At 73.6% G+C, this 113,040-nt stretch carries 102 protein-coding genes (1 of these 102 only partly in view); 47 read left to right on the top strand and 55 right to left on the bottom strand.

The annotated features are described in order from the left end of the window. The 7 genes from amrb99_RS11425 to amrb99_RS11395 form a co-directional block, all read right to left on the bottom strand. A protein-coding gene (locus amrb99_RS11425) for an HNH endonuclease signature motif containing protein (protein WP_190855718.1) crosses the window boundary here: on the bottom strand, window positions 1–1,117 show its 5' portion. 167 nt of this gene lie to the left of the window's left edge; only the first 1,117 of its 1,284 coding nucleotides appear in the window; its start codon is at window positions 1,115–1,117; the stop codon falls past the left edge of the window. Between the two features lie 707 nt (window positions 1,118–1,824). Beyond that, window positions 1,825–2,589, bottom strand: coding sequence for an MgtC/SapB family protein (locus amrb99_RS11420; protein ID WP_190855716.1), 765 nt, complete (start codon window positions 2,587–2,589; stop codon window positions 1,825–1,827). 364 nt (window positions 2,590–2,953) lie between these two features. Continuing rightward, window positions 2,954–4,435 carry a CoA-acylating methylmalonate-semialdehyde dehydrogenase gene (locus amrb99_RS11415; RefSeq protein WP_190855713.1) on the bottom strand — a complete coding sequence of 494 codons (1,482 nt, stop codon included), beginning with the start codon at window positions 4,433–4,435 and terminating at the stop codon, window positions 2,954–2,956. A 9-nt stretch (window positions 4,436–4,444) separates the two neighbouring features. Beyond that, window positions 4,445–6,295 (bottom strand): 3D-(3,5/4)-trihydroxycyclohexane-1,2-dione acylhydrolase (decyclizing), encoded by a 1,851-nt coding sequence (gene iolD / locus amrb99_RS11410; protein WP_190855711.1) that lies wholly within the window; start codon window positions 6,293–6,295, stop codon window positions 4,445–4,447. 102 nt (window positions 6,296–6,397) lie between these two features. Then, window positions 6,398–7,354: an aldolase gene (locus amrb99_RS11405; protein WP_241755460.1), complete on the bottom strand. Its 957-nt coding sequence runs from the start codon at window positions 7,352–7,354 to the stop codon at window positions 6,398–6,400. Continuing rightward, the gene (iolC, locus tag amrb99_RS11400; RefSeq protein WP_190855709.1) at window positions 7,351–8,313 is read right to left on the bottom strand and encodes a 5-dehydro-2-deoxygluconokinase; all 963 of its coding nucleotides are present in this window, start codon (window positions 8,311–8,313) and stop codon (window positions 7,351–7,353) included. Before iolC ends, amrb99_RS11405 begins: the two co-directional genes overlap by 4 nt. After that, window positions 8,310–9,284: a TIM barrel protein gene (locus amrb99_RS11395; protein WP_190855707.1), complete on the bottom strand. Its 975-nt coding sequence runs from the start codon at window positions 9,282–9,284 to the stop codon at window positions 8,310–8,312. The genes iolC and amrb99_RS11395 overlap by 4 nt, the downstream gene beginning before the upstream one ends. Window positions 9,285–9,524: 240 nt before the next feature. Here amrb99_RS11395 and amrb99_RS11390 point away from each other — a divergent pair, with 240 nt between their 5' ends. The 3 genes from amrb99_RS11390 (at window position 9,525) to amrb99_RS11380 (ending at window position 12,777) form a co-directional block, all read left to right on the top strand. Further along, window positions 9,525–10,205, top strand: a complete 681-nt coding sequence (locus tag amrb99_RS11390) for a GntR family transcriptional regulator (protein WP_190855949.1) — start codon at window positions 9,525–9,527, stop codon at window positions 10,203–10,205. Window positions 10,206–10,323: 118 nt separating this feature from the next. Then, window positions 10,324–11,679, top strand: coding sequence for a phytase (locus amrb99_RS11385; protein ID WP_190855704.1), 1,356 nt, complete (start codon window positions 10,324–10,326; stop codon window positions 11,677–11,679). 138 nt (window positions 11,680–11,817) lie between these two features. After that, window positions 11,818–12,777, top strand: coding sequence for a LacI family DNA-binding transcriptional regulator (locus amrb99_RS11380; protein WP_190855702.1), 960 nt, complete (start codon window positions 11,818–11,820; stop codon window positions 12,775–12,777). On the opposite strand, the gene amrb99_RS11375 is transcribed toward amrb99_RS11380, so the two are convergent. The 10 genes from amrb99_RS11375 to amrb99_RS11330 all read right to left on the bottom strand — a co-directional run bounded on the left by amrb99_RS11375 (window position 12,767) and on the right by amrb99_RS11330 (window position 23,155). Further along, entirely contained in the window at window positions 12,767–13,543 is a 777-nt protein-coding gene (locus amrb99_RS11375; protein WP_190855700.1) for an MBL fold metallo-hydrolase, read from the bottom strand. The genes amrb99_RS11380 and amrb99_RS11375 overlap by 11 nt on opposite strands. Further along, window positions 13,540–14,382: a Cof-type HAD-IIB family hydrolase gene (locus amrb99_RS11370; RefSeq protein WP_190855698.1), complete on the bottom strand. Its 843-nt coding sequence runs from the start codon at window positions 14,380–14,382 to the stop codon at window positions 13,540–13,542. Before amrb99_RS11370 ends, amrb99_RS11375 begins: the two co-directional genes overlap by 4 nt. Then, window positions 14,379–15,233 carry an inositol monophosphatase family protein gene (locus tag amrb99_RS11365; RefSeq protein ID WP_194736728.1) on the bottom strand — a complete coding sequence of 285 codons (855 nt, stop codon included), beginning with the start codon at window positions 15,231–15,233 and terminating at the stop codon, window positions 14,379–14,381. Before amrb99_RS11365 ends, amrb99_RS11370 begins: the two co-directional genes overlap by 4 nt. Then, window positions 15,230–16,105 (bottom strand): HAD family hydrolase, encoded by an 876-nt coding sequence (locus amrb99_RS11360; protein ID WP_347256635.1) that lies wholly within the window; start codon window positions 16,103–16,105, stop codon window positions 15,230–15,232. The genes amrb99_RS11365 and amrb99_RS11360 overlap by 4 nt, the downstream gene beginning before the upstream one ends. Next, the gene (locus amrb99_RS11355) at window positions 16,102–17,256 is read right to left on the bottom strand and encodes an ABC transporter ATP-binding protein (RefSeq protein ID WP_190855696.1); all 1,155 of its coding nucleotides are present in this window, start codon (window positions 17,254–17,256) and stop codon (window positions 16,102–16,104) included. Before amrb99_RS11355 ends, amrb99_RS11360 begins: the two co-directional genes overlap by 4 nt. A gap of 3 nt (window positions 17,257–17,259) precedes the next feature. Then, a complete protein-coding gene (locus amrb99_RS11350; protein ID WP_190855694.1) occupies window positions 17,260–19,083 on the bottom strand; it encodes an iron ABC transporter permease in 1,824 nt (607 codons plus the stop codon). Between the two features lie 64 nt (window positions 19,084–19,147). Next, window positions 19,148–20,344, bottom strand: a complete 1,197-nt coding sequence (locus amrb99_RS11345) for an ABC transporter substrate-binding protein (RefSeq protein WP_190855692.1) — start codon at window positions 20,342–20,344, stop codon at window positions 19,148–19,150. Window positions 20,345–20,523: 179 nt separating this feature from the next. Beyond that, complete coding sequence (locus tag amrb99_RS11340; RefSeq protein ID WP_206699910.1) at window positions 20,524–21,183, bottom strand: DUF47 family protein; 660 nt, start codon at window positions 21,181–21,183, stop codon at window positions 20,524–20,526. After that, window positions 21,180–22,163: an inorganic phosphate transporter gene (locus amrb99_RS11335; RefSeq protein WP_190855690.1), complete on the bottom strand. Its 984-nt coding sequence runs from the start codon at window positions 22,161–22,163 to the stop codon at window positions 21,180–21,182. Before amrb99_RS11335 ends, amrb99_RS11340 begins: the two co-directional genes overlap by 4 nt. Further along, window positions 22,160–23,155, bottom strand: a complete 996-nt coding sequence (locus amrb99_RS11330) for a Gfo/Idh/MocA family oxidoreductase (RefSeq protein ID WP_190855688.1) — start codon at window positions 23,153–23,155, stop codon at window positions 22,160–22,162. The genes amrb99_RS11335 and amrb99_RS11330 overlap by 4 nt, the downstream gene beginning before the upstream one ends. A gap of 438 nt (window positions 23,156–23,593) precedes the next feature. Here amrb99_RS11330 and amrb99_RS11325 point away from each other — a divergent pair, with 438 nt between their 5' ends. The 3 genes from amrb99_RS11325 to amrb99_RS11315 all read left to right on the top strand — a co-directional run bounded on the left by amrb99_RS11325 (window position 23,594) and on the right by amrb99_RS11315 (window position 31,118). After that, entirely contained in the window at window positions 23,594–26,452 is a 2,859-nt protein-coding gene (locus tag amrb99_RS11325) for a LuxR family transcriptional regulator (protein ID WP_190855686.1), read from the top strand. 257 nt (window positions 26,453–26,709) lie between these two features. Further along, a complete protein-coding gene (locus tag amrb99_RS11320; protein ID WP_190855684.1) occupies window positions 26,710–29,169 on the top strand; it encodes a M4 family metallopeptidase in 2,460 nt (819 codons plus the stop codon). Window positions 29,170–29,246: 77 nt separating this feature from the next. Next, a complete protein-coding gene (locus amrb99_RS11315; protein ID WP_190855682.1) occupies window positions 29,247–31,118 on the top strand; it encodes a M1 family metallopeptidase in 1,872 nt (623 codons plus the stop codon). Between the two features lie 169 nt (window positions 31,119–31,287). Here amrb99_RS11315 and amrb99_RS11310 read toward each other — a convergent pair whose 3' ends face one another. Further along, the gene (locus amrb99_RS11310) at window positions 31,288–31,953 is read right to left on the bottom strand and encodes an ATP-binding protein (RefSeq protein ID WP_206699909.1); all 666 of its coding nucleotides are present in this window, start codon (window positions 31,951–31,953) and stop codon (window positions 31,288–31,290) included. Between the two features lie 119 nt (window positions 31,954–32,072). On the opposite strand from amrb99_RS11310, the gene amrb99_RS11305 reads away from it, so the two are divergent. Both amrb99_RS11305 and amrb99_RS11300 read left to right on the top strand, forming a co-directional pair. Continuing rightward, complete coding sequence (locus amrb99_RS11305) at window positions 32,073–32,705, top strand: TetR/AcrR family transcriptional regulator (protein WP_190855680.1); 633 nt, start codon at window positions 32,073–32,075, stop codon at window positions 32,703–32,705. Next, window positions 32,705–34,039, top strand: a complete 1,335-nt coding sequence (locus tag amrb99_RS11300; protein WP_190855678.1) for a carotenoid oxygenase family protein — start codon at window positions 32,705–32,707, stop codon at window positions 34,037–34,039. Before amrb99_RS11305 ends, amrb99_RS11300 begins: the two co-directional genes overlap by 1 nt. A 31-nt stretch (window positions 34,040–34,070) precedes the next feature. On the opposite strand, the gene amrb99_RS11295 is transcribed toward amrb99_RS11300, so the two are convergent. From amrb99_RS11295 to amrb99_RS11285, 3 genes are all read right to left on the bottom strand, one after another. After that, window positions 34,071–35,483, bottom strand: coding sequence for an FAD-dependent oxidoreductase (locus tag amrb99_RS11295; RefSeq protein ID WP_190855676.1), 1,413 nt, complete (start codon window positions 35,481–35,483; stop codon window positions 34,071–34,073). A gap of 77 nt (window positions 35,484–35,560) precedes the next feature. Then, complete coding sequence (locus tag amrb99_RS11290; protein WP_241755459.1) at window positions 35,561–36,031, bottom strand: Lrp/AsnC family transcriptional regulator; 471 nt, start codon at window positions 36,029–36,031, stop codon at window positions 35,561–35,563. Window positions 36,032–36,112: 81 nt separating this feature from the next. Further along, window positions 36,113–37,534: an amidase gene (locus tag amrb99_RS11285; RefSeq protein ID WP_190855673.1), complete on the bottom strand. Its 1,422-nt coding sequence runs from the start codon at window positions 37,532–37,534 to the stop codon at window positions 36,113–36,115. Window positions 37,535–37,663: 129 nt separating this feature from the next. Between amrb99_RS11285 and amrb99_RS11280 the strand changes: the two genes are divergently transcribed. Next, window positions 37,664–38,239 carry a TetR/AcrR family transcriptional regulator gene (locus tag amrb99_RS11280; RefSeq protein WP_190855671.1) on the top strand — a complete coding sequence of 192 codons (576 nt, stop codon included), beginning with the start codon at window positions 37,664–37,666 and terminating at the stop codon, window positions 38,237–38,239. A gap of 90 nt (window positions 38,240–38,329) precedes the next feature. On the opposite strand, the gene amrb99_RS11275 is transcribed toward amrb99_RS11280, so the two are convergent. Continuing rightward, window positions 38,330–38,986: a TetR/AcrR family transcriptional regulator gene (locus amrb99_RS11275; protein WP_190855669.1), complete on the bottom strand. Its 657-nt coding sequence runs from the start codon at window positions 38,984–38,986 to the stop codon at window positions 38,330–38,332. Window positions 38,987–39,200: 214 nt separating this feature from the next. Here amrb99_RS11275 and amrb99_RS11270 point away from each other — a divergent pair, with 214 nt between their 5' ends. From amrb99_RS11270 to amrb99_RS50060, 5 genes are read left to right on the top strand one after another with little or no spacing between them, the layout of a single operon-like run. Then, window positions 39,201–40,820, top strand: coding sequence for an ABC transporter substrate-binding protein (locus amrb99_RS11270; RefSeq protein WP_190855666.1), 1,620 nt, complete (start codon window positions 39,201–39,203; stop codon window positions 40,818–40,820). Further along, a complete protein-coding gene (locus amrb99_RS11265) occupies window positions 40,817–41,779 on the top strand; it encodes an ABC transporter permease (protein WP_190855664.1) in 963 nt (320 codons plus the stop codon). The genes amrb99_RS11270 and amrb99_RS11265 overlap by 4 nt, the downstream gene beginning before the upstream one ends. Beyond that, a complete protein-coding gene (locus amrb99_RS11260) occupies window positions 41,776–42,645 on the top strand; it encodes an ABC transporter permease (RefSeq protein WP_190855662.1) in 870 nt (289 codons plus the stop codon). The genes amrb99_RS11265 and amrb99_RS11260 overlap by 4 nt, the downstream gene beginning before the upstream one ends. Next, window positions 42,642–43,652 carry an ABC transporter ATP-binding protein gene (locus amrb99_RS11255; protein WP_347256634.1) on the top strand — a complete coding sequence of 337 codons (1,011 nt, stop codon included), beginning with the start codon at window positions 42,642–42,644 and terminating at the stop codon, window positions 43,650–43,652. Before amrb99_RS11260 ends, amrb99_RS11255 begins: the two co-directional genes overlap by 4 nt. After that, window positions 43,649–46,153, top strand: coding sequence for a CocE/NonD family hydrolase (locus tag amrb99_RS50060; protein ID WP_190855660.1), 2,505 nt, complete (start codon window positions 43,649–43,651; stop codon window positions 46,151–46,153). The genes amrb99_RS11255 and amrb99_RS50060 overlap by 4 nt, the downstream gene beginning before the upstream one ends. A gap of 27 nt (window positions 46,154–46,180) precedes the next feature. Here the strand turns inward: amrb99_RS50060 and amrb99_RS11245 are convergent, their stop codons facing one another. Then, a complete protein-coding gene (locus tag amrb99_RS11245) occupies window positions 46,181–46,495 on the bottom strand; it encodes a winged helix-turn-helix domain-containing protein (protein WP_190855658.1) in 315 nt (104 codons plus the stop codon). A gap of 202 nt (window positions 46,496–46,697) precedes the next feature. Between amrb99_RS11245 and amrb99_RS11240 the strand changes: the two genes are divergently transcribed. Further along, window positions 46,698–47,156, top strand: coding sequence for an STAS domain-containing protein (locus tag amrb99_RS11240; RefSeq protein ID WP_190855655.1), 459 nt, complete (start codon window positions 46,698–46,700; stop codon window positions 47,154–47,156). Between the two features lie 55 nt (window positions 47,157–47,211). On the opposite strand, the gene dapD is transcribed toward amrb99_RS11240, so the two are convergent. Together dapD and amrb99_RS11230 are read right to left on the bottom strand one after the other, a co-directional pair. Then, on the bottom strand, window positions 47,212–48,168 hold the full coding sequence (gene dapD / locus amrb99_RS11235) for a 2,3,4,5-tetrahydropyridine-2,6-dicarboxylate N-succinyltransferase (protein ID WP_347256633.1): 957 nt from the start codon (window positions 48,166–48,168) through the stop codon (window positions 47,212–47,214). 86 nt (window positions 48,169–48,254) lie between these two features. Beyond that, entirely contained in the window at window positions 48,255–49,025 is a 771-nt protein-coding gene (locus amrb99_RS11230) for a hypothetical protein (RefSeq protein WP_190855651.1), read from the bottom strand. A 264-nt stretch (window positions 49,026–49,289) separates the two neighbouring features. Between amrb99_RS11230 and amrb99_RS11225 the strand changes: the two genes are divergently transcribed. Then, window positions 49,290–50,366 (top strand): SMI1/KNR4 family protein, encoded by a 1,077-nt coding sequence (locus tag amrb99_RS11225; RefSeq protein WP_190855649.1) that lies wholly within the window; start codon window positions 49,290–49,292, stop codon window positions 50,364–50,366. Window positions 50,367–50,412: 46 nt separating this feature from the next. Here the strand turns inward: amrb99_RS11225 and amrb99_RS11220 are convergent, their stop codons facing one another. The 6 genes from amrb99_RS11220 to amrb99_RS11195 all read right to left on the bottom strand — a co-directional run bounded on the left by amrb99_RS11220 (window position 50,413) and on the right by amrb99_RS11195 (window position 54,186). Further along, entirely contained in the window at window positions 50,413–51,783 is a 1,371-nt protein-coding gene (locus amrb99_RS11220) for a hypothetical protein (protein WP_190855647.1), read from the bottom strand. A 28-nt stretch (window positions 51,784–51,811) separates the two neighbouring features. Next, window positions 51,812–52,720, bottom strand: coding sequence for a viomycin phosphotransferase (gene vph / locus amrb99_RS11215; RefSeq protein ID WP_347256632.1), 909 nt, complete (start codon window positions 52,718–52,720; stop codon window positions 51,812–51,814). A 79-nt stretch (window positions 52,721–52,799) separates the two neighbouring features. Next, window positions 52,800–52,988: a DUF397 domain-containing protein gene (locus amrb99_RS50940; protein ID WP_190855644.1), complete on the bottom strand. Its 189-nt coding sequence runs from the start codon at window positions 52,986–52,988 to the stop codon at window positions 52,800–52,802. Between the two features lie 4 nt (window positions 52,989–52,992). Beyond that, entirely contained in the window at window positions 52,993–53,175 is a 183-nt protein-coding gene (locus amrb99_RS50055; RefSeq protein ID WP_190855641.1) for a DUF397 domain-containing protein, read from the bottom strand. A 4-nt stretch (window positions 53,176–53,179) separates the two neighbouring features. After that, window positions 53,180–53,374 carry a DUF397 domain-containing protein gene (locus amrb99_RS11200; RefSeq protein ID WP_190855639.1) on the bottom strand — a complete coding sequence of 65 codons (195 nt, stop codon included), beginning with the start codon at window positions 53,372–53,374 and terminating at the stop codon, window positions 53,180–53,182. Further along, window positions 53,371–54,186, bottom strand: a complete 816-nt coding sequence (locus amrb99_RS11195; protein WP_190855636.1) for a helix-turn-helix transcriptional regulator — start codon at window positions 54,184–54,186, stop codon at window positions 53,371–53,373. The genes amrb99_RS11200 and amrb99_RS11195 overlap by 4 nt, the downstream gene beginning before the upstream one ends. A 101-nt stretch (window positions 54,187–54,287) precedes the next feature. Between amrb99_RS11195 and amrb99_RS11190 the strand changes: the two genes are divergently transcribed. Continuing rightward, window positions 54,288–54,716 carry an ATP-binding protein gene (locus amrb99_RS11190; protein WP_190855633.1) on the top strand — a complete coding sequence of 143 codons (429 nt, stop codon included), beginning with the start codon at window positions 54,288–54,290 and terminating at the stop codon, window positions 54,714–54,716. Between the two features lie 38 nt (window positions 54,717–54,754). Here the strand turns inward: amrb99_RS11190 and amrb99_RS11185 are convergent, their stop codons facing one another. The 3 genes from amrb99_RS11185 to amrb99_RS11175 form a co-directional block, all read right to left on the bottom strand. Next, window positions 54,755–55,882, bottom strand: a complete 1,128-nt coding sequence (locus tag amrb99_RS11185) for a CU044_5270 family protein (protein WP_190855631.1) — start codon at window positions 55,880–55,882, stop codon at window positions 54,755–54,757. Further along, complete coding sequence (locus amrb99_RS11180) at window positions 55,879–56,481, bottom strand: RNA polymerase sigma factor (protein WP_190855629.1); 603 nt, start codon at window positions 56,479–56,481, stop codon at window positions 55,879–55,881. Before amrb99_RS11180 ends, amrb99_RS11185 begins: the two co-directional genes overlap by 4 nt. Window positions 56,482–56,577: 96 nt before the next feature. Then, window positions 56,578–57,192: a TetR/AcrR family transcriptional regulator gene (locus amrb99_RS11175; protein WP_190855627.1), complete on the bottom strand. Its 615-nt coding sequence runs from the start codon at window positions 57,190–57,192 to the stop codon at window positions 56,578–56,580. A gap of 85 nt (window positions 57,193–57,277) precedes the next feature. Between amrb99_RS11175 and amrb99_RS11170 the strand changes: the two genes are divergently transcribed. Continuing rightward, the gene (locus tag amrb99_RS11170; RefSeq protein ID WP_241755458.1) at window positions 57,278–57,940 is read left to right on the top strand and encodes an NAD(P)H-dependent oxidoreductase; all 663 of its coding nucleotides are present in this window, start codon (window positions 57,278–57,280) and stop codon (window positions 57,938–57,940) included. Then, window positions 57,940–58,260, top strand: a complete 321-nt coding sequence (locus amrb99_RS11165; RefSeq protein WP_190855625.1) for a multidrug efflux SMR transporter — start codon at window positions 57,940–57,942, stop codon at window positions 58,258–58,260. The genes amrb99_RS11170 and amrb99_RS11165 overlap by 1 nt, the downstream gene beginning before the upstream one ends. A 38-nt stretch (window positions 58,261–58,298) precedes the next feature. On the opposite strand, the gene amrb99_RS11160 is transcribed toward amrb99_RS11165, so the two are convergent. Then, window positions 58,299–59,108, bottom strand: a complete 810-nt coding sequence (locus amrb99_RS11160; protein ID WP_190855623.1) for a helix-turn-helix transcriptional regulator — start codon at window positions 59,106–59,108, stop codon at window positions 58,299–58,301. A gap of 127 nt (window positions 59,109–59,235) precedes the next feature. Here amrb99_RS11160 and amrb99_RS11155 point away from each other — a divergent pair, with 127 nt between their 5' ends. Further along, entirely contained in the window at window positions 59,236–60,282 is a 1,047-nt protein-coding gene (locus amrb99_RS11155) for an NAD(P)-dependent alcohol dehydrogenase (protein ID WP_190855621.1), read from the top strand. 39 nt (window positions 60,283–60,321) lie between these two features. Here amrb99_RS11155 and amrb99_RS11150 read toward each other — a convergent pair whose 3' ends face one another. Continuing rightward, entirely contained in the window at window positions 60,322–61,149 is an 828-nt protein-coding gene (locus amrb99_RS11150; RefSeq protein ID WP_241755457.1) for an inositol monophosphatase family protein, read from the bottom strand. Between the two features lie 176 nt (window positions 61,150–61,325). Here amrb99_RS11150 and amrb99_RS11145 point away from each other — a divergent pair, with 176 nt between their 5' ends. Then, entirely contained in the window at window positions 61,326–61,748 is a 423-nt protein-coding gene (locus amrb99_RS11145) for a Fur family transcriptional regulator (protein ID WP_190855924.1), read from the top strand. Window positions 61,749–61,764: 16 nt separating this feature from the next. After that, a complete protein-coding gene (katG, locus tag amrb99_RS11140) occupies window positions 61,765–63,975 on the top strand; it encodes a catalase/peroxidase HPI (protein WP_190855619.1) in 2,211 nt (736 codons plus the stop codon). A 70-nt stretch (window positions 63,976–64,045) separates the two neighbouring features. Here katG and amrb99_RS11135 read toward each other — a convergent pair whose 3' ends face one another. The 8 genes from amrb99_RS11135 to amrb99_RS11100 form a co-directional block, all read right to left on the bottom strand. Continuing rightward, window positions 64,046–64,480, bottom strand: coding sequence for a Fur family transcriptional regulator (locus amrb99_RS11135; RefSeq protein ID WP_190855617.1), 435 nt, complete (start codon window positions 64,478–64,480; stop codon window positions 64,046–64,048). A 93-nt stretch (window positions 64,481–64,573) separates the two neighbouring features. Then, window positions 64,574–65,488: an ABC transporter substrate-binding protein gene (locus amrb99_RS11130; RefSeq protein ID WP_190855615.1), complete on the bottom strand. Its 915-nt coding sequence runs from the start codon at window positions 65,486–65,488 to the stop codon at window positions 64,574–64,576. Beyond that, window positions 65,485–66,597: an LLM class flavin-dependent oxidoreductase gene (locus amrb99_RS11125; protein WP_190855613.1), complete on the bottom strand. Its 1,113-nt coding sequence runs from the start codon at window positions 66,595–66,597 to the stop codon at window positions 65,485–65,487. Before amrb99_RS11125 ends, amrb99_RS11130 begins: the two co-directional genes overlap by 4 nt. Beyond that, complete coding sequence (locus amrb99_RS11120) at window positions 66,587–67,435, bottom strand: LLM class flavin-dependent oxidoreductase (RefSeq protein WP_190855610.1); 849 nt, start codon at window positions 67,433–67,435, stop codon at window positions 66,587–66,589. The genes amrb99_RS11125 and amrb99_RS11120 overlap by 11 nt, the downstream gene beginning before the upstream one ends. Continuing rightward, a complete protein-coding gene (locus tag amrb99_RS11115) occupies window positions 67,432–68,283 on the bottom strand; it encodes an ABC transporter ATP-binding protein (protein WP_190855609.1) in 852 nt (283 codons plus the stop codon). Before amrb99_RS11115 ends, amrb99_RS11120 begins: the two co-directional genes overlap by 4 nt. Beyond that, window positions 68,280–69,191 (bottom strand): ABC transporter permease, encoded by a 912-nt coding sequence (locus amrb99_RS53085; RefSeq protein ID WP_206699908.1) that lies wholly within the window; start codon window positions 69,189–69,191, stop codon window positions 68,280–68,282. The genes amrb99_RS11115 and amrb99_RS53085 overlap by 4 nt, the downstream gene beginning before the upstream one ends. Further along, entirely contained in the window at window positions 69,188–70,192 is a 1,005-nt protein-coding gene (locus amrb99_RS11105) for an NrtA/SsuA/CpmA family ABC transporter substrate-binding protein (protein WP_190855607.1), read from the bottom strand. Before amrb99_RS11105 ends, amrb99_RS53085 begins: the two co-directional genes overlap by 4 nt. Then, the gene (locus tag amrb99_RS11100) at window positions 70,189–71,205 is read right to left on the bottom strand and encodes an ABC transporter substrate-binding protein (RefSeq protein ID WP_190855604.1); all 1,017 of its coding nucleotides are present in this window, start codon (window positions 71,203–71,205) and stop codon (window positions 70,189–70,191) included. Before amrb99_RS11100 ends, amrb99_RS11105 begins: the two co-directional genes overlap by 4 nt. A gap of 59 nt (window positions 71,206–71,264) precedes the next feature. On the opposite strand from amrb99_RS11100, the gene amrb99_RS11095 reads away from it, so the two are divergent. The 13 genes from amrb99_RS11095 to amrb99_RS11035 all read left to right on the top strand — a co-directional run bounded on the left by amrb99_RS11095 (window position 71,265) and on the right by amrb99_RS11035 (window position 85,337). Then, entirely contained in the window at window positions 71,265–72,056 is a 792-nt protein-coding gene (locus amrb99_RS11095) for an IclR family transcriptional regulator (protein WP_190855602.1), read from the top strand. A 103-nt stretch (window positions 72,057–72,159) separates the two neighbouring features. Next, complete coding sequence (locus amrb99_RS11090; RefSeq protein WP_241755472.1) at window positions 72,160–73,365, top strand: acyl-CoA dehydrogenase family protein; 1,206 nt, start codon at window positions 72,160–72,162, stop codon at window positions 73,363–73,365. 13 nt (window positions 73,366–73,378) lie between these two features. Then, window positions 73,379–73,894 carry a flavin reductase family protein gene (locus amrb99_RS11085; RefSeq protein ID WP_241755456.1) on the top strand — a complete coding sequence of 172 codons (516 nt, stop codon included), beginning with the start codon at window positions 73,379–73,381 and terminating at the stop codon, window positions 73,892–73,894. Between the two features lie 127 nt (window positions 73,895–74,021). Beyond that, window positions 74,022–75,593 (top strand): ABC transporter substrate-binding protein, encoded by a 1,572-nt coding sequence (locus amrb99_RS11080; RefSeq protein WP_347256631.1) that lies wholly within the window; start codon window positions 74,022–74,024, stop codon window positions 75,591–75,593. Window positions 75,594–75,595: 2 nt separating this feature from the next. Further along, window positions 75,596–76,555, top strand: coding sequence for an ABC transporter permease (locus amrb99_RS11075; RefSeq protein ID WP_190855596.1), 960 nt, complete (start codon window positions 75,596–75,598; stop codon window positions 76,553–76,555). After that, window positions 76,552–77,460: an ABC transporter permease gene (locus amrb99_RS50930; RefSeq protein WP_190855594.1), complete on the top strand. Its 909-nt coding sequence runs from the start codon at window positions 76,552–76,554 to the stop codon at window positions 77,458–77,460. Before amrb99_RS11075 ends, amrb99_RS50930 begins: the two co-directional genes overlap by 4 nt. Then, on the top strand, window positions 77,457–79,136 hold the full coding sequence (locus amrb99_RS11065; protein WP_347256630.1) for an ABC transporter ATP-binding protein: 1,680 nt from the start codon (window positions 77,457–77,459) through the stop codon (window positions 79,134–79,136). Before amrb99_RS50930 ends, amrb99_RS11065 begins: the two co-directional genes overlap by 4 nt. Then, the gene (locus amrb99_RS11060) at window positions 79,133–79,978 is read left to right on the top strand and encodes a DUF1684 domain-containing protein (protein WP_190855591.1); all 846 of its coding nucleotides are present in this window, start codon (window positions 79,133–79,135) and stop codon (window positions 79,976–79,978) included. Before amrb99_RS11065 ends, amrb99_RS11060 begins: the two co-directional genes overlap by 4 nt. Further along, window positions 79,975–80,520 carry an NAD(P)H-dependent oxidoreductase gene (locus tag amrb99_RS11055; RefSeq protein WP_190855588.1) on the top strand — a complete coding sequence of 182 codons (546 nt, stop codon included), beginning with the start codon at window positions 79,975–79,977 and terminating at the stop codon, window positions 80,518–80,520. The genes amrb99_RS11060 and amrb99_RS11055 overlap by 4 nt, the downstream gene beginning before the upstream one ends. Further along, window positions 80,520–81,881, top strand: coding sequence for an NtaA/DmoA family FMN-dependent monooxygenase (locus amrb99_RS11050; protein WP_190855586.1), 1,362 nt, complete (start codon window positions 80,520–80,522; stop codon window positions 81,879–81,881). The genes amrb99_RS11055 and amrb99_RS11050 overlap by 1 nt, the downstream gene beginning before the upstream one ends. Continuing rightward, window positions 81,878–83,074 (top strand): LLM class flavin-dependent oxidoreductase, encoded by a 1,197-nt coding sequence (locus amrb99_RS11045; protein ID WP_190855583.1) that lies wholly within the window; start codon window positions 81,878–81,880, stop codon window positions 83,072–83,074. Before amrb99_RS11050 ends, amrb99_RS11045 begins: the two co-directional genes overlap by 4 nt. Next, the gene (locus amrb99_RS11040; protein ID WP_190855581.1) at window positions 83,071–84,171 is read left to right on the top strand and encodes an LLM class flavin-dependent oxidoreductase; all 1,101 of its coding nucleotides are present in this window, start codon (window positions 83,071–83,073) and stop codon (window positions 84,169–84,171) included. Before amrb99_RS11045 ends, amrb99_RS11040 begins: the two co-directional genes overlap by 4 nt. Continuing rightward, window positions 84,168–85,337 carry an LLM class flavin-dependent oxidoreductase gene (locus tag amrb99_RS11035; RefSeq protein ID WP_190855579.1) on the top strand — a complete coding sequence of 390 codons (1,170 nt, stop codon included), beginning with the start codon at window positions 84,168–84,170 and terminating at the stop codon, window positions 85,335–85,337. Before amrb99_RS11040 ends, amrb99_RS11035 begins: the two co-directional genes overlap by 4 nt. 15 nt (window positions 85,338–85,352) lie before the next feature. On the opposite strand, the gene amrb99_RS53080 is transcribed toward amrb99_RS11035, so the two are convergent. The 5 genes from amrb99_RS53080 to lanL form a co-directional block, all read right to left on the bottom strand. After that, window positions 85,353–87,086, bottom strand: a complete 1,734-nt coding sequence (locus amrb99_RS53080; RefSeq protein ID WP_190855578.1) for an ABC transporter ATP-binding protein — start codon at window positions 87,084–87,086, stop codon at window positions 85,353–85,355. Continuing rightward, window positions 87,083–88,909 carry an ABC transporter ATP-binding protein gene (locus amrb99_RS11025; protein WP_190855576.1) on the bottom strand — a complete coding sequence of 609 codons (1,827 nt, stop codon included), beginning with the start codon at window positions 88,907–88,909 and terminating at the stop codon, window positions 87,083–87,085. The genes amrb99_RS53080 and amrb99_RS11025 overlap by 4 nt, the downstream gene beginning before the upstream one ends. Window positions 88,910–89,055: 146 nt before the next feature. Then, window positions 89,056–89,214, bottom strand: a complete 159-nt coding sequence (locus amrb99_RS11020) for a VenA family class IV lanthipeptide (protein ID WP_190855574.1) — start codon at window positions 89,212–89,214, stop codon at window positions 89,056–89,058. Window positions 89,215–89,219: 5 nt separating this feature from the next. Next, the gene (locus amrb99_RS53075; RefSeq protein ID WP_190855571.1) at window positions 89,220–91,235 is read right to left on the bottom strand and encodes an alpha/beta fold hydrolase; all 2,016 of its coding nucleotides are present in this window, start codon (window positions 91,233–91,235) and stop codon (window positions 89,220–89,222) included. Then, window positions 91,232–94,081 (bottom strand): class IV lanthionine synthetase LanL, encoded by a 2,850-nt coding sequence (lanL, locus tag amrb99_RS11010; protein ID WP_190855569.1) that lies wholly within the window; start codon window positions 94,079–94,081, stop codon window positions 91,232–91,234. The genes amrb99_RS53075 and lanL overlap by 4 nt, the downstream gene beginning before the upstream one ends. Before the next feature lie 862 nt (window positions 94,082–94,943). On the opposite strand from lanL, the gene amrb99_RS11005 reads away from it, so the two are divergent. The 7 genes from amrb99_RS11005 to amrb99_RS10975 all read left to right on the top strand — a co-directional run bounded on the left by amrb99_RS11005 (window position 94,944) and on the right by amrb99_RS10975 (window position 104,362). Beyond that, a complete protein-coding gene (locus amrb99_RS11005; RefSeq protein WP_241755455.1) occupies window positions 94,944–96,509 on the top strand; it encodes an ABC transporter substrate-binding protein in 1,566 nt (521 codons plus the stop codon). After that, entirely contained in the window at window positions 96,510–97,493 is a 984-nt protein-coding gene (locus amrb99_RS11000; RefSeq protein WP_190855566.1) for an ABC transporter permease, read from the top strand. Then, on the top strand, window positions 97,483–98,373 hold the full coding sequence (locus tag amrb99_RS10995; RefSeq protein ID WP_190855564.1) for an ABC transporter permease: 891 nt from the start codon (window positions 97,483–97,485) through the stop codon (window positions 98,371–98,373). The genes amrb99_RS11000 and amrb99_RS10995 overlap by 11 nt, the downstream gene beginning before the upstream one ends. Then, window positions 98,370–99,869 (top strand): ATP-binding cassette domain-containing protein, encoded by a 1,500-nt coding sequence (locus amrb99_RS10990; protein WP_206699906.1) that lies wholly within the window; start codon window positions 98,370–98,372, stop codon window positions 99,867–99,869. The genes amrb99_RS10995 and amrb99_RS10990 overlap by 4 nt, the downstream gene beginning before the upstream one ends. Before the next feature lie 116 nt (window positions 99,870–99,985). Continuing rightward, window positions 99,986–102,817 (top strand): sugar-binding domain-containing protein, encoded by a 2,832-nt coding sequence (locus amrb99_RS10985; protein ID WP_190855562.1) that lies wholly within the window; start codon window positions 99,986–99,988, stop codon window positions 102,815–102,817. Window positions 102,818–102,903: 86 nt separating this feature from the next. Continuing rightward, entirely contained in the window at window positions 102,904–103,509 is a 606-nt protein-coding gene (locus amrb99_RS10980) for a TetR/AcrR family transcriptional regulator (RefSeq protein WP_190855560.1), read from the top strand. An 88-nt stretch (window positions 103,510–103,597) separates the two neighbouring features. Next, the gene (locus tag amrb99_RS10975; RefSeq protein WP_190855558.1) at window positions 103,598–104,362 is read left to right on the top strand and encodes an SDR family oxidoreductase; all 765 of its coding nucleotides are present in this window, start codon (window positions 103,598–103,600) and stop codon (window positions 104,360–104,362) included. Window positions 104,363–104,371: 9 nt separating this feature from the next. Here amrb99_RS10975 and amrb99_RS10970 read toward each other — a convergent pair whose 3' ends face one another. From amrb99_RS10970 to amrb99_RS10955, 4 genes are all read right to left on the bottom strand, one after another. Then, window positions 104,372–105,283 carry an aldo/keto reductase gene (locus tag amrb99_RS10970; protein ID WP_190855556.1) on the bottom strand — a complete coding sequence of 304 codons (912 nt, stop codon included), beginning with the start codon at window positions 105,281–105,283 and terminating at the stop codon, window positions 104,372–104,374. A gap of 67 nt (window positions 105,284–105,350) precedes the next feature. Further along, on the bottom strand, window positions 105,351–105,863 hold the full coding sequence (gene lepB, locus amrb99_RS10965; RefSeq protein WP_190855554.1) for a signal peptidase I: 513 nt from the start codon (window positions 105,861–105,863) through the stop codon (window positions 105,351–105,353). Window positions 105,864–105,937: 74 nt separating this feature from the next. After that, complete coding sequence (locus amrb99_RS10960) at window positions 105,938–106,138, bottom strand: YdeI/OmpD-associated family protein (RefSeq protein WP_190855552.1); 201 nt, start codon at window positions 106,136–106,138, stop codon at window positions 105,938–105,940. Window positions 106,139–106,259: 121 nt separating this feature from the next. Beyond that, a complete protein-coding gene (locus amrb99_RS10955; protein ID WP_190855550.1) occupies window positions 106,260–106,673 on the bottom strand; it encodes a VOC family protein in 414 nt (137 codons plus the stop codon). Window positions 106,674–106,801: 128 nt separating this feature from the next. On the opposite strand from amrb99_RS10955, the gene amrb99_RS10950 reads away from it, so the two are divergent. Both amrb99_RS10950 and amrb99_RS10945 read left to right on the top strand, forming a co-directional pair. Continuing rightward, window positions 106,802–107,674, top strand: a complete 873-nt coding sequence (locus amrb99_RS10950; protein WP_190855548.1) for a sigma-70 family RNA polymerase sigma factor — start codon at window positions 106,802–106,804, stop codon at window positions 107,672–107,674. Window positions 107,675–107,876: 202 nt separating this feature from the next. Next, entirely contained in the window at window positions 107,877–108,080 is a 204-nt protein-coding gene (locus tag amrb99_RS10945) for a hypothetical protein (RefSeq protein WP_190855546.1), read from the top strand. A 22-nt stretch (window positions 108,081–108,102) separates the two neighbouring features. Here amrb99_RS10945 and amrb99_RS10940 read toward each other — a convergent pair whose 3' ends face one another. Next, window positions 108,103–108,510: a DUF4440 domain-containing protein gene (locus amrb99_RS10940; protein ID WP_190855544.1), complete on the bottom strand. Its 408-nt coding sequence runs from the start codon at window positions 108,508–108,510 to the stop codon at window positions 108,103–108,105. 51 nt (window positions 108,511–108,561) lie between these two features. Between amrb99_RS10940 and amrb99_RS10935 the strand changes: the two genes are divergently transcribed. Beyond that, complete coding sequence (locus tag amrb99_RS10935; RefSeq protein ID WP_190855542.1) at window positions 108,562–109,212, top strand: TetR/AcrR family transcriptional regulator; 651 nt, start codon at window positions 108,562–108,564, stop codon at window positions 109,210–109,212. A gap of 88 nt (window positions 109,213–109,300) precedes the next feature. Then, window positions 109,301–110,857 carry a beta-N-acetylhexosaminidase gene (locus tag amrb99_RS10930; RefSeq protein WP_190855540.1) on the top strand — a complete coding sequence of 519 codons (1,557 nt, stop codon included), beginning with the start codon at window positions 109,301–109,303 and terminating at the stop codon, window positions 110,855–110,857. Between the two features lie 4 nt (window positions 110,858–110,861). Here the strand turns inward: amrb99_RS10930 and amrb99_RS10925 are convergent, their stop codons facing one another. After that, window positions 110,862–111,848 carry an MBL fold metallo-hydrolase gene (locus amrb99_RS10925; protein WP_190855538.1) on the bottom strand — a complete coding sequence of 329 codons (987 nt, stop codon included), beginning with the start codon at window positions 111,846–111,848 and terminating at the stop codon, window positions 110,862–110,864. 222 nt (window positions 111,849–112,070) lie between these two features. Between amrb99_RS10925 and amrb99_RS10920 the strand changes: the two genes are divergently transcribed. Then, window positions 112,071–112,967: an IS5 family transposase gene (locus amrb99_RS10920; protein ID WP_190855912.1), complete on the top strand. Its 897-nt coding sequence runs from the start codon at window positions 112,071–112,073 to the stop codon at window positions 112,965–112,967. Window positions 112,968–113,040 lie beyond the last annotated feature (73 nt).

Raw genomic sequence — 113,040 nt, 5'->3', positions numbered from 1 at the left:
TGAAGCGGTTGTGCCACCCGCAGGTGAGTGCGAGTTGATCGATGTCGGTGGGCGATCGCCCAAGGGCCCAGCCATGCACGTGGTCCACTTCGCACAGTGTCCCGGGCACTTCGCAGCCTTGCACCGCACAGGAGGAGTAGAGCGTCTCCAGTACTTGGCGTTGTGCTGGGGAGGCGAACCGTTCCCGGTATCCCAGGTACAGCGGAGTGTTCCCGCGTCCAAGGAGGAGGGGTGAGACTCCGGCCGAGAGGGCGATGCGGCGGGCCTGGGCGGCGGGGATCGGGGTGCCGTCGGTGAGGCGGGCCGGGGCGTTGCCTCCGGTGAGCGTCTCCAGGTCGCAGATGACGGTGACCTTGGACGCCTTGTGCCCGCCCGACAGCACGCTCGACAGCGCCGCCGCCGTCCGCTCGGGGAGGTCACGACGGTCGTCCGGCCCGGCCGGCTTGGCCAGCGGAGCGAGCGTGCCGTCCCAGATCGCGGCATCCTCGGGGTTCAGCCACCCTTTGACGTACCGGCCGCCGTCCAGGGATCGGGTGGTGGTGAGCCAGGACTTGTCGTAACCGCGCCGCGAATCCTCGTCGGGCGCGTCTTCGGTGTCGTCGCGTTCGGCGATGAGGTCGCGGATGCGGCGGCCGAACGCGGCTACCTTCCCGGCCGAGAAGCCCTGCTCGACGAAGCCGAGGAGGATTGTCTCGGCCTCGGCGCAGTCGGTGTCGTCGAGGCGCGCGACCGAGTCGGCGACGGTGACGGCGTATCCGTAGGACAGTTCCCCGGCCGCCAACTGTGCGCAGACCTCCGGCAGGCGGTGGCTCTGCCGGGCGAGAGTTAGGCGCTCCTTGGCGCGGCTGTCGCGCATGCCCAGCCGCGATCGCAGCCATGCTTGGGTGGAGGGATATCCCCACCGGGCCTGCTCCCCGCAGGCGTCGACTCGGCCGATGAATCCGGCGAGGACGCTTTCCTGCATATCGCACGCAGCCACAAGAGTTTCGGTGAGTTCCAGGCAGGCCGCAGAAGATTCCGGGGCTTCTCGCGATGCGAGTTCAGTGGCGATGGTTGAGAGCGCGTTCACCAGTTCCATGGTGGACGCGGCCCCAAGCTCGACCGTCACTGATTGCATACGTAAATAGTACCCTGCGTGACCGACATTCGAGGCCGTTCAAGCCCGTTCGGGCCACATTCTTCTCGGTATTTTTTTGGGCGGGAAAGGCTGCCGGGTCGCATGGCCTATTGTCGATCTTCGTACCTCGCGGAAGGGGGAGTTCGTCTCTTGGTTCCTGGCGGAGGGGGTGGTGGGGTGGCGCGACCCGGGGGCGGGGCAGGCGGAGCCTGCCCCCAACACCTGCCCAGGGGCCGCAGAGGCTCCAAAGTCAAGGGTGGACGAAGTCCATCGCGAAGCGACGCCGAAGGCGCCCTTGACTTTGGAGGGGCGGCCCCGTACGCAAGCGCCACCCCACCACCCGAACACCCCTCTTGCCCTACTGCGCTGCTGCCATAACTTGCTGCCGTGACTCGCCGCTGTGACTTGCTGCCGGTGACTTGCTGCCGGTGACTTGCTGCCGGTGACTTGCTGCCGGTGACTTGCTGCCGGTGACTTGCTGCCGGTGACTTGCTGCTATGACTGGCGCCATGACTTGCTGCGACGTGACCTGCCGCCTGGTCTTGTTGCCACCGTGAGCTGCCGCCTGATTTGGCTGCCTGGTCTTGCGGCCGGAAAAGCCGCCGCGACTTGCTGCCTATTTGATGCTCATCGAGAGATGGGATGGCTCTCGGTGTTGATTCAAATAAGAGCGCCCAAGCATCCGAGAGGAACCGTTAGAAGGCGGGCTACTCGTCGTCGCGGTCGGCGCCTGTGGTGACGGCGACGACGTCGGGGAGCTCGCTCAGGACGGCGGTCAGGTCGGGTATCGAGCCGGGCCCTTCGAGGACGACGGTGACGACGGCGTTCCAGCGGCCTCGGCGGTGCGCGGGCTCCTCCCGGTCGCGGCGCTCGTCGCGACCGCGCTCGGAGTCGGAGTCGTCCGGCAGGTGCTCGCGTTCCACGTCGGCCTCGATGACGGCGAACCCGCGCTGGGTGCATTCGACGAGGACGCGGCGGAGGGCGCCGCGTCCGTCGCGGTAGACCAGCCGCATGCGGGTCTGGTCGGCGGGCCGGAACCGGTCCAGCGGCAGCCGACGGGTGAGCGCGCTCAGCCCGTAGACGACGAGGAAGTGCCCGGCGGTCCCCGCGATCGCGAGCAGCCAGAGCCCGCCGCCCGCGGCCATGCCTACGGCGGCGGTCACCCAGACGACGGCGGCGGTGGTGAGGCCGCGGACGGCGTCGCGGCGGACGAAGATGAGTCCGCCGCCGATGAAGCCGATGCCGGAGACGATCTGGGCGGCGACGCGGGACGGGTCGAATGCGACGGGTCCGGGGGCGTGCTGGAAACCGTACTTGCTGACCAGCATGAACAGGGCGGCGCCGACGCCGACGAGGGTGTGCGTGCGAAGGCCGGCGCTCTTGTTGCGCACGCCCCTTTCAAGGCCGATGCATGCGGAGAGCACGAGGGCCAGTAAGAGTTCGCCGATCTGGACGAGTCCTTGACCTGTCACTACCTGGTCCTCCGATCCGGTCGACGATCCGCGGCCCGTGGCCTGCGACGATCCGCGACGGCTCGCGGTGGCGCGCGGCGTGCCGCGGCGGTCCGCGACGATCCGCAGTGGTCCGCGACGTCCCGCAGTGGTCCGCGATGTCCCGCGGCGGTCCGCGATGTCCCGCGGCGGTCCGCGACGTCCCGCGGTGGCGCGCAGCGTGCCGCGGCGGCATGCGGCGGTGATCCGCGGCGGCGCGCCGATCCGCGGCGGCCCGCGGTGGTCCGCGGCGGCCCGCGGTGGTCCGCGGCGGCCCGCTGTGGTCCGCGGCGGTCCGCGAGGATCCGCGGTGGCCGCCCCGGTGGGGCCGGGGCGGCTCGGCGGGTCAGGTCGCGGTCGGGAAGGACAGCTCGCCGGCGGTGGACGCGGCCTGCGGCTCGGGCCACCGGGACGTGATGGCCTTGGCGCGCGTGTAGAAGCGGACGCCTTCGGGCCCGTGGATGTGGGTGTCGCCGAACAGGGACGCCTTCCAGCCGCCGAAGGAGTAGAACGCCATCGGCACCGGGATCGGCACGTTGATCCCGACCATGCCGACGTGGACGGCGCGCTGGTAGCGGCGGGCCGCTTCGCCGGACGAGGTGAAGATCGCGGTGCCGTTGCCGTGCGGGTTGGCGTTGACGAGGGCGATGGCCTCGTCGAGGCTCCCGGCGCGCAGCACGATCAGGACGGGCCCGAAGATCTCCTCGGTGTAGGCGGGCAGGTCGGTGCCGACGCCGTCGAGCAGGCAGGGCCCGAGGAAGTAGCCGGGGCCGGGGCGTCCGCGGCCGTCGACGACGACGGTGGCGCCGGCGGCCTGCGCGGCGTCGACGTGGCCGGTGACGCGGCGCAGGGCGTCCTCGCTGATCAGGGGGCCCATGTCGGAGCCGGGGTCGCTGCCGGGCCCGACCTTGACGGCGCGGGCGCGGTCGGCGAGCCGCGCGACGAGGGGGTCGGCGGCCTCGCCGACGGCGACGACGACGGAGATCGCCATGCAGCGCTGCCCGGCGGAGCCGTAGGCGGCGGAGGTGATCTGGTCGGCGGCGTGGTCGAGGTCGGCGTCGGGGAGGACGACGGCGTGGTTCTTGGCGCCGCCGAGGGCCTGGACGCGCTTGCCGGCGGCGGTGGCGGTCTCGTGGACGTGCCGCGCGACGGGCGTGGACCCGACGAACGACACGGCGGCGACGTCGGGGTGCCGGATGAGGGCGTCGGCGGTCTCGCGGTCGCCGTTCAGCACGTTGAAGACGCCGTCGGGGAGCCCGGCCTCGGCGTACAGGTCGGCGATGAACGCGGACGCGGACGGGACGCGCTCGCTCGGCTTGAGCACGAACGTGTTCCCGGTGGCGATCGCGATGGGGTGCATCCACAGCGGCACCATCACCGGGAAGTTGAACGGGACGATCCCCGCGCACACACCGAGCGGCTGCCGGAAGGAGTAGGCGTCGATGCCGGAGGACACCTGGTCGGAGTACTCGCCCTTGAGGGCCTGCGGGATGCCGCAGGCGAACTCGACGACCTCGCGGCCGCGGACGATCTCGCCGCGGGCGTCGTCGAGGACCTTGCCGTGCTCGGCGGTGACGAGCCGGGCGAGCTCGTCCTCGTGCCGTTCGAGGAGGTCGCGGAAGGCGAACATGATGCGGGCGCGGCGGGCCTGCGAGACGTCCTGCCAGGTCTCGAAGGCGCGGGCGGCGGCGCCGACGGCGGCGTTCACCTCGGCGGCGCGGCCGAGGACGACCTCACCGGACTGCTCGCCGGTCGCGGGATCGTGCAGGGGGGCGGTGCTGCCTCCGCCGACCTCGACACCGCCGATCCGGTGCTGAATCAGGCTCATGATTTCCTTTCAGAGGTAGCGGCGCTGGGCCTTCTTGGCGTCGTCGTAGCGGGCGCGGGCGTCCCGCGTCGCGCCGCGCTCGGAGGTCTCGGCGACGGGGACGTCCCACCAGGCGTCGCTGCCGGGGGCGGGGGCGAGCGGGTCGGTCTCGACGTGGACGACGGTGGTGCGGGGCGAGGCGGCGGCCTTGCGGAGGGCGGTGCGGAACTCGTCGGCGCCGGTCGCGCGGAGGACGTCGGCGCCGAGGCTGGCGGCGTTGGCGGCGAGGTCGACGGGGATGGGCGCGCCGTCGAGCCCGGTGCCGGTGCGGACGCGGTGCCGGGTGCCGAACCGGTCGGCGCCGACGGTCTCGGAGAGGTTGCCGATGGAGGCGTAGCCGTGGTTCTGGACGAGGACGACGACGAGCTTGATCCCCTCGGCGACGGCGGTGGTGAGCTCCTGCGCCATCATCAGGTAGGAGCCGTCGCCGACCATGACGTACACCTCGCGGGAGGGGTCGGCCATCTTGACGCCGAGGCCGCCGGCGATCTCGTAGCCCATGCAGGAGTAGCCGTACTCGACGTGGTAGCCCTTGGGGTCGCGGGTGCGCCAGAGCCGGTGGAGGTCGCCGGGCATGGAGCCGGCCGCGCAGACGACCACGTCCCGGGGGCCGGACTCCTCGTTGACGATGCCGATGATCCGCGACTGGGCGGGCGGGTCGCCGTGGTCGAGGGCGTAGGCGCCGTCGACCACGGTGTTCCACCGGGCCGTCAGGTCCCGCGCGTTCTCGCGGTGGGCGTCCGGTGCCGTCCATCCGGCGAGGGCGGCGTCCAGCGCGGTGAGGGCCTCGCGCGCGTCGGCGACGACGGTGGTACCGCCGAGCTTGAACGCGTCGGCGCGGGCGACGTTGATGTTGACGAACCGGACGCCGGGGTTCTGGAAGAGGCTGTGCGACGCGGTGGTGAAGTCGCTGTAGCGGGTGCCGATGCCGACGACCACGTCCGCGTCGCGGGCGAGCGCGTTGGCCGCGGTGGAGCCGGTGGCTCCGATCGCGCCGACGGCGGACGGGTGGTCCCAGGCCAGCGAGCCCTTGCCCGCCTGCGTCTCCGCGACGGGGATGCCGGTGCGTTCGGCGAACGCGTGCAGCGCGTCGGTGGCGCCGGAGTAGATGACGCCGCCGCCCGCGACGATGAGCGGACGTTCCGCCGACCGCAGCGCCTCGCACGCGTCGTCGAGGTCGCGGGCCTCCGGCAGCGGGCGCGGGATCCGCCACACACGCCGGGCGAACAGTTCCTCGGGCCAGTCGTACGCCTCGGCCTGGACGTCCTGCGGCAGCGAGAGCGTGACCGCGCCGGTCTCTACCGGATCGGTGAGGACGCGCATGGCCGCCATCAGTGCGCTGGGGAGCTGCTCGGGGCGGTTGATGCGGTCCCAGTACTTCGACACCGGCTTGAAGCAGTCGTTGACCGACACGTCATGGGACCGCCCGTCCTCCAACTCCTGCAAGACGGGGTTGGCCGGACGGGTCGCGAAGATGTCCCCCGGCAGCAGCAGCACCGGCAGCCGGTTGATCGTCGCCAGCGCCGCGCCCGTGACCATGTTCGTCGCGCCCGGCCCGATCGAGGTCGTGCACGCCAGCGTCGACAAGCGGTCGTTCATCCGCGCGAAGCCCGACGCGGTGTGCACCATCGCCTGCTCGTTGCGGGCCATGTAGTACGGCATCTCCTCGCCGTACTCCAGCAGCGCCTGCCCGATCCCCGCCACGTTCCCGTGCCCGAAGATCCCGAAGCACCCCGGGAAGAACCGCTGCTCGCGCCCGTCGCGCTCCGACCACTGCGCCGCCAGGAAGCGCACCAGCGCCTGCCCGACCGTCAACCTCATCGTCTTCTTCTCCTTCACAGCGCCCCCCTCACCGTTCACTCCACTGCTCACAGGCACTCCACTGCTCACAGGTCACTCCGCCGCTCACAGGGCGTCCGCCGCTCACAGCGCGTCCACGGCCGCGTCCACCGCGCCCGCGACGTCGCCGTCCCTCGGGTACAGCAGCGACCGGCCGACGATCAGCCCGCGCACCGTCGGGAGCCGCAGCGCGCGCCGCCACCCGTCCAGCGCGGCGCGCGGGTCGTCGGCGACCTCGCCGCCGAGCAGCAGCGCGGGCAGCGTCGACGCGGCCATCACCCGTTCCATGTCCGGGACGACCGGGACCTTCAGCCAGGTCCGCGCCGACGTGGTGCCGAGCGCGGACGCGATCGAGACGGCCCGGATCATCGCCTCCGGCGTCAGCACGTTGCGGACGCGGCCGTCGACGCGGCGGGAGATGAACGGCTCGACCATCGCCAGCAGCCCGTGCCCGGCGAGCGCGGACACCGCCCGCGCGCAGCCCTCCAGGGTGTCGGCGGTGGCGGGGTCGTCGTCGTCCACCCGCAGCAGCACCTTGCCGCCGTCCAGCCGGGACGCGGCGATCGCGTCGGCGCTGTAGGCGGTGAACCGGTCGTCGATCTCGAAGGACGCGCCGGCCAGGCCGCCGCGGTTCATCGAGCCGATCACGACCTTGCCGTCCAGCACGCCGAGGAGCAGCAGGTCCTCGACGATGTCGGGGGCGGCGAGCACGCCGTCCACGCCGGGGCGGTCCAGCGCGGTGCAGAGCCGGTCGAGCAGCTCGCCGCGGTCGGCCATCGCGAAGGGGTCGCCGCCGGCGGCGAGCGCGCCGCGAGCCGGATGGTCGGCGGCGACGATCATCAGCCGTCCGGTGGCGCCGGCCGGGGCGGAGCGCCGCGGCCGGCGGGCGGCCGCCTCGGCGATGGCCTCGGGGCGCCGCACGCGGGTCTCCGTCAGCGCCGCGATCCGGGACCGCGCCGGGGACTCCGCCCGTGCCGGCACGCTCGTACCGGTCTCCGCGCTCACACCGTTCTCCGTGCTCACACCCGTCTCCACGCTCATGCCGGCACCCCGTCCAGCAGCGCCGCCACCTCGGCGTACTCCGGCATGGCGTCGGCGCACGCGAGCCGCGACGCGACGATCGCGCCGGCGGCGTTGGCGAACGCGACGGTCCGCGCCAGGTCCCAGCCGGACAGCAGGCCGTGGCAGAGCGCGCCGCCGAACGCGTCGCCCGCGCCGAGGCCGTTGACGACCTCGACCGGCACCGGCGGCGCCTCCACGGCCTCGCCGTCCGCGCCGACCGCGAGCACGCCGCCGGGGCCGCGCTTGACGACGGCGAGCCGGACGCCCCGGTCGAGCAGCGCGCGAGCGGCCCGCACCGGGTCGGATTCGCCGACGGCGACCTCGCACTCGGCGAGGTTCCCGACGGCGACCGTGGCGTGTTCGAGGGCCTGGCCCGTCCAGCGGGACGCCTCGGCCGCCGACTCCCAGAACATCGGCCGGTAGTCCAGGTCGAGGACGGTGAGCGCGGTGCGGGGCCGGGCGCCGAGCGCGGCGAGCGTCGCCGTCCGGGACGGCTCGGCGCACAGCCCGGTCACGGTCGCCCACAGCACCCCGGTCGACCCGATCGCGGCGAGGTCCAGCTCGTCGGCGCGGATCTCCAGGTCGGGGGCCTTGGGGAAGCGGTAGAAGTACAGCGGGAAGTCGTCCGGCGGGAACAGCTCGCAGAACGTGACGGGCGTCGGCAGGCCGGGGACGTCCGCGACGAACCGGGCGTCCACCCCGTATCCGGCGAGCGCGCGGCGGACGAACCGGCCGAACGGGTCGGCGCCGGTCCGGGTGATCACGGCGGCGCGGCGGCCGTACCGGGCGGCGGCGACCGCGACGTTGGTGGCGCTGCCGCCGAGGAACCGGCCGAAGCCTTCGACCTCGTCGAGCCCGACGCCCGACTCCAGCGGGTACAGGTCGACCCCGACGCGGCCCATCGTGATGACGTCGAGGGACGCGGGCGCAGCGGTCATGCCGCGATCCCGGCGAGGAAGTCCAGGCACGCGCGCACGTCCCCGATCGGCCCGGCGCCGTCGTCCGGCTCGCGGTCGAGGATGGTGTCCTGTTCGAGGACGTACCAGCCGCCGTACCCGGCGCCTTCGAGGGAGCGGACGATGCCGGCGATGTCGATGTCGCCGCCGCCGAGGGGCCGGTAGATGTCCTTGCGGACGGCGTCGGTGTAGGCGATCCGGCCGGCCTGGACGTCGCGGGCGAGCCCGGCGTCGACGTCCTTGAGGTGGACGTGCGCGATCCGCTCGGGGACGCGGGCGGCCAGCTCGCCGGGGTCGACGCCGCCGATCAGCAGGTGCCCGGTGTCCAGGCAGAGCGGGATCCCGGAGCCGTCCAGGACGCGCTGCACCTCGTCCGCGCGCTCCACCATCGTGCCGACGTGCGGGTGCAGGACGGCGCGGACGCCGGACTCTGCGGCGAGCGCGGCGATCCGGTCGAGGTTGGCCAGCAGCGCCGCCCAGCCCGCCGCGTCGAGCGCGGGCCGCTCGTCGTATCCGTCGAGGCCGTGCACGGCGGCGAGCACGAGCGTCAGACCGCCTTCCGGAGCACCGGCGGCGGGAGCGTCCGCCCGGGGAGCGTCGGCACCGGGAGCGTCCGTGCTGCGAGCGTCCGTGCCGGGCGCCGCGGTAGTCTTGGAACGTTCCACACCGAACGCGGTCAGGGTCCGCCGGATCTCGGGCAGCGGGTCGCGGTCCGGGTCGTGCAGCACGACGGGGGCGAACCCGCCGAGCGGGCGCAGCCCGTGCGCGGCCAGCAGGTCCGCGCGCTCGGCGGCGCCGGCGGGCAGGAAGCCGTCCGGGCCGAACTCGGTGGCGGCGAGACCGAGGGCGCCCATCTCCGCCAGCACCCGGCCGGGCGCCATCTGGTGCCCCCACCCGGGCACCTCGCACACCCCCCAGGAGATCGGCGCTCCCGCGACGCGGTCTTTGATCATCGGCACTCCATCCCGGTGAAAGGCGACGCCGGCGCCGCGGCCGGCCCCCGCCGAGTCTGCTGAAACCGGCCGAGCCATGTCAAGGCTTTGTCATGACATTATGAGGTAAGGAGGTTCGGCCAAGCGCGGAGTATCATCCGGTACGGGAGCCCGGCCGGGAGCCGGGCCCGGAGGGAGCCCGGGGTGTACCGACCGCGCGTGATCGTGGACCGCGGCAGCCCCGTGCCGCTCTACTACCAGATGGCCCGGCAGCTCGAGGCCGCGATCCAGTCCGGCGAGCTGTCGCCCGGCACCCGGCTGGAGAACGAGCTGGAGCTCGCCGAGCGCTGCGGGCTGTCCCGGCCGACCGTCCGGCAGGCGATCCAGCACCTGGTGGACCGCGGGCTGCTGGTCCGCAAGCGCGGCGTCGGCACGCAGGTCGTCCTGTCGGAGATCCGCCGCCCCGTCGAGCTGACCAGCCTGCACGACGACCTGGCGGCGGCCGGCCGGGAGCCGCAGACCGAGGTGCTGGAGTTCGGCACGGTGCCCGCCGACGACCGGGTCGCCAAGGAGCTGGGCCTCGCGGCGGGCGACCCCGTGCTCCGGATGCGCCGCGCCCGGAGCACCGGCGGCGAGCCGCTCGCGCTGCTCACCAACTACCTGCCCGAGGGCCTGCTCGCCGTCACCGCCGACGACCTCGCCCGGCACGGCCTGTACGAGCTGCTGCGCGCGAGCGGCGTCAACCTGCGGATCGCCAACCAGTCCATCGGCGCGCGCCGCGCCACGACGGAGGAGGCGCGGCTGCTGGACGAGCGGCGCGGCGTCCCGATGCTCACCATGACCCGGACCGCCTACGACGACAAGGGCACCGCGATCGAGTTCGGCCGCCACGTGTACCGGGCGAGCCGTTACTCCTACGCGCTCACGCTCGTCGAACGCTGACCGCCGCCGCCCGCGCGGGCGCGCCGGACCTCGTGATCGATTAGAGCGCTCTATTGAATTAGAGCGCTCTAACACTTACGGTGCAGGGCATCCCCCCGAGCGCATCAGGAGGAACCCGATGCCCTTCGCACCGTTCCGCCCCCGCGGCCACCGCCTCGCCGCCGCCGCGGTGACCGCCGCGCTGGCCGCCGCCGCGCTGTCGGCCGCCCCGGCGTCCGCCGACGACGACGAGCTCGCCCAGGTCCACGCCCGCCTGGAGACCCCGGCGGTGTTCGACGACGACGCGGGCGGCAACGCCAACGCCGACGACCCCGCGATCTGGAACCACCCGAGCGACCACGACGGCGACCTCGTCATCACCACCCTCAAGCAGGCCGGGCTCGCCGTCTACGACGCGTCCGGGCACGAGATCCAGCGGATCGCCGCGCCCGCGCCGCCGCGCGCCGGCGACGAGCCGGGCCGCTTCAACAACGTCGACCTGATCTACGGGTTCCGGCTCGGCGGACGCACCGTCGACCTCGCCGTGGTGTCCGACCGGGGCCGCGACATCGTCCGCACCTACGCCATCGACCCGCGCGCCGCGCTCCGGCACGGCACGCCGCTCACCGACGTCACCGACGCCGCCGCCCCGTTCGTGTTCTCCTCCTCGCTCGACCAGGTCAACGACCAGGCCACCGCGTACGGGATCGCGTCGTGGAAGGACGGGCACGGCGCCTCGTACGCCGCGCTGAGCCGCCGCCACACCCCGCGCGTCGGCATCGTCCGGCTGGAGGCGACCGCCGCCGGCAAGATCACCTACCGGCACGTCCGGGACGTCGACCTGCCGTCGTCGTTCGCGCTGCCGGGCGGCGGCACCTGGTCGCCGTGCGAGGACCCGGGCCGCGGCCCGCAGGTCGAGGGCATGGTCGCCGACGAGGAGCACGGCGTGCTGTACGCCGCGCAGGAGGACGTCGGCATCTGGCGCATCCCGCTCGACGGCGGCACGCCCCGGCTCATCGACAAGGTGAAGGACTTCGGCGTCCCCGCCACCTACAACGCCGAGACCGACGAGTGCGAGGTCACCGGCCCCGACCCGGGCGCCGGCGGCACGCACATCACGCCGGACGCCGAGGGCCTCACCATCTACCGCAAGGACGACGGCGAGGGCTACCTGCTCGCGTCCAGCCAGGGCGACGACACCTTCGTCGTCTACGACCGGGAGGGTTCGAACGAGTACCTCGGGCACTTCCGCGTCGCGCCCGGGACGAACGCGGACGGCTCCGAGGAGTGCGACGGCGCGATGGTGACCAGCGCCCGCGTCGGCGGCTTCAAGAACGGCCTGCTGGTCGTCCACGACGGCTTCAACGCCCCCGACGAGACGGGCCCGGACGGCGAGGTCCGCACGAACACCAACTTCAAGTTCGTCGACTGGAAGGACGTCGCCGAGCCGCTCGACCTGGACGTCACCCCCGGCGCCTGGGACCCCCGCGACTGACCCGCTTCGTCGGCGTGCGGCGGGCCGCCGTCATGAGCGCCTCCATGGGCGCCTTCGTGACGGCGGCCCGCCGCCGGTCGGCGTGAGGGGCCGGAGGCTGGTTGGATCGGGGGCAGCCTCGTGAGTGGAGGAGCGTTGATGTCCCATCCGACCTTGGAAGACGTCGCCGCGCGGGCGGGGGTGTCCCGGGCGCTGGTGTCGCTGGTGATGCGCGGCTCGCCCAAGGTCGGCAAGGAGCGCCGCGAGGCCGTGCTGAAGGCGGCGGACGAGCTGGGCTACCGGCCGAACGTGATGGCGCGCGGTCTGGCCGCCGGGCGCACCGGGATGGCCGGGGTGCTGGCCGCCGACCTGCACGATCCGTCGTTCGCGTCCGTCCACGACGGGCTCGCGGACGAGGCGGCGCGGCGGGGCGTCCGGCTGCTGCTGGCGAGCGGCGGCGGGCGTCCGGCGCGCGCGCGGGCAGCCCTCGGCGAGCTGCTCGACCTGCGGCTGGACGGGCTGGTCCTCGCGGGCCCGAGGATCGCGGCGGCCGAGATCGAGCGGGCCGCGGCCGGGTGTCCCGTGGCGGTGGTGGGGCGCCCGCTGCGGTCGGCCGGCGTCGACTGCGTGACGGGGGACGACGCGGCGGCCGTGCGGCTCGCCGTGACGCGCCTGGCGGAGCTCGGACACCGCCGCATCGCCTGCCTGAACGTCGGCCGCTCGCGCCTGGAGAAGGCGTTCGAGACCGCCGTGGGCGAGGCCGGGCTCACCGCCGTCGGGGATCCGCGGTGGCGCTCGCCCGGGGCGCCGACGGCCGTCCTCGCGCTCGGCGATGTCACGGGGACGGCCGCGCTGACCGGCCTCTACCGTGCCGGGCTGGACGTGCCGGGGGAGGTGTCGCTCATCGTGCACGGCGACGCCCCGGGCGCGGCCGCCGCCGGCGTGACCACGGTCGCGGCCCCGGCCGCCGAGCTGGGGCGGCTGGCCATGGCCGCGTTGCTCGACCGGATCGACGGCGGCGGCGGTGGCGGCGGTGGTGGCGCGGCGGGGGAGGGATGGCGCGTCACCGTCCCTCCCGTCCTGACCGAGCGCACCACGACCGGGGCGCTCACACCATGACGCGCAGCCCCGGCACGGCGAGCGAGATCGGCCCGGCGTAGACCTTCCGGGCGTCGCGCAGCGCGTCGAGCGGGTCGGCCCACGGCCGCAGGTGCGTGAGGATGAGATGCCCGGCGCCCGCCTCCCGCGCCAGCCCGGCCGCCTGGACGGGCGTCAGGTGCGTCTCGGCGGCGCCGGGCGTCCGCACCGACGCCGCCGCCTCGCAGAGCAGCACGTCCGTGCCCCGCGCGAGGTCGAGCAGTTCGTCGCACTCGCCGGAGTCGCCCGAGTAGGTGAGGCTCGCCCCGCCTCCCGAGCCCCCGCCTCCCGAGCCCCCGCCCGCCGACGCCCCGCCCGTCGACACCCGTACCGCCACGCCTGGCACCGAGTGGACGACGGGTGCCGTCACGACGGTGAGCGGCCCGAACGGGCGCGGTTCGGCGGGCGGGGTGCGCCAGTCGAGCGCTCCCGCGTACGCGGGCGGCGCCGCCGGGTTCACCACGTGCGCCGCCGTCCCGGCGGGCGCGGTGACGGGCAGCCGCTTCGCCCCGCCGCGCCGGTCCCGCAGGTAGGCGAGCGGGATCAGGTCCGAGTAGTGGTCGCGGTGCGGATGGCTGATCACGACGGCGTCGACGGCGCACGGGTCGGTGTAGCGCTGCAGCGGGCCGAGCGCCCCGGTGCCGAGGTCCAGCAGCAGCCGGTACCCCGCGTGCTCCAGCAGGTAGCAGGAGCACGCGGCGTCCGGCCCCGGGACGGTGCCCGCGCAGCCGACGACGGTCAGGATCACGGCATGACCCGGGCGACCAGGTCGGCGACGGCGCCCGCCGCGCAGTCGGCGACCACGACGTCCGCGGCGGCGCGGACGCCGGGATCGCCGTCGCCCACGGCCGCGCCGAGCCCGGCGGCCTGGATCATGTCCAGGTCGTTGGGGTTGTCGCCGATGGCCGCGATCCGGTCCATCGGCACGCCGCGCAGCGCCGCCAGCTCGCGCAGCGCGGTGCCCTTGGTCGCGCCCGCCGGCAGCACCTCCAGGTACGTCGCCTCCGACCGGACGAGGGTGACGCCGGTCCCGGGGTCGGCGGCGAACCCGGCGAGGGCCGTCTCCGCCGCGCCGACCAGGCCGGGCCGGTCGCAGATCAGCATCACCTTGATGATCTCGTCGAAGGGCAGCTCGCCCCACGAGCCGACCCGCGCGAGGGCGATGCGGTCGCGGCGCGCGTACTCGGCCAGCGCCGCGGACGGCGCGGCCCCGGCGGAGCGGATGTGGGCGCGGCCGCCGCTGAACGCGACCGGCCACACCCCGTCCGGCATCTCGTCGAACAGCAGGGTCAGCCGCGCCCACGCCGCCGCGCTCAGGCACCGCCGGTACAGCACCGCACCCGTGCTCAGGTCCACGATCCGGGCGCCGTTGTAGAGGATCGCCGGGGTGGCGAGGCCCAGCTCGCGGTAGTACGGCAGCGCGGACTCCTCGCTGCGCCCCGTCGCGACGACCACGCTGCCGCCCGCGCCGGTGAAGCGGCGCAGCGCGGCCAGGTTCGCATCGACGATCCGCAGGTCGCGGCCGACGAGCGTGCCGTCCAGGTCCGTGACGATCCACTCGGCGGTCCGCACGCCGGTGGCGCTCACGGGCGGCCCGCCGGGGCGAGGCCGGCGATCTCCGACAGCACGGACCCGGCGAGGTCGAACCCGCCGACGCACGCGACGTAGCCGGGCGCGTCCCAGTCGTCCCCGCCCGGCTCCCCGCCGAGCGGCAGGTACGTCCCGCCGGCCCGGCGGACCAGCAGCAGCCCGGCCGACACGTCCCACGCGTTGACGGACGTGCCGTACGCCGCGTCCGACCAGCCCGCCGCGACGTGCGCGAGGCACAGGGCCGCGCTGCCCGGCCGCCTGACGGTGGCGAACGACTCGATGAGCCTCGCGTAGTCGCGCAGCGCCGCGTCGCCCGCCCGCTTCAGCTCGCGGGCGTTCGGGTAGCCGGTGACGATCACGCCGGTCCGGTCCTCGGCCGCGCCGGCGGAGCGGATCGGCTCGCCGTTGCAGGTCGCGCCGTCGAGCGAGGCGGTGAACATGTCGTCGCGGACGGGGTCGTACACGACGCCCGCGACGACCTCGCCGCCCGCGACCGCCGCGATCGAGGTGCAGAAGAACGGCAGGCCGGCGGCGAAGTTCGCGGTCCCGTCGATCGGGTCGACGTACCAGCGGACCGCACCGGCGGGCGCGCCCTCGCCGTCGCCGCGCGTGCCGCCCTCCTCGCCGACGACGACGCTGCCGGGCGTGTGCTCGGCGAGCACCTCCCGGATCGTCTCCTCGGCGGCCCGGTCGTGCTCGGTGACCGGGTCGTGGAAGTCGCGCTTGACCGCGACCTCCGGACGCGAGCGGAACGCGCCGCGCAGCCGGTCGCCGGTCGCGCGCGCCGCGATCTCGGCGATCCGCGCCAGCTCCCTCGACTCGGGCACGCCGATGCCCTTGCTGTTCATGCGTCTCCTTCGGCAGCGGTGGTGAGCAGGTCCAGCAGCCCGTGGCCGTCGTCCACGACGGCGTCGGGCCGGTAGCGGACCTCGTACGGGACGTCGTAGGTGCCCTTGGCGACCATCAGCACGTTGCCGCCGACGCCGGCGCGGTGCCCGCACACCACGTCCCGGTCGAAGTTGTCGCCGACGTACCAGGCGTCCTCGGGCTCGACGCCGAGCGCGCGCGTGGCGATCCAGATCATCTCGGGGTTGGGCTTCCGGACGCCGGCCTCGTCGCTGTAGACCTCGATCGCCAGCTTCCCGGCGAGGCCCGTCGCCTCGGTGTAGTCGCGATGCACGGCCCCGGACAGCGCGTTGCTGACGATCCCGCAGGGGACGCCGAGCGCGGCGGCGCCGTCCAGCAGCTCGGGGATGCCGGGGCGGGTGCGGCGGTCCTGCCGCAGCTCTCCCATCCGCTTGCACAGCGGGGTCGCGTGCGCGACGACGAGCTGCCGCGCGGCGGCCGGCCAGTCCGCGGCGACGTAGTCGCCCCAGAACCCGGTGTGGGTCATCTCCGCCGGCGCGTAGGGCCGCGACATCGCGTCCTTCCAGCACTTGTCGGCGGCGGCGCCGGCCTTGATGTCGGTCTCGACGGCGGCGGCGTCGAGGTCGTGGCAGCCGGCGCGGGACAGCAGCGCGTGCACCTCCTTGGCGAGCGCCGCCGACCAGCCGGGCCTGCGGGACGTCTCGACGAGCACGCCGCCGAAGTCCAGCAGCAGCGCCCGCGGCCGGCGCATCGCCCGCCCGGAGAGCCGGTGCGGCCGCTCGCCCGCACCGTTCGTGCGGTTCGTGCCGTTCGTGCCGTTCACGGGGCCGGTGGTCGCGTTCTCGTCGCTCACTTGGCGCCCTCGCGGACCGGGGTGACGGCCTCGTCCCAGGCGGCCGACCGGACGCCGTCCTCGCCGAACAGGTGCAGGTGCTCGGGACGCGCCCAGCAGCGCAGCGCGTCGCCCGGCCCCGCGCCCGGGTCCTCGTGCGTGATCGCGAACATCCGGGTGTCGTGCACGCGCAGCTCGACCGTCCAGCTCGGGCCGGTCGGCAGGACGGTCTCGACGACGGCGTCCTCCGACCAGGCGGTGTCCGGCACGGTGGTGTCCGGCACGGTGCTGTTCGGCGCGGCGCCGCCCTGCGGGGCGAGCCGCAGCGCCTCGGGACGGACGCCGAAGCAGCCGACCGCGCCGAAGTCGCCGCGCTTCTCCGCGAACCGCTGGAGCGACGAGGCGAGCCCCGCCTGCTCGGCGGGCACCATGTTCATCGGCGGGCTGCCGACGAACTCGGCGACGAACCGGTTCGCGGGCCGCTCGTACATCTCCATCGGCGGCGCGACCTGCTGGAGCTCGCCGCCGCACATGACGGCGATGTGGGTGGCCATCGTCATGGCCTCCATCTGGTCGTGGGTGACGAACACGACGGTCGCGCCGGTCTCGTCGTGGATGCGCTTCAGCTCGGTGCGCATCTCCAGGCGGAGCCGCGCGTCCAGGTTCGACAGCGGCTCGTCCAGCAGCAGGACGTCGGGGTCGACCGCGAGCATCCGGGCGAGCGCGACGCGCTGCTGCTGCCCGCCGGACAGCTGCGACGGGTAGCGGTCCGCGCATTCGGCCACCTGGACCTTCTCCAGCGCCTCCATCGCGCGGGCCTTGCGCCGCTCCGCCGGGACCTTGCGCATCCGCAGCCCGAACTCGGTGTTCCCGCGCACCGTCAGGTGCGGCCAGAGCGCGTAGTTCTGGAAGACGAGCCCCATGTCGCGCTTCTCCGGCGGGACGTAGACGCCGCGCTCCACCGAGTCGAGCACCCGGTCGCCCACGGTGATCTCACCGCGGGTCGGCTGCTCCAGCCCGGCGATCATGCGCAGCGTGGTCGTCTTCCCGCAGCCGGACGGCCCGAGCAGGCAGGTGAACGAGCCGTCGGGGATGGTGAGGTCGAGGTCCTTCACCGCCGCGTGCCCGCTGACGTAGTTCTTGACCACTCCGCTGAGCGTGATGGTCGGCATTGATCAACCTCCGATGCCCGAGGCCAGGCTGCTCTTGGTGAGCCGCTGGGCCAGGTAGGTCATGGTGAACGAGACCAGCGCGATGACGAGCACGACGCCGTTGGCGAGCTGGGTGTAGCCGTAGTCGACGAGCCCGATCGACAGCGTGGTCAGCAGCTGGGTGCCCGAGGTGGTCAGCATGATCACGATGCTGAGCTCCTTCAGGCCGGAGATGAACGGCAGCACCACGCCGGTGACGAGGGCGCCGCGCTGGATCGGGATGATGATCCGCAGCATCCGGGTCGGCCACCGCGCGCCGCTGATCTGCGCGGCCTCCTCCGGTTCCCGGCCGAGTTGCATCATCGCCGCGATCCCCGACCGGGACGAGTACGGCAGGTGCGTGATGACCAGGACGACGACGAGCAGCGTGATCGTCCCGTACAGGGCGGGGACGGGGCCGCGCCGCACCGCGAACAGCGACAGGCAGGCGGCGGCGAACGCGATGCCGGGCACAAGGTAGGGCAGGAACGACACCTGCCGCAGGAACGTCGAGACCCGGCCGCCGTCGCCGCGCACGACCACGTACCCGATGAGCAGGCCGAGCAGGCCGCAGACCAGGGACGCCAGGCCGACGATGCGGAGGCTGTTCCAGGCGGCCTCCCACAGCTCGGTGCCGCGCAGCACCCCGTGCGGGAACCCGACCGCGCCGGGGATGTCGCTGCCGAACCAGTACTTGAGCGTGAAGTTGTCCGCGCTGAACACGCCGGGGGTCTTGGTGACCGTGGACAGCAGCAGCGTCAGCACCGGGATGACGACGCTCGCGGCGAAGACCGCCATGCCGAGGGAGAAGGCCGGCCAGCGCCAGGCGCGCAGGTCGCCGCGCCGGTCCATGGCGCCCTTGCCGCCGACGGTGACGAACCGGCGCTGCTCGCGGACGAGCCGCGTGTCGACGAGCACGACCAGCACGCCGACCAGGACGATGACGCCCGCGAGCGTCGACGCGACGCCGGTGCTGCGGTCGCGGATCGCGTGGTAGAGGCTCGTCGACAGCACGTTGTAGTCGCTGGGCAGCCCGAGGATGTACGGGGTGCCGAACGTGCCGAGGACGCGGCCGAGCACCAGCAGCACCGCCGACGACAGCGCCGGCATCATCAGCGGCAGCGTGACGCGGCGCAGGACCGTCCGGCCGCCGGCGCCGAGGATCCGCGCCGAGTCCTCCAGCTGCGAGTCGATGCGGCGCAGCGCGTTCCCGAACAGCAGCAGGACGAACGGGTAGTAGTGCAGCCCCAGCGTCACGATGATCGGCAGCGGCCCGTAGGCGAGCCAGCCGGGGGTGTGGACGCCGGCGCCCTGCAGGTAGCCGACCTGCCCGCCGGACCGCTCGTTCTTGAACAGCGTCAGCCACGCGAGCGCGAACGTCCAGGACGGCAGCATGTACGGCACGACGAGCGCGGCGGCCAGGAACTTGCGGCCCGGCACGTTCGTGCGCGTCACCAGCCACGCCATGGAGCCGCCGACGACGAGCGCGAACACGATGACGCCGACGGCGACGAACAGCGTGTGCCACAGCGGTTCCCAGAACAGCAGCTTGCTGACGGGCGAGCGGAACACCCGCCACAGGTAGTAGCTCGTCCAGGAGCCGGGGGCCTGGCCGGAGCGGGCCTCGTCCCCGTACTGGACGCGGCCCGCGTCGGAGATCACCGACACCAGCGGCGCGATGACCAGGTACAGCAGGACGAGGGTCATCACCATGCCGAGCAGGACGGTGGGATCGCGCAGCAGCACGCGGGCCCGGTACAGCACGCGCCGGCCACGTGACGCCGGCGGTGCGGAGGCGGCGACCGCCATGGAAGGTTCCTCCGGGGTGAGAGGGGACCGGCGGGCCGCCGTTCGCGGCCCGCCGGACGGGGGATCAGTGGTGGTTGAGACGCCAGAAGTCCTTGATGTCCTGGCGGGCGCGGAAGTCGGCGATGAGCTGGCTCGACGAGAACCGGTAGAGCTGGCCGTTCCAGTCGGTCAGCCCGGGCGGGTTGTTCTTGCTGACGCCGACCGCGTCGTTACCGGACACCCCGCCGGCGTGGGCCTCCAGGTCGAAGCCCTCCTTCTCCATGGCGAAGTGCACGAACAGCTTGGCGGCGTTCGGGTGCTTGGAGCCGGTGGCGATGGTGGCGAACTTCGGGTAGGCGAAGCCGGTCCACGGGTTCAGGCCCTCGCAGACCTTCATCTGGTAGCCCTTCTCCTCCACGTCGCGGAACTTCGCGATGGAGAACAGGCCGATGCGCTGCTGGGTCTGGTTGGGGGCGGCGACGCCGGCGGCGACGTCCTCGTCCTCGGTGGTGAGGACCGGTGAGTTCTGCGCGAACCGCTTCACCCACTCGTGCGCCGGGTCGTCCTCGCTCAGCTTGAGCTGGCCCTTGCCGAGCTGCGCGTAGGCGGCGGTGAGCTTGTCGCCGCCCTGCTTGGCCATCTGCGTGAACCACTGGGTGAAGACCTCCTTGCCCAGCGGGTCCTGCAGCATCACCTTGCCCTTCCACTTGGGGTCGGTGAGGTCCCAGATGTTCTTCACCGGGCAGCCCTGCGGGCTGAGCTTGGTGTTGTAGACGAACACGTACGCCTTGGAGATCATCATCAGCGGGTTGCGATTGGCCTCGCTGATGTGCGGCGCGAGGTCCGGCGGGATCCACGTCTGGACGATCTTCTGCGGGAGGAGCTGGCCGACGAGCATCGGGCCGTCCTCGAACAGGTTCACGTCGATCGTGACGTTCTTCGCCTGCGCCTCGCGGGTCATCTTCTCGGCGGTGTCGGCGGCCTTGGACTTCACGCCCTCGGCCTTGATGCCGTACTTCTTCGTGAACGCCTCCGCCATGTCCTTGACGTCGCCGCTGCCGTCGTAGGCGAGCACGCTGCCCTCCTTCTTGGCGGCGGCGACGAGGTCGTCCAGGTCGAACGACGCGGCGTCCTGCACGGTCACCGACGGCAGCGGCGTCCCCTCCTCGCCGGCCTGGCCGCTGGTCGAGGGCGCGCAGGCGCCGAGCAGCGCGGTGGCGACGGCGGCGGCCGCCGCGGCACCGGCCCGGGCGCGGCGCCCGGTGGGAATGGTGCGGATCATGTGGGTTCTCTCCTCGTGTGCATCCGCGGGCCCCCGACCTGCGGCTCTCATGCGGGTGACAGCGGGGTCAGCGCCGTTCGAGGGGGGACGACCTCCCACGCCCCCCGATCGACTGCGTCGGCATCAGTTCCTCTCGAGGGGGGACGACCCCCCACACCCCCCGATCGACTGCGTCGGCATCAGTGACTGCGTTTCAACATCGCGTCGGACAGGGCGTCCGCCGCCTCGCCGAGGCGGCGGCCGACCGCGTCGAGCCGGGCGAGCAGCTCCCGGCCGCGCAGGACGTCGGTGCCGAGCGGTCCGGCGAACAGGCGGGCCAGCTCGGCCTGCCGGGTCTCCCGGACGCGGTTGCGGGCCTTGCGCGCGCCCAGCGCCGCGAGGGTGACGGCGGCGGGCTCGGCGAGGACCTTCCGGACGGCGCCGTCGAGGGCGGTCAGCCCGTCGAGGACGGCGTCCAGCGGTGCGAGGGTGAAGTCGAGGTCCGGCGGGCCGAACAGGTCGGCCTCCCGGACGAAGTCGCGGAGGTTGTCCAGGACGTCGTCGACGGACCGGGACAGCCGGTAGAGGTCCTCCCGGTCGATGGGGGTGGCGAGGACGCCGTGCAGCATCGCGGCGAGCGCGGCGCGCTCGGCGTCGCCGGCGTGCTCGATCTCGGCCATCCGGGCGCGGGCGTCGGCGGGCGGGGTGCGCCCGGCGGCCATGGCGCGGGCCAGCTCGGCGCCGTCGCGGACGGCGCGGATCTGCCGACCGACCTGGTCGATCACCCGTGTCCCGGAGCGGCCGCGCAGGTCGTCCCAGACGAGCCGGAAGCGGCGCGCGGGCCGCACCGCGGCGCTCACAGCGCCCTCGCGGCGAGGCCGCCGGCGGCGCCGGCGGCGAACGCCAGCGGCAGCGTGAACAGCCAGGCCGCGCCGATGCCGAGGACGTTCTGCCAGCGCACCCGGGACGCGCCCTCGCTGGCGGCGACGCCGACGACCCCGGCGGTCACCGACTGGGTCATGCTGACCGGCGCGCCGGCGAGGGAGCTGGCCGTCACCGACGCCGCTGCCGCCGCCTCGGTGGACACGACGTGCAGCGGGCGGGCGAGGACGAGGCCGCGGCCGAGCCGCTCTCCGACGCGGTGCACGGCGCTGAGCGCGCCGGCGCAGAACACGACGGCGATCAGCAGCAGCATCAGCGGGGCGGGCTGGACGGGGCCGACGGCGCCGAGCCGCCGGGTCGTCACGACCTGGCGGGCGACGCTGACGACGGCGAGCATCTTCTGCCCGTCGTTGGCGGCGTAGGCGGCGCACTGCGCGCCGTAGGCGAGGACGTGGGCGGTGCGGACGGCTCGCGGCATGCCGGTGAACGACGGGACGCGCCGCGACGCGAGCCCGAGGCCGTAGCCGACGGCGGTCCCGACGAGCGGCGCCGCCGCCCCGATGAGCAGGACGGTGGCGAGGCCGTCCCACGACACGCGCAGGCCCATGCCGAGGCAGGCGCCGCCGATGCCGCCGAGGATCGCGAGGGTCAGGCTGGTCGGCAGCCCCTTGCGGGACAGGAGCCCGACGACGCCGAGCGCGACGGTCACGCCGAGCAGGAACGCGACCGCGCCGTGGGGGTCGCCGAGGTCGGCGAGCCGCTCGGTGAAGGTCCGCGCGACGGCGGTGCCGACGAGCTGGGGGACGAGCACCAGCGGCAGCAGGACGAGCAGCATCAGCAGCGGCGCGGGCGAGCGGGGGTAGCGGCCGCTCAGCCCGAGCAGCGCGCCGCCGTCGTTGACGCCGGTCACCCAGACGAAGGCGAGGGCGACGGCGCCGAACGCGATGGCCCAGATCATCGCAGCTCCGCGGGCCGGACGCGGCGTTCCTCGTGCAGCGACACCGTGGCGGCCTCGGCGATGAGCAGCGCCTCCAGGGCCTCGTCGACGGTGCACGGGCTGTCCGCGTGGCCCCGCGCCATGTCTAGGAACGTTCCAATCTCGCTCGCGTAGGCGGGCTCGAACCGGTCCCAGAAGTTGGTCCACGCGTCCCCGGACGGCCAGTCGACGCCCGGCTCGGCCGACCGCAGCGCGGCCCGCTCGTCCAGCCCGACCACCCACGTCCCGGCGGTGCCGGACAGCTCCATCCGGACGTCGTAGCCCGCGCCGTTGTAGCGGGACCCCTGCATCGTCGCGATCGTCCCGTCGTCCAGCACCAGGACGGCGGCGCTGGTGTCGACGTCCCGGGCGTCCGCGAAGTAGCCGTCGCCGCGGTTGGCGCCGACCGCCGTCACCGACTCGACCTCGCGGCCGGTGACCCAGCGCAGGATGTCGAAGTCGTGGATGTGGCAGTCCCGGAAGATGCCGCCGGACGTGCGGACGTACTCGGCGGGCGGCGGCGCCGGGTCGGCGGTCACGAGGTGCACGCGGTGCAGGTCGCCGAGCCGGCCGTCCAGCACCGCCTGGCGGGCGGCGGCGTACCCGGCGTCGAAGCGGCGCTGGAAGCCGATGTGCACCGGCACCCCGGTCTTGGCGACGCGGTCGCGCACCTCCAGCGTGGTGCGCAGGTCGGGGGCGACGGGCTTCTCGCAGAACGCCGGCACGCCGGCCTCGCAGGCCCGGACGAGCAGGTCGGCGTGGGTCGAGGTGGGCGTCGCGATCAGCACCGCGTCCGGGCGGGCGGCGAGCACCGCGCCGGGGTCGGCGGCGCGGGCGCCGAGCGGGCCGGCGAGGGCCTCGGCCCGGCGCGGGTCGGCGTCGCCGATCACCAGCTCCGCGACCGCCGGATGACCGCTCAGGAACCGGGCGTGCCACGCCCCGATCCGTCCCGCGCCCAAGAGTCCGACCCGCATGGTGTGCCTCCAATGGCCCGGTCGAGGGGATGACGCGTCATCTGGAGTTCAGAGAGTGTTCACCCTCTGTTCACCTTTTCGTCATCTGTGTGGCTTGGGGCACATTTGTATCCGCAGCGGGAGAGCCCGTCAATACTTTGTTCTTACATATGGACGTACTGACGTGACGTCATGGACGCGGTGCGGGCCGTTCGCCGAGGCCGCGGGCGGTGCCCCGGCCGGGCCGCCACCGGGATCTTGACTGCGGTTGCGGAGCGGGTTACCGTCCGCGACGGGTTCACACGCCGACCCAGGCGGTGCGGAGGCCACGCGATGAGGCATGCGATCCGGCCGGCCGGCGAAGACGCGACGGGCATCGTCCCACCTGCGCGTCCTCCGGCGACAGACGGGGAACGGCTTCAGCGCGTCCGCGGCGCTCCCGCGCCGAGCAGGGAGAGCGTGCTGGCCGACGTGCGCGCCCATCTGGCCGGGGGCGGCGGCGCGCTGCTCGTCGGCCCCACCGGGATCGGCAAGTCCACGCTCGTGTCCACCCTCGCCGACGAGTACGCCGCGGCCGGGCACCGGGTCTTCGCGTGCTGCCCCGCCGAGACCGAGCGCCACCTGCCGTTCCTCGGCCTCATCGACCTGGTCGCGCAGGGCGCCGACGAGGTCGTCGACCGGCTGCCCGAGCCGGAGCGGCGCGCTCTGCGGTCCGCGCTGCTGCTCCACGACGTCCCGATCGGCGAGCGCGACCTGCTGAGCCTGCGGCTCGGCGTGCTGCACACGCTGCGGATGCTCTGCGCCGACCGGCCCGGGCTCGTCCTCGTCGACGACGCGCAGTGGCTGGACCAGCCGACCGGCGAGCTGCTCGCGTTCGTCGCCCGGCGGGCCGGGCGGCTGGCGCCGCCGCTGCGGATGGTCGCCTCCGTCCGGGCGTCGTTCGGCGACCCGCGGCGGTCCGGCGGGCAGTGGCGGGACGCGGCCGGGCTGTGCCCGAAGCCGGTGCTGACGGTGAAGGTGCCGCCGATGTCGGCGGCGGAGCTGGCGGCGCTGCTGGCGGACCGGTTCGGCCGGTACTGGCCACGGTCGCAGGTGGCCCGCATCCACCGGGTGAGCGGCGGGAACCCGTTCTTCGCCGTGGAGCTGGCGCGCAGCGCGGTGGAGAGCGGCGCGCTGGAGGACGGCGGCCCGCCGGGCGGCGCCCTGCCGATCCCGCAGAGCCTGTCGGTGCTGATCCAGAAGCGGGTGGGCGCGCTGCCCCGGGCCACCCGCGAGACGCTGCTGATGGCGAGCGCGGCGAGCCGCCCGTCGGTCGAGCTGCTGCGCCGGGCCGGCGGCGCGGACCTCGCGGAGGCCGAGCGGCAGGGCATCGTCGACGTGGACGCCGGCGGCCAGATCCGGTTCACGCATCCGCTGCTGTCGGCCGTCATCTACGCCGAGGCGGAGGCCGGCGACCGGAAGGCGGTGCACGCGTCGCTGGCGCAGGCCGTCCGCGACCCGGTGGAGCGGGCGCTGCACATGGCGAAGCTGACGTCGGGGCGGGACCGGCGCATCGCCGGGACGCTGGAGGACGCCGCCGCCGTGGCGCGCCGCCGCGGCGGCCTGTCGACGGCGGCGCACCTCGGCGAGCTGGCCGCCGACCACACCCCCGAGTCCGAGCGGGACGCCGAGGTCGGCCGGCGGCTGCGGGCGGCGGAGGACGCCGTCGCCGCGGGCGACTACCCGCTGGCGCGGCGGCTGGCGCACCTGGTGCTGGAGGCGTCCGCGCTCCCGCGCGACCGGGTGCGCGCCTGGATGGTCGTGATGGACTCCTCCGGCCAGGCGCTGGCCGAGGTGGAGGAGGTCTTCCCGCGCGCGATGGAGGACGCCCGGGGCGAGCCCGAGCTGCTCGCGCCGCTGCACTACCGGCTGAGCTGGCGGGCGTGGATGGTGCTGGGCTCGGCGGAGGCGGCGCTCCAGCACGCGCGCCGCTCCGCCGAGCTGGCCGCCGTCGCCGGGGACCGGGCGACGGAGCTGCTCGCGCTGACCAAGCAGGCGAACATCGAGTTCTTCCTCGGCCGCCCGGAGGGCGAGCGGACGCTGCGCCGGGCGCTCGCCGACCCGCAGGAGCCGCAGGTCATGTGGCACCACAACGGGCCCATCTACCTCAAGCACCGGCACCACCTGCTGCACGACCGGCTGCAGGAGGCCCGCAACGAGCTGCGCACGCTGATCTACGGCGTCCGCCAGCGCGGCGTCGTCGAGAGCCTGTGCCTGAGCCAGTTCTGCATGAGCCAGGTGGAGATCCACCGGGGCCGCTGCCGGCAGGCGCTGAGCCTCGCCCGGCAGAGCCTGGACCTCGCGGAGGACTCCGGGCTGAGCCAGGGGCCGTCCTGGTACTCGCTGGCGCTCGCGGAGGCGGCGGGCGGCGACCTCGAACGGGCGCTGACCGCGGCGGAGCAGGCGCTCCAGCACAGCGAGACCGACGGCGACCTGCTGTTCCTGCCGCGCGCGCTGCACGCCGAGGCGCAGGTGCGGCTGCGGCTCGGCGACGCCGCCGCCGCGGTGCGGATCCTGCAGCGGGTCCGGCTGATGGAGACGTCGCAGGGGCTCGGGGACCCGGCGGTCCGCCGCTGGCACGCCGACCTCGCCGACGCCCTCGTCGCCGTCGGCCGCACGAAGGACGCGGCGGACGTGCTGTCCGAGGCGAGGGCGCAGGCGACGCGGCTCGGGCGGCGCAGCGTCCTGGCGGTGCTGGAGCGCTCGTCCGCGCTGGTCCGCGCGGCGGAGGGCGACCGCGAGGGCGCGCTGGACGGGCTCGTCCGCGCGGTCGAGCTGTCGCAGGCGCTCCCGTACCGGCTGGAGGAGGGACGTGCCTGGCTGGAGTTGGGCGCGTTCCGCGCGCACACGGGAGACGTGGAGGCGGGACGCGCCGACCTGCTGCGTGCCCGGACCATCTTCGCCCGTGCGCAGGCCCGGCCCTGGCTGGAGCGTGTCCAGGACGAGCTACGGGACATCGAGCACGGCAGGCACCGGCACGGCGACTCGGAGCACGCCGGTCCCGGCAACGGCGCCCGCGGCGCGCCGGAGCGCGGCGGGCACGGGCACGGGTCCGGCGAGGCCGGCGGCCGGGGCGCGGGCGCCCACCCGCTGGACGTCCTCACCGACATCGAGCGCGAGGTGGCCGTCCTGGTCGCCGAGGGCGCGACCAACCGGGAGATCGCGTCCCGGCTCTTCCTCAGCGTGAAGACCGTCGAGGCGGCCCTCACCCGGACGTTCCGCAAGCTGGGCGTCCGCTCCCGGGTGGACGTCGCACGGGTCGCGGTGTCCGGCCGCTGACCTGCGCTTTCGCTGAGCTCATGGGGTTCGCCGGAGGGGCGTGCCCGCAGGCATAGGGATATCCCTACGCCTTCGCCGTGAGGCTTCTGCAAACGCTCACGTGTCCACAGACTCGCGCTTGTCCGTGATGCCCGACTTGAACCGAATCACACAGTGTCGGAATCGCACAGAAGGGAGCGGATGCCGCGGCCTCCGGACGCGTCCCCCCCCGTCACCACGGGATTACCCGCTTCAGTGGTGAAAGGACAACCACCCCCATGTCCCAACGGACAATCGCGATCGCCTCATCGGCGGCCGCGCTGATCGCCCTCACCGGCGTCGCGGTCGCACCGCAGGCCGCGGCGACCCCGCGGCCGACCCCCAAGGCCAAGACCCAGCCCGCCGGCCCGGACGCCTTCTCCAAGGCCGACTTCACGCTGAACCCCGCACCGTCCACGCGCGACAAGGCCGTCAAGAACGCGCGGAAGGCCCTCGACGCCCACGGCGCGCGCGCTCACCGCGCGAGCGGCCAGGCGTTCAAGGTCCGCACCGTCGCCGTCAGCCGCGACGGCGCCGCCGACGTCCGCTTCGACCGGACCTACAAGGGGCTCCCCGTCTACGGCGGCGACCTCATCGTCCACCTCAAGCCCAACGGCTCCTACCGGACGCTGGAGACCGCGTCCGCCACCTCCGGTGCCATCGGCACCACGCCCGCCATCAGCTCCCAGAACGCCGCCGCGCTCGCCCGGCAGCAGCTCAAGGGCACCGTCTCGGCGGTCTCCGCGCCCAAGCTGGCGATCAGGATGGACGGCCGGTCGGCCACGCTGGTCTGGGAGACCGTCGTGTCCGGCGTCAAGGCCGACCAGACGCCGAGCCGGCTGCACGTCATGGTCGACGCCCGCAAGGGCCGCGTCGTCCAGAGCAGCGACCAGATCGACACCATCGCTCCCGCCGGCGCCCGCGCCGCCGCCCCCGCCGCTCCCGCGGCCCCGCGGACGGCGCTGACCACCGGCTCAGGCCACGGCATCTACGTCGGGACGGTCAACATCGACCTGACGCAGTCCGGCAGCACGTGGACGATGAAGGACCCGTCCCACGGCAACGGCTACACCACCAACCTCAACCACGCCACGTCCGGCACCGGCACCACCTTCAGCAACACCACCGGCACGTTCGGCAACGGCTCCAACAGCGACCCCGCCTCCGCCGGCGTCGACGCCCACTACGGCGCCGCGATGACCTACGACTACTACAAGAACGTCCAGGGCCGCAGCGGCATCTTCGGCGACGGCCGCGGCGTCCCGTCCCGCACCCACTACGGCAACGCCTACGTCAACGCGTTCTGGGACGGCACCCAGATGACCTACGGCGACGGCCAGAGCAACGCCCGGCCGCTCGTCGAGCTCGACGTCGCCGGCCACGAGATGAGCCACGGCGTCAGCGGCGCCCTCACCGGCTGGGAGGAGAACGGCGAGACCGGTGGGATGAACGAGGGCACCAGCGACATCTTCGGGACGATGGTGGAGTTCTACGCCAACAACCCGGTCGACACGCCCGACTACACCATGGGCGAGCTGATCAACATCAACGGCGACAACCAGCCCCTGCGCTGGATGTACAACCCGTCGCTCGACGGCAACTCGCCCAACTGCTACAGCAGCAACAACGGCAGCCTGGACCCGCACTACTCGCTCGGCCCGCTCACCCACTGGTTCTTCCTCGCCGCCGTCGGCAGCGGGGACCACGGCTACGGCAACAGCCCGACCTGCAACAGCTCCACGGTCACGGGCATCGGCAACGACAAGGCCGCCAAGATCTGGTACAAGGCCCTGGCGTCCTACGCCAACAGCAACGAGAACTACGCGCAGGCCCGCACCGACTCGCTGAAGGCCGCGGCCGACCTGTACGGCACCCACTGCACCGAGTACAACACCATCAACGCCGCGTGGGCGGCGGTCAGCGTCACCGGCAGCGACCCCGTCCCGGGCACCTGCCCCGGGCAGGGCGGCGGCCCCACGGTCACCAGCCCCGGCGACCAGACCAGCACCGTCGGCCAGGCCGTGAGCGTGCAGATCAAGGCCAGTGACCCCAACGGGCAGGCACTGACCTACAGCGCGACCGGGCTCCCGGCCGGGCTGACGATCAACGCGAGCACCGGCGTGATCTCCGGCACCCCGACCACCGCGGGCACCAGCACCGTCACGGTCACCGCCAAGAACACCTCCGGCCAGACCGGCACGGCCACCTTCACCTGGACGGTCAACCCGGTCGGCGGCGGCACCTGCTCCTCGCCCGGCAACAAGGTGTCCAACGGCGGGTTCGAGAGCGGCACCTCGCCGTGGACCACCACGTCGGGGGTCGTCTCGGCCAACGGCAGCGGTGAGAGCGCCCACTCCGGCACGCACTTCGCCTGGCTCAACGGCTACGGGCAGTCCCACACGGACTCGGCCACACAGTCGGTGACGATCCCGGCGAATTGCAAGGCCACCCTCACCTACTACCTGCACATCGACACCGACGAGTCGCCCGGCACGGCCTACGACAAGCTCACCGTCAAGGCCAACGGCACGACCGTCGCGTCCTACTCCAACCTCGACGCCAACTCGGGCTACGCGCAGAAGAGCATCGACCTGTCCGCCTACGCGGGCCAGACCGTCACGCTCTCCTTCTCCGGCACGGAGGACGCCTACCTCCAGACGAGCTTCGTCCTTGACGACGTGGCCCTGAACGCCGGCTGACGCCCCCTCCCTCACCCCGCTCTGTCGCCGGCCCCCACCGCTGGGGGGCCGGCGACAGTCATGAGCAAGGAGAATCCATGAACAGCAGACTGCTGGCCGCCGCCACCGCCGTGGCGGCCGCGGCGGCCGGCCTGGCCGCGGCGGTCGCCCCCGCGCACGCGGCCCCGCCCGCGCACGCCGCCCTGCCCGGAACCACCATCACCGACTGCTCCGCCGCCCAGGTCGTCTCCAACGGCGGGTTCGAGAGCGGCACCTCGCCGTGGACGACCACGTCCGGGGTCGTCTCGGCCAACGGCAGCGGTGAGACCGCCCACTCCGGCACCCACTTCGCCTGGCTCGACGGCTACGGCTCGACCCACACCGACACCGCATCCCAGTCGGTGACGCTGCCCGCCGGCTGCACGGCGACCCTGTCGTTCTACCTGCATGTCGACACCGACGAGTCGCCCGGCACCGCCTACGACAAGCTCACCGTGAAGATGGGCGGCGACACCGTCGCCACCTACTCCAACCTCGACGCGAACTCCGGCTACGTGAAGAAGAGCATCGACGCGTCCGCCTACGCGGGCAAGACGGTCACGCTCTCCTTCTCCGGGACGGAGGACTCCGGCGCGCAGACCAGCTTCGTCCTCGACGACGTCGCCCTCGACGTCTCCGGCGGCGGCACGACGCCCCCGCCCACGGGCGACGGCACCCGCACCCCCGACTCGCAGTCCTACACCGTCAACCTCACCAGCGACGCGTCCGGCGCCAACTGGCAGGGCCACGAGTCGGTCGCGTTCACCAACACCGACTCCGCCCCGCTGTCGGAGGTCTACCTGCGGCTGTGGGACAACGCCCACGGCACCTGCCCGTCCAACACCCCCATCACCGTCACCAACGTCACCGGCGGCACCGCCTCCGCCCTCACGGTCGGCTGCACCGCGATGAAGGTGACGCTGCCGAGCCCGCTGGCGAAGGGGCAGAGCGCCACCGTCGCGTTCGACCTCGCCATCGCGGTGCCGTCCGGCGCCGACCGGTTCGGGCACGACGGGGCGTACAACTTCCTCGGCAACGCGCTGCCCGTCCTCGCCGTCCACGACGGCGACGGCTGGCACCTCGACCCGTACACCAACAACGGCGAGTCGTTCTACGGCCTGGCGAGCGACTACAAGGTGACGCTCGACCACCCGACCTCGCTGTCCGTCCCCGCGACGGGCACGTCCGTCGACACCCCCGGCTCGTCCGGCCGGACGGTCACGACCGCGACCGCGTCGCACGTCCGCGAGTTCGCCTGGGGCGCCGGCCCGTTCTCCAAGCTCTCCGCCACCTCGCCGAACGGCGTCAAGGTGAACATGTACTGGGTGAGCGGCATCAGCCAGTCCAGCGCCCAGCAGATGCTGTCGCTCGCGACCAGCGCGATCGACGCCCACTCCGGCCGCTTCGGCGCCTACCCGTACGGTGAGGTCGACGCGATCCTCGACAACAACTTCTGGTTCGGCGGCATGGAGTACCCGGGCTTCGTCCTCGACCTGGTCAGCACCGTGGCGCTGCCGCACGAGCTGGCGCACCAGTGGTGGTACGGGATCGTCGGCGACGACGAGTACAACCATCCGTGGCTGGACGAGGCGTTCGCCGACTACGCGACCGACCTGTACCGCGGGATCAGCGGCGCGGGCTGCTGGAACAGCGTGTCGTGGGCGTCGTCCGACGAGAAGATCACCAACTCGATGGCGTACTGGGACGCGCACTCGTCCCGCTACTCCACCGTCGTCTACGACTACGGCAAGTGCGCCCTGCACGACCTGCAGCGCGTGATCGGTGACTCCGCCATGGCGAACCTGCTCAAGACCTACGCCGCAGGCCACTGGTACGGCATCTCCACGACCGCCGAGTTCAAGAAGGCCGCCCAGGCGGCCACCACCACCGACCTCACGTCCTTCTGGACCCAACACCGCATCGAAGGCTGACCTTCTCGCGAGGCGCACGGCGGGCGACACCCCCGCCGTGCGCCTCCGCGTCCTGGCCCCGGTCGCCCCGCGGTCGATGCCCGGCCGCTTCGCGGCGCCGCAGGCTGGTGGCGCTCTGCGTGGGTTCGTGGAGGGGTGACGGAAGGCAGGTGTGGACACGCCGGCTGTGTCAGGCGAAGGAGAAGTGCGCGGCGGCTTCGGCGGGAGTGACCGCTTGGCGGCGTCCGGGGACGTCGTGGACGCTGGTCGCGCCCTCGGCGCGGAGCTGGTCGGCACCGGCGTCCCGGGCCATGATGACGGCGTAGTCACGGATGTCCGCGGCGGAGAGGTCCGTGCGGCCTCGCTCGGTGTACTGCCGGAGGAGGTCGGTGACGTCCGGGTCGAATCGCAGCATGGTCACCGGGGCGTTGAAGCGCCTGGCGATGGCGATGAGCCGTGCGCGTGCCCGCGGCGTGACGTTCGTCGACTCGGCGACCGCGCTGTGCCCGGCGGCGAGCCTGGCGACGATCCTGCGGTCGCGTTCCTCGAAGATCCGTGCGTCCGCCGCGTCGGATTCCGCTTGTGCGGGTGAGGCGCCGAAAAGCTCCGCGCGGATCTCGTCGCTGGACACCACGGCGTCCGCGTCGATCTGCCCGCGCGCGATCAGTGCCTGAACGAAGCTGGTCTTGCCCGAGGCCGGTGGGCCGACGAGGACGACGAGTCCCACCGGCACCCGGATGACGGGCGCGAGACCGTTGAGGCGGAGGTCACCTGCGCAGTCGAGGGCTTCCTCGGGGGAGCCGGCGGGCAGTCCGCGCAGGTGGTGCTGCATCGGTTCCGGGGGGTTCTCGGGCACGCGCCCATTCTGCCGGGTGCGGCGGCGGCCGCCCGTCCCCGGAGATCGGGGGGTTGACGGGGCTTGCCCGTCGTGCGATAACAGCGTTACTGACCAAAAACGTTGTTATCGAGGACGGTATGGCGTCGAGCGCGTACGAACTGGCCCAGCGGCAGGGGGACGAGGCGATCCGCACATCGCTGCTGGACGCCGCCAGCCGCCTGCTGGCCGAAGAGGGACCGGGGGCGCTGGCGCTGCGCCGGATCGCCGCCGACGTCGGCTGCTCCACGACCGTCCTGTACCGGATGTTCGAGAGCAAGGCGGGGCTGATCGAAGCCCTGTACGTGGAGGCGTTCGAGCGGTTCCGGCGGCGGCTCGCGGCGGTGCCGGAGCGGTCCGACCCGCTGGAGCACCTCATCGACCTGGGACGCGCCTACCGGGACAACGCCCTCGCCGAGCGCAACTACTACCGGTTGATGTTCGGCGAGCCCATCCCCGGCTTCCGGCCGAGCGACGAGGCCCTGGTCCAGGCCGCGGAGACCTTCACGATCCTGCAGGACGCCGTGGCCGGCTGCGCCGCCGCCGGTCTGCTGACCGGCGGCGATCCGCGCCATGTCGCCGCGTCGCTCTGGGCCGCCATCCACGGCGTGGTCAGCCTCGAACTCGCCGGCCACCTCCCCGCCGACGCCGCCGAGGTCTTCGAGGCCACCCTCCTCGCCATGGGAGCCGGCCTGTTCCGCACCCCTTCCGCACCCGAGAGACGAGGCCCCTGATGCCCAGCCCGTTCCTGGAAGGCCCCTACGCCCCCGTCACCGAGGAGACCACCGCCCACGACGTGCCCGTCACCGGGCGCGTCCCCGCCGAGCTCAACGGCCGCTACCTGCGCATCGGCCCGAACCCGCTCGGGCTGGAGGACCCCGAGTCCTACCACTGGTTCCTCGGCGACGGCATGGTCCACGGCGTGCGGCTGCGCGACGGCCGCGCCGAGTGGTACCGCAACCGCTGGGTGCGGTCCCGGCGGGTGGCCGCCGGGCTCGGCGAGCAGTGGCCGGAGGGGCCGGTCTTCGACGACTTCGACTTCGCCCCGAACACCAACGTGATCGGGCACGCGGGCCGCACGTTCGCGCTGATCGAGGGCGGGTTCCGGCCGTACGAGCTGGGCCACGACCTCACCACCCTCGGCCCTTGCGACTTCGGCGGCACCCTCAAGGGCGGTTACACCGCGCACACCAAGAAGGACCCCGCCACCGGCGAGCTCCACGCGATCGCCTACTACTTCGGCTGGGAGCACCTCCAGTACACGGTGCTGAGCGCCACCGGGCTCGTCACCCGCTCGGTGGAGATCCCCGTCTCCGACGGTCCGATGGTGCACGACCTGGCGCTCACGGAGAAGTACGTGATCGTCTACGACCTGCCCGTCACGTTCTCCATGCCGCTGGCCGCCGAGGGCGCCACCCTCCCCTACGCCTGGAACGAGGCGCACCCGGCGAGGATCGGGCTGCTGCCCCGCACCGCCGACGCGTCCGACGTGCGGTGGATCGACGTCGAGCCGTGCTGGGTGTTCCACACCATGAACGCCTACGACGACGGCGACCGGATCGTGCTCGACCTGGCGAAGTTCCCCAGCTTCCTGCGGGACGGCCGCCTGGAGGGCAACCCGCCGCCGGTCCTGGACCGCTGGACCATCGACCCGGCCGCCGGGACCGTCGCGCAGCGGACCCTCGACGACCGCGCCCAGGAGTTCCCCCGCGTCGACGAGCGGCTGACGTCCCGGCCGCACCGCTACGGCTACACCGTCGCCTCGGAGTCGTCGCCCGGCGAGCTCGTCGGCGACGGCCTCCTCAAGCACGACTTCCGGACCGGACGTACCGACATCCGCCGTTTCCCCGCGGACGCGGTGGTCGGCGAGGCCGTCTTCGTCCCGTCCGCGGCCGACGCCGCCGAGGACGACGGCTACCTGATGGTCCTCGCCTACGACACCGACCGCGCCGCCACCGACCTCGTCATCCTCTCCGCGCAGGACTTCACCGGCTCGCCGGTCGCAGTCGTGCACCTCCCCGTCCGCGTCCCGCCCGGCTTCCACGGCAACTGGCTCCCCGACCGCTGACCCGCCGCGCCGACGGGATCGGCGGGCGAGGTCAGCTGTCGAAGCCGAGGCCGAGGGTGTCCATGGCGCGGAGCCACAGGTTGCGCCGGCCGCCGTTGACGTCGGCGCGCGCCATGGAGCGGCGGGTCAGCTCGATGCCGAGCCAGCGCAGGGGTTCGGGCGGGAACGGGACGGGCTTGGTGCGCACCATCGCGAGCCGGGTGCGCGGCGTGTCCAGGCCGTCGAGCCGGTCGAGGATCACCTGGGCGGCGAAGCGGGTCGCGCCGACGCCGAGGCCGGTGAAGCCGAGCGCGTAGGCCGCGCGGCCCTGCGCGGCGGTGCCGAAGAACGCGGAGAACCGGGTGCAGGTGTCGATGGCGCCGCCCCAGGTGTGGGTGAACCGGACGTCTTCGAGCTGCGGGAACGTGCGGAAGAAGTTGCCGGCGAGGACGCGGAAGGTGTCGGGGCGCTGGTCGAGGTCCGCCGACATCCGGGAGCCGTAGTGGTAGACGGCGTCGTAGCCGCCCCACAGGATCCGGTTGTCGGCGGTCAGCCGGTAGTAGTGGAACCGGCTGCCCGAGTCGGCCATGCCGTGCCGGTTCCGCCAGCCGATGGCGCCGAGCTGCGCGTCGGTCAGCGGTTCGGTGACCATCGCGTAGTCGTAGACGGGGACGACGTACGGGCGGACCCGGTGGACGAGCGAGGGGAACGCGTTGGTGGCGAGGGCGACGCGGCGGGCGGCGACGCGGCCGTAGGCGGTGGTGACGACCATGCCCGGGCCGCGCGCGGCGAGGGAGGTGGCGGGGGTGCGCTCGTAGATGCGGACGCCGAGCCGGAGGCACGCGTCGCGCAGGCCCCAGGCGAGCCGGGCCGGGTTGACGAGGGCGGTGCCGTCGCGGTCGAGGAGGCCGGCGAGGTAGGTGGGGGAGGCGACCTCGGCCCTGACCCGCTCGGTGTCGAGGAACTCGGGGGACAGGCCGTGGCGGCGCATGGCCTCGGCCTCCTCGCGCAGCTCCAGGACCTGGTGGGGGCGGGTGGCGACGTTGAGCTCGCCGGTGCGCTCCCAGTCGCAGCCGATGCCGTGCCGGCGCAGCGCGTCCTCGATCTCGTCGAGGTTGCGCATGCCGAGCCGTTCGAGTTCGGCGATCTCGCCGGGCCAGCGGGCGAGGCCGTTGCCGAAGCCGTGGGTGAGGCTGGACGAGCAGAACCCGCCGTTGCGCCCGGACGCGGCCCAGCCGGCCTCGCGGGCCTCGACGAGGACGACGTCGCGGCCGGGGTCGCGCTCCTTGGCGAGCAGGGCCGTCCAGAGGCCGCAGTAGCCGCCGCCGACCACGGCGAGGTCGGCGTGCTCCTCGCCGGCGAGGGCGGGGAGGGCCGCGGGGCGCGCGGGGTCGTCCAGCCAGAAGGGGACGGGTTCGGCGTGCACGAGCGCGCGTGCGGGATCAGCGGCGATGGCCTGGGGCATGCCACTAATTTAGCGGCTTACAGGCAAGATTTCACTAATCGAGTTGTGATGATCGAGTGCGGCTACTGATTTAGTGGTCAGTGCGCGCCCCAGCGGTAGCTCTCCTTGCGCAGCTGGAGGTACACGAACGTCTCGGTGCCCGCGACCCCGGGGATGGAGCGGATGCGGGACGCCAGCACCTCCGCGAGGTGCGCGTCGTCGTCGCAGACGATCTCGCAGAGGATGTCGAAGCCGCCCGCGCACAGCACGACGTAGATCGTCTCCGGCATGTCCGACAGCGCGGACGCGACGGGTTCGAGGGGGCCGGAGACCCGGACCCCGACCATCGCCTGCCGGTGCCCGCCGACCAGCAGCGGGTCGGTGACGGCGACGATCTGCATCACGCCGGACTCGGTGAGCCGCTGCACCCGCTGCCGGACGGCCGCCTCCGACAGGCCGACCACCTTGGCGATCGCCCCGTAGGAGCGCCGGCCGTCCTCCTGCAGCTGCTCGATGATCTGCCAGGAGATGTCGTCGAGGTCCGGCCCGGCCGTGCTCTTCCTGCTCATGGCCCGCATCATCGCAGGCCGCCGCGCGGGCGGCGGGCGGATCCCCGCATCAGGGGACGCCACCGGCCGGAGCGGGACGGATCAGGAGAAGGCGGGCGGGGCGATGCGGGGCGCGCGGTCCTCGACCGCCTGCGCCGCGTCGAGGACGAGGTCCTCGGCGAACCGGCCGCCGATCAGCTGGACGCCGATCGGCAGGCCGTCCGCGACCGCCGCCGGCACCGAGACGCCCGGGAAACCGAGGACGGGCAGGGACGTCATGGGCCACTGCGCGTCGACGATGCTCCGGCCGCGGTCCGGGTCGAGGATGTCGGCGTCCTGCTCGAAGGGCGGCTCGGCGGAGACCGGGGTCAGTAGCAGCATGCCGGTGCCGAGCATCTCCTGGAGCCGGGTGATCAGCGTCGCGCGGCGGGCCCAGCCGCCGAGGTAGGCGGGGAGGCCGGGCTCCTCGCCCCACAGCCCGGCGGCGTGCTCGAACGCGTACCGCATGTGGACGCGGAGCGGCTCGTCGGCCATCTCCAGCATGCCGGGCAGGCCGGGGCGCAGGTCCTCGAACAGCAGCAGCGACCAGAGCCGCGCGGCCTCGGCGAGCAGCGGCAGCTCGATCTCCTCGACCTCGTACCCGGCGTCCGCGAGCCAACGCGCCGCCTCGGTCACCGCCGCGTCGACGGCGGGGTGCGGCTTGGCGATGCCGACGTCCCGGACGACCCCGACGCGGACCGGGCCGGCCGGGGGAGCGGCGGGGGCGGGCAGGGCCGGGACGCCGAACGGGTCGCGCAGGTCGGCGCCCGCCATGGCGTGCAGGGCGAGCCGCGCGTCGGCGACGGTGCGGGCCATCGGACCCTGCACGGCCCACGCCTGGACGGTGAGGGGCGGCTCGGGTCCGGTGTCCTCGGGGGCGATCCAGTTGGAGACGAGCCCGACGGTCGGGCGGACGCCGACCACGCCGCAGCAGCCGGCGGGGAAGCGGATCGAGCCGCCGATGTCGTTGCCCTGCGCGAGCGGCGTCATCCCGGCGGCGAGCGAGCCGGCGGCGCCGCCGCTGGACCCGCCGGGGGTGTGCGCGGCGCTCCACGGGTTGAGGGTGCGGCCGTGCGGCTCGTTCTCGGTGAACCAGCGCACGGAGAACGCGGGCGCGTTGCTGCGGCCGAGGAAGACGGCGCCGGCGGCGCGGAGCGCGGCGATGGACGCGTCGTCGTGCGCGGCCCTCATCCCGGCCATGGCGGCGACGCCGTGGCTCATCAGCGCGCCGCGCTGCGGCGTGTTGATCTTCGTGGAGACGGGGACGCCGTGCAGCGGGCCGAGCTCCTCGCCCGCGGCGACGGCGGCGTCCGCGCGGCGCGCGTCGGCGAGGGTCTCCTCGGGGCGGACGTCGGCGAGCGCGTTCAGCTCGGGGTTCACCGCCTCGACCCGGGCCAGGCAGGACTCCGCCACCTCGACGGCCGAGACCCGCTGCTCGCGGATCAGCGCGGCGACCTCGGTCACCGGCAACTGCCACAGTTCCATGCCTGCTCCTCGGGCTGCTGGGGGCGTCACGTGGGCCGGAGCGCACCGGCGATGGCGAGGAGCGTATGTGATGCAACGCTGATGTACAACGGTGTTGTATGACGCGATCTCCGGCGTTACCCTGCGGGCATGCCGGTGGAGATCGATATCGACCAGCGCCTCGCGACCATCGCCGACGCCACCCTGGACATCGTGGCGGCGGACGGTCTCGACGGCGTGTCCATCCGGGCCGTCGCCAAGCGGATCGGCGGCTCGACGACGCTCGTCACCAACTACCTGCCCACCAGGGAGGCGCTGCTGCGCAACGCGATAGAGCACGCCATGCGGGACTGGGACGCCGAGCTGGACCAGGCCCTCGAAGGCACCCCCGCACCCGGGCGGCTGGCGGTCCTGGCCCGCTGGGCGTGCTCGACCACCGGCAACGACGAGGTGCTCCGCCGGCTGTTCCTGGAGATCCTCGGCCGCAGCGGCCGGGGGTCGGAGGCGCTCCAGCTCATCCGGGACGACGCGCGCCAGAACCTGGACGGGCTCGTCGACGCCGCGCGGGACGCGGGCGCCGCCGACGCCGCGTTCGCCGCCGACGTCCTGCACCTGGTGTTCCGCGGCTTCTACGTCTCCAGCCTGGAGGCGCCCGAGCGCTGGAACAGCGAGCGGATGGCCCCGCTCGTCGACCGGCTCGTCCGGATGCTGACCACCGGACCGTGACGAGCCACCGGACCGTGACGAGCCACCGGACCGTAATGAGGGAGCGCGCTGATGGACCTCGACGCGAGGGCGGGCCGCGGGGGCGCCCGCTCAGCCACGCGCCCCCGTGTCGCCGGCCGGTTCCGGCTCGGGCGTTCCGGTGCCGGCCGTGCCCGCGGGCCGGTGCCGGGCCTCCAGGGCCGCGAGGAGCTGCGCGGCCAGGGCCTTCATCCCCGCCTGGCGGGTCGCGGGGAAGGGCAGCGGCGCGAGGGTCGAGTGCCCGAACGCCATGCAGATCAGCGCGTAGGCGAGCTGCAGGCTCTCCGCGGGGCCGCAGCCCGGGACGGCGTCGCGGATCGTCCCGGCGATCTCGCGTTCGAGCCGGCCGTAGCTGTCGTAGATCCGGCCGCGGAGCCGGACGTCGTGCATCGCGCCGCTGATCAGCGCCTCGATGACGAGGTCGTCCTCGTTGCGCGCCATCTGCGGGCCGAACAGGTAGTCCACCAGCGCGGGCAGCCGCGCGGCCGGTTCCCGGTCGTTCAGCGCGGCCCGCATCGAGGCGAAGTACGGGGTGATGACGTGGTCCCACAGGGCGTCGATGAGCTCGTCGCGGTTGCCCGCGTAGTGCCGGACGTGCGAGCGGCTCATCCCGGCCGCCGCGGCGATCCGCTCCTGCGTGCTGCCCGCCAGCCCGTACCGGGCGACCGACCGGGCGGCGGCCCGCAGGATCTGCTCGCGCCGCTCGGCGGCGAGGCTTGGCCGTCCCAACGGTCCCCCTTTTTTTTGCCTTCGATAGTTCTGCAGAACCGATGCTCAACCCGCGCCTCAGCGTAGCGCGCTGATCCCTCATACGAGGCCGGGGGATGCGCCCGGCCCGACCTCCTCCCGTTTTGTTTTGCAGTATTGACAATCAACTCCGGAACGCATCACGCTGCGAATCCTCCCCGGTCACGGCCCGTCCACCACTCGAAGGGTCCACGCCATGACACGTTCACGCCTGGCCGCGATCACCGCGATCCTCGCCGGCTCCTGCACCCTCGCCGCGTGCGCGGACGGCGGCGGGTCCGCGGCGGCGGCCGCCCCGGACCTCACCACCTCCGTCCCGGCCCCGGCCCGGGACGTCGACACCGTCACCTGGAACCTGCCGCCCGGCGAGCCGCCCACGCTCGACCCGGCGCAGTCCGCGATCGAGTCCGTCAGCACCCCGCTCGCGAACATGTGCGAGGGGCTGTTCACCTTCGGCCCGGACTACGAGCGGCGGCCCGCGCTCGCCACGTCCGTCGACCACCCCGACGACCTCACGTACGTGATCCACCTGCGCGAGGGCGTGCGGTTCTGGGACGGCAGGCCCGTCACGCCCGACGACGTCGTCTACAGCGTCAAGCGGATCCTCGACCCGAAGCTCGGCTCGTCCTGGATCGGCTGGGCGGAGCGGCTCCGGAGCATCGAGCCCACCGGCGACCACGAGGTCACCATCAAGCTGAAGCAGCCGGACGTCCTCGTCCCGAACTTCTTCGCCACGCCCGCGTTCGACGTCGTCGAGAAGGCGTTCGCGGAGTCCGCGGGCAAGGACTTCGGGACGGCCGGGCACGGCGTGATGTGCACCGGCCCCTACAAGCTCGCGGGCTGGACGCAGGGCCAGAACATCACCCTCACCCGCAACGACGGCTGGTGGAACGCCCAGGTGAAGCCCAAGGTGAAGAACCTCAGGTTCACCTTCATCACCGACCCGTCCGCGCAGACGGCCGCGCTGGACAGCGGCGACGTGGACGGCCAGTTCAGCGTCCCGCGCGCCGCGCACGTCCGGCTGAAGGGCAAGGGGAATCTGCTGTTCGGGCAGAGCCTGTCGCCGACGTTCCTGTCCGTCCTGAACCAGAAGGGCGCGCTGTCGGACCCGGCGACGCGGCAGGCCGTGCAGGCGCTGATTGACTACAAGGGCATCATCAAGTCGGTCTACCAGGGCGCGGCGCAGCCGCTGCGGGCGCTGGTCCCGCCGGCGGCGTGGGGCTACGGCAAGGGCGTCTACCAGCAGGCGTACAACGCGCTGCCGGAGCCCGCACAGGACCTGGAGAAGGCCAAGAAGCTCGTCGCCGGGTCGGCGAAGGCCAAGCAGAAGATCGTCCTCGCCTACACGACGGCGATCGACGAGGAGACGCGGACCGCCACCGTGATCGCCGACGCCGCCTCGCAGGCCGGCATGCACATCCAGCTGAAGCCGCTCACCGCCGAGCAGTACGGCGCGATGTTCGCCTCGCCGCAGGCCCGCGCGGGCGTCGACCTGTTCCTGTCGAGCGGCTACCTCGACTTCCCCGAGCCGCTGACGTACTACCAGTTCTTCACGACCGGCGACTTCTACAACTTCGCCGGCTACAGCGACAAGGAGTACGACACCGCGATCCGAACGGCCATCGCGACCGCCGACCCGGCGGCCCGCGCCCGCGAGGTGGCCAAGGCGCAAGCGATCATGGCGCACGACCTGGTGAACATCCCGATCGCGACGCAGTACGTCAACGTCTACTACAAGTCGAATCTGACCGGGCTCGTCCCGCGGCAGAACTACCTGTACGTGCCGTGGGCGACGACGCTCGGCGGCAAGGGATGACCGCCCGCGCCCTCGCGCCCTGGATCGGGAGGCGCGCGCTCGGCGCGGTCCTGACGGTCCTGGTCGCGTCGGTCCTCATCTACGGGGCGCTGCGGCTCGTCCCCGGCGACCCGGTGCTGGCGGTGACGTCCGGGCGGCGCCTCACCCCCGGTCAGATCGACGCCCTCCGGCACGCCTACGGGCTCGACAAGGGGTTCGCGCAGGGGTACCTCGCGTGGATCGGCGACGCGCTCCACCTGGACCTCGGAAGGTCGTTGACCTACCAGACCAGCGTGACGTCGCTGATCGGGAGCCGGCTCGGGGTGTCCGGCCTGCTCATCGCGTACTCGGCGGTGCTCGCCGTCGCCGTCGGCGCGGGCGTGGCGCTGGTGTCGGCGGTCAAGGGCGGGCCGACCGACCGGATCGCGGCGGTCGCCGCGTCCGTCACCACCGCGACGCCCCCGTTCGTCGCGGCGATCGTGCTGCTGTCGGTGTTCGCCGTCGGGCTCGGCTGGTTCCCGTCCACCGGCGCGGGCGCCGGCCTCACCGACCGGCTCTGGCACCTGACGCTGCCCGCGACCGCGATGGCGATCGCCGCGTTCGGCGTCCTCGCCCGCGTCGGGAACGCCGCGTTCGCCGACGAGCTGGGCCGCGAGCACGTGCAGGCCGCGCGCAGCCGCGGCGTGGACGGCGCCGCGCTGATCCGCCGGCACGTCGTCCGCAACGCGCTCGGGCCGCTGCTCACCGTCATCGGGGTGCTGGTCGCCAGCCTGTTCGTCGGCACCGCCGTCATCGAGACCGCGTTCGGGCTGGACGGCGTCGGCTCGCTGCTCGTCACGTCCGTGTCGCGGCGGGACTTCCCGGTCGTGCAGGGCGTCTCGATGCTCGGGGTGCTGCTGTTCGTCGCCGTGAACACGCTGGTCGACCTGGCGCTGCCGTTCATCGACCCGCGGGTGGCGACGGGAGGGCCGCGCCGATGACCCTGACGATCCCCGCGCTGCGGGCGCGCGGCGCGGGACGGCGCCGCCGCCGCCCGCTCGGCGTCTCGTTCGCGGTCGCGTTCCTGCTGGTCGCCGCCGTCACCGGCGCGCTCGCCCCGCTGCTCGCGCCGCACTCCCCGAACGCCACGAGCCTGCTGGACTCGCTCGCGCCGCCCGGCACGGCCGGGCACCTGCTCGGCACCGACTCCACCGGCCGCGACGTGCTGTCCCGGCTGATGTACGGGGCGCGGCTGTCGCTGCTCGCGCCGCTCGGCGTGGTGGTGCTGTCCGGTGTCCTCGGGACGGCGGCGGGGCTGCTGGCCGCCCGCGCCGGCGGCTGGGTGGACGCCGTGCTGTCCCGCGCGATGGACATCGTGTTCTCGTTCCCGAGCCTGCTGCTCGCGATGCTGGTCGTCGCGGTGTTCGGGCCCGGGCTGACCGCTCCGATCTGCGCGCTGGCCGTCAGCTACACCCCGTTCCTCGGCCGCGTCGTGCGGAGCGTCGCGCTCCAGGAGGGCGCCCGCCCGTACATGGAGAGCTACCGCGCCATGGGCTTCGGGGAGCTGCGGACGACCGTCCGGCACCTGCTGCCGAACATGCTGCCGGTGCTGCTCGCGCAGAGCGCGCTGTCGTTCGGCTACGCGATGGTCGACTTGGCGTCGCTGTCCTACCTGGGGCTCGGCGCCCGCCCGCCCGCCGCCGACTGGGGCTCGATGATCAGCCAGGCGCAGAGCGCGATCCTCCAGGGCTCGCCGTGGAGCGGGCTGATCCCCGGCCTCGCCGTGCTGCTCACCGTCGTCAGCGTGAACGTGCTGGGCGAGCACATCGGCGGGTCCATCGCGAGGAGAGGGAGCGAGGGGACGTGACCGTGCAGGACAAGGACACCGCGCCGGAGCAGGCGGCCGCCCGCCGGGACGCGCTCCGCATCGCCGGGCTGAGCCTCGGCATCGGCGCCGGAGAGGACGCGGTCCCGCTGCTGGACGGCGTGACCGTCCGGGTGGGGCGGGGCGAGACGGTCGGGCTGGTCGGCGAGTCGGGGTCGGGCAAGTCGCTGACGGCCCGCGCCGCGCTCGGCATGTTCCCGCGCGGCGCCCGCGCCACCGGGTCGGTCGCCGCCGCGGGCGTCGACGTGCTCGCCGCCGGCCGGGCCGCGCTGCGCGACCTGCGCCGCGCCCGCGCGTCGATGATCTTCCAGGACCCGCGCGCCGCGATCAATCCGGTGCGCCGCGTCGGCGACTACCTCACCGAGGGGCTGCGGGCCCGCGGCGTGCCCGCCCGCGAGGCCGCCGCGACCGCCCTGGAGCTGCTGGAGCAGGTCGGCATCCGGGACCCGCGCGGCGCGCTGCGGCGCCACCCGCACGAGTTCTCCGGCGGCATGCTGCAGCGCGTCGTCATCGCCGGGGCGCTGTCCACCGGGCCCGAGCTGCTGCTCGCCGACGAGCCCACGACCGCGCTCGACGTCACCACGCAGGCCGAGGTCATCGCGCTGCTCAGGGAGATGCAGCGCACCCGCGGCACCGGGATGCTGTTCGTCACCCACGACCTCGACCTCGCCGCCGCCATCTGCGACCGCGTCTACGTCATGTACGCGGGGCGGATCGTCGAGGAGGCCGCGGGCGCCGCGCTGTTCTCGTCGCCCGCGCACCCGTACACGCGGGCGCTGCTGGAGGCGAGCCCGTCCGTGCACGGCGACCGGACGGAGATCAGGGCGATCCGGGGACGGCCCCGCTCGCTCGCCGAGGCGCCGTCCGGGTGCGCGTTCCGGGACCGCTGCCCGCTGGCGGCCGACGACTGCGCCGCGTCGGTGCCCGCCGTCCGCGCGCACGGGACGTCCGCCGTCGCGTGCGTCCGCCCCGAGGAGGTGACGCCGTGACGTCCGCGGACGAGGCCGCCGAGCCGGCGCGGCCCGGCGAGCCGGTGCTGAGCGTGTCGTCGCTGGTCAAGAGGTTCGGGACGGTCACCGCCGTCGACGGTGTCGGCTTCGAGCTGATGCCCGGCGCGTCCCTCGGGATCGTCGGCGAGTCCGGGTCCGGCAAGACGACCACCGCCCGGATCCTCGCCGGGCTCGACGCGCCGACGTCCGGGACCGTGCTGCTCGCCGGCGAGCCCGTCACCGGACGGTCCCGGCGCGACCGGCTCCGCCGCGCCCGCCTCCTCCAGATGATCTTCCAGGACCCGTACGGGTCGTTCGACCCGCGCCAGACCATCGCCGAGTCCGTCGCCGAGCCGATGCGGCTGCACCTGCCCGGCACCGCGAAGGACCGCCGGGACCGCGTCGCCGAACTGCTCGACCAGGTCGGGCTCAGCGCGCGCGCCGGCGGGTCGCTGCCCCGCGACCTGTCCGGCGGGCAGCGGCAGCGCGCCGCGATCGCCCGCGCGCTCGGCATCCGGCCGCGCGTGCTGGTCCTGGACGAGGCGGTCGCCGCGCTCGACGTGTCCATCCAGGCGCAGATTCTCACCCTGCTGGACGAACTGCGCCGCGACACCGGCATCGCCTACGTGTTCGTCTCGCACGACCTCGCCGTCGTCCGCCACATCACCGACACCGCCGTCGTGATGCGGCACGGCCGCATCGTCGAGCGCGGCGCCACCGAGACGATCCTGCGCGACCCGCGGCACCCCTACACCCGCCTCCTGCTCGACTCGATCCCCGCGCCCGGCTGGGACCTCGACCGCGTGGCCGCGACCGCCGCGCCCTCGACCAGGCCCGCTGAGGCGACCCGGGTCCCCCGGGACAACCCGAACCACGGAGAACACGTGCTGAACATCGAACGGGTCGGCCCCGCCGCCGTGCCCGCCGACGCCGACCAGGCCATGATCCCCATGCGGGACGGCGTCCGGCTGGCCGCCGACGTCTACCGCGCCGCCTCGCCGTCGCCCGGACCGGCCGTCCTCGTCCGGCTCCCGTACGACAAGGACGGCGCCTACTGCTTCATGCCGCTGATCGGCCGCTACTTCGCGGCGCGCGGCTACACCGCCGTCGTCCAGGACGTCCGGGGCAAGTACCGGTCCGAGGGCGCGACGGAGTTCGCCGTCCATGAGGTCGACGACGGGCACGACACCCTGCAATGGGTCGCCGAACGGCCGTGGTGCAACGGTGACGTGGTGATGTGGGGCGACTCCTACTACGGGTACACCGCCATCGCCGCCGCGATGAGCGGTCATCCGGCCCTGCGGGCGATCGCGCCGCGCGTCACCGGATCCCAGCTGTCCACCGTCCTGGACTACGGCGACGGCACCCGCGACGTGGAGCAGACCAGCCGGAAGATGTACTTCGCCACCCACTACGTGGACGCCGGCCGCTACGAATGGGAGCCGGACTGGACGCGCCGCCCGCTCCGCGCGCCCTTCGACGACTTCTTCGACCGGATCGGGAAGCGCTCGGCGAACTTCGACGCGGAGTTCTCCGGCGCGTCCCGGTTCGTCCCGCCTCCCGTGAAGGCGCTGCTCGAAAGCCGGCCGGTTCCCGCGCTCTACACGATCGGCTGGTTCGACAACTGCGCCATCTGGTCCTGGCATGACGTCGAGGCCCTGTCGCGGCATCCTGACTGGACCTCCCACCTGCGCCTTCGGCTGGAGGCCATCGACCACGAGAACTACCGCCTCCGGGACGCGCCTGTCGCCCCGTCCGACGACCACGCCGCCGATCCGGCCGCGCTGGAACGGATGCTGCCCGGCTACCTGGACCCCGCGATCGAGTTCTTCGACGCCGTCCTCGGCGGCTCCCTCGAAGCGCTGCCCCGCGTCCGCTACGAGATCTGCCACGGCGACTGGCGCGACGGCGAGGCGTGGCCGCCCCGCGACGCCCCCGGATTCGAGTACTTCCTGACCCCGGAGGGCCTCGCGGCCGAGCCGCCGCCCGAGCCGAGCACCGTCGCGTGGACGCATGACCCGTCCGACCCCGTCCCCTCGCAGGGCGCGAACCCCTTCGCCGCGCTCTTCGACCGGTCGGACCTGAGCGCCGTCGGCGACCGCGACGACGTGCTCCGCTTCACCGGCCCCGCCTGCGCCGAGGACACCGACCTCCTGGGCGCCGTGACCGTGGCGCTGGCCGTCGCGGCACCGGCCGGGGCGCACCTGCACGCCCGCCTCCTCGACATGGAGCCCGGCGGCGCCGCGTTCCTCATCGCCAAGGGCCAGCTCCGCCTGGACGCGCCGCGCGGCACGGCCGTCCTCGACCTCCAGCACGTCGCCTACCGGCTCCGCGCCGGCCACCGCCTCGCCCTCGACGTCATGAGCGGCGACTTCCCCGAGTACGTCCCGGAGGCCCCCGCCGGCGCCGACCCGTGGACGTCCGCGCCCGGCGCCCCCGCGACGCGGCGCCTCACGCTCGGCGGCCCGGACCCGTCCCGCGTGCGCATCGGCCGCCGCTGACGGCGCGGCGCCCACGCATCGGGGCGCTCAGGCGTAGGAGCCTTCGCCGAGGAACACCTCGATGAGGTCCCGGACGTCGTGGTCGGACTCGGCCGGGTGCCGGAACGGCCGGTCGCCGTTGATGGTGTAGGTGTTGCGGCGGCCGACGCGGGTCCGGACGAGGTACCCCGCCTCCTCCAGGTCCGTGATGATCAGCTGCGCCGCCCGCTCGGTGATCCCGATCTGGTCCGCGACGTCGCGGACGCGCAGGTCGGGATCCCGGGCGATGCAGATCAGGACCCGGGCGTGGTTGGTCAGGAACGTCCACGGCTTCCGGTCCTGCCGTGTCCTGGCGTCCTCCATCGGCGACCTCCGCTGTCCGGTGCTTCCTCCCGGCGGCGAGCGCGGGCGGAGCTCGAGCGGTGCCCCGCCCCGCCGGTGCGGGAGGTGTCGGCCACTCCGCCATGATACGACAGGGTTTTGCCGAATAATTTTTCCTGTAACATCTTTGCGGCAAGCAGGATCAGTAGTCGACGCCGTCGTCACGTGAGGAGGGTGCTACACCATGCTCGTGCAGTCCGCCACGTCGCAGGTCACACCGGATCACTGCGCCGGTGAGCCCCTAAGCGCGGAGTCCGCGCCGCGCGCCCGCCCCGCCCTCGCCTTCGAGACCGGCACCCGCGACGGCGCGACCGTCCTGATGATGAAGGGGCAGCTGGTCGCCGAGACCGTCGTGACCGCCGAGGCGAAGATCCTCACCACGACCGTGCTGGCCGGACGCCCCCTGAACCTGGTCCTCGACCTCAGCGAGGTCGACGCGATCGACCAGCACGGCACCGCGCTGCTGACCAAGACGCGCTTCACCGTCTCCGCCGCCAGGGGCGCCCTGCACCTCGTCGCCCCGCTCGGCGGAGCCGTCCACCCCGCGCTCAACCGGTACCTGCGCCGGATCTGCGTGCCGCGACTGGACGACGTCCCCGCCGCCACGGGCGCGCACCCCCCGGACGCCGCCCGCTCAGCCTGATTCGGGAACCGCAGGTCGCGTGCGGGCTCCAGAGGGGGGAGCCCGCACGCGATCTTCAGTTGTTGGTGTGGAGGTCGGTGTTCAGCGCGATCTTCGCGCCGTTGCGGGGCAGCGCCTCCACGGCGCCCGTGCCGGAGTTGCGGCGCAGCAGCAGCCCCGACCGCCCGGACAGCTCCGCGGCCTTGACCGCGGTGCCGTCCGGCAGGGCCACCTTGGTGCCCGCCGTCACGTACAGGCCCGCCTCCACGACGCAGTCGTCGCCCAGCGAGATCCCGATGCCGGAGTTGGCGCCCAGCAGGCAGCGCTCGCCGACCGAGATGACCTGCGTGCCGCCGCCCGACAGCGTCCCCATGATCGACGCCCCGCCGCCCACGTCGGAGTCCGCGCCGACCACCACGCCCGCGGACACCCGGCCCTCGATCATGGACGTGCCGAGCGTCCCGGCGTTGAAGTTCACGAACCCCTCGTGCATCACCGTGGTGCCGGCCGCCAGGTGCGCGCCGAGCCGGACCCGCGACGCGTCGGCGATCCGCACCCCGGACGGCACGACGTAGTCGGTCATCCGCGGGAACTTGTCGACCCCGTCCACCGTGACCGGGCCCCGCGCCCGCAGCGCCGTCCGGACCCGCTCGAAGCCGTCCACCGCGCACGGCCCGGCGCTCGTCCACACCACCGTCGCGAGCAGGCCGAAGATCCCCTCCAGGTTGACCCGGTGGGGGCGGACCAGCCGCGCCGACAGCAGGTGCAGCCGCAGGTACACGTCGTGCGCGTCCACGGGCGGGTCGGCGAGGCTGCCGATCTCCGTCCGCACCGCGACGGTCTCGACCCGCCGCGCCTCGTCCCGCCCGACCGCGACGTCCTCGCCGAACACCGCGCGCGCCTCGCCGGCGTCCAGCCGGCGGGTCCCCTTGCCGGCCTCCCCGGCGAGCCGCGGCTCGGGGAACCAGGTGTCGAGCACCGTGCCGTCGTCCGCCACCGTGGCGATGCCGTCGCCGACCGCTCCGTCTGTCACAAATCCCGTTCCGACCATGCCGAACACGGTAACGGCCCGCCCGCCCCCTCATGGCAACCGGCGTGGACCGACCGGCGAGGAACGCCTCAGCGGTGCATCCGGCGCCAGGGGTTCTGCGCCTCGTCCACGGATTCGAGGAGGAGGCCGCGCACCCGGTCGGGGAGGGCCTGGATGTACGGCGTCACCACGGGCAGCGTCGAGGCGAGGCCGTCGAGGACCTGCTGGGCGGACGCGTCCTCGTGGGCGTCGGCGAAGCGCTCGGCGGCGGCCCGCTGCCGCATGCCGATGAATTGCGACGCCTTGATGAGGAACAGGGTCCTCACATGCTCATGGAGGACGGCGAGGTTCCCCTCGGAAGGCGGGAAACCGGCCGTGCGGACGATGTCCTCCAGGTAGGTGGGGGAGAGGCGCGGGGCCGTCAGGCCGACGATGCCGGGCGGAAGGGTTCCGATGGACGCCAGGGACGGGTCCCGCCGCTTCCACATCCCGGGGAGCTTCATCCGGTTGAGCCGGTCGGGGCCGGCGCCGAGCGGGAACAGCCCCGACTCGGTGCCCGCCGGCGTCTTCCAGAAAGCGCCGAACACGAAATCGTCCTCGGTGTCGTGGAAGCCCACGACGCGGGCCGGGGGCTCGTCCGGCCCCAGCCACACGAATCCGGGCTGGTGGACCAGCGGCATGTGCTCGTAGGGCCGCTCGCCGTAGGACTCCACCGTCGCGGTGAGGGAGCGCAGGGCGTCGTCGAGCGCGAGCCCGCTGCGGAAGCGGCGCCCGGAGTCCAGGCGGAGGCACTGCGGGCCCGCGTCCGGCGGTGCGGCGGTGCCGGTCCGCGCGGCCTTGCGTCTGCCGAACAATGGCATCCAGACTCCTTGATCTTTTCGCACGCCATTTCGCGCGCCGCGAGCGCCACGCACCCGCCCCCGTTCAATCGGCCAATGAACATCTATCACGGGGTATGAATTGCGACGATGACCGCCTGGAAAGGATCTCGTCCGTATCCGGCCAGCCCTTTATCGCCGGTGTAATTGCGGGGGCCGGGACCGGTGTTTCCCCGGAATTCGAGGAACGCCGCGATAAAATGCCCGCCGCGCCGATGGCCATGTGATAGCGGTAGGGTCCGGCGGGTGAACGATCATGTTTCCGCCGCGGACGGTCTCCGGCAGGCGGGCGAGAGGCTGGCCGCGACCTTCCGGAGCGTCCCGGACGGCGGCGGCCCCGGCCGGGAGCCGCAGATCCCGAGCGGTTCCTGCCCAGACGACTACGCCGCGCTGGTCTCCCGGACCGGCCCGGGAACCCTGGCGGGCGTGCTGCGGATCCTCGTGCCGGGCGGCGACGGCGGTTTCGGCATGGAGGCCGAGCAGCGCGAGCACGAGCCGCCGCATCCGGAGGCGAGGCTCTGGGGCGTGTTCACCGGCGGGGAGACGTGCTGGTGGCTGCCGTTCGGCGACGATCCCGCCCGATGGCTGGTGGCGCTGGACGGGCACGGGCGGCAGCAGCTCAACCTCACCATCACCGAGTTCCTCGACGAGTGGCTCGACGGCCGGCTCGACCTGCCGGTGCTCGCGCCGCCGCCCGTCCCGCGCGAGCGCACGTTCACGCGTGCCGGGCACCCGGTCGCGGCACCGGCCGAGCCCGTCCGGGGCGGCGTCCGGGATCCCCTGGCCCAGCTGCGGACCATCATCGGGCCGGGCCGTCCGGCCACCGCCCGTGACGCCGGCTATGACTGGGAGGCCATCGAGCAGGAGCTGGGCGTCCCCGCGCTGCCCGCCGACTACAAGCGCCTATACGAGGTGTACGGCGCCGGCGGGCGGTTCGCCGTGAACGGCATCTTCGTCCAAGCCCCGGACGGCCTCGCGGAACACCTCGCGGAGTACGGCCACTATTACCGGAAGTGGGCCGAGAACTGCCGCAATCCCGCGCACCCCGATCGCCGCTACAAGGGGTATCCGGAGCCCGGCGGGCTGCTTTACTGCGGCAGCACCGAGGGACGCGACACGCTGTGCTGGGACACCACCGGCCCGGACCCGGACCGCTGGCCCGTGGTGAACCTGGGCTACGGCGACGTCGTGGAGTTCGGGCCGCTGACCGAGCTCCTCGTCGCCGAGCTGACCGGCGTCGGCCTGGACATGACGGACGCCTCCCTCGGCGACCCCGCGGAATGGGCGTGGCCGTTCTGGGGACCGCGCCCTCCCCGCACCTGAACGCGCAGGGCCGTTGCGGCGCGGGCGTCCGGGTGCGGTGGGTCCGTCACTTGCCCTTCGTGGGGAGGCGCAGCCGGATGACCGCTGACCGGTCGTTCGCGATGCCGCACTTGGCCTCGCCGGATGGGCAGGTGTCGACGGCGAGGTACAGGTATCCGTCCCCGGTGGAGAGCGCTTCGGCTCCGGCGGTGACCGCGGACAGGTCGCCGTTCCGGCCGACCTGGTAGACGGTCTGCTGAGCGTTGCGCAGCGAGTCGCGGAACTCGCGCTGGGACTTGGTGAGGTCGCCGCTCCACCGGAATCTCGCGGAGATCCCGGTCGTGCCGTTGCCGGGCCGGGGGTCGCCGGCACCGTAGTAGAGGCCGCCGGTGGCCCGGTCCACGGCGATGCTCGATGCGTGCTCGTCGTCGCCGTCGCGCGGGGCGTCGACATATCCGTTGATGGCCTTGCCGAACGGCTTGAACGGTGCGTCCGGAAGCTTGAGGGAGGCCGTGTCGCGGGACCCGACGACGGGATAGATCCGTTCCGTCGCGGTGGCGATTCTCAGGATTCCGCGACCGGTGTGCACGTACAGGTTCCCGCTGTTCCACGCCAGCGGCGCGTTGCCGTCCTCGGGGATGTAGGTGTCTTCGGCGGGAGCACCGGTCTTCGGATCCAGGAGATTCGGATCCTTTTTCGGGGCTTCTTGCGTGGCATTTAGGGGAGTGCCTGCGACTCTGATCGTCCGGCCCGAACGCAGGCGGTGGACGAGGAGCGAATTGCGCTGGTTCTGCCGGTCGCTGAAGAACACGGTCCCGTCATCGGCGACCGCCACCCCGTTCACCGACAGAGGCGGGACCCGCTCCGCAGGCGTTTGGTCCGTGAGGGGGCGCTCGCGCGCCGTCGCGACGACCCTGGTCGCCTGCCCGTCCCTGGTGACCCTCCACAGGCCCTCGGCGTCGAGCGCCAGATAGAGACTGCCGTCCGGCGCGGCGGCCGCCTGAACCGCCTGGCCCAACGCCTCGGCGCCGAACCGGTCCAGAGCGGGGACGCGCACCCGCGCGACGGCTCCGCCGGGATCGGCCGTCCAGAGTTCGAAGCCTTGGGAGTCCAACGTGAACAGGGCGACGTTCCCGTGCTCGTCCGCGGTCATGCTCTGCACTTCCCCGGGCACCCTTCGCTGCGGTCCGCCGCCGCTGTCGGAAGTACCGGCTCCCAGCACGAATTCGACCGATGCGCCACTGGAGGAGCCGCGGACCGCGAAACCGACGACGACGGCCGCCACGACGATGACCGGGACGAGCACCGCGAGGAACCAGCGGCGCCGCGCCAGGATGGGAATCTGAATGACCGGCCTCCCAGTCCATCGTTCGCCTTCCCGGCCGGGGGTAGCGCGGAAGTGACGAAAGCGGCGGCATCCTATCGGTCGCCGCGCCACCGGTCCCCGCACCACTGGGCGCCGCGCCTCAGCGGTAGCCTGCCAGGCCGTCCGCGAGTTCCTCTTCGTCGCCGTCGCGGAGCGCGTAGAGGGCTTGCTGCAATGCGAACGTGCCGCGGATCGCGGCGATGCGGGTACGGAGTCCGTGGTTCGACCTGCTGCCTAGAGCGAGCACCCGCTCCAGGAGCTCAGGGCCGTAGCCGGCACCGATGGCCGCGAGGTCCTCGGCCGGGTCGCCGAGTGCGACATCGTCCCAGTCGAGCACTCCGGAGAGGTGCGGCAGCCCGTGCGTCCACTCCCACAGGACGTTCTCGGGACCGAGGTCGCCGTGGACCACTGCTCGGGTGAGGTGGGGGAGGCCGTCGAGCGCTGTGAGTTCCCGATCGGCCCGTAGGCGCCCGCTGTCGGACATGAGCTGGAACAGCTCCGCGCGGACGTTCTCCGCGAACAGCCGCCACCGGCCTTCTGATGCCTGGGGTAGAACGGCCCGTACCGTCTCGTCGGTGCCCGCACGGGCCAGACCGGACAGCAGCATGGCGTACTGCGCCGCCACGGCGTCGAGCACGCGGGCATCGTTGAGGGCGTCGGCCTCCAGCGGTTCCCCGGGAATGCGGCTGAGCACCAGGAACGGCGTCTCGCTGGTGTCGTGGGCGCCGCCCCGGAGCAGCGGCTCAGGTGTGCGGAAACCGAGGTCGAGGCCCGCGAGCGCGTGCAGCGCGGCCGCCCGCTGGGGCAACCGGGCGGCCGCCGCCCGGGTGCGAGGCAGGCAGACGACGCGGTCCGAGCCGATGACCACGATGTGGAATTGCCCCTGACGTACGGCAAGGCCGTCCGGTCGGTCGTCGGGCAGCAGACGGTCCAGCAGAGCGCGATGCGTCGTAAGGATGCTCACGAGCGTGACCTCTGGGTCCTTCGATGGATCGGAGGCGATGTGCACGAAGCGCTGGTAGATGGGATGCGGACGGCCCGGCGACCGGGCCGCCGGGCCGTCCGGGGAGCTGTGTCGTGGGGTCTGGTCAGGGGGACGTGGTGCGCTTGATGCGCGCCAGAAGGGCGGCGAACTCGCCGACCGTGAGAGTGAGGTGCCCGCCGCCGGGGTCCTTCGAGTCCCGCACCCCGATGCCGACCCCCGGTGCAAGACGTCCCAGCTCAACGCACTGGTTGTCGTTCGCGCCGCCGGTGTAAGAACTCTTGCGCCACTGCACGGTCTCAGCGCTCCGTGTGTCGCTTGAGCTGGTCGATGATGTCCGTGAACTGCGTGGGGGTGAGGGTGAGGTGCCCGCCGTTGGGGTTCTTTGAGTCCCGGACCCCGATGCCGGGCGAGAGGCGTCCCAGTTCAACGCACTGTTCGTCGTTCGCGCCGCCGCTGTAGGAGCTCTTGCGCCACTGCACGGTCTCAGCGCTCCGTGTGTCGCTTGAGCTGGTCGATGATGTCCGTGAACTGCGTGGGGGTGAGGGTGAGGTGCCCGCCGTTGGGGTTCTTCGAGTCCCGGACCCCGATGCCGACCCCCGGCGCAAGACGTCCCAGCTCAACGCAGTGCTGGTCGTCCGCTCCGCCGCTGAAAGAACTCTTGCGCCATTTCACGATCATTGGTAGCTCTCCAAGTACCGCTTGATGATGTCGCGGGAGGCCTCGAGAGAGGCCGCCGCGGCGCCTATGCGATCGAACTTAACTGACAGTTCGCGGACCTCGCCAGGCGTCTCGATCAAGCGACCTCCGTTCTGCGCGCCCGAGTACGCGATGTCGCGGCTCTCTAGGCTGAGTACCTGCAGGGCACCGTCGACGCCGAGATGGGCGCCCGACTTGAACGGGATGATGCGCAGGCTGACCTGCGGTAGGTCGGTCATGCACAGCAGGTGCTCCAGTTGCTTCTTCATCACCTGACGGCTGCCTACCTCACGAGCCAACACGCTCTCGTCGAGGATGGCCCACATCTCTACATCGGTTCCCCGCGCAAAGAAGGACTTCTTGCGAGCAACTCGCTCAGCCATCTCCGCCTCGAAGTCCTTCGGTGTTCCCGATTGGACGTAGGCCCAGGTGTACTCGTCGGTCTGGAGGGCGAGCGGGATCACCTGGCCGTGGTAGGTCCTGATGATGTGGGCCTCTTCCTCGTACTTGACGAGTTGGCGGCCCCAGTCCGGGTCGTGGGCCATTCGGGCGAACCAGAGCAAAAGCTGAAATAGCCATCCGGTTCCGTAATGCTTATCGAGTGCCCGCATGTGGTCTTCCTGTGGCCGCCGTCGCCCCGCCTCGAAGTTGGATACAGTGCCGCGCTGCACGCCCATTATCTCGCCGCACTGGGTGAGTGACAGTCCCATCTTCTCTCGCCAAAACCGCAGGTAGAAGGCTAGGAAGTGCCACATGGAGAGCTTCGGGTTGAGGGGGTCGCGGACGATCGGCATCGCTCTCTCCTGTATCCGGATCGGGGGACTACAGGCACAACGTAGAACGATCGGGTGATCCTTGCCACAAGAAATCGAAAACGTTGGCGAGGGTGGGGACGATGGTGATGACGGCGGCGGGGGATTTGATCATTCCCATGCTCGCGACGCCGGCCACGGTGGGGCTGGCGCGCACTCTTGCGGATGCGTGGATGTGCAAATGGGGATATTCGCGCATTCTTGACGATGCGCTGCTGATCGTCTCCGAACTCGTCACGAACGCGGCGCGCGAGACGCCGCACAAGGAGATCCGCTTCCAGCTCAGCCGGGACGCGCAGGGGGTCGTCATCGCCGTCTGGGACTCCGGCCTCGGCGTGCCGCGCCCGAAGCCGTTCCGGAGGCTCACCCTCGAAGACCTCGACCTCTCCGCGGAGGCGTTCGACGACAACGGCGGCTGGGGCCTGCACATCGTCCAGTCCCTCTCGACCCGCTGCGGCGCGACCCAGGACCCGAACGGCGGCAAGTGGATCTGGGCCCGCCTGTCTCCGTGAATCCGCTCCGGTCGTCGGTCGGCGCCTGGGGACCCCGGTCAGCGCGGGGCGGTGTCGGTCCAGCCGGACGCCAGGTTCACCACCGAGTTGATCGGCGAGCCCGGTGCGCGTCCCGCGTTCCTGCCCGCCGGCTTGAGGACGAGCTGCTCGTAGGCCAGGGCGGTCCCGGACGCCTGGTCGATGATCAGGCGGTGCTCCAGGTCCCCGTCGGAGGTGTGCTCGTCGATCGCGACCGCCGTGCCCTGGCGCCCCTCCGCGTCCCGCACCGAGCCGATCGTCCGGACGGTCGGCAGGTCGGCGATCATCCGGAAGGCGGCCGCGCGGACCCGTGGGGTCACCGGCATGGTGAGGATGATGTCGCGGGCGACCGAGAACATCCAGGAGTCGCCGGTCTTGTTCCTGGTCAGCGGCTCGGTGTCGCGGCCGGACCTGCCGAACCGCTCGAGGAGCAGCCGCTTGAGGCGGTTCGGGTCGGCGGGCAGCGCACGCAGGTCCTTCATGGTGACGTTGCCGCCGAGCGAGAAGATCGCCCCGTCGGGCGGGAGGGCCCGGCAGGCGGTGGTCGGCGCCCCCGCCGCCAGCTTGAGCGTCATCGGCGCGAACCCCTTGCGGTCCATGGGGATCGCGAAGGTGGCGGGGGAGCCCGCGCGGCGCCAGGCCGCCTGGTCGGCGGGCCCGGCCGGGCGGGTGCCGAGATCCTGCCGGCGGCCGCAGTCGCGCCCGGTGGGGCCGCTCGGCGTCCAGCCTTCGAAGCGCCGCGCCCAGACGACGGTGTAGTCGCCGGTCGGCGCGTGCAGCCGGTAGTAGAGGCGCGAGGTGCTCGTATCGTGCCAGTACCCGCGCATCGTGTCGTCGTGCCGTTCGGCGCTCCGCGCCGCTGCGAGCAGCACCGTCCGAGCGGCCGGGGGCGGTGCGGTCGATCGGTGCGGTCCGGTCTCCGGCGACGCCCCCAGGACGGGCACCGCGACGGCCGCCGCCGCGGCGACGGCGGTGAGGCCGAAGCCGCCGGCCCACAGGCGCTTCCTGCCAGCGGCGAGGCCGCGCGGGCGCCGGGGGGCGGCCCCGCCGGCGATGTCCCGCTGCACATGGGCGAGCGCCGCGGCGGTCTCCTGTTCGGTGGGACGCGGCCGCCCGAGGGCTTCGCGCACCAGGTCGATCTCGTTCATCGGTCTGACTCCTCGGTGATGAGCGTGGGGTCCACCCCGCCCAGGGCGTCACGGAGCTTGCGGCGGGCCCGGTTCAGCCGGGAGGCCACCGTTCCGGGCTTGAGGCCGAGCGCCTCGGCGACCTCGGGATAGGTGCAGTCGCCGAGGGCGACCAGCAGCAGCACGTCGCGGTCCCCCGGCGACAGGCCGCGGAGCGCCTCGGCGAGGCTGCCCCGCACGAGACCGGCGCTGACCTGGGCCACGACCTGCTCCTCATGCCCCGTCTGGGGACCGGCGCCGGGCGTTCTGGCGAGCGTCCGCAAGTAGCGGGCCTCGCCGCGCCGGTGCGTCGCCACCAGGTTGGTGGCGATGCCGAACAGCCACGGCCGCAGGGCGCCGCGCGCCGGGTCGTACCTGTCGCGCCGCCGGTAGGCCGTCAGGAACGTCTCCGCGGCGATGTCGTCGGCGGCGTCGGGGCCGAGCCGTCCCGCGACGTACCGGTGGACGTCGGGGAAGTGGCGGTGGAAGATCTCAGCGAACTGCTCAGGCTCATGCCACGATGCCTCGATCCCCACGGCGTCGTCGCGGAGCGGGTCCGCGGCGGCGGGGGTGTGGCTCATCGTCACCTCGTCCTTCGCTGGGGCGATCGGTCACCCCTACTCCGCCGCCCGTGCGGCAACCCTTCACACGGACAGGACCCGGCGACGCGCCGCGGCTCAGCGAGAGCGCGCGGGGCTGGTCACGGCGTGGGCGAGGTGGGTCAGGGACGCGGTGATCTGGGGCGGGGTCAGGCCCTGGCGGCGTTGCTCGGTGTAGACGTCGGGGGCCAGCGGGGCGAGCAGGGCGTCGGTGAGGGCGGCCGGGTCCGGGGTTCCCGCCTCGGTCAGCAGCATCCGGACGTGGGCGCGCCAGAAGCCGTAGGCGCCGGCGGCGAAGCGTGCCGCGCCCTGCTCCGCTCCGAGGACGAGCGCGATGTGGTCTTCCAGCAGCTCGACCATGGCGGCGTAGAAGGCGGCCAGCCGGTCGCCGGGGGGCGCGCCGGGGCCGAGCGGCGGGTCGCCGCGCAGCAGGCGCTCCTGGATCGCGCGCTCGTGCTCGTCGAGGAGCGCCCGCGCGATCGAGACGGTGTCGGGGTAGCGGCGGTAGAGCGTGCCCCGCCCGACGCCCGCGGCCTTGGCGATGTCGTCCATGGTCACGGCGCGCGGGTCGCGGGAGGCGAACAGCTCGGCGGCGGCGGCCAGCACCTTGGCGCGGTTGCGGGCCGCGTCCGCGCGCTCGCGCGGCGGGTGGCCCGCGGGACGTCCGCTGAGCGGGTCGGTACGGGGCTCCATGACGGCGACTCTAGTAGCGATGTGGACAAAGTGTCCACATCGTTGCTACGGTCGAGCCGACTTCAAGCGGACATAGTGTCCAGTTATGAGGAGGCTGCTCATGGCCACGCTGCTGCACCTGGACGCCAGCGCCCGGCGCCGTTCGATCAGCCGCGAGATCGGCGACGCCTTCGCCGGGTCGTGGCGGGCCGCCCACCCCGGCGGGACGTACGTCCACCGGGACCTGGCGGCCGAGCCCGTCCCGCACATCGGCGAGGCGTGGACCGAGCTGTGCGACCACGTCCTCGCGCACGGCATCACCGACATCGACCGCTACAAGGAGGCCGCCCGCACGCCGGAGCAGGCCGAGGCGTGGGCGGTCGTCGAGCCGCTGCTGTCCGAGCTGGTGGCGGCGGACGTCATCCTGATCGCGACGCCGATGTACAACTACTCGGTCCCGTCGTCGCTGAAGGCGTGGCTCGACCAGGTGACCTTCCCGCGGATGTCACTCGCCGGACGGCGCTTCGTGGTCGCCACGGCGCGCGGCGGCGCGTACGGCCCCGGCGCGCCGAAGGCCCGCTTCGACCACCAGGAGCGCTTCCTCCGCGACTTCTTCGCCGGTCACTTCGCCGTCGAGGACGCCGTGTTCGTCGCCGCCGACCTGGCCAACTCCCGCGTCGACCCGGCCCTCGCCCACCGCCGCGCGGAGCACGACGAGCTGTACGCCGCCGCGCTCCGCACGGCCCGCGACCTGGGCAAGGAGTACTGATGAACTGGCTCGTCCTCGGGCTGGCGGGGCTGGTCGAGATCGCCTGGGCGCAGAGCATCAAGCCGACGCAGAGCTTCACCAGGCCGCTGCCGACCCTGGTCTGCCTGGTCCTCATGGTGGCCGCGGTCTGGCTGCTGGCCCAGGCGATGCGCACGCTCCCGGTCGGCACCGCGTACGCGGTCTTCACGGGCATCGGCGCGGTCGGCGCGATCGCGCTGGGCGTCGTCGTCCACAAGGACCCGCTGACGGCCGGGCGCATGACCGCGCTCGCCCTCATCGTCGCCGGCCTGGTCCTCGCCCGCGCCACCGGCTCCGAGTGACGCGCTCAGCGGGCGGCGAGGGCGGCCGGCGCCCTCGGTCAGGTCGCGGCCATCGTGGCGAGCAGGGCCAGGGACTGCTCGTCCGGTGAGCCGGGCCGGGCATGGTGGACGGTGAGCACTTGGCCGTCCTCCAGCGGCATCGCGTGGAAGCGGAGGCTGATCACACCCAGCTCCGGGTGCCGGAAGCTCTTCGCGCCCGCCGTGGTGGTGTGGACGTCGTGGCGGGCCCACAGTTCCCGGAACTCCTGGCTGCGCAGCGAGAGTTCGCCGATGAGCTCCGTCAGCTCGGGGTCGTCCCGCTCGGTTCCGATCCGGGCCCGGAAGTTGGCGACCGCGTCGGACGCCGCCGCGTTCCAGTCCACATGCGTCTCCCGCGTCCCGGGGTCCAGGAACACCGCGCGCAGCAGGTTGGTCCCGGGCACGTAGCAGGAGGCCAGCTCGCACGCCAGGGCGTTCGATCCGACGACGTTCATCCGGCGGCTGGTCACCGTGGCCGGTGTGGTCGTCCAGGCGTCCAGCAGTTCCTGCACCGTGTCCGACACCCGCTCCCGGGTGCGCGTGGCGGTCGGTGCCGGGCGGGCCAGAGCGTACAGGTGCTCCGTCAGTTCCTCGTCCAGCCGCAGCGCCCGGGCCAGCGACTCCAGGACGCTCTCCGAGGGGCGGTGGCCACGTCCCTGCTCCAAGCGCACGTAGTAGTCCGCGCTCACTCCCGCCAGGAAGGCCAGTTCCTCGCGTCGCAGCCCCGTCACGCGGCGACGGGCGTCGCCGGCGTCGTCGAGGCCCACGTCCTTGGGCCGGACCAGGGCTCGGCGAGCCCGGAGGAATTCTGCGAGAGCGGCGTCGTCCATCGCTTCAGGCTACGTCGGGCCGTCCCGTACGAGGGTGGCCCTGCGATTCCCAGTCATCGGCCACCGATGGTGGAACGGCGCGGTCCGCCCGCAGCATGGGGGCGTCGTGAACGAGAGGAGATCCACCATGCGAACGGTCAACGGCTGGGCCGCCCAGGCACCCGGCTCGGCGTTGGCGCCCTGGCGCTTCGAGCGCCGTGAGCTGCGACCCACCGACGTCGCGCTGCGAGTGACGCACGCCGGGGTGTGCTTCACCGACCTGGAGCACGTGCGGCCCCGGCCGGGCCACGAGCGGCCGGACATCTTTCCGCTGGTGCCGGGCCACGAGATCGTGGGCGAGGTGGTGGCCGTCGGCGGCGCGGTCACCCGCTTCCGGGTCGGCGACCCGGTCTGCGTGGGGAACATCGTCGACTCGTGCGGGGTGTGCGAGGCATGCCGCAGCGGTGATCAGGAGTTCTGCGCGGAGTTCCCGACACTGACCTACGGGGGGCGCGACCGGCGCGACGGGTCCCTGACCCAGGGCGGATTCAGTGACGAGTACGTGGCCGACCAGGCGTTCGTGTACCGCCGCCCCGAGGGGCTCGACCCGGCCGGGACCGCGCCGCTGATGTGCGCGGGGATCACCACCTGGGTGCCGCTCAGGCGCTGGGAGGCCGGCCCGGGGCGGACGGTCGGCATCATCGGCCTCGGCGGGCTCGGGCACGTGGCGGTGAAGCTGGCCAAGGCGCTCGGCGCCGAGGTCGTGGGCTTCACCACCTCACCCGGCAAGGCGAAGGACATGCTGGAACTCGGTGCCGACGACGTGGTGGTGTCGACCGACGCCGAGGCCATGGCCCGGCAGCGCGGGCGGTTCGACTTCATCCTCGACACCGTCCCCTTTGCGCACGACCTCTCGCCCTACCTGACGGCGCTCCGCTTCGACCGGACCCTGTGCACGCTCGGCATCGTGCCGGAGCTGTCCTTCACACCTCAGGCCCTCCGGTTCGGGCGGAAACGGCTGGCGGGCGCGGGCAGCGGCGGCATCACCGACACCCGGGAGATGCTCGACTTCTGCGCCGCCCACGACCTGACCGCGACCGTGGAGGTACTGCCCGTCGCCGAGGTCGACACGGCACTGGACCGGCTGGCCGCGGGCGACGTCAGGTACCGGTTCGTCCTCGACCTCACGGCCTGACGACCCGAGCCGTGAGGAGAATGCGGCCGATCTTGGGCTTCATCGGGTGTTGCTGAGGGTACTGATGAGGCCAAGGAGGGTGGAGTGGGTTTCGGGGTCCGCGGCGGCGATGAGGCCGCCGGAGCCGGTGTGCGGCGGCCCGCCGTCGAGGCCGGTCACGACGCACCCGGCGGCCTGGCAGAGCGCGATGCCGGCGGCGAAGTGCACGCTGTCGCGCAGGTGCCCGTCGGTCACGTAGGCGGCGCGGCGCCCGGCCGCCACCCACGCCACGGCCAGGGTCGTGGAGACCACGCGGGGACGGAACCGGCCCGCGAAGCCCGCGTCGGCGAGGAGATCGGCGGCGCGGAACGCCGGGGCGTTGGGGAACGGCGGGTCGAGGTTGACGTCCACGAGGTTCGAGGCGGGCGAGGGGACCAGCGGCGCGTCGGTGCCGCCAGTGCCACCGGTACCGCCCGCGCGGAGGCGGGCGCGCGTGCCGTCCGTCCAGAAGACCTCGTCGTTGAACGGGTCGGCGGACGCCGCCGCGATCGTCTCGGAGCCCGCGCGGAGGGCGACGTTCACCGCCACCAGCATGCTGCGGACGGCGTAGTTCAGCGTCCCGCAGAGCGGATCGACCAGCCAGCGGCGGCCCGCGTCGGCCGGGCCGGTGCGGCCGCTCTCCTCGCCGGTCACGGCGTCGTCCGGGCGGGCGGCGCGGAGGACGTCCATGATCGCCTTCTCCGCCGCGAGGTCGGCGGACGTGGCGAAGTCGCCGCCGGGCTTGCCGAAGCGGTCGAGGGACGTGCCGTACATCTCCCGGACGACCGAGGCGCCCGCCAGCGCCGCGCGCACCGCCACCTGCGCGTCCTCTTCCATGGGGTCGTCCATAGCGTCGTCCACGGAGTTTTCTGCGGGGTTCTGCACGGGGCCGCAGCCTAGTCCTGCAAGGCGGATCCGCATCCTGGACCTGACCTGGTCAAGAACTGGGTTTCTACAAACACTTGACTCATTCAAGAAAACGAGGCAGCCTGTCGGACGTGGCCACGACCGTGGAGATCCGGCAGATGCTGCGCGGGGCCGCTCTCCGCGTGACCCGTCCGCGGGTCGCGGTGCTGAGCGCGGTGCACGCGCATCCGCACGCCGACACCGAATCGATCATCAGCGCCGTGCGCGGGGACGTCCCGAAGGTCTCCCACCAGGCGGTCTACGACTCGCTGCGCGCGCTGACGGACGCGGGCCTGGTCCGGCGGATCCAGCCGGCCGGCTCCGTCGCGCGCTACGAGGCGCGCGTCGGCGACAACCACCACCACATCGTGTGCCGGTCCTGCGGGACGATCGCCGACGCCGACTGCGCGACCGGCGAGGCGCCCTGCATGACCGCGTCCGACGACAGCGGATTCTCGATCGACGAGGCCGAGGTCACCTACTGGGGCCTGTGCCCCGACTGCTCCACCGCTCACCGTTCCTCATCCGCCAACCTCGCGTAGCCCTGGAGGGAACCCCATGTCCGAGAACAACGAAGCCGCCGCGGGCCAGTGCCCTGTCGCGCACCAGCGCGCCCCGCACCCGACGCAGGGCGGCGGCAACCGCGGCTGGTGGCCCGACCGGCTCAACCTGAAGCTCCTCGCCAAGAACCCGCCGGTGACGAACCCGCTGGGGGAGGACTTCGACTACGCGGAGGCGTTCAACAGCCTCGACCTCGCGGCCGTGAAGCAGGACATCGCGACCGTGCTCACGGACTCGCAGGACTGGTGGCCCGCCGACTTCGGCAACTACGGGCCGCTGATCATCCGCATGGCGTGGCACAGCGCGGGCACCTACCGCGTCAGCGACGGCCGGGGCGGCGCCGGCGCGGGCCAGCAGCGCTTCGCGCCCCTCAACAGCTGGCCGGACAACGCGAGCCTCGACAAGGCCCGCCGCGTGCTCTGGCCGGTGAAGAAGAAGTACGGCCGCAAGATCTCGTGGGCCGACCTGATGATCCTCGCCGGCAACGTCGCGCTGGAGACGATGGGCCTGAAGACCTTCGGCTTCGCCGGCGGCCGCGAGGACGCCTGGGAGGCGGAGGAGGACGTCTTCTGGGGCCCCGAGACCGCGTGGCTGGACGACGAGCGCTACAGCGGCGACCGTGAGCTGGAGAAGCCCCTCGCGGCGGTGCAGATGGGCCTCATCTACGTCAACCCGGAGGGCCCGAACGGCAACCCGGACCCGCTCGCCGCGGCGCGCGACATCCGCGAGACCTTCGCCCGCATGGCGATGAACGACGAGGAGACCGTCGCGCTGATCGCCGGCGGCCACACCTTCGGCAAGACGCACGGCGCGGGCCCGGGGGACACCATCGGCGCCGAGCCGGAGGGCGCCCCGCTGGAGGACCAGGGCCTCGGCTGGAAGAACAGCCACGGCACCGGCAAGGGCCGCGACTCCCACACCAGCGGCCTCGAGGTCACCTGGACCAGCACCCCGACCAAGTGGGACAACAGCTTCTTCGAGATCCTCTTCGGGTACGAGTGGGAGCTGGACAAGAGCCCGTCCGGGGCGAACCAGTGGCGGCCGAAGAACGGCGCCGGGGCGAACACGGTGCCCGACCCCGAGGACGGCACCCTCAACCGCGCGCCCGGGATGCTGACGACGGACCTGTCGCTGCGCTTCGACCCGATCTACGAGCCGATCGCGCGGCGGTTCAAGGACAACCCCGAGGAGTTCGCGGACGCGTTCGCGCGCGCCTGGTTCAAGCTGACCCACCGCGACATGGGGCCGATCCAGCGCTACCTCGGCCCGGAGGTGCCGAGCGAGACGCTGGTCTGGCAGGACCCGGTCCCGGCGGTCGACCACGAGCTCGTCGACGCGCAGGACATCGCCGCGCTCAAGGCCCGGCTGCTGGACTCCGGCCTGTCGGTGTCCCAGCTCGCCGCCACCGCGTGGGCGTCGGCCGCCTCGTTCCGCGGCACCGACAAGCGCGGCGGCGCCAACGGCGCGCGCATCCGGCTGGAGCCGCAGCGGAGCTGGGAGGTCAACAACCCGGCCGAGCTCGCGACCGTGCTGCGCACGCTGGAGCAGGTCCAGGAGGCGTTCAACGCCGAGCAGACCGGCGGCAAGAAGATCTCCCTGGCCGACCTGATCGTGCTCGGCGGCTGCGCCGCCGTCGAGAAGGCGGCCAAGGACGCCGGCCACGACATCGAGGTGCCGTTCACGCCGGGACGCACCGACGCGTCGCAGGAGCAGACCGACGTCGAGTCGTTCGAGGTGATGGAGCCGACGCACGACGGGTTCCGCAACTACCTCGCGAAGGGCAACGTCCTGCCGGGCGAGTTCCTCCTCATCGACCGGGCGAACCTGCTCACCCTGAGCGCCCCGGAGATGACGGTGCTCCTCGGCGGCCTGCGGGTCCTCGGCGTGAACCACGGGCAGTCCGACCTGGGCGTCCTCACCGACCGGCCCGGTCAGCTCACGAACGACTTCTTCGTGAACCTGCTCGACATGGGCACGGTGTGGAAGGCGGCGAACGAGGAGTCCGAGATCTACGAGGGCCGGGACGCCTCGGGCCAGGTCAAGTGGACCGGCAGCCGGGCCGACCTGGTGTTCGGCGCGAACTCCGAGCTCCGCGCGGTCGCCGAGGTCTACGCCTCCGACGACGCCAAGGAGAAGTTCGTCGAGGACTTCGTCGCGGCGTGGGACAAGGTGATGAACCTCGACCGGTACGACCTGAAGCGGGCCTGACACGACGGCGGCCGGGCCCGGTCCTCGCGGACCGGGCCCGGCCGTCGCGTGCCGGTGGAAGGTTCTGCGGTCAGCCCGCCTGCTCGCGGCACCGCGGGCACAGGCCCCAGAACGTGACGTCGGCCTCGTCGATGAGGTAGCCGGCGTCGTCGACCGGGTCCAGGCAGGGCGGGTGGCCCACGGCGCAGTCGACGTCCTTGACGGCGCCGCAGCTACGGCACACCAGGTGGTGGTGGTTGTCGCCGACGCGTCCCTCGAAGCGGGCGGGGCTCCCGGCGGGCTCGATGCGGCGCACCAGCCCGGCCTTGGTGAGGGCGTGGACGGCCTCGTAGACGGCCTGCAGCGAGATGTGGCCGACGCGGTCGCGGACTCCGGCGGCGATCCCCTCGACGTCGAGGTGGTCGCCCTCCCGGACGGTCTCCAGCAGCGCGACGCGGGCGGCGGTCACCCGCAGGCCGGCACCGCGCAGTTCCTCGGCGGTGGTCGGGGTCTGCGATGCGCACATGGACCCCAGATTACCTTAACGAATCACGAACGATTCAAAACAGTAAACGCTACAACTCTGTACCTCCGTTGGGAAGGGCGCCGCGCGCGCGGATCAGGACGCGGGTGCGGAGACCAGGGCGTTGACCTCCGGCAGGACCGCGTCGGCGACGGAGACCGGGCGCGGGATCAGGCCGTTGGCGTGGAAGAGGTCGGCGGCGTGCTGCTGCTCGGCGACGAAGCCCTCGTCCACCGGGTTCAGCCCCCACGGGCGGGTGCGCAGCGCGTGCTCCCACGCGTCGAGGTCGCCGCCGTCGTCGGCGGCGAACAGCTTCGCGGCCTCGCGCGGGTTCGCCTCGATCCAGGCGTCCGACTCCTTCAGCGCGGCGACGATCGCGGCCAGGTCGTCGCGCCGCTCCGTCGCGAACGCCCGGCTGGTGAACCACAGCGAGCGGTGGCTGAACAGGCCGGGCGTCTCGATGACCGTCCGGACGGGACGCCGCTCCTCCACGTCGGTGAGGTAGGGGTAGGACCCGACCCAGGCGTCGACGTCGCCGTTCAGGAACAGCTCGGCCGCGTTGCCGTAGGCGTCCACGGGCTCGATGTCGCTCCAGCTCAGGCCCGCCTTCTCCAGCGCGAGCAGCAGCAGGGTGGTCTGCCAGGAGCCGTGCCCGAGCGCGACGCGGCGGCCCTTGAGGTCGGCGGGGCCCGCGATCGGCGAGTCGTCCGGGACGACGATCCGGCCGTTCTCCACCCGCGGCCCGGAGATCGCGACGTAGACGACGTCGTGCCCCTTCGCCTGCGCGGTGACGGGCGGCGTGGAGCCGGTGCCGATGAAGTCGTAGCCGCCGTCGAACAGGTGGTCGCCGTGCCCGGACGGGAGGCCCTCGGTCGGCGCGGGCCGGTCGCCGGCGGGCAGCGACCGCAGGTCCACCCACTCCACGTCCGGGACGGACCGCTCCAGGATGCCGCGGTGCCGCAGCACCCACAGCGAGTTGTTCTGCGGGAAGTAGCCGACGCGCAGGGTCATGCGATCTTTCCTTTCAGCAGGGGGAGGACGTGGCGGCCCACACGCTGGGCCTCCTCCAGGTGCGGGACGCCCGCGAGGATGAAGGCGTCCACGCCGAGGTCGATGAGCTGGTCGAGCCGCTCGGCGACCTGGTGGTAGTCGCCGACGAGCCCGAACAGCGGGCCCGGCCGGAGCCGGTTGAAGCCGCCCCACACGTTGGGCTGCACTTCGAGGTCGCGGAGGTCGGAGCCCGCGTCGGCGGTGAACGCGCGGCCCCGCTGCCAGCCGACGGACTCGGACGCGTCCGGGGTGCGCGGCGCCTCGCCGAGCCGCGCCCAGCCCTGGCGCAGCTCCTCCCACGCCTCCTCCTCGGTCTCGCGCGCGAGGACGTCGACGCGGACCGCGAACTTCGGGGGCGTGTCGCTGTGCTCGCGGACGAGCGCGAACTTCGCGGCGAGCGCGTCGAACGGCTCCAGCCAGGACAGGTAGTAGTCGGCGTGGCGGCCGGCGGCGGCGATCGCGGCGGGCGACGACCCGGAGAAGAAGATCTCGGGGAACGGCTGCCCGCGCAGCTCCGGCGGCAGCGCCGCGCCCTCGACCCGGTAGAAGCGGCCCTCGTGGTCGAACGGGCCGTCCCACACGCCCTTGAGCACGTCGAGGAACTCCGACGTGCGGGCGTACCGGTCGTCGTGCGCGACCTTGTCGCCCCACCACAGCTGCTGCGGCCCGCCGCCGCCGGAGATGATGTTGTAGACGACGCGCCCGCCCGTCGCTGCCTGGAGCGACGCCGACATCCGCGCGGCCTGGACGGGGTGCAGGAACCCCGGCTGGAACGCGATCATGAACCGGTAGGCGGTGGTCTCCCCGGCGAGCGCGGCGGCCGCCGCCCACGGGTCGTCGGTCTCGGGGAACGACGGCATCAGCCCGCCGACGAACCCGGACCGCTCGGTCGCCCGCGCCACCTCCGCCATGTAGTCGAGCGGGCCGTGGCCGTCCGGCGCGCCGCCGCGCAGGCCGGGGCCGAGGCTGCCCGGCAGGTACGGGCCGAAGCCGCCGCGGGTGATGTCGCCGAGGCGCAGCGCGGGAGCGTCGCCCTCCATCGCGACGCGCCAGTAGATGTCAACCGACACCTTCGGTCTCCTTCCGCAGCAGGGGCAGGACGCGCTGCGCCAGCCAGTAGGCGGCGCCCGTCACGTCACGGGCGGGCACTGCGTCACGGGCGGGCGCCGCCGGCTCCACGAAGAACTCGGCGATCCCCTCGCCGGCGCGGCGCAGGATCTCGTCGGCGAGCGCCGTCTCGTCCCGGACGTCGGCGCGGAGCCGCAGCGCCGCGTCGACGCCGTCGGGGACGAGGCCGGGGTCGTCGTCCGGGCCGATGAGATGCGCGTCGGCGTGCTTGGCGGACAGCGCGAGGGCCTCGGGCGACGTCCCGGACAGGTACACGCGCGGGAACGGGCGCGGGACGCGCGAGCCGGGGAAGCCGCCGTCCAGTACCTGGAAGTGCTCGCCCTCGAAGGTGTACGGGCCCTCGCCCCACACGCCCTTCGCGATCGTGAGGAACTCGTCGGCGCGGGCGTAGCGGGCAGGGCCGTCCAGGAAGTCGCCGTGTGCGCGCGCCACATCGGGCGCGAGGTCGACGGCGAGCCGCCACGCGAGCCGCCCGCCGGTGTAGCGCTGCAACGACGCCGACAGCTTCGCCGCGTACACGGGGGTCGCGATCGCCGGGTGGAACTCGGCCGCGACCTGGACGTGCCGGGTGTCGCGCAGCACCGCCGCCGCGAGGACCAGCGGGTCGTGGCCACCGGGATCGAACGGGACGAGCACCCCGTCCAGCCCGCCCAGCTCGGCCGCGCGGCCCACCGCGCGGTGCTCGGGCTCGACGGCGCGCGGGCGCACGTCGGTGACGAAGTCCGGCAGCACCGCCCGTCCGGGCGCGCGGGTCGGCGCCACGACATGCAAGCGGGTCAACGTATCGCTCCTTCCGAGGGCCGTCCGGCCTTCTCCTTGTCGGGCTCGCGCGCGGCCTCGGGCTCGCGCTCGGGCTCGTGTTCGGGCGCGGCCTCGGGGCCGGGGTCGCCGAGCCGGACGCCGAGGTCGGCCAGCAGGCGGCGGCGCAGCGCGGTGAACTCCGGATCGGCGGAGTCGCGGGGTCGCCGCGCCGTCACCCGCTCGTCGGTGACGAGCCGGCCGTCCCGCAGCACCGCGACCCGGTCGGCCAGCCGGATCGCCTCGTCCACGTCGTGCGTGACCAGCAGCACCGCCGGGCGGTGCGTGCGGACGAGGTCCCCGACGAGGTCCTGCATCCGCAGCCGGGTCAGCGCGTCGAGCGCGGCGAACGGCTCGTCCAGCAGCAGCAGTTCCGGCTCGCGGACCAGCGCGCGCGCCAGCGCGACGCGCTGTGCCTCGCCGCCGGACAGCGTGTGCGGCCACGCCCGGGAGTGGTCGGCGAGGCCGACCTCCGCGAGCGCCCGCCGCCCCCGCTCCTGCACGGCGGCGCCGCGCGGCAGCCCGACGACGACGTTCCCGAGGACGCGCTTGGACGGCACCAGCCGCGGCTCCTGGAACACGATCGTGCGGGCCTCGGGGACCAGCACGGTGCCGCCGTCCGGGCGGTCGAGGGCGCCGAGGATGCGCAGCAGCGTCGTCTTGCCGGTGCCGCTGGCGCCGAGGAGCGCGACGAACTCGCCGCGTTCGATGTCGAGGTCCACCCCGTCCAGGACGGCGCGGGTCCCGAAGACCCGGCGCAGGCCCCGCAGGTGCACGGCGGTGCTCGCCGTGCCGGTGCTCGCGGTACCCGTGCTCGCGGTGTCGCTCATCGCGCCGCCCCCTTCGCCCGCCACGGCATCAGCAGCCGCTCGGCGCCGCGCGCCAGCAGGTCGGCGGCCAGCCCGAGCAGCCCGTACACCAGCACGCAGACCGACAGGATGTCGGTGCGCGAGAAGCTCTGCGCCTGCGTCATCAGGTAGCCGATCCCCGACGTGGAGTTGATCTCCTCGGCGGCGATCAGCGCGATCACGCTGAGCGTCATCGACAGCCGGAACCCGGCGAGCAGCGACGGCAGCGCGCCGGGCAGCACGACCTCGCGGACGAGCCGCCACCCGCCGAGGCCGAAGGTACGCATCGCCTCCAAAAGCCGCCGGTCCACGTTCCGGACGCCGCCCGCCGTCGAGACGTACATCGGGAACGTGGTGGCGACGGCGATGAGGATGATCCGCGCCGACTCGCCGATCCCGAACCACACCATGAACAGCGGGACGAGCGACAGGAACGGCAGCGCTCGCAGCAGTTGCAGCGGCGAGTCCAGCAGCTCCTCGCCCAGGCGGGAGAAGCCGGTGACGACGCCGAGCAGCAGCCCGGCCGCGAGGCCGAACGCCAGGCCGAGGACGGCGCGGGTCAGCGAGACCCGCAGCGCGTCGGTGAGCTGGCCGTCGGACCACAGCTCGCGGGCGGCGTCCGCGACCGTCGCGGGCGAGGCGAGCACGTCGGGGCTGAGGACGCCGGTCGCGGACGCGACCCACCAGCCGCCGAGCAGCGCGAGCGGGCCGAGGGTGCGCAGCGCGACGGTCACGCCGCGGCGCCGCGGCCTCGGGACGCGCGGGCGCGGGACGACGAGCCCGGGGTGCGCGCCGCCGGCCTCCGCGCCGCCCACCGCCGCGCCGCCGGTCTCGGCGCCGGTCGCGCCGTCGGCCTCGGTGCGGCCGACCTCCGTGGAGGCGGCGGTCACGTCCCGCTCCCGGGCAGCGCCACCACGTACGGCTTGACGTCCACCGCCGTGGGAGTGATCTTCTGGTCGGCGAAGAACCGCGCGACGCTCGCGAAGCCGTCGAGGTCGGCGGCGCCGATCGGCTGGGCCGTCGCGCCCTGAGCGAGGTTCTGCACGGTGAGCCGCTCCGTGTCGCCGCTGACGGCCTGCGGCCCGGCCTTGGTGAACACGTTGACGTAGGCGCCGGGGTTCTTGATCTGGTCCTGCCCGCGGTCGTGCAGGTACTGGTAGAACGCCTTGACGACCTCGGGGTGCGCGTCGGCGAGCTTCGTCCGGACGGCCCACACCGAGTAGTTCTGCGATCCGATCTGCCCGCCGTTCACCAGGAAGTGCGCGCCGGTCGAGGCCATCTCGGGGAGCGAGTACGTCGCCCACACCGCCCACGCGTCGACCTTCCCGGAGTTGAAGACGGGAGCGGTCTGCGCGGGGTTGAGGTAGACGCGCTTCACCTGGTCCGGCTTGATCCCGGACGCGGCGAGCGCCTTGAGCAGCAGGTACTCGGCGGTGCCGCCCTTGTTGACCGCGACCGACTTCCCGACGAGGTCGCGCGGCGTGCGGATCGGGGAGTCCTTGCGGACCAGGATCCCCTCGCCGATCTTGTCGGGGGCGATCTGCGCGAACAGCTTGAAGCCGGGCTTCTGCGCGAGCGCGGCGATCGCGGAGGTGATCGAGCCCTGCGCGAAGTCCAGCTCGCCCGCGTTCAGCTCCTGCGCGGCGGGCGCGAACGGCCCGGCGCCCCCGGTCCACTTGACCTTGGCGTGCACGGCCGACAGCGCCTTGTCGAGGCTGCCGTCCTTCTTCCCGGCGGCGAGCACCCCGGAGTTGCCCGGGTCCGGGACGCGGATGGTGACCGTCCCGCCGCCGGACGCGCCGGAGTCGTCCGAGCCGCCGCAGCCCGCGGCGGCGAGCAGGACCGCGAGGGCGCCGGCGGCCAGGGCCGGGAGGGCGGGGAAGCGCTTCATGGATGCTCCTGTGCGACGAAGGCGAGCCGCGGGACGAGGTCGCGCGCGGCGGCGAGGGGTGCGGGATCGGCCCAGGCGGACACGTCCACCGGGGCGTCGTGGAAGCCGTGCCGGCGCAGGAACTCCTCCTGGTCGGCCAGCAGGTCGAGGCGGTCGGCGTCCAGCGCGGCGTGCAGCTCGCGGTGGAAGCCGTCGCCGTAGGCGCGGGCGACGCCCTCGGCGCCCGACCCGGTCTCGTCCGCGAGGATGCGGGCGAGGTCGCCGGGATGGTCGCGGCCCCAGTCGGCGGCGCCGAGCAGCACGGCGAGGAACCGGACGACGAGGTCCGGGTGCTCGTCGAGGAGCCGCTGGTCGACGGTGATGGGCCGGGGCGTCCCGTTGTTGACCCTCCACCGGCGGTCCGGCAGGGCGTCGAGGTCGATCGCGACCTCCGCGCCGTAGCGGGCGGCGGTCTCCACGGCGACCGAGCCCTTGGTGTAGACGGCGTCGACGCGGCCGTCGCGCAGCGCGGCGAGCTCGGCCTCCCACTGCCCGGGGAGGGCGTCGCCGTCGAGCTCGACGAGCTCGGCGTCGGCGAGGGTGAGCCCGGCCTGGCGCAGCGCGCCGTCGAAGCCGCGCAGCGCCATCGCCCGCCAGAAGTCGATCTCGATGGCGCGGCGCGGCACGGCGAGCCGGCGGCCCTTCAGGTCGTGCGGGCCGTGCAGCCCGGCGCCCGGCCGGGCGAGCACGACCTGCCGCTCCTCGAACCAGGTGAGGCCGACCAGGCGGGTCGGCGCGCCGGTGGAGCGGGCCCACAGCGCGGGGACGTTGCCGCCCTCGCGGACGAGCGTGGGAAGCCGGTGGCGGAAGTGCTCGCCGCGGTCGGGCCCGGCGCCCGCGTCCTGGAGGGAGCGCACGGCGATGCCGTCGGCGGCGAACTCCGCCGCGAGCCAGCCCTGGTCTGCGGCGATGCCGGTGGCGGTGGGGACGGGACAGCGGGTGAACCAGAGGTCCGCGGGACGGGTGTCGGCCATGCCGGGAGTATTACCAACAATCCCTACCAACTCAATCTGGATCCCATAAGGTGGGAAACATGGCACACCCTCCCCCCGGCGGGCAGGCCGTGCGGCGCGCGCTGGACGTCCTGCTCTGCTTCCGCGACGGCGCCCCGCCGCTGACCGCGTCCGGCATCGCCCGGCGGCTCGGCCTCAGCACCTCGACCGCGCACCGGCTCGCGCAGACCCTCGCGGGCGCGGAGTTCCTCGTCCGCGACGCGTCCGCCCGCTACCGCCTCGGCCCCGCGGTGACCGAGCTGGGCCTGCTGTCGTTCCACCGGCAGGGCCTGCACCGGGTCGCGCCCGAGCTGGACCACCTGGCCCGCGTCACCGGGACGACCGCCGACCTCGCGATCCGCAGCGGCGACCACGCGGTGCTGCTGGCCGGCGGCACCGTGCGGCGCACCGAGGACGGCGTCGGGCTGCGCCGCCCGCTGCACTCCACCGCCCTCGGCAAGGTGCTGCTCGCCTGGCCCCGGCCCGGCGCCGACGACCTCGCGGAACTGGCGCCGCTGCGCCCGCTCACCGGCCGGACCATCGCGGACGTCGGCGAGCTGCGCGCGGAGGTGGAGCGGGTCCGCGCCGCGGGGCACGCGATGAACGACGGCGAGTCCGCCGAGGGCGTGCGCACCCTCGCCGTCCCGCTGCTGGACCGGTCCGGCCACGCCCGGTACGCGCTCGCGCTGCGCTCCACGCCCGAGGTCCTCACGGACGCGCGCGTCCCGTGGTTCCTCGCGCACGCGCAGTCGTGCGCGCGGGCGATGGAGGTGCTCCTGCTGCCGCCGGAGGACCGCCGGGGCTGGGCGGGCCCGGGCTCCCCCCGCCCATAACAGGTATTTCCTACTGATTTAGTTGATTTTTTGCCGGATGGGTGCTTACACTCCCCGCGTCCGCCGGGACGATCCCGGCCCTTGGGAGACGACCGTGACCACCATGTGCGACGAGCCCGCGCAGCGGGTCCCCCCGCGCGACCACGCGGGCTGGCTCGCCCTGGCGCGGACCACCGCGTCCGGCCCGGACGTGGACGACCCGGACGGCCGCCACGCCGGGCGCCCGCAGGCGCGCGGCGCCGAGGCCCTGCGGCAGGCCGGGCTGCTCACGCTGCTGATCCCCGCCCGCCACGGCGGCGGCGGAGCCACCTGGCGCACCGCCTTCCAGGTCGTCCGCGAGGTCGCCGCCGCCAACGGCGACCTCGGGCTGCTCCTCGGGCACCACTACCTGCTGTCCTGGACGCCCGCCCTCCACGGCACCGAAGCGGACCGCGAGCGGGTCTGGCCGGTCGCGGCCGCCGCCTGCCGGCTGTGGGGCGGCGCCCCCGACCCGCGCGACGCGTCGCCCACCCTGGCGCCGCGCCCGCACGGCGGCTTCACCCTGGACGGCACGACGGCGATCACCTCCGGCGCCGTCCTCGCCGACCGCCTGGCCGTCGGCGCGACCCGCGCCGACACCGGGGAACCGCTGATGGTCCTGGTCGATCCGGCCGGGCCGGGCGTCGCGCGCGCCGAGGGCGGCGCGGGCGGCGCGCCGAACGGAACGGTCCTTTTCTCCGGCGCCATCGTCGGCGAGCACGACGTCATCGGACGGCCCAGCCCGGCGTCCACCGCGCTGATGGCCCCCGCCATTCAGATGGTGTTCGCGCAGCTCTACCTCGGCATCGCCGAAGGGGCGCTCGACGCGGCGCGCGCGCACGCCGTCGCCCGGTCGCGGCCGTGGCCGCTCGGGCAGGCGAGGCGGACCGGCGGCGACGCCTACCTCGCCGGCGCCTACGGCGGCCTGCTGGCGCAGGTGCGCGCGGCCCGCGCGCTGGCGGACCGGGCCGCCGACGACCTGGCCCCGGACCTGCACGGCGCCGCCGCCCGGCCCCAGAGCGCGGAAAGCGCGGGCCCGCCGGACGAGCGGTACTGCGAGACGGCGGTCCTGGTCGCCACCGCGAAGATCGCCGCCGTCCAGGCCTCGCTGGCGGTCGCCTCCCGCGTGTTCGAGCTGGCCGGGCCGGACTCCGCCCGCGCGCGTCCGGGCCTGGCCCGGTTCTGGCGCTACGCCAAGACCCTGCACGACCCGGTCGCCCACCGGCAGGCCGAGGTCGGCCGCGAGTTCCTGACCGGCGAGTTCCCTCCCGAAAGGAAGGCCCCACCGTGACCCTGACGCCCCCTTGGCCCTCCGCCGCGCCACCGTCCGCCGGGCGGGCGGCGCGATGACGGCGCTCGACCTGAACCTCCGCCGCGTCTACGGCGCCTACCCGACCGGCGTCGCGGTCGTCGCGGGCCTGGCGGGCGGGCGGCCCGCCGGCATCGCCGCCAGCTCGTTCGTCCCCGTGTCCCTCGACCCGCCCCTGGTGTCGGTGTGCGTCGCGCACACGTCCACGACCTGGCCGCTGCTGCGCGAGCTGCCCCGCATCGGGATCAGCGTGCTCGGCGCGCACCAGGAGGACGTCGGCCGGCGGCTCGGCGCCCGCACCGGCGACCGGTTCGCCGGGGTCGCGTGGCGGTCCACGCCGGGCGGCGGCGTGCTCGTCGAGGGCGCGTCCGCCTGGTACGAGTGCACGGTCGAGCAGCGGGTCCGCTCCGGCGACCACGACATCGTCGTGTTCCGCGTGCACGACCTGGACGCCGCCCCCGACGTCCCGCCGCTGGTGTTCCACGCCAGCGCCTTCCGCCGGCTCGGCTGACTATTTCCTACTTTGTTGGTCGGTATTGACTGATACATGATCGCCCGCTTACGTTGGCCGTGATCAGCAGACCGTGATGGGAGAGATCCACGTGAATGCGACGCCGGGCCCCTGGAGGAGCGCCGCCGTGCTGGCGGCCGGACTGGCGGCGCTGACCGCGTGCGGATCGGGCGGCGGCGCGTCCGGCGGCGGCACCGGGACGCCCCGCACCGGCGGCACCCTGACCTTCGCCGTCGGATCGGACGCGGGCTGCGCCGACCCGCAGCAGGTCGCCAGCAACGACAGCATCTACTCGGTGCGCCAGCTCGTCGACTCGCTCACCGACCAGGACCCGTCCACCGGCAAGATCGTGCCCTGGCTCGCGCAGAGCTGGACCATCGGCGACGACGCCCGGACGTTCACCTTCCACCTGCGCCCCGGCGTCACCTTCAGCGACGGGACCCCGCTGACCTCCAAGGTCGTCAAGGCCAACTTCGACGCCGTCCCGAAGCTCGGCCCGCTCGCGCTGCTGGCGGAGGGCTACCTCAGCGGCTACCAGGGCACCGACGTCGTCGACGACCTCACCTTCAAGGTCCGGTTCAAGCAGCCGAACGCCCAGTTCCTCCAGGCCACCGCCACGCACTCGCTCGGCATCGAGGCCGAGGCCAGCGTCCGCAGGACGCCGCAGCAGCGGTGCGCGCAGGGCATCGTCGGATCCGGGCCGTTCACGCTCCAGAAGTACGTGCCGAGCCAGTCGATCACGCTGGCCGCCCGCAAGGGCTACGCGTGGGGCTCGTCGCTGTGGAAGAAGCCGGGCACCGCCTACCTCGACCGCGTCGTGTTCAAGATCCTCCCCGAGTCGGGCGTGCGGACCGGCGGGCTCACGTCCGGCCAGGTCGACGCCATCGGCAGCGTCGGCCGGGCCGACGAGGCGGCGCTCAAGGCGTCCGGCGTGCAGCTGCTGGCACGTGCCAATCCCGGCGTCGTCTTCGGCCTCACCCCCAACAACACCCGGTCGCCGCTCAACGACGAGAAGGTCCGGCAGGCGATCGCGCTGGGCGTCGACCGGCAGCAGGTCGCCCAGACCGTCTTCCCCGCAGGCACGCACCCCGCCACCAGCGTCCTCGCCCACACCACGCCCGGCTACGTCAACGTCGGCGCCGCACTGGCGCACGACCCCGCGCGCGCGAAGGCCCTGCTCCAGTCCGACGGCTGGACGCCCGGCGGCGACGGCGTCCTGCAGAAGGGCGGCAAGAAGCTCAGCATCACCGCCACCTGGGCGCCCGTCGCCGCCACCAACAAGCCGGCGCTCGAACTGCTCCAGCAGCAGCTCAAGACCATCGGCGTGCAGCTCGCGCTCAAGGAGCAGCCCGTCGCCCAGCTCGCGCAGCTCCAGACCTCCGGCAACTTCGACCTGCTGTTCGGCAACATCACCCGCGCCGACCCCGACATCCTCCGCAGCTCGTTCTCCACCAAGCTCGCCAACCCGTACAAGCTGCCGGCCACCGGCCTGGACGCCCTCCTCGACGGCCAGGCCGCCGAACCCGACCAGGCCAAGCGCCTCGACCTGGTGGCGCAGGCGCAGCGGCAGATCGTCCAGCACGCCTACACGATCCCCGTCGTCGAGCTCCAGACCGAGCTGGGCGTCGCGAAGAAGGTCCACGGCCTGCTGTTCGACGCGTCGAGCCGCATCCAGCTCCACGACACCTGGATCGGTTAGCGATGCGGCGCTACGCGGCCTTGCGCCTCGCCCAGGCGGCCGGGGTGCTGTGGGCGGCCTACACGGTGTCGTTCCTGGTCCTCGACCTGCTGCCCGGCGACCCCGTCTCGGCGATGGCCGGGGCGGGCGCCGACCAGGCGGGCGTCGACCCCGCGCGGATCGCCCGGCTGAGGGCCGAGTACGGCTTCGACGAGCCGATCCCGGTGCAGTACGTCCACTACCTCGGCCGGGCGCTGCGCGGCGACTTCGGCGACTCGGTGTCCGGCGGGCGGCCGGTGACGTCCGTCATCGGTGACGCGCTGCCGTCCACCCTCCAGCTCGTGGCCGCCGCCCTCGCGCTCGCCGTCCTGCTCGGCGGCGGCCTCGCGCTCGCCGTCACCTACACCTCCCGGCGGTGGCTGCGGCAGTTCCTGCTCTCGCTGCCGCCGCTCGGGGTGTCGGTCCCGACGTTCTGGGCCGGGCTGATGCTCGTCGAGATCTTCTCGTTCCGGGCGCGGCTGCTCCCCGCGTTCGGGAACGGCGGGCTGCGCGGCCTGATCCTGCCCGCCGTCACGCTGGCGATCCCCACCGGCGCGGTCGTGGCGCAGGTGCTGGCCAAGAGCCTGCTGACCACCCTCGACGAGCCGTACGTCCAGACCGCCCGCGCCAAGGGCGCCGGACGGGCCCGCATCCACCTGCGGCACGCGCTGCGCAACGCGTCGCTGCCCGCGCTGACGGTCGTCGGCGTCCTCGTCGGGCAGCTCATGGCCAACTCCGTGGTGATCGAGACGGTGTTCTCCCGCAACGGCCTCGGCCGCGTCACCGCCGGCGCGGTCACCACCCAGGACATCCCGCTCGTGCAGGGCGTCGTGGTGTTCGGGTCGCTGGTCTTCGTCCTGGTCAACCTGATCGTCGACCTCGCCTACCCGCTGCTGGACCCGCGGATCTCCGCCGCGGGCGGCCGGCGCTGGAGCCCCGCATGAGCAGCACCCTCGACGCCCTCGGCGTCCTCGACGTCCCGGACGGGCCCCGCGAGCCCGAGCCGCCGCCGCGCCGCCGCGCCGGGACCGCCCGCACCGTCCGGTTCTTCCTGCGCCGGCCGGGTCTCGTCCTGTCCGTCCTCGTGATCGCGGCGGTGGTGCTGGCGTCGTTCTGGCCCGGCCTGTTCACCTCGCGGGACCCGCTGACCGGCGTGCCGGCGCAGGCGTTCCGTTCGCCCGGCGCGGCGCACTGGTTCGGCACCGACGAGCTGGGCCGCGACCTGTACGCGCGGGTCGTGCACGGCGCGGCGCTGTCGCTCAAGGCGACGCTCATCGCGGTCGCGGTGTCGTTCGTCGCCGGCGGGCTGCTCGGCCTGCTCGCCGGGTTCGCCGGCCGCTGGATCGACGACGCGCTGATGCGGTTCGTCGACGTGCTGCTGTCGATCCCCGCGCTGTTCCTGTCGCTCGCGCTGGTCACCGCGCTCGGCTACGGGACGGTGAAGGTCGCGGTCGCCGTCGGCGTCGCCAGCGTCGCGACGTTCGCGCGGGTGATGCGGTCGGAGGTGCTGCGGGTCCGGCAGGCCGTGTTCGTGGAGGCGGCCCGGTCCTGCGGGACGCGCTGGTACGCGATCCTCGGCCGGCACGTCCTGCCGAACGCCATCGGGCCGGTGCTGGTGCTCGCGACGCTCGACTTCGGCACGGCGGTGCTCGCGGTGTCGTCGCTGAGCTTCCTCGGCTACGGCGCGGCGCCGCCCGCGCCCGAATGGGGGACGCTGATCTCCGACGGCCGCAACTACCTCGCGAACGCCTGGTGGATGACCGCGCTGCCGGGCCTGACGATCGCCGCGACCGTGCTCGCCACGAACCGGATCGCGCGGGCGCTCGACGGCGAGTGGGGGCGGCGGTGACCGGCCCGCAGGAGACCGCCCCGCTGCTGGAGGTGGCGGGCCTGTCCGTCTCGTACCGGACCCGGACGGGCCGGGTGGAGGCCGTGCGCGGCGCCGACCTGGACGTCCGGCCGGGCGAGATCGTCGCGCTGGTGGGGGAGTCGGGCTCGGGCAAGAGCACCACCGCGCACGCCGTGCTGCGGCTGCTCGCCCCGAACGCGTCCCTCGACGCGGGGGCCGTCCGGTTCGCCGGACGCGACCTGGCGGCGCTGTCCGAGCGGGAGCTGCGCACCGTGCGCGGCGCCCGGATCGGGCTCGTCCCGCAGGACCCGGGCGTCGCGCTGAACCCGGTGAAGCGGATCGGCGAGCAGGTCGCGGAGGTGCTGCGGCTGCACGGGCTCGCCACCCGCCGGACGGCGCCGGCGGCGGCGGTCGAGGCGCTGGAGCGCGCGGGGATGCCGGAGCCGGAGGTGCGGGCGCGGCAGTACCCGCACGAGCTGTCCGGCGGCATGCGGCAGCGCGCGCTGATCGCCGTCGCGATCGCCGCCGGGCCGCGGCTGATCGTCGCGGACGAGCCGACCAGCGCCCTCGACGTCACCGTGCAGCGCCGCATCCTCGACCACCTCCAGCACCTGACCGAGGAGCTCGGCACCGCCGTGCTCCTCGTCACCCACGACCTCGGCGTGGCCGCCGACCGGGCCGCGCGGATCGCCGTCATGTCGCAGGGCCGCGTCGTCGAGTCGGGCCCGGCGCGGCGGATCATCGAGGACCCGCAGGACGCCTACACGCGCCGGCTGCTGCGCAGCGCGCCGAGCCTCACCGCCGTCCGCGCGCGCCCCCGGCACGCGCTCCCGCAGGAGCCCGCCGAGCCGGAGGCGTCCGGCGAAGTGCTGGTCGCCGCCGAGCACCTCGTCAAGGACTTCCCGCTGCCGCGCGGCCGGATCGTCCGCGCCGTCGACGACGTCGGCCTCACCCTGCACCGGGGCCGGACGCTCGCGCTGGTCGGCGAGTCGGGCTCGGGCAAGTCCACGACGGCCCGGATGATCCTGCGGCTCGTCCCGCCGACGTCCGGCCGGATCGTGTTCGACGGCGAGGACGTCACCGCCGCGGGGGGCGCGGCGCTGCGGCGGCTGCGGCGCCGGGCCCAGCTCGTCTACCAGAACCCGTACGCCTCGCTCGACCCGCGGTTCTCGATCGGCGAGGTGATCACCGAGCCGCTGCGGGCGTTCCGCGTCGGGGACCGGGCGTCCCGCACGGCCCGCGCCCGCGAGCTGCTCGACCGCGTCGCGCTCCCGGCCGCGACGCTGGAGCGCCGCCCCGCCGAGCTGTCGGGCGGGCAGCGGCAGCGGGTCGCGATCGCCCGCGCGCTGGCCCTCGAACCCGACCTCGTCGTGTGCGACGAGCCCGTCTCGGCGCTGGACGTGTCGGTCCAGGCGCAGGTGCTCGACCTGCTCGCCGAACTGCAGGACGGCACGGGCCTGGCGTACCTGTTCATCTCGCATGACCTCGCGGTCGTCCGGCAGATCGCGCACCGGGTCGCGGTCATGAAGGCCGGACGGGTCGTCGAGACCGGCGCGACCGGCGCCATCTTCGGCGACCCGGCCCACGAGTACACCCGCGAACTGCTCGCCGCCATTCCCGGCGGGGACGCGCGCATCGGCGCCGCAGGCGCACGGCTGTTGGAGGAGCGGACATGACCGTACAGACCACGACGACCACCGGCACGGCGGAGGCGTTCGCGGAGGAGTGGCGCGCCTGGCACGCCGCGCAGGAGGCGCTGCTCGCCGACCCGCACGGCTTCCTCGCGATCACCGGCCTGCACTTCCTGGACGAGGAGCCGCGCCGCCTCCCCGGCGCGCCCGGCGCCTGGAGCACCGGCCCCGAGGGCGTGACCGTCGTCCTCGGCGACGGCGAGGAGCTGGTCGTGGACGGCGAGACCGTGCGCGGCGAGCACCGGTTCGGCGTGCTGCCCGAGCGCGGCGGCGTCACCGCGATCTGGGGGGACGCGGCGATCGAGGTGGCCAAGCGCGGCGGGAACGACCTCGTCCGGCCCCGGCACCCCGACCATCCGCTGCGCACCGCGTTCCGCGGCACCCCCGCCTTCCCGCCCGACCCGCGCTGGGCGGTGACCGGCCGCTACGTCCCGTTCGACGCGCCGCGCCCGACCACCGTCGGCGCCGCCGTCGAGGGGCTCCAGCACGTCTACGACGCGCCGGGCAGGATCGAGTTCGAGCTGGACGGCCGGTCCCTCGCGCTCACCGCGTTCAACGGCAAGGGACCCGGCGAGCTGCTCGTCCTGTTCACCGACGCGACGTCCGGCGTCACCACCTACGCCGCGAACCGCGCGCTGTCCGTCGCGGCGCCCGCCGCCGACGGGACGGTGACGCTCGACTTCAACCGCGCGCACAACCTGCCGTGCGCGTACACCGAGTTCGCGACCTGCCCGCTACCGCCCGCCGAGAACCGGCTGCCGGTCGCGGTGGAGGCGGGCGAGAAGATCCCCTACGAGCGCGCCGCGGGACAGGGGGAGCGGTCGTGAGCGTCCTGGTCCTCGTCGGGAACCCGCGTCCGAAGTCCCGGACGCTGCAGATCGCGCTCCAGGCCGCCGAGGCGGTCGCCGGACGCGCCGGGCACGCCGGAGAGCCGGACGTCGTCGACCTCTCGGAACTCGCGTCCGGGCTGCTCGGCGCCGCGCCGCCGCCCGAGGTGCAGGACGCGCTCGACCGGGTGGCACAGGCGGACGTCCTGGTCGTCGCGAGCCCGACCTACAAGGCCACCTACACCGGCCTGCTGAAGGCGTTCCTCGACCGGCTGCCCGGCGGCGCGCTGGCGTCGACGGTCGCGCTGCCGCTGCTGGTGATGGGCGACCCGAAGCACTCGCTGGCCGTCGAGGTGCACCTGCGGCCGCTCCTGGTGGAGCTGGGCGCGACCGTCCCGACCCCCGGCCTGGCGTTCCTGGAGGCGCAGGTGCCGGACGCCGCCGAGGTGCTCGGCGCGTGGGCGGACCTCGTCGCCCCGCAGGTGTCCGCCGCCCTCGCGAGCATCACGGCGCCTCCGAGCACGACCGCGGGGGCCCTCTGATGCCGGTGAAGCAGATCCACCTGGCGGCCCACTTCCCGGGCGTCAACAACACCACCGTCTGGTCGGACCCCCGGTCGGCCAGCCAGATCGACTTCGGGTCGTTCGTCCACCTCGCCGAGACCGCCGAACGCGGCAAGTTCGACTTCTTCTTCCTCGCCGAGGGGCTGCGGCTGCGCGAGATGAAGGGGCGCATCCACGACCTCGACGTGGCGGGGCGGCCCGAGTCGCTGACCGTCCTGTCGGCGCTGGCGGCCGTCACCACCCGGCTCGGCCTCGCCGCCACCGTCAACTCCACCTTCAACGAGCCCTACGAGGTGGCGCGCCGGCTCGCCACCGTCGACCACCTCAGCGGGGGCCGCGCCGCCTGGAACGTCGTGACGAGCTGGGACGCGTTCACCGGCGAGAACTTCCGGCGCGGCGGGTACCTCGCCGAGGCCGACCGCTACGCCCGCGCCACCGAGTTCCTGCACACCGCCCGCGAGCTGTGGGACTCCTGGGCGGAGGGCGACCTGGTCGCCGACCCGGCGGCGGGGGAGTTCGCCCGCCCCGGCGCGGGCGCGTTCGCGCACCGCGGCCCGCAGTTCGACATCGCCGGCCGGTTCAACGTGCCGCGCCCGCCGCAGGGCCACCCGGTGATCATCCAGGCGGGCGACTCGTACGAGGGCCGCGAGTTCGCCGCCGCCGACGCCGACGTCATCTTCAGCCGGCACGGCACCCTGGAGGACGGCCGGGCCTTCTACAAGGACGTCAAGAGCCGCCTCCCCCGGTACGGGCGGCGCCCCGACGACCTGAAGATCATGCCGGCGGTCACCTACGTGCTCGGCGACACCGAGGAGGACGCGGCCGAGCGCGCCGCCGAGATCCGCCGCGCGCAGGTCTCCCCGCAGAACGCCATCGCATTCCTGGAGGGCTACTGGGGCCGGGACCTGTCGGCCTACGACCCCGACGGCCCGCTCCCCGACATCGACCCCGACCTCGGCGAGGGCGTCTCGAAGGGCCGCGCGCAGTTCCGCGGCGACCGCGCCGAGACCGTCCGCCGGTGGCGGGAGCTGGCCGCCGAGCGCGGCCTCAGCATCCGCGAGCTGGTCATCGAGGCCACCGCGCGGCAGACGTTCGTCGGCACGGCCCGCACGGTCGCCGACCGGATCGACGAGTTCGTGCAGACCGACGCCGCCGACGGCTTCGTGTTCGTCCCGCACCTGACCCCGGGCGGCCTCGACGACCTGGTGGAGCACGTCGTCCCGCTGCTGCAGGAGAAGGGCGTGTTCCGCGCCGACTACACCGGGCCCACGCTGCGCGACCACCTCGGTCTGCGGGTCCCGGGCGTCCACTCGACCCGATCCGGAAGGGAGGCGTCGTGACCGGCCTGCACCTGTCCGCCGCGCTCACCGACGCCGGCTGGCACCCCGCCGCCTGGCGCGACCCCGCCGCCCGCCCCGGCGCGCTGTTCACCGCCCGCTACTGGACGGACCTGGCCGCCGAGGCCGAGCGCGGGCTGCTCGACTTCCTCACCATCGAGGACTCGCTCGGCCTCCAGTCGTCCGACCCGACCGCGCCCGACGACCGGACCGACCAGGTCAGGGGCCGTCTCGACGCGGTACTGACGGCCGCGCTGCTCGCGCCCGCCACGTCGCGGATCGGGCTCGTCCCGACGACGATCACCACGCACACCGAGCCGTTCCACGTGTCCATCGGCATCGCGTCGCTGGACTACGCGAGCCGGGGGCGCGCGGGCTGGCGGCCGCAGGTCGCGGGCGCGCGGCTCTCCGACGCCGCCCACTTCGGCCGCCGGACGTTCCCCGAGTTCGACCTGCCCTGGTTCGCGACCCCGGACGGGGCGGCGTTCAGCGCCGAGCTGTTCGGGGAGGCCGCCGACTTCGTCGAGGTCGTGCGGCGGCTCTGGGACAGCTGGGAGGACGACGCGGAGATCCGCGACGCCGCGACCGGCCGCTTCCTGGACCGCGACAAGCTGCACTACATCGACTTCGAGGGCCCCCACTTCAGCGTCCGCGGCCCCTCGATCACCCCGCGCCCGCCGCAGGGCCAGCCGCTCGTCACCGCCCTCGCGCACGACGTCGGCCCCTACGAGTTCGCCGCGCGGAGCGCCGACGTCGTCTACGTCACGCCGCACTCCCGGCCGGACGCCGTCACCATCATCGCCCAGGTCCGCGAGGCGGAGCGGACGGTCGGCCGGGCCGGCGAACCCCTCAAGGTCTTCGCCGACCTGGTGGTGTTCCTCGACGAGGCGCCCGGCGCGGCGTTCGCCCGCAAGGCCCGCCTGGACGAGCTGGACGGCGCCGCCCTCGCCTCCGACGCCGAGATCTTCGCCGGCACCCCCGGCGAGCTGGCCGACCTGCTGCTCGACTGGCGCGGCGCGGGCCTCGACGGGTTCCGGCTGCGGCCCGGCGTCCTCCCCCTCGACCTGGAGGGGATCACCAGGGGGCTCGTCCCGGTCCTGCAAGGGCGCGGCGCGTTCCGGACCGCGTACGACGCGGCGACGCTCCGCGGCCACCTCGGCCTGTCCCGTCCCGCCAACCGGTACGCGACCGCATGAAGTTCCTCGCGATCACCCTCATCGTGCACGCGCCCGACCCCCGCACGGGCGCGCTGAAGCCCGTCACCGAACGGCTCCGCGACGTCGTCGAGCACGCCGTCCTCGCCGAACGGCTCGGCTTCGACGGCTTCGGCGTCGGCGAACGGCACGAGCGGCCGTTCCTGTCGTCGTCGCCGCCCGTCGTGCTCAGCCACATCGCCGCCCGGACCTCCACGATCCGGCTGTTCACGGCCGTCACCACGCTCAGCCTCCTCGACCCCGTCCGCGCCTACGAGGACTACGCCACGCTCGACCACCTGTCCGGCGGGCGCCTCGAACTGATCATCGGCAAGGGCAACGGCACCGCGCAGGCCGCGCTGTTCGACGTCACCGCCGAGGACCAGTGGGACCGCAACCGCGAGGGCTACGAGCTGTTCCGCCGGCTGTGGCGGGAGGACACCGTCACCTGGTGGGGCCGGCACCGCCCGCCGCTGGACAACGCCGAGGTGCTGCCCCGGCCGCTCCAGCGCCCCGTCCGCGTCTGGCACGGCAGCGCCACCAGCAAGGAGTCGGTCGAGCTGGCCGCCCGCTACGGCGACCCGCTGTTCTCCGCGAACGTCACCAACCCTGTCGAACCGTACGCCGAGCTGGTCTCCCACTACCGGGAGCGGTGGGCGCACCACGGCCACGACCCCGCCGACGCCCTGGTCGGCGCCGGGACGGCCGGGCTCTACGTCGCGCCGAGGTCCCAGGACGCCATCGAGGTGTACCGGCCGGTGTTCGAGGCGCGGCAGGAGCTGTTCCGCCGCAACGGCGTCACGCCCGTCTTCGACTCGATCGAGGACGCCGTCGCGCGCAGCTCCGCGCTCATCGGCAGCCCCCAGCAGATCATCGACAAGGTCCACCGCTACCACGACCGGCTCGGGCACGAGGTCATGCACGTCCAGGCCGATCCCGACGGGCTCCCCGAGGACCTGCACCGCGCGTCCTTGGAGCTGTTCCAGAGCGACGTCGCGCCCGTCCTGCGCAGGGAGATCCCGAGCCGGCCGTTCCCGCCCGCACCGATCCCGCCCGCCCCGAACGCCCCCGCCACGACCGCCGCAGGGAGCCGCCCGTGACCCCCCTCTCCGTCCTCGACCTCGCGCCCATCCCCGCCGGCGGCACCGCGCGCGACGCCCTCCGCAACACCCTCGACCTGGCGCGCCGCACCGAGGCCGCCGGCTACCGCCGCTACTGGCTCGCCGAGCACCACCTCGCGCCCGGCGTCGCCAGCGCCGCGCCGCAGGTCCTCATCGAGGCGGTCGCGGCGGCCACGTCCCGGATCCGCGTCGGCTCCGGCGCGGTGCAGACCGGGCACTGGACGCCGCTGTCCATCGTCGAGCAGTTCGGCACGATCGACGCGCTGCACCCCGGCCGCATCGACCTCGGGCTCGGCCGCTCGGGGCAGCGCCGCGCCGAGGCCGCCGCCCGGCCCGCGGCGCCTCCGAAGCCCGCCCGCGAGGCCGAGGTGGTAGACGGGCTGCTCATCCCCGCGCCGTTCGACTTCACCCGGCTCGCCGCGTCCGCCGCGTTCGGGCTGCACGGCGCGCTGCTCCAGCAGCCGGGCGCCGAGTCCCCCGGCTTCGCCGGCGTCGTCGACGACATCGCCGCGCTGATCGCCGGCACCTACGCCAGGGACGGCCAGGAGGCGCACGCCACCCCAGGCGAGGGCGCCGACCTCGCCCTGTGGATCCTCGGCAGCAGCGGCGGCGAGAGCGCCCGCGTCGCGGGCGAGCGCGGGCTGCCGTTCGCGGCGAACTACCACGTCAGCCCGTCCAACGTGCTGGAGGCCGTCGAGGCGTACCGGGCCGCGTTCCGGCCGTCGGACGTGCTGGACGAGCCGTACGTCATCGTCTCGGCCGACGCGGTGGTGGCGCCGACCGACGAGGAGGCGCGGGAGCTGGCGTCGCCGTACGCGCTGTGGGTGCACAGCATCCGGTCCCGGCTCGCGGCGATCCCGTTCCCCACCCCGGTGCAGGCCGCCGCGCACGAGTGGCGGCCCGAGGACCTCGACCTGGTCGCCGACCGCGTCGACACCCAGTTCGCCGGGGCGCCCGGCACGGTCGTGGACGGCCTCGCGACCCTCCAGCGCGTCACCGGCGCCGACGAGCTGCTCATCACGACGATCACCCACGACCACGCCGACCGCGTCCGCTCCTACGAGCTGCTCGCCGCGGCCTGGGACCGCGCGGCGCCCCCGGTCACGGCGCCCCCGGTCACCGTCCCGCGCCAGGCCCGCCACTGACGGCGCCCGGCGCCGTCAGGTCTGCCAGTGGCCGACCAGTTCGGCGTAGACGGGGCTGAGGGCGAGCAGGGAGCCGTGCGTGCCGAGCTGCGGGGCCGAGCCGTCCAGCAGCAGGACGCGCTGGGCCCGCTGCGCGGAGCTGATCCGGTGCGCGATGACGATGAGCGTGCCGCCGCGCGCGGCCAGCGCCCGCTCCGCGCGGGCCTCGGCGGCGGGGTGCAGGTGGCAGGTCGCCTCGTCGAGGATCGTCACGGGCGCCGCGGACAGGTACGCGCGGACGAGCGTGACGAGCTGGCGTTCCCCCTGCGACAGCGACCCGCCGCCGGGCGGCACGGCGGCGTCGTAGCCGCCGAGCCGCTCCACCGTCCCGGCCAGGCCGACGGCGTCCACGGCCTCGTCGATGTCGGCGGTGGCGGCGTCGGGGCGCAGGTAAGCGAGGTTCTCCCGCAGCGTCCCGGCGAACACGTAGCTCTCCTGCGGGACGAGCGCGACGGCCGACCGGAGCTGCGCCTCGTCCAGCTCGGGCAGCGGCACCTTGCCGAGCGTGACGCCTCCCCGCTGGGGCCGGACGAGTCCGGCGAGGACGTCCGCGAGCGTCGACTTGCCCGTCCCGCTCGGCCCGACGACGGCCAGATGGGTGCCCTCCGGGATGGACAGGGACAGGTCGGCGAGGACCGGCGCGGCCTCGGCCGAGTACGCGAACGTCACGTTCTCGGCCTCCAGGTCGTAGGACGTGGCGGTCACCGGCGCCGCGAAGCGGGGCGCGCGGGCCGGTTCCGCGCAGACCTCGGCGAGCCTCCCGAGGACCACGGCCAGGCTGAGCAGCAGCGTCCCGCCGGCGTCGACCAGCAGTACCATCGCGGGCTGGAGCCCGGTGACCAGGTAGCTCACCCCGCCCGCCACCTGTCCGGTGGTGAGCCGGTGGTCCTCGACGAGCCGCGGCGACAGGGCGAGCAGCGCGAGCAGCGGCACGTGCACCCCGAGCGCCAGCACGGGCAGCCGGACGAGCCGGGACCGGGCGAACGCCCGCAGCGCCCCGGCCTGCGCGTCGACCGCCTCGCCCACGGTCCGGGCGGCGCGCGGCTCGGCCGCGCACGCCACCACGTCCCGGACGCCCTGGACGATCTCGGTCGCCGTCTCGCCGATGCGCTCCGCGTCCCGCACGACGGTGCGGTAGCGGCGGACCTGGACGCCGAGCAGCGCGCCGAACAGCGCCAGCGCGAGCGTCACGGACACGGCGGCGGTGAGGGCGGGCAGCGGGGCGAGCAGGGTCAGCCCGAGCAGCGCGGCGATCCCCGCCGCGAGCATCTGCCGGACGTTGCGCAGCGCCGTCCCGAGCAGCGCCCGGACGGCCTCCGCCTGCTCGGTGACCTGCGAGATCCCCGCACCGGCGCCGCCGGACGCGGACGCGGGGCCGGCCGCCCGGTCGATCGTGCGGCGCAGCGCGCCGGTGACGACCGCGCCGACGAGGGAGTCGCGGAGGGGCTCGACGGTGGCGGCGAGCCAGGGGTAGATCCGCCGCGTGCCGAGCGCGCCGACCGCCTGGAGGACCGCGAGGGCGGCCAGCCAGCCGAGCCCGGTCAGCGGGCGGCGGGCGAGGAAGCCGTCGTCGATCGCGCGGGCGAGCAGCAGGCCGGACGCGAACGACGGCAGGCTCTCGACCGCCGACCACAGGGCCAGGCGCCGCATCGCGGGCCACCGCCCGCGCAGGTGGCGGCGCAGCAGCCGGGCGGCGGGCGCGGCGGTCACAGGGCGGGCCCCGGTGCGGCGGCGTACGGCGCCGGTTCGCCGGGCGGCTCGCCGGGCTCGGCGGCGAACACGGCCCGGTACCGGGGGTCGGCCCACAGCTCGCCGTGCGGCGCGAGCGCGCGGATCCGGCCCGCGTCGAGCCAGGCGACGAGGTCCGCGCGGGCCGCCGTCGCGGGCCGCCGCGCCACCACCAGGCTGGTGCGCCCCGCGAGGACCTCCCGCAGCGCCCGCGTCACCCGCATCTCCGTCGCGGTGTCGAGGCTGCTCGTGGCGTCGTCGAGGACGAGCAGCCGCGCGTCCGCCAGCGCCGCGCGGGCCAGCCCCAGCCGCTGCAGCTCGCCGCCCGACATCGGCGCCTCGGCGAGCGGGGTGTCGTACCCGGCCGGCAGCGCCCGGACGAACCCGTCGGCCGCCGCGGTCCGCGCCGCGCGGCGCACCTCGGCGCGGGTGGCGCCCGGCCGCGCGTAGGCGATCATGTCGTGCACGGTGGCGCCGAGCGGCGCGGGACGCTCGAAGGCGTACGCGACGGCGCGCCGCAGCTCCGGGAGCGCGACGTCCGCGACGTCCACGCCGTCGAGCTCGACGCGGCCCTCGTCCGGGTCGGCGAGCCGCGCGACCGTCGCCACCAGCACGCTCTTGCCCGACCCGGACGTCCCGACGACCGCGACGGCGGTCCGCGGCGGCACCGCGAGATCGAGGCGGTCGAGCACCGTCCGGCCGCCGACCCGGACGGTGACCCCGCGCAGCCGCAGCGCGCCGGGACCGTCCGGCAGCGGGACGGGCCGCTCCGGCGGCCGGACGGCCGGGTCCGCGTCGAGGATCTCCGCGACGCGCCCGGCGGCGACCTCGCAGTTCAGCAGCGCGACGAAGGTGTCGAAGAGCGCCGCCGCGCCGACCGCCATGGCCGTGTACGACGCGGCGGCGACCAGCTCCCCGGCCGTGACGTCGCCGCTCGCGAGGCGGACCCCGGCGACGCCGACCACCATGATCTGCAGCAGCGGCGCGAGCAGCGCGAGCCGCCAGCCCACCTGCCCCTGCGCGTCCCAGGTCAGGCGCCCGGCCGCCCCCAGCAGCGGGAGCGGCCGCAGGATCCGCCGGACCTCGCGGGCGGCGGTGCCGGAGGCCCGGATGGTGCGGGCGCCCTGCCGGGCGTCGAGCAGCCGCGTGCCGATCTCCGCCTGGTGGCGCTGGTAGTCGGCGAACGGCGCGCCCGCCTTCGCGACGAACATCCGCAGCGCGAGGACGGCCGGCGGCGTCCCGAGGGCGAAGACCAGCGCGAGCGTCCAGTCGATGAGGCCGAGGGCGACGACCGCGCCGGCCGTGGTCGCCAGCACCGCCGCGCCGGACAGCAGCAGCGTCGGGAACACGGCCGGGCCGCCCGCGCTCTCGGTGAGCCGGGACAGCACGTCCCCGGCGGGGAAGCGGCGCCGTCCGGGCACGCCCAGCTCCAGGACCCGCCCGACGAGGCGGTGCCGGAGCCACGCGGTGATGCGGCTGCCGCAGTAGGTGCCCGCCAGCTCCTCGGCGGCGTCGGCGAGGGCGGCGGCGAGCAGGACGGCGGCGAGCCCGGCGACGGCGGCGCCGAGGCCCCGGCCGGAGCGGACGGCGTCGATCGCCCGGCCGAGCATGACCGGCGTCGCGAGCATCGCCGCGACGCGGACGGCCGTGACGGCCGCCAGCAGGACGAGCGGTCCGCGGAAGCGGCGCGCCGCCGCGCGCAGCAGCCGCCTGCCGTCCCGGCGCAGCGCGGCGGGCGCGGCGGGGGATCCGGCGAGAGGCGGGGGTCCGCCGCCCGCGGCGGACTCGGGCTCGGGATCGGGCACGCTCGTCGGCTCCGTTCGCGTTCGGCGGCCGTCGGGTTACAGTGGAAAGTGGGTCCGGTCACGGACCGGCCTCTCGGCCGGCCCGTGACCGGTGTCTGCGGACGGGGGTCACCTCAGGCGCCCCGGCCCGCGGTAGGGATCGGGCATCACGCGCAGGAGATGCCGATGCACACGGAGTTCAGCAGGGTCAGCAGGCCGACGCAGGCGCACGTGCCGCTGAGCTGAACGCCCTCGATCTCGATCGGGTCGGTCTCGGGCAGCTCCTGAAGCTCCGCCACGAGGTCACCCTCGAAGATGTTCTCCATTCTGTTCACCTCCCTCCGTTCGTCGTCGCCGAGATCCGCTCCGCCGCGAGGCAGAAGCGGACCACCGCCGTCCGGAGGACCGGGGACCATGCCTGGACGACGGCGGTGTGCCCGTCGTCGACCTCGATGTAGTCGAGGCCGGCCCCTTCGGTCCTGCCGAGTTCGAGGAGGCGCCGCCGCAGCGCCCGGGAGTGCGCGACGGGGATGACCTCGTCGCGGGTCCCGTGCGCCAGCAGCAGCGGCGCCGTGAGCGCGGCGCACGCGCGCAGGACGTCGCGTCCCGCGCCGGGCGCGTCGCCGCCCGGTCCGGTACCGCCCTCTTCCGTGGGGGCGGGTTCCTTGTCGGTGGGTCCGGTGCCACCGCCGGTCCGGGTGAGCCGCGCGACCCGGTCCCGGACGGGGGCGGGCGCGTCGCGGTACAGCCCGTCGGCGGAGGTGAACGGCGCGAGCGCCGCGCAGCCCGACCACAGGTCCGGACTCTGGCAGGCGGCCAGCAGCGCGAGGAACGCGCCGTAGCTGCCGCCGAGGACGACCGGCTCCGGCAGCCCCGCGTCCCGCCGGGGCAGGGCGATGCCGCGCGCCAGGTGGACGACGTCCTCCAGGTCGGGGCCGCCCCAGTCGCCGATCACCGCGCGCAGGTGGCGCGCGCCGTAGCCGGTACTGCCGCGCTGGTTGGGCGCCACCACCGCGATGCCGGCGGCGGCGAGGTGCTGGAACAGCGGGTCGAACTCGAACCGCCACGCCGACAGCGGGCCGCCGTGCAGCGCCAGCACCAGGTGCCGCCGCTCCCGCCAGCGGGGACCGCCGTAGACGATCGCCTCGATCGGCCCCGCCGGGCCCGCCAGCTCGACCAGCTCGGCGTTCCGCCAGTCCGCCGCGACGTCGGGCGCCCGCCGCACCGGCGCCCAGCCCGCGAGCGGCGGCCGGTGCGCCGTCGCCAGCGTCGGCGGCAGGTGCGGCGCCGAGAACCGCAGGTGGATGCGGTCGCCCGTCCACGAGGCGGGCGGCCCCGCCGTCCCGGGCGGGACGGCCACCGGCGTGAGCCGGTCGTCCTCCCGGGTGTGCACGAGGAGCCGCGACACGGCGCCCGACACCTCGCTCACCAGCAGGTGCGCGCCGGTGTCGTCGAAGGTCAGCGGGACCATGCCGCCGCCGGGCCGGTTGAGCGCCGCCGGGAACCGGACGCGCCCGCCGCCGGGCGACCACAGCCCGATCCGCAGGGAGCCGGTCCACTCGGCGCCGGGAAGGCCGGTGGTCACCGCGAGCGTCCCCGAGCGGCGGTCGCGGGCGACGATCCGGTCCGCCGTCGCGGCGGCCACCGACCAGACCCGCCGCCAGGAGCGTTCGCGCAGGTCGACGGCTATCCCGTCGGCGCGGTGGTCCGCGGTCGCCTGGTCGAGGGCCAGCGTGCGCCCGTCGTCGAGCCAGACGCCGCCCGACAGCGTGCCGGGGACGGCCATGACCGGTTCGAGCCGGCCGGTGGCGAGCGACAGCTCCCAGATCCGCGACCGGTGCTCGTCCTCCACGGTCACGAGGACGACGGTCTGCGGGGCGCCCGGGCTCGCCAGCGCGTACCCGGCGAGCATCGACGGGATCCACCAGGACCGCCCGACGGTCGTGCCGCCGTGCCCGGCCTGCGCCGCGACCACCGTCCCGTGGCCGGAGGGCGCCCCGCGGGCGTCGACCTCGGGACGGACGACGAGGAGGCGGCCGTCGTCCAGCGGCAGCGGGCGGCTGTGCCGGTCGACGGGCTCCCGGCGGTCCGGTCCGGAGGCGACGGTCCCGCCGCCGAACACCCGCCGCGACGGCACGGTGCGGGCGAGGTTCCACCGCTCCAGCGTCACGTGGTCGCCGACGGCGCTCAGGCAGGCGGCCCACCGGCCGCCGGCGGAGAAGGCGAGGCCGAACCGGGTCGGGATCTCCGGCAGCGCGGGCACGGCCGCGTCGGCCGCGCCGCCCGCGGTGCCGTTCACGGCGCCGTTCGCGGTGCCGCCCGTGGTGCCGTTCGCGGTGGCGTTCACGAGGCGGACCCCCGCACGGCCGTGCCGGCCACCGCGTCCTCGGCCGCGCCCGCCGCGCCCGCGCCGTCGGCCATCCAGAGCCGTTCCGCGCCGTACCGCAGCCGGACCAGGAACGCCAGCACCCCGCTCAGCCCCTCGCCCCAGCTCATCGAGACGTCGCCGCGCTCGTCGGGCAGGACGATCCGGCCGTCGCGGTGCGCGCGGTTGGCGATGATGATCCGGGCGAGCCGCCAGGCGGCGGCCCGGTGCCGGGCGTCGCCGGTGATGTCGGCCATGTCGAGCAGGAAGTCGCCGTTGCCCGCCAGGCCGTGGCACTGCCCGAGCACCGCGCGCCAGGACTGGTCGGTCACCGCGCCGGCGGACAGGTCGGCCGCGCGCAGGAACCGCGCCTCGCCGGTCGCGGCGCCGAGCCGGACGAGGAACGTCCCGATCCCGGACGCGCCGTGGCACCAGTACGGCGCGGTGGGCGGGTCGCCGGTCCCGGCGCCCCACATCGCCGAGCGCGGCGTGATGACCGCCGCGTCCAGCAGGCTGTCCCCGACCCGGACGGCCAGCTCCCGGTGCTCGTCGCGCCCGGTCGCCTCGGCGCAGGCGAGCAGGAAGTACCCGACGCCCGCGATGCCGTGCGCGAACCCGTAGTACGACTTGCCCGCCAGCTTCGACTCCACGTGGGCGGGCGTCCGCCAGACGAGCCCGTCCGGGCCCTCCTCGACCGAGGCGGCCAGCGCGTCGGCGGCGGCCAGGGCGCGCTCGGCGAACAGCGGCCGGCCGGTCCGGGCCCACAGGTGCAGGGCGGTCAGGCCGATTCCCGCGGTGCCGTGGGTGACGTCGGGCCCGGGGGCGGTGGCCGGGAGCGCCTCCGCCAGCGCGACCGCCTCCTCGGCCAGGCCATCGTCGCCGAGCGCCAGGCCCGCGTCGAGCAGCGCCCACGCGACGCCGGCCGTCCCGAAGTACAGCCCGGACGGCCGCCGGGTGCCGTCCCGCAGGCGGTCCAGCATCCAGCGCGACGCCGTGGCGGACGCGTCCGGGAGGCGCGGATCGTCGGTGTGCCGCATGTACCGCACCAGCGCGCCGGTGCATCCGGCGGCGCCGTGCTGGACGCTGCACGGGTCGGGCGCGCCGTGCACGCAGGACATCGGCCACAGCGCCTGCGGCGACTCCGGATCCATGGCCGCGAGCAGCCGGCCGGTGAGGCCCCTGACGGCCTGCTCGCACGCCTCCCGCAGCCACTCGGGCGCGGCCTCGCCGAGGTCGGCGTCCTCGTCGGCGGCGTACCCGTCGGCGGTGTGCCCGTCGGTGATGTGCCCGCGGTCGGTCCCGGCGCGCCGGGCCTGGGGCGGGACGGGGGTCGGCGCGCACGAGGCCAGGACGGAGCGGGCCCGCGCCGGCGTGCAGCGGCGTCCGGGGTCGTCCGCCATCAGCTCCACGAGCACCGCCCGCAGGGACTCGGGCAGGTCCAGGCCCTGGGTGCGGGCCGCCAGCCACTCGGTGAGCCGCTGCGTCAACGGCCGGGGCCGCGGGTGCTCCTCCAGGAAGTAGGGCGGGCCGCCGGTGAGGACGTAGCACAGCGTCGCGCCGAGGCTGTAGTAGTCCGCCGTCGGGTGGGGCGGCGCGCCCTCGAACTGCTCCGGCGAGCTGAAGGCGGGGGTGCCTGCGCGCAGCGGCACGTCCTCACCGCCTCCGGCGACCGCGGCCAGTTCGAGGTCGATCAGCACCGGCGCGCCGTCCGGCCGCACCATGACGTTGTTGGGGTTGAAGTCGCGCAGGACGAGCCCGGCGGCGTGCGCCTCGATCATCAGGTCGGCCAGCCGGCGCGCCATGTCGAGCGCCGGAGCGAGGTGCGGGCCCCAGCCGGCCTCGCGGATGGAATCGGCCGTCCATTCCCGCAGCGGCGTTCCGGGAATCATCTCCTGCGCGAGGAAGAGGTGCCCGTTCTGGGTGAACAAGCCGGCCGAGCGGGGCGCGATTCTCCGGTCCTGAATCCGTTCCAGGGCGCGGGCCTCCGCGCGCAGCCGGTCCCGGGTGTCGCGGCCCTCCATATCCGCGGCGACATGCGGACGTGCTTCCTTGAGCACAATCGCGTCACCGCTGCGGACGTCCACGGCACGGTAAACTCCACCCTTGTTGGTGTGGCGGATCGCGTTCTTGACCGCGAAGCGCCCGCCGATGACGATGTCCTTTCGGGAACCGCCTTCCGGGCGGGTGACCCGCATGCCGTTGTCAGGAAAGGGACAGGTCACCCAAGGGGGAGGTGTGTAGCGGCCGATGCGCCGATCCTCGACCGGATTCCCGTCGGGATCGATGATCATCCAGGCGTAGAATCCGTCATTGGTGAGACGCCGGTCCTCGGTGAAAGCGCCGTAGCGGTAATGGACGAGGCTGTCCGCCGCGTAGGGCCGGTCGGAAAGGATGCGCGGGCCCGGCAGGCCGGCCGTCGCGTCGTGCAGCGCGGCGGCGAGCCGGACGGCCTCGTCATCACTTTCGGGATAGACCGTGACGAACTTGCCCGAATGACCGCGCGGCGTGTTGCGCGCGTTGAGGGCCGCGACGTAGTCGGTCGTGGCGGCGAACTTGAACACCGAGCCGGCCTGGAGGAGGACCTCCAGACATCGTTCGAGGACCTCGGGCGCCGCCGCCGGGGTGGCCGTGACGTGCAGTTTCCAGCCCTGCTGGCGGCGGGGCGCCCCGTCGGGGACGACGGTGCACCACATGCCGGCCCGGCCGGTGCGCCACCGCTCCGGGGCGGGCGCCCGACCGATCGCCGCCGTGAGGAGATCGGTGAGAGCCGTGTCCTCGTCCGCCGCCTCCGGGGCAGCCGAGAAGACACTGAAATTGAAATCCACCATGAGGATCTCCGCTCTCATTGCGCGTTTCGAGTGCCGCCCTACGCGCGCAAAGATCGAATGCCGCCTTGATCGGGTTCGCCTCTCCCGGTGCCGGCCGGAACTTCTCGGCGAACGGGAACACGTTAACCACGGACCCGGCGAGAAATCCAGAGGGGTGAATAACAAATCATCCCTACCGGGTTGGTAGGGAACATTCTTCGGCCGCATTAATGGCTGTGACCGGTGTGACCGGTGTGACGTGGGAGGCGGTAACTGACCGCAAGAGGAGCCCTTCAGGGGGTTGACCGGGCCCATGGCACACTCTGATCTCGACAGGACAGTTATGATCGAGTTGCTGTCCGCATTCGGCCGCGCGATCGGCAAAAGCGCAGCTAGGCGGGCTCTTTAGCGCACCACCGCGGGCCTTTTGGCGCACCGTCGCGCGGCGCGAGGCGATCGTTCTCCGCCGGCCGGCGGGCTTCGAGGCGGCCGAATGCAGTTCTGTTGTCCTAATTTATCCGTATTGTCGCCCTAGATCGGCAGATGCACGCCGCAGGCCGCCCGTCATTCCGACTGCCCCGTTCACCTTTCATGGCGTCGGAGGGCTGACGGAAAGAAGGATGGACCGCGCCAGGAAAAAGGATCCGCTGCGCCGCCCCGGGAGCCGGCCGGCGCGACCGATTCCCGAGGCGCCCGGCCGCGACCTCCCTCCACGACCGGACGCGGCCCCGCCCCCGCGACCGGACACAACCCTGCCCTGCGACCGGACGCGGTCCCGCCGAAGCGGCCGGGCTCGGCCTCGCGCGGGCGGCTCCTCGCGGCGTTGCCGTGCGGGCAGATGCGAGTAACTCGCTACTGCGAGGAGTTTGCAATAATGCCGCGCATGGTGAAACGTCCGGTGATGGCAGGGATGGCCGTTGTGCTGGCGGCCTCGGTCGCGTCCGCGTGCGGGCAGGGCGGAGAGTCCGCGCCCGGCGGGAAGGACGGGTCGCTCACCTACGCGATCGGGGACGAGCCGGAGACGTTCAACCCCGGACTGCAGGACGAGCACACCGACCCGGTGACCGAGCTCGTGTTCCGTGGGCTGACCCGGCACGACAAGGACAACAAGGTCGTCCCGGCGCTGGCGAGGTCGTGGACGGTCGCGCCCGACGGCCGGACGTACACGTTCGCGCTGCGGCCCGGTGTCACCTGGCAGGACGGCAAGCCGTTCTCCGCCGGTGACGTGAAGTTCACCATCGAGACCGTCCGCGACGCGGGCGCCGACTCGCCGCTGTCGCGCAACTTCTCGATGGTGAGGTCGGTCGAGACGCCCGACCCGGCGACGGTCCGGCTCGTCCTCGACGAGCCGTTCGCGCCGATGCTGGACGCGGTGTCGATGGGCATGCTGCCGAAGCACCTGCTCCAGGGGAAGAAGCTCACCGACCCCGGGTTCGGGCAGCGCCCCGTCGGCACCGGCCCGTTCGCCCTCACCACCTACAAGCACGGCCAGTACGCCGAGCTGACCGCGTTCGACGGCTACTACGAGGGTAGGCCGGGGCTGAGGAAGGTCGTCGTCAAGTACGTCCCGGACGACTCGGCCCGGCTGATCCAGCTGCGCAACGGCGAGGTGGACGCCGCGAACCTCGCGCCGCAGCAGGCGGGCAAGGCCGGCGGGCACCGGCTGGAGGTGTACCCGACCGCCGACTACCGGGCGCTCATGTTCAACATGAAGGACCCGGTGTTCGCCGACCGCCGGGTCCGGCAGGCGATGAACCACGCCGTCGACCGCGACGCCATCACCAGGAGCGTCGTCCTCGGCTACGGCACCCCGGCGAAGGGGCCGCTGGACACGAGCCCGTACGCCGCCGCCCCGGGGTTCGCCTTCGACCCCGCCAAGGCGGCGTCCCTCATGAAGGACGCCGGGTACGCCAGGAACGCCCGAGGGCTGTGGGCGAAGGGCGGCAGGACCGTGAAGTTCGAGCTGACCACCTTCGCCGAGGACTCGCTGCGCGTCGCGATCCTGAACGTGTCCGCCACGCAGCTCAAGCAGCAGGGGTTCGACGTCGACCCGCGCCCCCGCCCGCGCGACTGGGTGCGCAAGCACTGGGGCGACCTCCAGGGAATGGTGGTCGGCTGGGGCACCCCCTATGACCCGGACTCCTCGGTCTACGGGCCGTTCGCCTCGTCGCAGGCGCTCGCCAAGGGCGGCTCCAACTACGGCTCCTACAGCAACCCCGTCGCGGACAAGGCGCTGGAGGACGGCCGCTCGACCCTCGACCCCGCCGGGAGGAAGGCCGCCTACACCGCGTTCCAGCAGGCGCTGCAGGACGATCCGCCGTTCGTGTGGATCTCCTACCTCAAGACGATCAACGCCGTCCCGGCGAACCTGACCGGGCCCGCGCGGCGCACGCTGGGCCACCACGGCTACGGGTTCTTCTGGAACGCCGAGACCTGGCGCTACAACTAGATGGCGCTCCGTGCGGTCCGCCGGGTCGCGACGGCCGTGCTGGTCGTCGCCGCCCTGTCGGCGGTGTGCTTCGGGCTCCTGGACGCCGCGCCCGGCGACCCGGCCGCGTCGGTGCTGGAGTCGCGGTCGGGCGGGCGCCCGCCGTCCCCGGCGGCGGTCGCCGAACTGCGCGCGGAGATGGGCCTCGACGACCCGCCGCCCGTCCGGTACTGGCGGTGGGCGTCGCACGCCGTGCGCGGCGACCTCGGCACCTCGTACATGTCGGGGCGGCCGGTCACCGAGACGCTGGGCGACACCGTCCCGTGGACGCTGCTGCTCACCGCCGCCGCCGTCCTGCTGAGCTTCGCCGCCGCCCTCGCGGTCGGCCTCGTCGCGGCGCTCACCCGCCGCGCGTGGCTGCGGCGCGGCATCGACCTCCTGCTGTTCGTGATGGGCGGCATGCCCGGCTTCGTCGTCGCGCTGCTGCTGCTGTACGTGTTCGCGGCGGCGACGCACCTGATGCCGTCCGGCGGGGTCGGCCGCCCGGGGGAGCCGGTCACCGCGTACGGGCTGCTCGCCCACCTGGTGCTGCCGGCGTGCGCGCTCGCGTTCGGCCACCACTTCGGGGTTTACGTGCGGCTCGTGGAGAACGGCGTCGGACGGCTCCGGGACGCGCCGCACGTGCAGAACGCCCGCGTCCGCGGCCTGCCCCGGCGGACCGTCGTCGCCCGGCACCTCATGCGCCCGGGGCTGGTGCCGTTCACCGCGCGGCTCGGCGTCGGCGTCGGCACGCTGATCGCCGGCGTCTACGCCACCGAGGTCATCTTCTCCTGGCCCGGCATGGGCCGCGAGGCCATCACCGCCGCCCGCGCCCAGGACCACCCGCTGCTCATGGCCATCGTGCTGGTCACCGGCCTCATCGTGATCGCCGCGAACCTGGCCGCCGAGCTGATCGTCGCGGCGCTGGACCCCCGCGCCCGGACGGGACGAGCCGATGCCGCCTGACGCCCCCGCCCCCACCACCACCCACGCCGCCGCCCGCGTGCGCGGGCTGCTCGCCGTCCGGCTGCGGCCCCGGCGCCCCGCGCTGCTCGCCGCCGTCGCCGTGCTCGCCGCGCTGGCACTGCTCGCCCTCTTCGCGCCGCTGCTCACCGAACTCGACCCGGTCGCCACCGACACGTCCGCGACATCGCTGAAGCCCGGCTCGCCCGGCCACCCGCTCGGCACCGACCCGCTCGGCCGGGACCTGTGGACCCGGATGCTGTACGGCGCCCGCACGTCCCTGCTGGTCGGGCTCACCGCCGCCGCGATCGCGGTCGGGCTCGGGCTGCTCCTCGGCGGGCTCGCCGCGATCGCGCCGCGCTGGCTCGACGGCCTCATCGCGCGCACCGCCGACGTCCTGCTCGCCCTGCCGCTGCTGGTCATCGTGCTCGCGCTCGCCGCCGTGGCGGGCCCGTCCCTCGGCCTGGTGGTCGCGGCGATCGCGCTGACGAGCTGGATGCCGGTCGCGCTGATCGTCCGCGCCGAGCTGCGCGGCCGCCGCGAGCGCCTGCACGTCCGCGCCGCCTACGCGCTCGGCCTGTCCCGGTGGCAGGTGCTGTGGCGGCACCTGCTGCCCGGCGCGCTGCCGCCCGTCGCGTCCGTCGCCGCGTTCGAGGTCGGCCACGCCGTGCTGACCGAGTCCACGCTCAGCTTCCTCGGCCTCGGCGTCCCGCCGAACCGGCCGAGCTGGGGCAACCTGCTCACCGAGGCGCAGTCGCACCTGCTCACCGGCGAGTGGTACACCGTCGCGATCCCCGCGGCCGCCGTGGTCGCCACGATCATCGCGGTCAACGCCGTCGCCGGCGCGGTCGCCGGCCCCTCCGGCGAAGGCGGGACGTGGTGACCTCCAGCGGCCTGACCGCCACCGGGCTCACCGTGTCCGGGCTCACCGTGGACGTCCCCGGACGCCGCGTCGTGCACGGCATCGACCTCGCCGTCCCGGCCGGGCGCGTCCTCGCGCTCGTCGGGCCGAGCGGCAGCGGCAAGACCCTCACCGCCCGCGCCGTCGCCGGCCTGCGCCCGCACGGCGGGACCGTCCTGGTGGACGGCCGGCCCCCGGTGCGCGGGCGGGACGTCGGGTACGCCTTCCAGGACGCGCTCGCCTCGCTCAACCCGACCGTCACCGTCCGGCGGCACCTCGCCGAGACCGTCAAGGCGCACGGCACCGGCGACCCCGCCGCCGCGCTGGCCCGGTTCGGCCTCGACCCGGCGCTGGCCGCCGCGCACCCCTTCGAGCTGTCCGGCGGGCAGGCGCAGCGGGTCGCGCTCGCGCTCGCCACCGTGCACGAACCGCCCGTCCTCATCGCCGACGAGGTCACCACCGCGCTCGACCCGGTCACCCAGGCGACCGTGCTCGACCTCGTCCGCGCGCAGGCCCGCGACCGCGCCGTCCTGCTCATCACCCACGACCTGGCCGCCGCCGCGCGCTGGGCCGACGACATCGCCGTCATGCGCGACGGCCGCGTCGTCGAGCACGGGCCCGCCGCGCGGATCGTCGGCGACCCGCGGAGCGACCTCGCGCGGGACCTGGTCGCCGCCGCCACCGCCGCGCCCCCTCCGGCCGGCGTTCACCCTCCGGCCGGCGTTCCGTCGGCGGCGGGCGAGGGCGACGCCGTCTCCGTCCGGGGGCTGCGGCGCGTCCTGCGGTCCCGGCGCCGCGTCACCGTCGCGCTGGACGGCGCCGACCTGGCCGTCCGTCCCGGCGAGGCCGTCGCGATCGTCGGGCGCAGCGGCTCCGGCAAGTCGACGCTCGTCGGAGCCCTCGCCGCCCTCGACCGCCCCGACGCCGGCACCGTCCTGCGCGGCGGCCGGGACGTCTGGGCGCTGCGCGACCGGGAACGGCGCGCCGTCCGCCGCCGGACCGGCCTGGTCTTCCAGGACCCGCTCGCCTCCTTCGACCCCCGGCACACCGTCCGGCAGGCCATCGCGCAGGCCGGCCCCTACGACGACGACCTGCTGCGCTACGTCGGCCTCGATCCCGCCATGGCGGCGCGGCGCCCCGCCACCCTGTCGGGCGGCGAATGCCAGCGCGTCGCGATCGCGCGGGCGCTCGCGCAGCGGCCGGACATGCTGCTCGCCGACGAGCCCACCAGCGGCCTCGACGTCCTCACCGAGGAGCGCGTCCTGCGACTGCTGGGCCGCCTGCGCCGCGACCACGGCATCACGATCGCCCTGGTCACCCATGACCTGCGCGTCGCCCGCCGCGTCGCGGACCGGATCGTCGTCCTGCACGCCGGACGGATCGCCGAGGACCTGCCCGCCCACGCCCTCGGCGACGCCCGCCACCCCGAGACCAGGCGGCTCCTGGACGCCACCGCCCTCACCGCGAAGTGGGCCTAGCACTACCCCCATTGACGTCCTGGCCCTACGGCCCCGCGGGTGCCCCCGGACCGAGCATGAGTGCATCGGCCGCCGGGAAGCGCCCGGCCCCCGCCGCACGAAGGAGTGACGGACACATGAGCGGGTCCAGGACACGAACCACGGCGCTGTGCGCCGCCCTCGCCCTCGCCGGGACGCTGGCCCCCGCGGTACCGGCCCACGCGATGCCGGGCCACGCCTTCACCGGGCACCGGACCGCCGCGCAGGCGATCCGGGCGTCCGGGACGACGGAGCTGACCTCCGGCTGGGCGATCCGGTCGTCCGCCGACACCCGCGACACCGGCGCCGAGATCTCCAGACCGGACTACTCGACGAAGGGATGGCTGCCGCTGTCCCGCCCGGAGACGCTGATGGCGGGCCTGCTGGAGAACGGCCGCTACCCGAACATCTTCGACAACGACAACATGAAGAAGGTCCCGACGAAGCAGTTCGACGCGAACTGGTGGTACCGGGAGCAGCTCACCGTCCACCCCCGCAAGGACGGCCGCACCCTCCTGGTGATGAACGGCGTCTCCGGGAAGGCCGACCTCTGGATCAACGGCAAGAAGATCGCCGCCGGCGCGCAGCTCCAGGGCTCCTACGCGCGGCTGGAGTACGACATCACCCCGTACGTCCGGGACGGCGCGAACGCCATCGCGCTCGACGTCTCCCGCAACGACGAGGACATCACCAAGTTCGACACCCCCATGCGGTACCTGACCCAGAACCAGGTCGACTGGAACCCGATGGCGCCCGACCAGAACACCGGGCTCCAGTACGCGCCGCAGATCGTCCAGGAGGGCCCGGTCTCGGTCCGCAACGCGCACGTCCTCCAAGACGACGCCCCCGACCTGTCCACCGCCGACCTGACCGTCAAGGCCGACGTGCGCAACAACACCGGCACGCCGCAGCGGGTGACCGTGTCCGGGACGATCACCCACGGCTCGACCCGCATCGTCTGCAAGGCCACCGTCACGGTGCCCGCGCACGCGACCCGCACCGTCGCGATCACCAAGGCGGACTGCCCCGGCCTGCACCTGAAGAACCCGGCGGTGTGGTGGCCGTACCAGATGGGCGACCAGCCGATGTACCACCTCGCGCTAGACGCGTCCGTGGGCGGGACCGTCTCCAGCACCGCCGCCGAGGACTTCGGCATCCGGACGGTGACGTCCCGGCTCACCAAGCCCGTCCCCGGCAAGACCCACGGCAAGGACGGCTACCGGCAGTTCATCGTCAACGGCAAGCCGCTGGTCATCCGCGGCGCCGGATGGTCGCCGGACCTGTTCCTGCGCTACTCCCCGTCCAACGTCTCGAACCAGATCTCCTACATCAGGAACATGGGCCTGAACGCCGTCCGGTTCGAGGGCAACTTCCCGCCGGACGACATGTTCGCCCAGCTCGACCGCGCCGGCGTCCTCGCCATGCCGGGCTGGCAGTGCTGCGCGCTGTGGGAGGGCAAGTCGTCGACCTGGTCGGACGACGTCAAGGCCAACGCGTCCAACCAGGCGGGCAGGATGGCGGAGCGGCTCCGCGACCACCCGAGCGTCTTCACCTTCTTCCAGGGCAGCGACGACGCGCCCGACGCGGAGAAGGAGGCCCTCTTCCTCAAGGCGTTCGAGCGGGCCGACTTCCGGCTCCCGCAGGTCGCCGCGGCCGAGTACAAGTCGTCGCCGAAGCTCGGGCCCGCCGGCACCAAGGAGGGCGGCTACAACTACTTCCCGCCGAACGCGCTGTGGAACAACAAGCGCGAGACCGTCAACACCAACGACCCGACGCTCAGCATGACCGGCAGCGCCTGGGGCTTCGACACCGAGGTCAGCACCGGGAACACCATCCCGACCCAGGACTCGCTGAACCGCTTCCTCAGCGCCGCCGAGCAGAAGAAGATCTGGGACCCGGCGACCGCGCAGGGCCAGACCGCCGGCCAGGACATGTACCACACGTTCTTCTACTCCGACTACACGCGCCTGTCCCGGATGGGCGTCTACAACACCCCGCTGTGGCACCGGTACGGCCCCTGGAAGGACGCCGGCTCGTACCAGAAGACCGTCCAGCTCGGCCAGTACGAGGTCACGCGCGCGCAGTTCGAGTCGTACATCGGCAACTCCACCGACAAGGCCAACCCCAGCACCGGGATCATCTACTGGATGCTGAACAAGGCGTGGCCGTCGCTCCAGTGGAGCATGTACGGCTCCGACTTCGACCAGCCGGGCGTCTACTTCGGCGCTAAGAAGGCCAACGAGCCGGTGCACGTCATGTACTCCTACGACGACGGCTCCATCAAGGTCGCCAACCTCACCGGCGCCCGCCAGGACGGCCTGCGCGCCACCGCGCAGATCATCGACCTCGACGGCAAGGTCCGCGCCACCGCCAGCGCCCCCGTCGGCGCGCTGGGCAGCCAGGACGTCCGGACCGTCCTGCGCCCGAAGGTCCCGGCCGGGATCTCCAAGACCTACTTCGAGAAGCTCACCCTCACCCGCGGCTCCGAGGTCGTCAGCCGCAACGTGTACTGGCTGTCCACCAAGGCCGACCAGGTCGACTGGCCGAAGACGCACGCGCCCGGCAAGTACACCCCGTCCAACGGGTTCGCGGTCTTCCAGAAGGACGGCTACGCCGACCTGACCGGCCTGCGCTCCCTCAAGCCCGCCGACGTCAAGGTCCAGGCCACCACCCGCCGCGAGGGCGGCGAGATGGTGACGAGCGTGACCGTCCGCAACGTCGGCCGCGGCGGCGCCCCGGCCCTGTTCACCCGGGCCGACCTGTTCGCCGGCGGCAAGCAGGTGCTGCCGATCCGCTGGAGCGACAACGACGTCACGCTCTGGCCGGGCGAGCAGCAGACGATCACCGCCCGCTACTCCGCCACGTCCGGCAAGCCCGACGTCCGCGTCAACGGCTTCAACGTCCCCGAGCAGACCCGCCACACCGGCTGACCCCGGCGCGAAGGCCGGACGGGGCGCGTCCCCGTCCGGCCTTCCGCGTTAGGTTGGACCTTCTGGTCCACTTCAGGGAGGCGCGCGTGGCCACGAAGCTGACGGCCAAGGGACGGGCCACCCGGGACCGCATCGTCGAGGGCGCGGCCCAGGTGGTGCGGGAGCGGGGCGTGGCGTTCGCCACCCTCGAGGACATCATGGCGCGCACCCGCGCCAGCAAGAGCCAGCTGTTCCACTACTTCCCCGCGGGCAAGGACGAGCTGCTCCTCGCGATCGCGCAGTACGAAGCCGACCAGGTCCTCGATGACCAGCAGCCCTACCTCGGACGCCTGGACTCGTGGGACGCGTGGCGCCGGTGGCGGGACGTCGTCGTCGAGCGCTACGAGGAGCAGGGCGACCAGTGCCCGCTCGGCTCGCTGTTCCTGCAGGTCGGCCGCGCCACCCCCGGAGCCCGCGCCATCGTGGTGGAGCTCATGGACCAGTGGCAGGCGAGCCTCGCCGCCGGCGTCCGTGCCCTGCAGGCCGCGGGCCACCTGCCCGCCGGCGTCGACGCCGACCGGCGGGCGGCCGCGCTGCTGGCGGGCATCCAGGGCGGCGTCGCGATCCTCCAGTCCACCGGCCGGTCGTCCCACCTCCGCGCCGCCCTCGACCAGGCGATCGACGACCTGCGGCGGCTGGCTGGCCCCACCTGATTTTTGGACTTGCGGGTCCATTTTTTCCCTTGCACAGTGGCTGAACCGCGGGAGCACCGCGGCACGCCAACCGTCGAGGGAGCACATGATGAACGGACGTCTGCAAGGCAGGCGGGCGCTGGTGACCGGATCGACGAGCAACATCGGCCGGGCCATCGCCGAGGCGTTCGCCGCCGAAGGCGCGCACGTGGTCGTGTCCGGCCGCAGCGCCGACCGCGGCAAGGACGTCGTGGACGGCATCCGCGCGCGCGGCGGCCGCGCCGACTTCGTCCAGGCGGACCTGGACGGCACCGCCGAGGCGTCGCGCGCCCTGGCCCGCGACGCGACGGCCGTCCTCGGCGGCGGCCTCGACATCCTGGTGAACAACGTCGGCATCTACCCCGGCGACGGCACGGCGGACACCGACGAGGAGACCTTCGACCGGGTCTACGCCGTCAACGTGAAGGCCCCGTTCTTCCTGACCGCGGTGATCGCCCCCGCCATGGCCGAGGCCGGCGGCGGCGCGATCATCAACCTCGGCTCGTGGATCGCGCGCCTGGGCGTCCCCGTCGGCGCGCTCTACAGCTCCACCAAGGGCGCGATGGAGACCCTGACCCGCGCCTGGGCCGCCGAGTTCGGTCCCCGGGGCGTCCGCGTGAACGCGATCTCCCCGGGCGTCATCCTCGAACCGTCGCCCGGCGAGCCGAGCCCGGGCGAGGTCATGATGAACGGCACCCCCGCCGGCACCCTGGGCGACCCCCGGGCCATCGCCCACGCCGCCGTCTACCTCGCCGCCGAGGAGTCCGCCTTCGTCCACGGCATCACCCTGGACGTCGACGGCGGCCGCACCACCACCGCCGTCATAGCCGCCTGACGCCGCGACTCAGCGCGGGCCCGGGTGCGGCGCCAGGGCGGTGAGGTCGTCATCGCTCAGGCTGAGGGCACCGGCGGCGACGTTCTGCTCCAGGTGGCCGAGGTCGCCGGTGCCGGGGATCGCCAGGACGTGCGGACCCTGGTGCAGCGTCCAGGCCAGGCGGATCTGCGCGGGGGACGCCCCGTGTGCGCGCGCGACGGCTTTGATCGCCGGGTCGTCGTCGCCGGACAGCCCCTCCAGGCGGCGGGTGCCCGCCAGCGAATAGAAGGGGACGAACGCGATGCCCTGCTCGCCGCACAGCCGCAGCATCTCCTCCTGCTCGGGGAAGGCGCCGACGCCGTACGGGTTCTGGACGCACACGACCGGCGCGATGGCCTGCGCCTCCGCCAGGTGGTGCGGCCGGACGTTCGACAGCCCGAGATGCCGGATCAGCCCGGCCCGGCGCAGCTCGGCGAGCGCGCCGAACCGCTCGGCGAACCGGTCGTGGTCGTCGTTGACGCGCAGGTTGACGAGGTCCAGGTGGTCGCGGCCGAGCTGGCGGAGGTTCTCCTCGACCTGGCCGCGCAGCGCGTCCGCCGTCATCGCGTGCGGCGCCCACCGGCCGGACGCGTCCCGCGCCGGCCCCACCTTGGTGGCGATCACGAGACCGTCCGGGTAGGGCGCCAGCGCGCTGTTGATCAGCTCGTTCGCCGACCGCAGCGCCGAGAAGTAGAAGGCGGCCGTGTCGAGGTGGTCCACGCCGAGCTCGACCGCCCGCCGCAGCACCGCGACCGCCTGCCCGCGGTCGCGCGGCACGGCGTCCGGGACGAGCGCCGTGCCGGTCTGCGGCAGCCGCATCGCGCCGAAGCCGAGCCGGTTCACCACCAGGTCGCCGAGCCGCCAGGTGCCCGCCGCCGCCGCGTCGATCATGTTCGGGGTCATGCCCGGATGATCACACCCGGCCCGGTGCGGCCGCCATCGCTTCTCGCCTGCGCGAAACCTCGGCGGCCTACTTGAGAACGGCCACGCCGACAACGGCCGACGCGGGCACGGTGCCCTGGCCGCCGTCGCCGAGGTGGTACCGCGAGTCCGCCGAAGACCCCCGGTTGTCCCCCATCAGCCAGAGCCGCCCCGCCGGCACGGAGACCGGCCCGAACGTCGATTCCCTCGTGCCCTCCGCCAGGTACGGCTCGTCCAGCGCGGCGCCGTTGAGCATGACCCGGCCATCGCGCGAGCAGCACGAGATCCGGTCGCCCGGAATCGCCACCACCCGCTTGACCTGCGGCGCGGCACGTCCCCCGAGCCAGGACGGCATGGAGAAGACGACGACGTCGCCCCGCTTCGGCTTGTAGTCGCCGTGGTCCACCGGACGCGCGTCGAAGGTCTGCCCCGCGCGGATCGTCGGCTCCATCGCCACACTGGGATCGCTGTACCGGTGGTACCCGTGCACCGCCGAATTCGCCGCGCCGCATCCCGCCACCAACCATGGAACCGCCGCCAGGGCGATCACCCGCCTCCGCATGGCCGCCCATGCTACTGACCGCCCCGCCCCAAATCTCCCGAATCAACCCGCCGCCTGTGCGAGGCCCGAGGGCTTCAGGGGGTTTCGGATTTCAGGGTGATGAAGGCTTTTTCTATGCGGCGGGCGCGGGTCTCGGGTTTCTGGGCGCCTTCGATGGCCAGGACGTGGCGGCGCTTGTGGGTGTAGGCCAAGCGGTCGTAGGCGGCGCGGGCGGCCGGGTCGGCGTCCAGGGCGCGGGCGAAGTCCGGGGGCTCGACGTGGGTCCGGAACTTCATGGTCTGCTCCCGCTCTCTCGCCGGCCGCCCGTCCTGATCGAGGTCAATGAGCGTGGCGCCGGTTCCTCCCGACAGGGCCGGCGAGCGCGCGCCGCGCGCTCGCCGGGACCCTTACCGGTGGCTACTCCGCGTACGGCTGGTCCTTGCCCTCGGCGCTGTAGGCCAGGCTCCAGATGTAGCCGTCCGGGTCCGCGAAAGTGCCGCCGTACCCGCCCCACGGCAGCGCGCCGGCGGGCTTGAGGACGGTGGCGCCGGCCTTCTCGGCCTCCGACATGACCTCGTCGACCCCCGCCTCGCTGCGGACGACGTAGGTGAGGACCAGCCCGCTGAAGCCGCTGCCCTCCGGGCTCGTGCCCACCTGCTCGGCCAGGCCCTCGCGGCCGTAGAAGCCGACGGGCGAGGCCCCGTCCGACTCGAAGAACACCGAGATGCCCCAGTCGTCCTTGATCTTCCAGCCGAGTCCCTCGGTGTAGAAACGCTTGGCCCGGTCCATGTCCTGGACGCCGAGGAGGATCGAGCTGACGTGCGCCTTCATGCCTGTTCTCCCTTGTGTTCGCGTCGGCGGCGACCGCCGCGGACCGGCCGGTCGGACGTCCGGACGTCACATCGGCGCGGTCCCGCCGGTCAATCGGTATGACAGGTCCCGACGGAGGAACGTGACGAATGGTCCAGCAGGATTGGCTGAGCGAGCAGTTCACCGAGCATCAGGACCGGCTGCGCGCGGTGGCGTACCGGATGCTCGGTTCGGCCGGCGAGGCCGAGGACGCCGTGCAGGAGGCGTGGCTGCGGGTCGGCCGCGCCGACACCGGCGGGGTGGAGAACCCGGCCGGGTGGCTGACCACGGTCGTCGCCCGCGTCTGCCTGAACATGCTCGAAGCGCGCCGGGCGCGGCGCGAGGAGTCGGCCGGGGCGCTGCCGCCCGAGCCGGCCGCGCCGCGGCCGGGCGCCCGGCCGGCCGTGCACGACCACCCCGAGGACGAGGCGCTGCTGGCCGACTCGGTCGGCGTCGCGCTGACGGTGGTGCTGGACACGCTGGCGCCCGCCGAGCGGCTCGCGTTCGTCCTGCACGACGTGTTCGCCGTGCCGTTCGGGGAGATCGGCCCCATCATCGACCGCTCCCCGGTGGCGGCCCGGCAGCTCGCCAGCCGGGCCCGGCGGCGGGTGCAGGGGGCGGCCGAGGCGTCCGCCCCCGCCCGGTCCACAAAGAAGGAGATCGTCGCGGCGTTCCTGGCCGCCTCCCGCGCCGGGGACTTCACCGCGCTGCTGGAGCTGCTCGACCCGGACGCCGTGGTCAGCGAGATCCGCGGCGCCCGCGAGGTGGCGGCGTTCTTCGCCGGACGGGCCCAGGGCGCCCGGCTCGCCCTCGTCGACGGCGTCCCCGCGGCGGTCTGGACCCGCCACGGCCGGGCCATGGCCCTGTTCTCGTTCACCGTCGCCGACGGAAGGATCACGCGCATCGCCATCGACGGCGACCCGGACCGGCTCCGCGACCTCGACATCGTCTACCTGCGCGCCAACGGCACGGAACGGGAATGAAGCGGTCCGCGGCGGGCCGCCGCCTCGCCGGCCTCCGGTTCTGGCCTGCGACCTTGGTCGGGGCCGTCCGGCGTCTCAGCCTAAAGTCGCATCCGCAGGACCCGACGTGCGGCCGATGCCTCCCGTTTCGCGGCTCCTTAGCCTGGTCACAGGAAGTAAGGGACGTATCACCAAGGGCGGGCATATGTTCAGGTCACGGCGAATGCGCAAGAACGAGGCGTGGGAAGGCGTCGTCACCGCCAAATCCCGCAACATGCCGGACGGGTCGAATCTCTACCACTATCTCGAGGTCGCCTTCACCGACGGCAAGACCAAGAAGATCCGCGTCAAGGGGTCGCTCTGGGACTCGCTGCGCGCCGGCGACCGGATCGTCAAGCACCCCGGCTCCGACCCGGCGAAGAAGTAGCGGAACAGGCCCTCACCTGGTGCTATACGTCGTCCCAGGCGGCCGCGCTCATCTTCCAGCCGCCGGGCGTGCGGATGAACTGGGTCGTCTGGCGGCCGGCGCCCTCGAACCATTCGCCGTCGCGGTAACCGGACTTGCCGTATTCGCTGAACCGCTGCGCGATCGAACCGAAGATCTCGGTCCGCTCGGAGACCTCCCATTCGGAGAACTCGGTCAGCGTCCCGTCGGTGAGCATCCTCTCGCGCGGGGCGATGAACGTGTCGAGGTCGTAGATCACGGTCTCGCCCCCGACGTTCTTGATGATCAGACCCTCCGGGATGAACACCTCGCGGACGACGGCGAGATTCGGCCCCGTGCCGCCGGTGTTGCCGAACGCGCCGAAGAGCGCGCGCATGAGCCCGTCGAGCTCGGCCTTGACGTCGGTGCCCAAGGGGACCTCCTCATTTCCATAACGTCTGTTATGTGAATGTACTCTGGCGGCATGCCGCGCCACAAGGGAGATCACGAGGCCCGGCGCCGGGACGTGTCCGCGGCGGTGTGGCGGGTGCTGGCCGCGCAGGGGTTCGGCGGCCTGACGCTGCGGGCGGTGGCCACCGAGATGGGCGCGACGACCGGCCTGCTCACGCACTACTTCCCGAGCAAGAGGGACCTGGTCGCGCACGCGCTGACGCTCTTGGACGAGCGCAGGACGGCGACCCGGAGGGACGACACCGGGCCCGGCGGCCTCGCCGCGCTGCGCGCGCTGCTGCTGGACATCCTGCCGTCCACGCCGCAGGCCGCCGCCGACAACCGCATCTGGGTCGGTTCGTGGGACGCCGCGCTGGCGGATCCCGGCCTGGCCGCCGGGCATGCGGACCGCTACGCGCGCTCGCGCGAGCGGATCCGGCACCAGGTGAGGGAAGCGCAACGCCTCGGGGAACTGCCGTCCGCCGACGCGGACGATCTCGCGGCGGCGATCCTGTCGTTCACGCTCGGCCTCGTCGTGCAGGCCCTGTTCAGCCCCCAGGAGTTCCCGCCCGAGCGGCAGATCCGGATCCTGGACGGCTACCTCGCCGCGCTCGCCGCCCCGGCCGGAAGCGATCCCGCCGGACCGGACGGTGCCGAGCGCGGAACCGCCGCACCGGAGCGGTGACCTCGACGCGCCTCGCGCGCGAGCACGAGCGAACTCTCTGTGGAACAGGGCGAAGGCGCGGCGTGCGCGTCAAACCGTCCCCTGGCGAATGGACGACTTCTATGGGGAAACTGAGGGCGTGGCGCCTGAGCTGAACTTGATACCAGCCCCGGACCGGGTCGAACGGACCGGAGGGGCCGGTCCTTTCAGCGGGGATGTGCGTACCGACGTCGATCCGTCGCTGGGGCCGGAGGCGTACCGGCTCACCGTGTCGGCCGACGGCGCCGAGATCGTGGGCGGCGATGAGGCGGGCGTCTTCTGGGGGCGCCAGACCTTGCGTCAAATGATGGGGCCGGAGGCTTTTCGCCGCGCTCCAAGCGCGCGCGGGCCGGTCATGGTGCCGTACGTGACCATCGAGGACCGGCCGCGTTTCGCTTGGCGAGGCTTCATGCTCGACGTCGCGCGGCACTTCCTGCCCAAGGACGATGTGCTGCGCTACGTCGACCTGCTGGCCGCCCACAAGCTGAACGTGCTGCACCTGCATCTCACCGACGACCAGGGGTGGCGTGTCGAGATCCGCCGCCACCCCCGGCTGACCGAGATCGGCGCCTGGCGGCGGCGCACCCGCCTGGGCTGGGGGGAGCCGGCGCTGTGGGACGAGCGCCCGCACGGCGGCTTCTACACCCAGGACGATCTGCGCGAGATCGTCGCGTACGCGGCGGAGCGGCACGTCACCGTCGTGCCCGAGATCGACCTTCCCGGCCATTCCCAGGCCGCCATCGCCGCCTACCCCGAACTGGGCAACGACGACGTCGTCGACACCGCCGCGCTGGAGGTGGGGACCGGCTGGGGCACCACCCGCAACGTGCTGGCCCCCACCGACGCCGTGATCCGCTTCTATGAGGACGTCCTGGAAGAGGTACTGGCGATCTTTCCCGGCCGGTTCGTCCACATCGGCGGCGACGAATGCCTCAAGGACCAGTGGCGCGAGTCGCCCAGGGCCCAGGCCCGCATCCGGGAACTCGGGCTCCGGAACGAAGAGGACCTCCAATCGTGGATGATCCGCCACTTCGCCTCCTGGCTCGCCGCGCGGGGGCGGCGCCTCATCGGCTGGGACGAGATCCTGGAGGGCGGCCTGGCGGACGGCGCCGCCGTCATGTGCTGGCGGTGGTACTCGGGCGGGATCGCCGCCGCGGAGGCCGGCCACAGCGTGGTGATGTGCCCGCAGCAGGAGGTCTACCTCGACCACGCCCAGGCCCACGGCCCCGAGGAGCCCGTGCCGTTCGGATGGGTCCACACGCTCGAGGACGTCTACCGGTTCGAACCCGTACCGCCCCGGCTGACCGGCACGCCCCACGCGGACAACATCATCGGTGCGCAGGCCAACCTGTGGACCGAGGTCGTGGAGAACCGCGGCCGGGTGGACTACCAGGCGTTCCCCCGCCTCGTCGCGTTCGCCGAAGTGGCCTGGTCGCGGCTACCGGGCCCGGACGAGCGCGACTTCGAGGACTTCGAGCGCCGGATGAACCGAGCGCACTACGCCCGCCTGGACGCGCTGGGCGTCGGGTACCGCCCGCCCGGCGGCCCGCACCCCTGGCAGCAGCGTCCCGGCATCCCGGGACGGATGCACAGCAAACCGCGCAAGACCTGGCGGATGGCGAACTGACCCCTCAGCGCCCGCCGTGCTGGTGCTGCTCGGGCAGGCGGCTTTCCGGGTGCACCCACAGCAGGACGTTGCCCGGCCGCCCGCCTTCCGTCTCCGCCCACTCCCGGCGGAAGAACGCGAGGATCTCCCGGTCCGAGTAGCGCAGGCTGAAATGGGTCAGGACGAACAGGGTCCGCGGATGAGCCTCGATCACCGGCCTGAGGCGGCTCCACACCGTGTGCCCGACCCGGTTCGCGCGGTCCGATTCGGCGTCGTCCAGGAACGTGCACTCGGTGATGACGACCGGATAATCGAAGAGCCACGGATTCCGCTCGAACACGTTCACATGCGTGTCGCCGAGGAACGCGAACAGCGGCCGGTCGACCACCCCGTCGACCTCGACGCCGTCCTTGCGCCGCCGGGCCATGATCTGCCCGAATTCCTTGCCCCGCCCCTCCTCCGCGAGGGACCGCCGCAGCTCTTCGAACTCCGGCAGCAGCGCCTTGCGGCGCTCCGAGAACGCATATCCCACACAGGGCACCTTGTGCTCGCACTCCACGACCCGCACGTGGTGCCCGCGGCGCCCGAAGACGAACTCATCGCCCTGCCGCACGCCGTGCAGGCGGTGGCCTCCCGCCAACGCCGGGTCGAATCCCGGCCCGTGGTTCAGTTCGGCGGACGCACGCAGGTAGGACTCCACGTTGGACACCGCCTCAGCGGGCAGGTAGATGTCCACGCCGGACGCCTTGGACGCCAGGAAATCGAGATCCTTGGAGTGATCGTGATGCGTGTGCGTCAGGAAGACCGTGTCCACCTGCCGCCCTTCGCAAAGCCCCGCGTCGAGGCTGCACCGCAGCTCGGGGATGTGGAAGAAGGTCTTGTCGTTCGCGCGGGAGTAGCCGGTGAGCGTCAGCTCGGCGCCGGGAATCCGCCATGTCTTCCACTGCCGGAAGGGGTGCCCCCGCTCAAGCGGCTCAGGGTGCTCGGGCAGTAGCTCCGGGACCCGCGTCATCGAGAGCGCCTTTCCGTGAGCAGTCGTGGACGGCGCTTCCCCGCCGCGGTCGAACGTCCGCAATCGTAATGGCCGACCCGCCCCCGAGCGCACTGATTTAATGCCCACGAAGAAGAGCCCGGCCCGAGGTCCATCTCCCGAGCCGGGCCCTTCACATCCCCGACTAGGCCGTGTTTCAGAAGTTGATCACGGTGTGCCTGCCGGTTCGGGATGATCTTGTTTGTGGGTCGTGGTGATCTGACCGATGCGCAGTGGGCGCTGTTGGAGCCGTTGCTGCCGGTGGGGGCGAAGCCTGGACGGCCGGTGGTGTGGTCAAAGCGGCACTTGATCGACGGGATCAGATGGCGGGTCCGCACCGGTGTCCCCTGGCGTGATCTGCCGACCCGGTTCGGGCCGTGGCAGACGGTCTATGGGCTGTTTCGGCGGTGGCAGCGCGATGGCACGTGGGCTCGGATCGTGAAGGGTCTGCAGGCTCAGGCCGATGCGGTGGGGTTGATCTGCTGGGAGGTCAGCGTCGACTCCACCGTCTGCCGGGCGCATCAGCACGCGGCCGGCGCCCGCCATGACGGGGACCTTCAACGGGAGCCGCCGGGCGGAACCAGGGCCGAGCCGGTCGATCATGCGCTCGGCCGGTCCCGCGGCGGGTGGACCACCAAGATCCATCTGGCCTGCGAGCAGGGGCAACGGCCGCTCTCGGTAGTCATCACCGCTGGGCAACGAGGCGATTCTCCGCAATTCGCCGCAGTGCTGGAGGCCATCAGCGTGCCCCGCCAGGGGCCTGGCCGTCCGCGCACCCGGCCCTTCCGGGTCCGCGCCGACAAGGCTTACTCATCGCGAGGCAACCGCGCCTACCTGCGCAAGCGCGGCATCGCATGCACCATTCCCGAGCCGGCCGACCAGATCGGCCACCGCAAGCGACGCGGTCCGGCGGGCGGACGCCCTCCAGCATTCGACGCTGATGATTACAAAGCAAGACACGCCGTCGAGTGCGGCATCAACCGGCTCAAGCGGAACCGGGCGGTGGCCACCCGCTACGACAAGTTGGCGGTCCGCTTCGAAGCCAGTGTGCACATCGCCGTGATCGGCGAGTGGCTGCGACCAGGGCCTGTGCCATCCTGACCGTGCCGATCAAGCACTCCAGGTGACGGGACCCGCCATGGCTCTGCGCTTTGCCGTCGAGAACGCCTCCCAC

Source organism: Actinomadura sp. RB99 (assembly GCF_014706005.1).
Taxonomy (GTDB): domain Bacteria; phylum Actinomycetota; class Actinomycetes; order Streptosporangiales; family Streptosporangiaceae; genus Spirillospora.
This window is presented reverse-complemented; position numbering and strand designations above follow the sequence as displayed.

What these genes read in the sequence shown, in the direction of transcription:
- amrb99_RS11270 (WP_190855666.1), top strand. Translation starts at nt 39,201, where the DNA reads ATGACACGTTCACGCCTGGCCGCGATCACCGCGATCCTCGCCGGCTCC.
- lanL (WP_190855569.1), bottom strand. Translation starts at nt 94,081, where the DNA reads ATGGTGGATTTCAATTTCAGTGTCTTCTCGGCTGCCCCGGAGGCGGCG.
- amrb99_RS10935 (WP_190855542.1), top strand. Translation starts at nt 108,562, where the DNA reads ATGCCGCGCCACAAGGGAGATCACGAGGCCCGGCGCCGGGACGTGTCC.
- amrb99_RS11130 (WP_190855615.1), bottom strand. Translation starts at nt 65,488, where the DNA reads ATGACCCTGCGCGTCGGCTACTTCCCGCAGAACAACTCGCTGTGGGTG.
- amrb99_RS11195 (WP_190855636.1), bottom strand. Translation starts at nt 54,186, where the DNA reads ATGCCGATCGTCCGCGACCCCCTCAACCCGAAGCTCTCCATGTGGCAC.
- amrb99_RS11060 (WP_190855591.1), top strand. Translation starts at nt 79,133, where the DNA reads ATGACCGTACAGACCACGACGACCACCGGCACGGCGGAGGCGTTCGCG.
- amrb99_RS11000 (WP_190855566.1), top strand. Translation starts at nt 96,510, where the DNA reads ATGGCGCTCCGTGCGGTCCGCCGGGTCGCGACGGCCGTGCTGGTCGTC.
- amrb99_RS11190 (WP_190855633.1), top strand. Translation starts at nt 54,288, where the DNA reads ATGGTGATGACGGCGGCGGGGGATTTGATCATTCCCATGCTCGCGACG.
- amrb99_RS11020 (WP_190855574.1), bottom strand. Translation starts at nt 89,214, where the DNA reads ATGGAGAACATCTTCGAGGGTGACCTCGTGGCGGAGCTTCAGGAGCTG.
- amrb99_RS50930 (WP_190855594.1), top strand. Translation starts at nt 76,552, where the DNA reads ATGAGCAGCACCCTCGACGCCCTCGGCGTCCTCGACGTCCCGGACGGG.
- amrb99_RS11240 (WP_190855655.1), top strand. Translation starts at nt 46,698, where the DNA reads ATGCTCGTGCAGTCCGCCACGTCGCAGGTCACACCGGATCACTGCGCC.
- amrb99_RS11260 (WP_190855662.1), top strand. Translation starts at nt 41,776, where the DNA reads ATGACCCTGACGATCCCCGCGCTGCGGGCGCGCGGCGCGGGACGGCGC.
- amrb99_RS11345 (WP_190855692.1), bottom strand. Translation starts at nt 20,344, where the DNA reads ATGATCCGCACCATTCCCACCGGGCGCCGCGCCCGGGCCGGTGCCGCG.
- amrb99_RS11230 (WP_190855651.1), bottom strand. Translation starts at nt 49,025, where the DNA reads ATGCCATTGTTCGGCAGACGCAAGGCCGCGCGGACCGGCACCGCCGCA.
- amrb99_RS10975 (WP_190855558.1), top strand. Translation starts at nt 103,598, where the DNA reads ATGAACGGACGTCTGCAAGGCAGGCGGGCGCTGGTGACCGGATCGACG.
- amrb99_RS11355 (WP_190855696.1), bottom strand. Translation starts at nt 17,256, where the DNA reads ATGCCGACCATCACGCTCAGCGGAGTGGTCAAGAACTACGTCAGCGGG.
- amrb99_RS11290 (WP_241755459.1), bottom strand. Translation starts at nt 36,031, where the DNA reads ATGAGCAGGAAGAGCACGGCCGGGCCGGACCTCGACGACATCTCCTGG.
- amrb99_RS11165 (WP_190855625.1), top strand. Translation starts at nt 57,940, where the DNA reads ATGAACTGGCTCGTCCTCGGGCTGGCGGGGCTGGTCGAGATCGCCTGG.
- amrb99_RS10930 (WP_190855540.1), top strand. Translation starts at nt 109,301, where the DNA reads ATGGACGACTTCTATGGGGAAACTGAGGGCGTGGCGCCTGAGCTGAAC.
- katG (WP_190855619.1), top strand. Translation starts at nt 61,765, where the DNA reads ATGTCCGAGAACAACGAAGCCGCCGCGGGCCAGTGCCCTGTCGCGCAC.
- amrb99_RS11315 (WP_190855682.1), top strand. Translation starts at nt 29,247, where the DNA reads ATGAACAGCAGACTGCTGGCCGCCGCCACCGCCGTGGCGGCCGCGGCG.
- amrb99_RS11100 (WP_190855604.1), bottom strand. Translation starts at nt 71,205, where the DNA reads ATGGCCGACACCCGTCCCGCGGACCTCTGGTTCACCCGCTGTCCCGTC.
- amrb99_RS11075 (WP_190855596.1), top strand. Translation starts at nt 75,596, where the DNA reads ATGCGGCGCTACGCGGCCTTGCGCCTCGCCCAGGCGGCCGGGGTGCTG.
- amrb99_RS10985 (WP_190855562.1), top strand. Translation starts at nt 99,986, where the DNA reads ATGAGCGGGTCCAGGACACGAACCACGGCGCTGTGCGCCGCCCTCGCC.
- amrb99_RS11415 (WP_190855713.1), bottom strand. Translation starts at nt 4,435, where the DNA reads ATGAGCCTGATTCAGCACCGGATCGGCGGTGTCGAGGTCGGCGGAGGC.
- amrb99_RS11385 (WP_190855704.1), top strand. Translation starts at nt 10,324, where the DNA reads ATGCCCTTCGCACCGTTCCGCCCCCGCGGCCACCGCCTCGCCGCCGCC.
- amrb99_RS11330 (WP_190855688.1), bottom strand. Translation starts at nt 23,155, where the DNA reads ATGCGGGTCGGACTCTTGGGCGCGGGACGGATCGGGGCGTGGCACGCC.
- amrb99_RS11040 (WP_190855581.1), top strand. Translation starts at nt 83,071, where the DNA reads ATGAAGTTCCTCGCGATCACCCTCATCGTGCACGCGCCCGACCCCCGC.
- amrb99_RS11265 (WP_190855664.1), top strand. Translation starts at nt 40,817, where the DNA reads ATGACCGCCCGCGCCCTCGCGCCCTGGATCGGGAGGCGCGCGCTCGGC.
- amrb99_RS11280 (WP_190855671.1), top strand. Translation starts at nt 37,664, where the DNA reads ATGCCGGTGGAGATCGATATCGACCAGCGCCTCGCGACCATCGCCGAC.
- amrb99_RS10960 (WP_190855552.1), bottom strand. Translation starts at nt 106,138, where the DNA reads ATGAAGTTCCGGACCCACGTCGAGCCCCCGGACTTCGCCCGCGCCCTG.
- amrb99_RS11365 (WP_194736728.1), bottom strand. Translation starts at nt 15,233, where the DNA reads ATGAACAGCAAGGGCATCGGCGTGCCCGAGTCGAGGGAGCTGGCGCGG.
- amrb99_RS11145 (WP_190855924.1), top strand. Translation starts at nt 61,326, where the DNA reads ATGCTGCGCGGGGCCGCTCTCCGCGTGACCCGTCCGCGGGTCGCGGTG.
- amrb99_RS11395 (WP_190855707.1), bottom strand. Translation starts at nt 9,284, where the DNA reads ATGATCAAAGACCGCGTCGCGGGAGCGCCGATCTCCTGGGGGGTGTGC.
- amrb99_RS11335 (WP_190855690.1), bottom strand. Translation starts at nt 22,163, where the DNA reads ATGATCTGGGCCATCGCGTTCGGCGCCGTCGCCCTCGCCTTCGTCTGG.
- amrb99_RS10955 (WP_190855550.1), bottom strand. Translation starts at nt 106,673, where the DNA reads ATGAAGGCGCACGTCAGCTCGATCCTCCTCGGCGTCCAGGACATGGAC.
- amrb99_RS11405 (WP_241755460.1), bottom strand. Translation starts at nt 7,354, where the DNA reads ATGAGCGTGGAGACGGGTGTGAGCACGGAGAACGGTGTGAGCGCGGAG.
- amrb99_RS11050 (WP_190855586.1), top strand. Translation starts at nt 80,520, where the DNA reads ATGCCGGTGAAGCAGATCCACCTGGCGGCCCACTTCCCGGGCGTCAAC.
- amrb99_RS10950 (WP_190855548.1), top strand. Translation starts at nt 106,802, where the DNA reads ATGGTCCAGCAGGATTGGCTGAGCGAGCAGTTCACCGAGCATCAGGAC.
- amrb99_RS11175 (WP_190855627.1), bottom strand. Translation starts at nt 57,192, where the DNA reads ATGGAGCCCCGTACCGACCCGCTCAGCGGACGTCCCGCGGGCCACCCG.
- amrb99_RS11390 (WP_190855949.1), top strand. Translation starts at nt 9,525, where the DNA reads ATGGCCCGGCAGCTCGAGGCCGCGATCCAGTCCGGCGAGCTGTCGCCC.
- amrb99_RS11090 (WP_241755472.1), top strand. Translation starts at nt 72,160, where the DNA reads ATGTGCGACGAGCCCGCGCAGCGGGTCCCCCCGCGCGACCACGCGGGC.
- amrb99_RS11185 (WP_190855631.1), bottom strand. Translation starts at nt 55,882, where the DNA reads ATGAACGAGATCGACCTGGTGCGCGAAGCCCTCGGGCGGCCGCGTCCC.
- lepB (WP_190855554.1), bottom strand. Translation starts at nt 105,863, where the DNA reads ATGCGGAGGCGGGTGATCGCCCTGGCGGCGGTTCCATGGTTGGTGGCG.
- amrb99_RS10970 (WP_190855556.1), bottom strand. Translation starts at nt 105,283, where the DNA reads ATGACCCCGAACATGATCGACGCGGCGGCGGCGGGCACCTGGCGGCTC.
- amrb99_RS11095 (WP_190855602.1), top strand. Translation starts at nt 71,265, where the DNA reads ATGGCACACCCTCCCCCCGGCGGGCAGGCCGTGCGGCGCGCGCTGGAC.
- iolC (WP_190855709.1), bottom strand. Translation starts at nt 8,313, where the DNA reads ATGACCGCTGCGCCCGCGTCCCTCGACGTCATCACGATGGGCCGCGTC.
- amrb99_RS11155 (WP_190855621.1), top strand. Translation starts at nt 59,236, where the DNA reads ATGCGAACGGTCAACGGCTGGGCCGCCCAGGCACCCGGCTCGGCGTTG.
- amrb99_RS11170 (WP_241755458.1), top strand. Translation starts at nt 57,278, where the DNA reads ATGAGGAGGCTGCTCATGGCCACGCTGCTGCACCTGGACGCCAGCGCC.
- amrb99_RS10945 (WP_190855546.1), top strand. Translation starts at nt 107,877, where the DNA reads ATGCGCAAGAACGAGGCGTGGGAAGGCGTCGTCACCGCCAAATCCCGC.
- amrb99_RS11320 (WP_190855684.1), top strand. Translation starts at nt 26,710, where the DNA reads ATGTCCCAACGGACAATCGCGATCGCCTCATCGGCGGCCGCGCTGATC.
- amrb99_RS11285 (WP_190855673.1), bottom strand. Translation starts at nt 37,534, where the DNA reads ATGGAACTGTGGCAGTTGCCGGTGACCGAGGTCGCCGCGCTGATCCGC.
- amrb99_RS11105 (WP_190855607.1), bottom strand. Translation starts at nt 70,192, where the DNA reads ATGAAGCGCTTCCCCGCCCTCCCGGCCCTGGCCGCCGGCGCCCTCGCG.
- amrb99_RS11160 (WP_190855623.1), bottom strand. Translation starts at nt 59,108, where the DNA reads ATGGACGACGCCGCTCTCGCAGAATTCCTCCGGGCTCGCCGAGCCCTG.
- amrb99_RS11305 (WP_190855680.1), top strand. Translation starts at nt 32,073, where the DNA reads ATGGCGTCGAGCGCGTACGAACTGGCCCAGCGGCAGGGGGACGAGGCG.
- amrb99_RS11300 (WP_190855678.1), top strand. Translation starts at nt 32,705, where the DNA reads ATGCCCAGCCCGTTCCTGGAAGGCCCCTACGCCCCCGTCACCGAGGAG.
- amrb99_RS11350 (WP_190855694.1), bottom strand. Translation starts at nt 19,083, where the DNA reads ATGGCGGTCGCCGCCTCCGCACCGCCGGCGTCACGTGGCCGGCGCGTG.
- amrb99_RS11115 (WP_190855609.1), bottom strand. Translation starts at nt 68,283, where the DNA reads ATGAGCGACACCGCGAGCACGGGTACCGCGAGCACCGGCACGGCGAGC.
- amrb99_RS10995 (WP_190855564.1), top strand. Translation starts at nt 97,483, where the DNA reads ATGCCGCCTGACGCCCCCGCCCCCACCACCACCCACGCCGCCGCCCGC.
- amrb99_RS11200 (WP_190855639.1), bottom strand. Translation starts at nt 53,374, where the DNA reads ATGATCGTGAAATGGCGCAAGAGTTCTTTCAGCGGCGGAGCGGACGAC.
- amrb99_RS11380 (WP_190855702.1), top strand. Translation starts at nt 11,818, where the DNA reads ATGTCCCATCCGACCTTGGAAGACGTCGCCGCGCGGGCGGGGGTGTCC.
- amrb99_RS11135 (WP_190855617.1), bottom strand. Translation starts at nt 64,480, where the DNA reads ATGTGCGCATCGCAGACCCCGACCACCGCCGAGGAACTGCGCGGTGCC.
- iolD (WP_190855711.1), bottom strand. Translation starts at nt 6,295, where the DNA reads ATGAGGTTGACGGTCGGGCAGGCGCTGGTGCGCTTCCTGGCGGCGCAG.
- amrb99_RS11150 (WP_241755457.1), bottom strand. Translation starts at nt 61,149, where the DNA reads ATGGACGACCCCATGGAAGAGGACGCGCAGGTGGCGGTGCGCGCGGCG.
- amrb99_RS11180 (WP_190855629.1), bottom strand. Translation starts at nt 56,481, where the DNA reads ATGAGCCACACCCCCGCCGCCGCGGACCCGCTCCGCGACGACGCCGTG.
- amrb99_RS11005 (WP_241755455.1), top strand. Translation starts at nt 94,944, where the DNA reads ATGGTGAAACGTCCGGTGATGGCAGGGATGGCCGTTGTGCTGGCGGCC.
- amrb99_RS11295 (WP_190855676.1), bottom strand. Translation starts at nt 35,483, where the DNA reads ATGCCCCAGGCCATCGCCGCTGATCCCGCACGCGCGCTCGTGCACGCC.
- amrb99_RS10925 (WP_190855538.1), bottom strand. Translation starts at nt 111,848, where the DNA reads ATGACGCGGGTCCCGGAGCTACTGCCCGAGCACCCTGAGCCGCTTGAG.
- amrb99_RS11245 (WP_190855658.1), bottom strand. Translation starts at nt 46,495, where the DNA reads ATGGAGGACGCCAGGACACGGCAGGACCGGAAGCCGTGGACGTTCCTG.